The sequence below is a fragment of the Sphingomonas sp. ABOLG genome, assembly GCF_003950435.1.
Lineage (GTDB): Bacteria > Pseudomonadota > Alphaproteobacteria > Sphingomonadales > Sphingomonadaceae > Sphingomonas > Sphingomonas panaciterrae.
On sequence record NZ_QQWW01000014.1, the window covers coordinates 1 to 93,778 of the forward strand.

At 65.5% G+C, this 93,778-nt stretch carries 78 protein-coding genes, 1 tRNA gene and 2 pseudogenes; 54 read left to right on the plus strand and 27 right to left on the minus strand.

The window, feature by feature from the left end; all coding sequences use genetic code 11:
* Positions 1–246: 246 nt before the first annotated feature.
* Genes CA236_RS14685 through mnhG form a run of 6 tightly spaced genes read left to right on the plus strand, consistent with a single transcriptional unit; the run spans position 247 to position 6,229 of the window.
* Positions 247–3,144, plus strand: a complete 2,898-nt coding sequence (locus CA236_RS14685) for a monovalent cation/H+ antiporter subunit A (RefSeq protein WP_206430585.1) — start codon at positions 247–249, stop codon at positions 3,142–3,144.
* Positions 3,144–3,482 (plus strand): Na+/H+ antiporter subunit C, encoded by a 339-nt coding sequence (locus CA236_RS14690; protein ID WP_046406828.1) that lies wholly within the window; start codon positions 3,144–3,146, stop codon positions 3,480–3,482. Before CA236_RS14685 ends, CA236_RS14690 begins: the two co-directional genes overlap by 1 nt.
* On the plus strand, positions 3,479–5,092 hold the full coding sequence (locus CA236_RS14695; protein ID WP_046406826.1) for a monovalent cation/H+ antiporter subunit D: 1,614 nt from the start codon (positions 3,479–3,481) through the stop codon (positions 5,090–5,092). The genes CA236_RS14690 and CA236_RS14695 overlap by 4 nt, the downstream gene beginning before the upstream one ends.
* Complete coding sequence (locus CA236_RS14700) at positions 5,089–5,580, plus strand: Na+/H+ antiporter subunit E (RefSeq protein WP_231621817.1); 492 nt, start codon at positions 5,089–5,091, stop codon at positions 5,578–5,580. The genes CA236_RS14695 and CA236_RS14700 overlap by 4 nt, the downstream gene beginning before the upstream one ends.
* A 2-nt stretch (positions 5,581–5,582) precedes the next feature.
* The gene (locus CA236_RS14705) at positions 5,583–5,858 is read left to right on the plus strand and encodes a K+/H+ antiporter subunit F (protein ID WP_206430588.1); all 276 of its coding nucleotides are present in this window, start codon (positions 5,583–5,585) and stop codon (positions 5,856–5,858) included.
* Positions 5,855–6,229, plus strand: coding sequence for a monovalent cation/H(+) antiporter subunit G (gene mnhG / locus CA236_RS14710; protein ID WP_197075289.1), 375 nt, complete (start codon positions 5,855–5,857; stop codon positions 6,227–6,229). Before CA236_RS14705 ends, mnhG begins: the two co-directional genes overlap by 4 nt.
* A gap of 73 nt (positions 6,230–6,302) precedes the next feature.
* Here mnhG and CA236_RS14715 read toward each other — a convergent pair whose 3' ends face one another.
* On the minus strand, positions 6,303–8,939 hold the full coding sequence (locus tag CA236_RS14715) for an ATP-binding protein (protein WP_241212683.1): 2,637 nt from the start codon (positions 8,937–8,939) through the stop codon (positions 6,303–6,305).
* Between the two features lie 82 nt (positions 8,940–9,021).
* On the minus strand, positions 9,022–10,779 hold the full coding sequence (locus tag CA236_RS14720; protein ID WP_125946151.1) for a DUF885 family protein: 1,758 nt from the start codon (positions 10,777–10,779) through the stop codon (positions 9,022–9,024).
* A gap of 289 nt (positions 10,780–11,068) precedes the next feature.
* Here CA236_RS14720 and CA236_RS14725 point away from each other — a divergent pair, with 289 nt between their 5' ends.
* The 3 genes from CA236_RS14725 (at position 11,069) to CA236_RS14735 (ending at position 13,965) form a co-directional block, all read left to right on the plus strand.
* Positions 11,069–11,710 (plus strand): flavin reductase family protein, encoded by a 642-nt coding sequence (locus CA236_RS14725; RefSeq protein WP_241212684.1) that lies wholly within the window; start codon positions 11,069–11,071, stop codon positions 11,708–11,710.
* Positions 11,707–12,624 (plus strand): LysR family transcriptional regulator, encoded by a 918-nt coding sequence (locus CA236_RS14730; protein WP_125946153.1) that lies wholly within the window; start codon positions 11,707–11,709, stop codon positions 12,622–12,624. Before CA236_RS14725 ends, CA236_RS14730 begins: the two co-directional genes overlap by 4 nt.
* A 96-nt stretch (positions 12,625–12,720) precedes the next feature.
* On the plus strand, positions 12,721–13,965 hold the full coding sequence (locus CA236_RS14735; protein WP_241212685.1) for an acyl-CoA dehydrogenase family protein: 1,245 nt from the start codon (positions 12,721–12,723) through the stop codon (positions 13,963–13,965).
* A gap of 34 nt (positions 13,966–13,999) precedes the next feature.
* Here the strand turns inward: CA236_RS14735 and CA236_RS14740 are convergent, their stop codons facing one another.
* Positions 14,000–16,360, minus strand: coding sequence for a TonB-dependent receptor (locus tag CA236_RS14740; RefSeq protein WP_125946154.1), 2,361 nt, complete (start codon positions 16,358–16,360; stop codon positions 14,000–14,002).
* A 36-nt stretch (positions 16,361–16,396) separates the two neighbouring features.
* Positions 16,397–17,806, minus strand: a complete 1,410-nt coding sequence (locus CA236_RS14745; RefSeq protein ID WP_046406831.1) for an amino acid permease — start codon at positions 17,804–17,806, stop codon at positions 16,397–16,399.
* Positions 17,807–17,904: 98 nt separating this feature from the next.
* On the opposite strand from CA236_RS14745, the gene CA236_RS14750 reads away from it, so the two are divergent.
* On the plus strand, positions 17,905–18,360 hold the full coding sequence (locus CA236_RS14750) for an Lrp/AsnC ligand binding domain-containing protein (protein WP_046406818.1): 456 nt from the start codon (positions 17,905–17,907) through the stop codon (positions 18,358–18,360).
* 45 nt (positions 18,361–18,405) lie between these two features.
* On the opposite strand, the gene CA236_RS14755 is transcribed toward CA236_RS14750, so the two are convergent.
* From CA236_RS14755 to CA236_RS14765, 3 genes are all read right to left on the minus strand, one after another.
* Positions 18,406–20,127, minus strand: a complete 1,722-nt coding sequence (locus CA236_RS14755) for an amidohydrolase family protein (RefSeq protein ID WP_241212686.1) — start codon at positions 20,125–20,127, stop codon at positions 18,406–18,408.
* A 42-nt stretch (positions 20,128–20,169) separates the two neighbouring features.
* Complete coding sequence (locus CA236_RS14760; protein ID WP_241212687.1) at positions 20,170–22,656, minus strand: TonB-dependent receptor; 2,487 nt, start codon at positions 22,654–22,656, stop codon at positions 20,170–20,172.
* 247 nt (positions 22,657–22,903) lie between these two features.
* A complete protein-coding gene (locus CA236_RS14765; protein WP_241212688.1) occupies positions 22,904–23,404 on the minus strand; it encodes an Lrp/AsnC family transcriptional regulator in 501 nt (166 codons plus the stop codon).
* A 91-nt stretch (positions 23,405–23,495) separates the two neighbouring features.
* Here CA236_RS14765 and CA236_RS14770 point away from each other — a divergent pair, with 91 nt between their 5' ends.
* Positions 23,496–24,488: a DMT family transporter gene (locus CA236_RS14770; RefSeq protein ID WP_241212689.1), complete on the plus strand. Its 993-nt coding sequence runs from the start codon at positions 23,496–23,498 to the stop codon at positions 24,486–24,488.
* Here CA236_RS14770 and CA236_RS14775 read toward each other — a convergent pair.
* On the minus strand, positions 24,485–26,551 hold the full coding sequence (locus CA236_RS14775; protein ID WP_125946156.1) for a TonB-dependent receptor: 2,067 nt from the start codon (positions 26,549–26,551) through the stop codon (positions 24,485–24,487). The genes CA236_RS14770 and CA236_RS14775 overlap by 4 nt on opposite strands.
* 340 nt (positions 26,552–26,891) lie before the next feature.
* Here CA236_RS14775 and CA236_RS14780 point away from each other — a divergent pair, with 340 nt between their 5' ends.
* On the plus strand, positions 26,892–28,439 hold the full coding sequence (locus CA236_RS14780) for a long-chain fatty acid--CoA ligase (RefSeq protein ID WP_125946157.1): 1,548 nt from the start codon (positions 26,892–26,894) through the stop codon (positions 28,437–28,439).
* Between the two features lie 45 nt (positions 28,440–28,484).
* Here CA236_RS14780 and CA236_RS14785 read toward each other — a convergent pair.
* Together CA236_RS14785 and CA236_RS14790 are read right to left on the minus strand one after the other, a co-directional pair.
* Positions 28,485–28,575: transfer RNA gene (locus tag CA236_RS14785), tRNA-Ser, on the minus strand.
* A 67-nt stretch (positions 28,576–28,642) separates the two neighbouring features.
* A complete protein-coding gene (locus tag CA236_RS14790; RefSeq protein WP_046408996.1) occupies positions 28,643–29,641 on the minus strand; it encodes a ligase-associated DNA damage response exonuclease in 999 nt (332 codons plus the stop codon).
* Positions 29,642–29,714: 73 nt separating this feature from the next.
* Between CA236_RS14790 and CA236_RS14795 the strand changes: the two genes are divergently transcribed.
* A complete protein-coding gene (locus CA236_RS14795) occupies positions 29,715–29,903 on the plus strand; it encodes a hypothetical protein (protein WP_125946158.1) in 189 nt (62 codons plus the stop codon).
* A 26-nt stretch (positions 29,904–29,929) separates the two neighbouring features.
* Here the strand turns inward: CA236_RS14795 and CA236_RS14800 are convergent, their stop codons facing one another.
* Positions 29,930–30,517, minus strand: a complete 588-nt coding sequence (locus CA236_RS14800) for a hypothetical protein (protein WP_125946159.1) — start codon at positions 30,515–30,517, stop codon at positions 29,930–29,932.
* A 104-nt stretch (positions 30,518–30,621) separates the two neighbouring features.
* On the opposite strand from CA236_RS14800, the gene CA236_RS14805 reads away from it, so the two are divergent.
* Together CA236_RS14805 and CA236_RS14810 are read left to right on the plus strand one after the other, a co-directional pair.
* The gene (locus tag CA236_RS14805; protein WP_125946160.1) at positions 30,622–33,048 is read left to right on the plus strand and encodes a ligase-associated DNA damage response DEXH box helicase; all 2,427 of its coding nucleotides are present in this window, start codon (positions 30,622–30,624) and stop codon (positions 33,046–33,048) included.
* Positions 33,049–33,114: 66 nt separating this feature from the next.
* Entirely contained in the window at positions 33,115–34,083 is a 969-nt protein-coding gene (locus tag CA236_RS14810) for a retropepsin-like aspartic protease (protein ID WP_125946161.1), read from the plus strand.
* A 185-nt stretch (positions 34,084–34,268) separates the two neighbouring features.
* Here CA236_RS14810 and CA236_RS14815 read toward each other — a convergent pair whose 3' ends face one another.
* From CA236_RS14815 to CA236_RS14835, 5 genes are all read right to left on the minus strand, one after another.
* Complete coding sequence (locus tag CA236_RS14815; RefSeq protein ID WP_125946162.1) at positions 34,269–35,597, minus strand: ammonium transporter; 1,329 nt, start codon at positions 35,595–35,597, stop codon at positions 34,269–34,271.
* An 11-nt stretch (positions 35,598–35,608) separates the two neighbouring features.
* Complete coding sequence (locus CA236_RS14820; RefSeq protein ID WP_046409000.1) at positions 35,609–35,947, minus strand: P-II family nitrogen regulator; 339 nt, start codon at positions 35,945–35,947, stop codon at positions 35,609–35,611.
* Between the two features lie 130 nt (positions 35,948–36,077).
* Positions 36,078–36,278 (minus strand): DUF2007 domain-containing protein, encoded by a 201-nt coding sequence (locus CA236_RS14825; protein ID WP_046409001.1) that lies wholly within the window; start codon positions 36,276–36,278, stop codon positions 36,078–36,080.
* A complete protein-coding gene (locus CA236_RS14830) occupies positions 36,275–36,829 on the minus strand; it encodes a pyridoxamine 5'-phosphate oxidase family protein (RefSeq protein ID WP_046409002.1) in 555 nt (184 codons plus the stop codon). Before CA236_RS14830 ends, CA236_RS14825 begins: the two co-directional genes overlap by 4 nt.
* 130 nt (positions 36,830–36,959) lie before the next feature.
* Positions 36,960–37,895: a ribose-phosphate pyrophosphokinase gene (locus tag CA236_RS14835; protein WP_046409003.1), complete on the minus strand. Its 936-nt coding sequence runs from the start codon at positions 37,893–37,895 to the stop codon at positions 36,960–36,962.
* 112 nt (positions 37,896–38,007) lie between these two features.
* On the opposite strand from CA236_RS14835, the gene gltX reads away from it, so the two are divergent.
* The 10 genes from gltX to CA236_RS14885 all read left to right on the plus strand — a co-directional run bounded on the left by gltX (position 38,008) and on the right by CA236_RS14885 (position 46,704).
* A complete protein-coding gene (gltX, locus tag CA236_RS14840) occupies positions 38,008–39,348 on the plus strand; it encodes a glutamate--tRNA ligase (protein WP_125946163.1) in 1,341 nt (446 codons plus the stop codon).
* Entirely contained in the window at positions 39,349–39,744 is a 396-nt protein-coding gene (locus CA236_RS14845) for a hypothetical protein (RefSeq protein WP_231621914.1), read from the plus strand. It abuts the gene before it with no gap.
* Positions 39,732–40,736, plus strand: coding sequence for a bifunctional diaminohydroxyphosphoribosylaminopyrimidine deaminase/5-amino-6-(5-phosphoribosylamino)uracil reductase RibD (ribD, locus tag CA236_RS14850; protein ID WP_277600071.1), 1,005 nt, complete (start codon positions 39,732–39,734; stop codon positions 40,734–40,736). The genes CA236_RS14845 and ribD overlap by 13 nt, the downstream gene beginning before the upstream one ends.
* Positions 40,718–41,332 (plus strand): riboflavin synthase, encoded by a 615-nt coding sequence (locus CA236_RS14855; protein WP_125946164.1) that lies wholly within the window; start codon positions 40,718–40,720, stop codon positions 41,330–41,332. The genes ribD and CA236_RS14855 overlap by 19 nt, the downstream gene beginning before the upstream one ends.
* Positions 41,277–42,467: a 3,4-dihydroxy-2-butanone-4-phosphate synthase gene (gene ribB / locus CA236_RS14860; protein ID WP_046409007.1), complete on the plus strand. Its 1,191-nt coding sequence runs from the start codon at positions 41,277–41,279 to the stop codon at positions 42,465–42,467. The genes CA236_RS14855 and ribB overlap by 56 nt, the downstream gene beginning before the upstream one ends.
* A 153-nt stretch (positions 42,468–42,620) precedes the next feature.
* Positions 42,621–43,040 (plus strand): 6,7-dimethyl-8-ribityllumazine synthase, encoded by a 420-nt coding sequence (gene ribH, locus CA236_RS14865; RefSeq protein ID WP_125946165.1) that lies wholly within the window; start codon positions 42,621–42,623, stop codon positions 43,038–43,040.
* A 119-nt stretch (positions 43,041–43,159) separates the two neighbouring features.
* The gene (locus CA236_RS14870) at positions 43,160–44,041 is read left to right on the plus strand and encodes a bestrophin family ion channel (RefSeq protein ID WP_046409009.1); all 882 of its coding nucleotides are present in this window, start codon (positions 43,160–43,162) and stop codon (positions 44,039–44,041) included.
* A 131-nt stretch (positions 44,042–44,172) separates the two neighbouring features.
* Positions 44,173–45,546, plus strand: a complete 1,374-nt coding sequence (locus CA236_RS14875) for a cytochrome P450 (protein WP_125946166.1) — start codon at positions 44,173–44,175, stop codon at positions 45,544–45,546.
* A 134-nt stretch (positions 45,547–45,680) separates the two neighbouring features.
* Positions 45,681–45,977 (plus strand): hypothetical protein, encoded by a 297-nt coding sequence (locus CA236_RS14880; protein WP_052742516.1) that lies wholly within the window; start codon positions 45,681–45,683, stop codon positions 45,975–45,977.
* Positions 45,978–46,038: 61 nt separating this feature from the next.
* The gene (locus CA236_RS14885) at positions 46,039–46,704 is read left to right on the plus strand and encodes a response regulator transcription factor (RefSeq protein ID WP_046409012.1); all 666 of its coding nucleotides are present in this window, start codon (positions 46,039–46,041) and stop codon (positions 46,702–46,704) included.
* On the opposite strand, the gene CA236_RS14890 is transcribed toward CA236_RS14885, so the two are convergent.
* Complete coding sequence (locus CA236_RS14890) at positions 46,677–46,934, minus strand: hypothetical protein (protein WP_125946167.1); 258 nt, start codon at positions 46,932–46,934, stop codon at positions 46,677–46,679. The genes CA236_RS14885 and CA236_RS14890 overlap by 28 nt on opposite strands.
* Positions 46,935–46,976: 42 nt before the next feature.
* Between CA236_RS14890 and CA236_RS14895 the strand changes: the two genes are divergently transcribed.
* Complete coding sequence (locus CA236_RS14895; protein WP_231621915.1) at positions 46,977–48,353, plus strand: ATP-binding protein; 1,377 nt, start codon at positions 46,977–46,979, stop codon at positions 48,351–48,353.
* Between the two features lie 39 nt (positions 48,354–48,392).
* On the opposite strand, the gene CA236_RS14900 is transcribed toward CA236_RS14895, so the two are convergent.
* Entirely contained in the window at positions 48,393–49,313 is a 921-nt protein-coding gene (locus CA236_RS14900) for an SMP-30/gluconolactonase/LRE family protein (protein WP_125946168.1), read from the minus strand.
* A gap of 166 nt (positions 49,314–49,479) precedes the next feature.
* Between CA236_RS14900 and CA236_RS14905 the strand changes: the two genes are divergently transcribed.
* The gene (locus CA236_RS14905; protein ID WP_125946169.1) at positions 49,480–51,144 is read left to right on the plus strand and encodes a thiamine pyrophosphate-binding protein; all 1,665 of its coding nucleotides are present in this window, start codon (positions 49,480–49,482) and stop codon (positions 51,142–51,144) included.
* 48 nt (positions 51,145–51,192) lie between these two features.
* Here CA236_RS14905 and CA236_RS14910 read toward each other — a convergent pair whose 3' ends face one another.
* Together CA236_RS14910 and CA236_RS14915 are read right to left on the minus strand one after the other, a co-directional pair.
* A complete protein-coding gene (locus CA236_RS14910; protein WP_046409017.1) occupies positions 51,193–51,714 on the minus strand; it encodes a DUF177 domain-containing protein in 522 nt (173 codons plus the stop codon).
* Positions 51,711–52,229, minus strand: a complete 519-nt coding sequence (locus CA236_RS14915) for a ubiquinol-cytochrome C chaperone family protein (RefSeq protein WP_241212690.1) — start codon at positions 52,227–52,229, stop codon at positions 51,711–51,713. The genes CA236_RS14910 and CA236_RS14915 overlap by 4 nt, the downstream gene beginning before the upstream one ends.
* Before the next feature lie 109 nt (positions 52,230–52,338).
* On the opposite strand from CA236_RS14915, the gene bamE reads away from it, so the two are divergent.
* The 8 genes from bamE to CA236_RS14955 all read left to right on the plus strand — a co-directional run bounded on the left by bamE (position 52,339) and on the right by CA236_RS14955 (position 59,780).
* The gene (gene bamE / locus CA236_RS14920) at positions 52,339–52,794 is read left to right on the plus strand and encodes an outer membrane protein assembly factor BamE (RefSeq protein WP_046409019.1); all 456 of its coding nucleotides are present in this window, start codon (positions 52,339–52,341) and stop codon (positions 52,792–52,794) included.
* Between the two features lie 163 nt (positions 52,795–52,957).
* Positions 52,958–53,464 carry an RcnB family protein gene (locus CA236_RS14925; RefSeq protein WP_125946171.1) on the plus strand — a complete coding sequence of 169 codons (507 nt, stop codon included), beginning with the start codon at positions 52,958–52,960 and terminating at the stop codon, positions 53,462–53,464.
* A gap of 298 nt (positions 53,465–53,762) precedes the next feature.
* Positions 53,763–55,133, plus strand: a complete 1,371-nt coding sequence (locus CA236_RS14930; RefSeq protein ID WP_125946172.1) for a glycosyl transferase family protein — start codon at positions 53,763–53,765, stop codon at positions 55,131–55,133.
* Positions 55,130–55,996, plus strand: coding sequence for a hypothetical protein (locus tag CA236_RS14935; RefSeq protein ID WP_125946173.1), 867 nt, complete (start codon positions 55,130–55,132; stop codon positions 55,994–55,996). The genes CA236_RS14930 and CA236_RS14935 overlap by 4 nt, the downstream gene beginning before the upstream one ends.
* The gene (locus CA236_RS14940; RefSeq protein WP_125946174.1) at positions 55,987–56,310 is read left to right on the plus strand and encodes a hypothetical protein; all 324 of its coding nucleotides are present in this window, start codon (positions 55,987–55,989) and stop codon (positions 56,308–56,310) included. The genes CA236_RS14935 and CA236_RS14940 overlap by 10 nt, the downstream gene beginning before the upstream one ends.
* A 46-nt stretch (positions 56,311–56,356) precedes the next feature.
* A complete protein-coding gene (locus CA236_RS14945) occupies positions 56,357–57,271 on the plus strand; it encodes a sulfite exporter TauE/SafE family protein (protein ID WP_046409022.1) in 915 nt (304 codons plus the stop codon).
* Complete coding sequence (locus CA236_RS14950; protein WP_046409023.1) at positions 57,268–58,026, plus strand: TIGR02186 family protein; 759 nt, start codon at positions 57,268–57,270, stop codon at positions 58,024–58,026. The genes CA236_RS14945 and CA236_RS14950 overlap by 4 nt, the downstream gene beginning before the upstream one ends.
* A gap of 92 nt (positions 58,027–58,118) precedes the next feature.
* Positions 58,119–59,780: an ATP-binding protein gene (locus CA236_RS14955; RefSeq protein WP_046409025.1), complete on the plus strand. Its 1,662-nt coding sequence runs from the start codon at positions 58,119–58,121 to the stop codon at positions 59,778–59,780.
* A gap of 38 nt (positions 59,781–59,818) precedes the next feature.
* Here CA236_RS14955 and CA236_RS14960 read toward each other — a convergent pair whose 3' ends face one another.
* Both CA236_RS14960 and CA236_RS14965 read right to left on the minus strand, forming a co-directional pair.
* A complete protein-coding gene (locus CA236_RS14960; RefSeq protein WP_046409026.1) occupies positions 59,819–60,358 on the minus strand; it encodes a histidine phosphatase family protein in 540 nt (179 codons plus the stop codon).
* Positions 60,359–60,370: 12 nt separating this feature from the next.
* Complete coding sequence (locus CA236_RS14965; protein ID WP_164518954.1) at positions 60,371–63,076, minus strand: ATP-dependent DNA helicase; 2,706 nt, start codon at positions 63,074–63,076, stop codon at positions 60,371–60,373.
* Positions 63,077–63,331: 255 nt separating this feature from the next.
* Between CA236_RS14965 and sucC the strand changes: the two genes are divergently transcribed.
* From sucC to CA236_RS14985, 5 genes are all read left to right on the plus strand, one after another.
* The gene (sucC, locus tag CA236_RS14970) at positions 63,332–64,531 is read left to right on the plus strand and encodes an ADP-forming succinate--CoA ligase subunit beta (protein ID WP_046409028.1); all 1,200 of its coding nucleotides are present in this window, start codon (positions 63,332–63,334) and stop codon (positions 64,529–64,531) included.
* A gap of 116 nt (positions 64,532–64,647) precedes the next feature.
* A complete protein-coding gene (locus CA236_RS14975) occupies positions 64,648–65,397 on the plus strand; it encodes an electron transfer flavoprotein subunit beta/FixA family protein (RefSeq protein ID WP_125946175.1) in 750 nt (249 codons plus the stop codon).
* 76 nt (positions 65,398–65,473) lie between these two features.
* The gene (locus CA236_RS14980) at positions 65,474–66,403 is read left to right on the plus strand and encodes an FAD-binding protein (RefSeq protein ID WP_046409030.1); all 930 of its coding nucleotides are present in this window, start codon (positions 65,474–65,476) and stop codon (positions 66,401–66,403) included.
* 50 nt (positions 66,404–66,453) lie between these two features.
* Positions 66,454–66,597, plus strand: coding sequence for a hypothetical protein (locus CA236_RS18820; protein WP_164518955.1), 144 nt, complete (start codon positions 66,454–66,456; stop codon positions 66,595–66,597).
* A gap of 10 nt (positions 66,598–66,607) precedes the next feature.
* The gene (locus CA236_RS14985) at positions 66,608–67,201 is read left to right on the plus strand and encodes a septal ring lytic transglycosylase RlpA family protein (RefSeq protein WP_046409031.1); all 594 of its coding nucleotides are present in this window, start codon (positions 66,608–66,610) and stop codon (positions 67,199–67,201) included.
* Positions 67,202–67,227: 26 nt separating this feature from the next.
* Here the strand turns inward: CA236_RS14985 and CA236_RS14990 are convergent, their stop codons facing one another.
* Both CA236_RS14990 and CA236_RS14995 read right to left on the minus strand, forming a co-directional pair.
* Positions 67,228–67,830 carry an ankyrin repeat domain-containing protein gene (locus CA236_RS14990; RefSeq protein ID WP_125946176.1) on the minus strand — a complete coding sequence of 201 codons (603 nt, stop codon included), beginning with the start codon at positions 67,828–67,830 and terminating at the stop codon, positions 67,228–67,230.
* Positions 67,831–67,884: 54 nt separating this feature from the next.
* Positions 67,885–69,549, minus strand: a complete 1,665-nt coding sequence (locus CA236_RS14995) for a catalase (RefSeq protein WP_125946177.1) — start codon at positions 69,547–69,549, stop codon at positions 67,885–67,887.
* 192 nt (positions 69,550–69,741) lie between these two features.
* On the opposite strand from CA236_RS14995, the gene CA236_RS15000 reads away from it, so the two are divergent.
* Positions 69,742–69,924, plus strand: coding sequence for a hypothetical protein (locus CA236_RS15000; protein ID WP_125946178.1), 183 nt, complete (start codon positions 69,742–69,744; stop codon positions 69,922–69,924).
* 114 nt (positions 69,925–70,038) lie between these two features.
* Here CA236_RS15000 and CA236_RS15005 read toward each other — a convergent pair.
* A pseudogene (locus tag CA236_RS15005) lies at positions 70,039–70,250 on the minus strand (transposase); the annotation flags it as partial.
* Positions 70,251–70,437: 187 nt separating this feature from the next.
* On the opposite strand from CA236_RS15005, the pseudogene CA236_RS15010 reads away from it, so the two are divergent.
* The 8 genes and pseudogenes from CA236_RS15010 to CA236_RS15045 form a co-directional block, all read left to right on the plus strand.
* Positions 70,438–70,746: pseudogene (locus tag CA236_RS15010) on the plus strand (integrase core domain-containing protein); the annotation flags it as partial.
* A 343-nt stretch (positions 70,747–71,089) separates the two neighbouring features.
* Entirely contained in the window at positions 71,090–74,224 is a 3,135-nt protein-coding gene (locus CA236_RS15015; RefSeq protein WP_125946179.1) for a MobA/MobL family protein, read from the plus strand.
* A gap of 251 nt (positions 74,225–74,475) precedes the next feature.
* The gene (locus tag CA236_RS15020; protein WP_125946180.1) at positions 74,476–75,006 is read left to right on the plus strand and encodes a hypothetical protein; all 531 of its coding nucleotides are present in this window, start codon (positions 74,476–74,478) and stop codon (positions 75,004–75,006) included.
* Positions 75,006–75,638 carry a hypothetical protein gene (locus tag CA236_RS15025; protein ID WP_125946181.1) on the plus strand — a complete coding sequence of 211 codons (633 nt, stop codon included), beginning with the start codon at positions 75,006–75,008 and terminating at the stop codon, positions 75,636–75,638. The genes CA236_RS15020 and CA236_RS15025 overlap by 1 nt, the downstream gene beginning before the upstream one ends.
* Positions 75,639–75,698: 60 nt before the next feature.
* A complete protein-coding gene (locus tag CA236_RS15030) occupies positions 75,699–76,235 on the plus strand; it encodes a hypothetical protein (RefSeq protein WP_125946182.1) in 537 nt (178 codons plus the stop codon).
* Between the two features lie 216 nt (positions 76,236–76,451).
* On the plus strand, positions 76,452–77,450 hold the full coding sequence (locus tag CA236_RS15035) for an AAA family ATPase (RefSeq protein ID WP_125946183.1): 999 nt from the start codon (positions 76,452–76,454) through the stop codon (positions 77,448–77,450).
* Between the two features lie 602 nt (positions 77,451–78,052).
* Positions 78,053–81,130: a TrlF family AAA-like ATPase gene (locus tag CA236_RS15040; RefSeq protein ID WP_125946184.1), complete on the plus strand. Its 3,078-nt coding sequence runs from the start codon at positions 78,053–78,055 to the stop codon at positions 81,128–81,130.
* A gap of 333 nt (positions 81,131–81,463) precedes the next feature.
* Positions 81,464–82,744, plus strand: coding sequence for a type II restriction endonuclease (locus CA236_RS15045; RefSeq protein WP_206430586.1), 1,281 nt, complete (start codon positions 81,464–81,466; stop codon positions 82,742–82,744).
* Here CA236_RS15045 and CA236_RS15050 read toward each other — a convergent pair.
* Positions 82,736–83,200: a very short patch repair endonuclease gene (locus tag CA236_RS15050; protein ID WP_241212691.1), complete on the minus strand. Its 465-nt coding sequence runs from the start codon at positions 83,198–83,200 to the stop codon at positions 82,736–82,738. The genes CA236_RS15045 and CA236_RS15050 overlap by 9 nt on opposite strands.
* Before the next feature lie 31 nt (positions 83,201–83,231).
* Complete coding sequence (dcm, locus tag CA236_RS15055; RefSeq protein ID WP_125946186.1) at positions 83,232–84,467, minus strand: DNA (cytosine-5-)-methyltransferase; 1,236 nt, start codon at positions 84,465–84,467, stop codon at positions 83,232–83,234.
* A gap of 404 nt (positions 84,468–84,871) precedes the next feature.
* On the opposite strand from dcm, the gene CA236_RS15060 reads away from it, so the two are divergent.
* From CA236_RS15060 to CA236_RS15080, 5 genes are all read left to right on the plus strand, one after another.
* On the plus strand, positions 84,872–85,837 hold the full coding sequence (locus CA236_RS15060) for a WYL domain-containing transcriptional regulator (RefSeq protein ID WP_125946187.1): 966 nt from the start codon (positions 84,872–84,874) through the stop codon (positions 85,835–85,837).
* A gap of 137 nt (positions 85,838–85,974) precedes the next feature.
* Positions 85,975–87,456: an ATP-binding protein gene (locus tag CA236_RS15065; RefSeq protein WP_125946188.1), complete on the plus strand. Its 1,482-nt coding sequence runs from the start codon at positions 85,975–85,977 to the stop codon at positions 87,454–87,456.
* On the plus strand, positions 87,449–90,208 hold the full coding sequence (locus CA236_RS15070) for a Z1 domain-containing protein (RefSeq protein ID WP_125946189.1): 2,760 nt from the start codon (positions 87,449–87,451) through the stop codon (positions 90,206–90,208). Before CA236_RS15065 ends, CA236_RS15070 begins: the two co-directional genes overlap by 8 nt.
* Positions 90,201–91,181: a PD-(D/E)XK motif protein gene (locus tag CA236_RS15075; protein WP_125946190.1), complete on the plus strand. Its 981-nt coding sequence runs from the start codon at positions 90,201–90,203 to the stop codon at positions 91,179–91,181. The genes CA236_RS15070 and CA236_RS15075 overlap by 8 nt, the downstream gene beginning before the upstream one ends.
* A complete protein-coding gene (locus CA236_RS15080; protein ID WP_125946191.1) occupies positions 91,168–93,240 on the plus strand; it encodes an AIPR family protein in 2,073 nt (690 codons plus the stop codon). The genes CA236_RS15075 and CA236_RS15080 overlap by 14 nt, the downstream gene beginning before the upstream one ends.
* Positions 93,241–93,778: the final 538 nt, after the last annotated feature.

Consider the following 93,778-nt stretch of genomic DNA (forward strand, 5'->3'; position numbering starts at 1 on the left):
GTTCTGGGGGACTATCGCGAAAAACGCGCGAGCGCCACCCCCGACCCGCCACCCGTCGCCACATCCTTCACAATCCAGGGATTTTCGCTGCGTGGGCCTTACCGGCGCGGTGGTTGGCGGCAAATCTGTCCGTTCGTGGGGGTGGCACTCGCGCGTTTTTCGCGATAGTCCCCCAGAACCGTTGGCTTTGCCGAAATCATCGCATCCATTGGAGGTCGTGGGATACCGACGTCTGGCACAGGCCTGTTGTGGCTGATCCTTCTGCTCCCGTTCGCGGGGAGCCTCGCCGCCGCGCTGTTGCGGCCGGGCGCGCGTACCGCCGCCGCATCGATCGCCGGGGTAACGGCGCTCGCGGGCACCATCCTGGTGGGGCTGCTGTATCCTGCGCTGGCGGGCGGCGGCCTGCTCGAAAGCCGTGTCGAATGGCTGCCCTCGCTCGGCCTGAACCTCGTGCTTCGGCTCGACGGCCTGTCCTGGGTGTTCGCGATGATGGTGCTGGCGATCGGCTTCCTCGTCGTCCTCTACGCCCGCTATTACATGTCGCCGGAAGACCCGGTCCCGCGCTTCTTCTCCTTCCTGCTTGCTTTCATGGGCGCGATGCTCGGCCTCGTCCTGTCGGGCAACCTCGTCCAGCTGGCCTTCTTCTGGGAAATGACCAGCCTCGTCTCGTTCCTGCTGATCGGCTATTGGCACCAGAATGAAAGCGCGCGCACCGCGGCGCGGATGGCGTTGCTCGTCACCGCGACGGGCGGGCTGTGCCTGCTGATCGGCGTGGTGCTGATCGGCAAGATCGTCGGCAGCTACGATCTGCAGGTGGTCCTTTCCGCCGGCGAGACGATCAAGGCGCATCCGCTGTACAAGCCGGTGCTGATCCTCATCCTCATCGGCGCCTTCAGCAAGAGCGCGCAATTCCCGTTCCACTTTTGGCTGCCGCACGCCATGGCCGCCCCGACGCCGGTGTCCGCCTATCTCCACTCGGCGACGATGGTGAAGGCCGGCATCTTCGTCATGATGCGGCTGTGGCCGGTGCTGGCCGGCACCGACACCTGGTATTTCGTCGTCACGCTCACCGGCATCGCGACGCTGATGATCGGCGCCTGGGCGGCGATCTTCCAGCAGGATCTGAAGGGGCTGCTCGCCTATTCGACGATCAGCCACCTCGGCATCATCACGCTGCTGCTGGGGATCGGCAGCCCGCTCGCGCTGGTCGCCGCGATCTTCCACACGCTGAACCATGCGACCTTCAAGGCATCGCTGTTCATGGCCGCCGGCATCATCGATCATGAGGCGGGTACGCGTGACCTGAGGAAGCTGAGCGGCCTCTACCGCTTCATGCCGATCACCGCGACGCTTGCGATGGTCGCGGCCGCGGCGATGGCCGGCGTGCCGCTGCTCAACGGGTTCCTGTCGAAGGAAATGCTGCTCGCCGAGGCGCTGGAGGATTACAACGACACCTGGCTCGATCAGGCGTTGCCCTATCTCGTCACGGTCGCGCTGATCTTCAGCGTGCTCTATTCGGTGCGCTTCATCCACAAGACGTTCTTCGGCCCGCCGCCGCAGCTCGATCGTGTCCCGCACGAGGCGCCGCGCTGGATGCGCGTGCCGATCGAGGTGCTGGTGCTCGCCTGCCTCCTCATCGGGATCGTCCCGGCGATCACCATCGGCCCGGTGCTCTCGCTCGCCGCCGCTTCGGTGCTCGGTGAACGCATGCCGGTGTACAGCCTGGCGATCTGGCACGGGTTCAACTTCCCGCTGTTCCTGAGCGTGGTGGCGATGGTGCTCGGCACCTTTGCTTATGTGATCTTCGCCCGCCGCCTGAACGCGATGAGCGCGCCGCCGCTCGTCGGCCTGCTCAAGGGCCGCCGCATGTTCGATGCCGCGCTCTACTGGCTCGTCACCGGCGCCCGCTGGGTCCTGCCGCGCGCGGGAACCAGCCGGCTGCAGCCGCAATTGCGCATCCTCGTCTCGGTCGCCTGCCTTGCGGGCGTGCTCCCCTTCCTCAGCCACGGCTATTCGCTGGGTACGCGGCTCGGCACCGTGCTGGATCCGGGCTTTGGCATGTTGTGGGTGATCGGCGCGGTGCTCGCCATCGCCGGCGCCTGGCAGGCGAAATACCATCGCCTCGCTGCGGTGGTGCTGGTGTCGGGCGTCGGCATGATCAGCTGCATCAGCTTCGTCTGGCTTTCCGCCCCCGATCTCGCGCTCACGCAGCTGCTGGTCGAGACGGTGACGACGGTGCTGCTGCTGCTGGGCCTGCGCTGGCTGCCGCAGCGCCTGCCCGACGTCTGGCCCGAACATCATACGCCGTCCCGCGTACGCTTCCGCCGCGGGCGCGATCTCCTGCTCGCGGTGCTGGCCGGCGCTGGCATGGCGCTCATCTCCTATGCCGTGATGACCCGCCCGCTGCCGGCGACCATCTCGCGCTACTTTGTGGAGCAATCCTATGTCGCGGCGGGTGGCCGCAATGTCGTGAACGTCATCCTCGTCGATTTCCGCGCCTTTGATACCTTTGGCGAGATCACCGTGCTGGCGATCGTCGCGCTGACCGTCTTCTCGCTGCTGCGCCGCTTCCGCCCGGCTGGCGAAAGCGTCGGCCTGCCCAAGCAGCAATTGCGGCAGGACGCCTATGACGACGCGGGCGAGGGCCGGGAACGCGGTGACACGCTCTCCGACTATCTGCTCGCGCCGCGCGTGATCATCGAATGGCTGTTCCCGGTCATCATCGTGTTCGCGCTCTACCTGCTGATCCGCGGGCATGACCTGCCGGGCGGCGGTTTTGCCGCCGGCGTCACCATGTCGATCGCGCTGGTGCTGCAATATATCGCGTCGGGCACCCGCCATGTGGAGGCGCGGCTCCGGGTCCGGCCGATCAACTGGATGGCGATCGGCCTGCTCGGCGCGGCCGGGACGGGGGCGGGCGCGATGCTGTTCGACCGGCCGTTCCTCACCTCCTGGTTCCGCTATCTGGACCTGCCGGTGATCGGCAAGGTGCCGGCGGCGACCGCGCTGCTGTTCGACCTTGGCGTCTATCTGCTGGTGGTCGGCGCCACCGGCGTCATCCTGATCGCGATCGCACACCAGTCGATCCGCACCCCCGTGCGGCGCAAGAGCCCGCCGGTCGATCCCGCGCCGGAGCACGTCTGATGGAGCTTGTTCTCGCCCTTGGCATCGGTGTCCTCACCTCGTCGGGTGTGTGGCTGATTCTTCGCCCGCGCACCTTCCAGGTGATCCTTGGCCTGTCGCTCCTGTCCTATGCGGTGAACCTGTTCATCTACGCGATGGGCCGGCTGAAGGTGGATGCCCCGCCGATCGTCGGCGCCATCGCCGGGGATGCCAGCGGCTATGATGATCCGCTGCCCCAGGCGCTGGTGCTGACCGCGATCGTCATCTCTTTCGCGATGACGGCGCTGCTGCTCGTCGTCCTGCTCGCCTCGCGCGGCATCACCGGGACCGACCATGTCGACGGGGACGACGGCGAATGACGGTGGACTGGGCACGTCATCTTATCATCGCTCCCGTGCTGCTGCCGATGGTGGCGGCGGCGATCATCCTGCTGCTGAAGGAGCAGCGCGTGGTGGCAAAGCGCGTGATCGCGCTCGGCACCGCCGCTGCCTTGCTGGGCGTCTCGATCGCGCTCCTCATGCAGGTCGCCTCCGCCGGCTTCGCCGGGCAGCGTGCGACCGTCGCCTATCTGGTCGGCAACTGGCCCGCGCCGGTCGGCATCGTGCTGGTGCTCGACTGGCTGTCCGCGCTGATGCTGGTGCTTACCAGCACCCTCGGCCTCACGTCGCTGATCTATGCCACCGCGCGCTGGGACCGCGCCGGGCCGCGCTTCCACGCCTTGTTCCTGTTCCAGCTGATGGGGCTGAACGGCGCCTTCCTGACCGGCGACCTGTTCAACCTGTTCGTGTTCTTCGAGGTCCTGCTGGCGGCGTCCTTCGGCCTGCTGCTGCACGGATCGGGCAAGGCGCGCATCAAGGCCGCGCTGCATTATGTCGCGATCAACGTGGCGACCTCGCTGCTGTTCCTGATCGGCGCGGCGATGGTCTATGGCGTCACCGGCACGCTCAACATGGCCGATCTGACGCTGCGCATCCGCGCCGTCGGCCCGGAGAATCTCGCGCTGCTGCAAAGCGGCATGGCGATCCTCGGCATCGCCTTCCTGGTGAAGGCGGGCATGTACCCGCTCGGCTTCTGGCTGCCGCGCACCTATGCCGCCGCCGCGCCGCCGGTCGCGGCGCTGTTCGCGATCCTCAGCAAGGTCGGCATCTACGCGCTGCTGCGCGTCTATCTCCTGCTGTTCGGCATTCAGGGCGGCAACTTCGGTGAGGAATGGCTGCTGTTCGGCGGCATGGCGACGATCGCCTTCGGCATGATCGGCGTGCTGGCGGTCCGCACGCTGACGCGCATCGCCGGCTATTCGCTGATCGTCTCGGCCGGCACGCTGCTCGCCGCGGTCGGCGCCGGGGAGGGCGACGTCCTTGCCGGCGCGCTGTTCTATCTGGTCAGCTCGACGCTCGGCATCAGCGCCTTCTACCTGCTGATCGAATTGATCGACCGGCGTGACATGGGGCCGCTCGCCGTGGGGGAGCCGGTGTTCGACGATGAATATGCCGGCCCGCCCGACGAACGCGAGACGGAGGTCGGCGTCGTGATCCCGGCGACGCTGGCGATCATCGGCGGCGGCTTCGCCTTCTGTGCGCTGCTGATCGCCGGGCTTCCGCCGCTGTCGGGCTTCATCGCCAAGTTCGCGATGATCGACGGCCTGCTGAACCTGGGTGAAAAGGTCGCGCCTGCCACCTGGGTGCTGATCGCGCTGATGATCGGCTCGGGCTTGGCCACGCTGATCTCCACCAGCCGTGCGGGCATCGACCTCATCTGGGGCCCGTCGGACATGCCGCAGCCTGCGCTGCGCGTCAGCGAGGCGGTGCCGGTCGGCCTGCTGCTCGTCGTCTGCCTCGGCCTCATGGTCTTCGCGGGGCCGGTGATGCGCTACATGGAGCGCGCGGGCCAGTCGCTCGGCGATCGACAGGGCTATGTCCAAGCCGTGCTCGGTGCCTCGCGCATCGCCGCGCAGGAGGGGCGGCCATGATCCGCCGCCTGCTCCCGCATCCGCTCCTCGCGCTGGCGCTGCTGGGCATCTGGCTGATGCTCACCCAGTCGGTGTCGCCCGGGCAGATCCTGCTCGGCGCGGCCGCCGCGCTGCTCGCTACGCACGCCTTTGCCGCGCTCTACGCCGGCCCGCCCATCCGGGTGAACCTTCGCCCGCTGCCGCGGCTCTTCGGCCATGTCGCGGTCGATATCCTGCGCTCCAACCTAGCGGTGGCGGCGATCATCGTCTCGCGCCGGCGCGACCGGGTGGCCGATTTCATCACCATCCCCATCTCGCTCACCAACCGGCAGGCAATCGCCTGCCTCGCGCTGATCGTCACCGCGACGCCGGGTACCCTGTGGGTCGACTTCGATCGCCGCCGCGGCACCTTGCTGCTCCACGTGCTCGACCTGGTGGACGAGGAAAGCTGGATCCAGCTGATCAAGGGCCGGTATGAATCGCTGCTGATGGAGATCTTTGAACGGTGACGATGATCGTCCTCGCCCTCGCCATCACGGCTGCGCAGGTCATGCTCGGCGCGGCGATGATGTGTGCAGCCTATCGCATGGCCATGGGGCCGCGCGCGCAGGATCGCGTGCTGGGGCTCGACACCTTTTTCACCAATGCGATGCTGCTGCTGCTCACCTTCGGCATCCAGACGGGGCGCACCTTGTACTTCGAATCCGCCATCACGATCGCGCTCCTCGGCTTCGTCGGCACCGTTGCCTTGTCCAAATTCCTGATGCGCGGCGAGGTGATCGAATGATCCAGGCACCGGACCTTCCCGGCTGGGCAGCGCTGCTCGTCGGTCTGCTCGTGCTCGCCGGCGCGGGCGTCACGCTGATCGGGTCGATCGGCCTGCTGCGGCTCAATTCCTTCTTTGACCGCGTCCACGCGCCGACGCTCGGCGCCAGCCTCGGGATGCTGCTGATCGTCAGCGCCTCGATCGTCTGCTTCTCGGTCCTGCGCACCCGCCCGTCGATTCACGAGCTGCTCGTCGTCTTGTTCCTGACCTGCACCGCGCCGGCCGCCTTCATGCTCCTCGCCCGCTCCGCGCTCTATCGCACGCGCGCGGAAAAACAGGGGAGCGCGGTCGATCTGGCGCACGATCGCGACGCCCCCGACCGGCGCGATTAAACGCTGGCCAGGGCTTGTCCGGTCCTGCGCCATCCGAGGCCGATCATCGCCGCAGGCAGGCCGCCGCCGCGCGCTACGGGGCCGTTCGCGACCCCAGCACATGGCGCACCTTCCGCGCCAGCGCCTCGCGCGTATAGGGCTTCGACAACAGCTCCACGCCCGGGTCCAGCCGTCCGTGATGGACGATCGCATTCTCGGTATAGCCGGACGTGAACAGTACCGCGATTTCCGGCAACCGCTCCTTCGCCTTGCGCGCCAGCTCCGGACTGCGCAGCGGCCCCGGCATCACCACGTCGGTGAACAGCAGGTCGATCGGGATGCCGCTGTCGACGACGCTGAGCGCGCTCAGCGCGTCGCGTGACTTCAGCACGCGATAGCCAAGCTCGGTCAGCAGCGCGACGGTGGTCTCGCGCACCTCGTCGTCGTCCTCAACCACCAGCACGGTTTCCGACCCCCCGCGTGCCGGCCCCGCGCTGATCTCGGTGACGATATCCTCATCCTCGGCCGATCGCGGCAGGTACAGGCGGATCGTCGTTCCTTCGTCCACCTCGCTGTAGATCTTCACGTGGCCGCCGCTCTGCTTGACGAGGCCATGGACCATCGACAGCCCCAGCCCGGTGCCCTTGCCCTCCGGCTTGGTGCTGAAGAATGGCTCGAACACCTGGTCGATCAGCTCGCGGGGGATGCCGCTACCGGTATCGGTCACCGCGATCATCACATATTGGCCGGGATTCACGTCCTCATGCTGGCGGCAATATTCGTCATCGAGGAAGGCGTTGCTCGCCTCGATCGTCAGCCGCCCGCCGTTCGCCATCGCATCGCGTGCGTTGATCGCGAGGTTCAGGATCGCATTCTCGATCTGGCTCGGGTCGATCAGCGTGTTCCACAGCCCCCCGGCGACGATCGTCTCGATTTCAACGTCCTCGCCGATCGACCGCCGCAGCAGGTCGTCCATGCTGCGCACCAGCCGCCCGAGGTTGATGACCTTGGGTTCCAGCGGCTGCCGCCGGCCGAAGGCGAGCAATTGCGAGGCAAGCTTGGCGCCGCGGGTGACGCCCGCCATGGCATTCTCGACGCGCTTTTCCGCACGCGGGTTCCCCACCACATCGCGGGTGAGCAATTGCAGATTGCCGCTGATCACCTGCAGCAGATTGTTGAAATCGTGCGCCACCCCGCCGGTCAACTTGCCCAGCGCTTCCAGCTTCTGCGCCTGTTGCAGTGCGCGCTCCATCGTCGCGCGTTCGGCCGCCTCATGGTGCAGCTTCTCCAGCGCGGCGCGCAGTTCTTCGGTGCGCTCAGCGACGCGATGCTCCAGCGTCTCGTTCAGCTGGTGCAGCTGGTCCTCGGCGCGCTTCTGGTGAGTCGCGTCATAACCGTCGACGAAGATGCCGGTGACGCGCCCGTCCTCGCCGCGGATCGGCTGGTAGACGACGTGGACGAACCGCTCCTCGGGCGCAGCCCCCGGCTGCCGTTCGACGATCACCGGCACGTTGCGGCCGATATAGGGCTCACCGGTGGAATAGACGTGGTCGAGCCGCTCGAAATAGCCCTGGCCGGCGATCTCCGGCAGCGCCTCGCGCGCCGACAGGCCGATCAGGTCACGATGGCCGACCAGCTGCAGATAGGCGTTGTTCACCAGCTCGAACCGGTGATCGGGCCCGGTCACGATGCACATGAAGCTGGGCGCCTGACGGAACAGGTCGCGCACCCGGTCGCGCTCGCGCGTGCGCGCCTCGAGCGCGTCGGCGCTCGCCAGACCGGAGGCGATCTGCCCGCCCAGCAGGTCGAGGAAGCTCAGATATTGGTCGCTCGCCGGGCGATAGGGGTTGAGCCCGACCACCAGCGCGCCGCGCGGCCGGTGCCCGACCTGCGCACCCAGCGGAACGATCGCGATGCGCGACGGGGAACGGTCCCAATTGCCGGTCGGCAGGTCGCCGGGCGGCGCATCCTCGACCAGGATCGCGTTGTTGTCGGATAAGCGGTCAAGCGACCAGCACTCTGCCGACGTCAGCGGATGATCGGCCGCGATCCCGGCATGGGCCGCCATCTGCGGCGCACCGTCTTCGCCAAACAGATAGACGATGCTGAACGGCAGGTCCGAACGGTTATGCGCAAGGCCGGTCTGCACCGCCTCCACCACTTGCGTGCGGCCCTGCGCCGCGGCGAGGCCGGAGGCGAGCTCACGCAGCGATTCGAGCCGGCGCTCGCTGATGACGCGATCGGTCTCCTCCGACACCGCGCAGAACACGCCCTCCACCGCACCCGTGTCGCCGATCAGCGGGCTGTAGGAGAAGGTGTGGTAGGTCTCCTCGCGATAGCCGTTGCGTTCCAGCACCAGCAGCAGCGCGCGGTCCCAGGTCGACTGGCCCTGCTCGTAGACGGTCGCCAGACGATCCTTGATGTCGTCCCAGATCTCCGCCCACAGGATCCGCGTCGGGGTGCCCAGCGACTGCGGATGCTTGTTGCCCAGCGTCGGGCGATAGGCGTCGTTGTAGAAGAAATGGATGTCGGAGCCCCAGCCGAGCCACATCTCGAACCGCGACGTCAGCAGCAGGCGAAGCGCCACCTTCAGCGCGTTTGGCCAACAGTCGGGATCGCCAAGCGTCGTGGCGGACCAGTCATGGGCGCGCATCAGCCGCGCCATTTCACTGTCGCCTACGAAGATGTCACTGTAGAGCTCATGCTCGATACTGCGGATCGTCAATGTCATGGGCCCCGGTTGCGGATCGCGTGCGAGTAACGCCAACGATCCGCGCAGGCTATAGTCCAATCCGTTAAATGGTTACCGGTTGTCAGGCGCTTGGCCACGATTTCAACCGGCGTTCCAGCACCGTCAGTGGCATCGCCCCGCCTTGCAGCACGAAGTCATGGAAGGCGCGAAGGTCAAAGCCCGGCCGCTTGCTGGCCTCGTCGCGCAGCCGGGTGAAGGTCGTATGACCGATCATGTAGCTGCAGGCCTGCGCTGGCATCACGATATACCGGTCCACTTCCTTGGCAGCGCCATCGCGTGTCATCGAGCTATGCTCGGTCAGATAGTCGATCGCCCGCTCGCGATCCCACCCACGGCTGTGGATGCCGGTATCGACGACCAGCCGCGCAGCGCGGAACAGATGGCTTTGCAGATAGCCGATCTTCCCGGTGGGATCATCGTCATACATGCCCAGTTCGTCCGCGACCTGCTCCGCATACAGGCCCCAGCCTTCACGAAAGCCGTTGAAGAACCAGGTGCGGCGATACAGCGGCAGCTCGCCGGCCTCGAGCTGAAGCGCGATGTCGAACAAATGCCCAGGCGCCGCTTCATGAAAGGCGAGCGTCGGCAGCGTATAGCGCGGCCAGTCGCTGATCGATTGCAGGTTGATGAAGAAGACGCCCGGCCGGCTGCCATCGGCGGCGCCGGGGTAGGCGACACCGAACGGATTGCCGTCTTCCATCTCCCGCGCCATCCGGCGGATTTCATACCCGTTCTTGGGTAGCTGCCCGAATGCCTCGGGCAGCTTCTTCTTCACGCGGTCCAGCCGGTCATTCAGGTACGCGATGATCGCCGCGCGCCCCTCCTCCGTATCCGGAAATGCCTGGTCGGATGTGACGGCCAGCGCGCTGGTGCGTTGCTTCATGCTGCCACTCGCCATTCCCTGGCTTTTCAGCAGAGCGTCAATCTGCGTCGAGAGCGTGGCGACCTGCGCCACGCCGAATGCGTGGATCGCGTCGGCCGTCATGTCCGTCGTCGTATGCATGCGCAGGCAGGCTTCGTAATAGGCAGCGCCGTTGGGCAATCGGCCTACGCCCACGCCCGCCTTGGCGCCGTCCGCTCCCCGCGGCAGCACGGCCTGCAACGCCGCGATCTGGCGCGTCAGCGCGGGCCGTATGCCATCCGCCACGATTGTCTGTGCTCGCGCGCCATAGCCGGCCAGCTTTAGTGCGGAGGCCTTGGTCTCGATCGCGGTGACCAGCCCGTCCTTGGCAGGATCAGCGTCCCGAGCCGCCGTCAGGATGGCAATCAACTGCGCCACGATCACGCGCGGCGCGATCGCGCCGGCCGCCGCATTGCGCGTGATCTGCGCGCTCTCGCCGTCGATCAGCCCCGGTATCAGCGCCAGCCGGGTAAGATAGGCCTCTGCATCGTCACGGCTGGTGACCGGATGGAAGTCGCGGAGCAACAGCGTGCTGTTCTGATAGGCGGATTCCAGCGGCGTCGGCCCATAGGGGCCGCTGCCGGCGTGATAGGCAAAGCTGTTCAGCGCGTGCTGCGCCTCCAGGTCGAAAAGCGATACCTCGCGTTCCAGCCGGTGCTCATCGGAAAGATCAGTGTCCGGCATGGCCTGAAGCTCGCGAAGATGTTTCGCCGTCGTCCGCCTCGCCCGGTCAAGTCCACTCAACGAACTTTCACTGAACCGGCTGCGCAATGATGCCCGTTCTCCAGTATCAATCCCGAAGAAGGTCGCCATTTCGGGATTTAGCGTCAGCCGTTCTTCAAACTGGCGGGTCAGCAGGTTTGGAATGGCCGTGCTGGTCGTCCTGGTGCGCGCGGCGGCAGGAAATGCGATGAGCATCGTTCCCGCCGCGGCCGATGTGATAAGCGACCGGCGTGTATATCCCTGCGTCAATGCATTCCCCCGTTACCATCTTTTGCTTGCCTACATCCTTGTCAGCAATGGGGCCGGGGGTCCAGCAACACAAAGTGTGATTGTCGTAGGCGGGGGCGCTGTTACGCTGCTTTGTCACTGATCTGGATCATCCCGGTTGTGCGGGGGGATCGAAAGCGGCGGCGCGTGGCTGCACGCGACAAGTCTCTTTCACCCGCCGCCCGATGATGACATCGCTGGCGGCATGCAGTTCGTCATGTCCGATCTCGCGCCGCGCGACCGCTACAAGATCCTGGTGTCCACCGTCACGCCGCGGCCGATCGCCTGGGTCACCACGCGCGGGCGCAACGGCGTGGTGAACGCCGCGCCCTACAGCTTCTTCAACGCGATGGGCGATGATCCGCCGCTCGTCGTGCTGGGGCTGCTGAAGGACGCGTCGGGCGCGAACAAGGACACCGCGACCAACATCTTCGACACCGGTGAATTCGTCATCAACCTGGTGTGCGAGGCGGATGCCGAGGCGATGAACCTCTCCTGCGTCGATGCGCCGCGCAATGTCAGCGAGATCGATTATGCCGGCATCGCGACGCGTCCCGCCAGCCGGGTGACACCGCCGCTGATCGCCAGCGCGCCGGTCAGCTTCGAATGCGTCCGGCGCGAGATGCTGGAGATCGGCCCGCGCCAGGTGATCGCCGTGGGCGAGGTGGTGGTCGCGCATGTCCAGGACGCCTTCGTCACTGATCGCGAACGCCTCCATCTCGATACGGCCGCCATGGGGCTGATCGGCCGCGTCCATGGCACCGGCACCTATCTGCGCAACAGCGACACCTTCACCATGAAGCGCCCCGCCTTTGACCCGGATCGCGCGGCAGCCGCCGCGGCGCGACGGGGCGAATGACCCGGCCGATCAGTCGGATCGACCTCAACCTCCTCGGCGTGTTCGAGGCGATCTATTCGCGCGGGGGCGTGACCGCGGCGGCGCGGCACCTGCACCTGACGCAATCGGCGATCAGCCACTCGCTGGCCAAGCTGCGGGTCGCCTTTGATGACGAGCTTTTCGTGCGCTTCGGCAATGCCATGGTGCCGACCGCGCTCGCGCGCGCAATCATCGGTCCCGTGCGCGACGCGCTGGGCATGGTGGAACAGGCGCTGGTCGCCGCCGCGCGTTTCGATCCCGCCACCACGCAGCGCAGCTTTCGCATCGGGCTGCGCCAGGCGAACGAGGCGCGCTTCTTTGCCGATCTCGTTTCGCGCGCACTGGCACAGGCGCCCGGCGCGACGCTGGTCAGCGTCAATTTCCGGCGCAGCGAGATCGCCGCCGCGCTGGCGCATGGCGAGCTGGACATGGCGATCGACGTGCCAAGCGCGGCGATCGACGGCCTGCTTGCCGAGCCGCTGCGCACCGATACGATGGTCGTCGCGGCACGGCGCGGTCACCCGGCGATCGACGGCGCGATCGATCTCGCGACCTATCTTGCCTGCGACCACGTCCACGCCTCGCCCCGCTCAACCGGGCTGGGGCTCGAGGATCAGGCGCTGGCCACCAAAGGCCTGTCGCGCACCGTGCGCGTCCGCTGCCAGAACATCTGGTCGGCATGGCAGACGGTGGCGCGCAGCGACATGATCCTGACCCTGCTCGATGCCCATGCCCGTGCGCTGAGGCCGGTCGCTGACCACCAGGTACTGCCGCTGCCGTTCCGGATCGCGGCATGGCCGCTCCAGCTGCTCTGGCACGAAAGTGCCGCGCGGGACCCGGGCAATGCCTGGCTGCGGGCGCTGGTGCAGGAAACCTTTGCCGGCAGCACGCCATGAATGGTGCTCATGTGCGTGATCGACAAACGTCATTTCGCGCATGATCCGCGCTGCGCTAGCCTTGGCGCCAATCATCAAGAGAGGCTTGCGTCCCCCGTGTCCAACATCTTCACCATTCCCGAGCTTGACGATCTGCGCATGTCCGAGGGCGCCCGGCCGCTCTTTGAGGCGGTCAAGCGCCACATTCGCGAAAACGTCGATCCGATCATGGAGGAATATGTCCGCCTTGGCGAAGGCCGCGAGGACCGCTGGAGCTTCGCGCCGGGCCAGCTCGAATTGCTCGAAGGCGCCAAGGAGAAGGCAAAGGCCGCCGGCCTGTGGAACTTCTTCCTTCCCAATGCCGAAACGGGCGAGGGGCTGTCGAACCTCGACTATGCCTATATCGCCGCCGAACTCGGCAAGTCGCCGCTCGCCTCGGAATCGCTCAACTGCTCGGCCCCCGACACCGGCAACATGGAAGTGCTTGAGCGTGTCGGCACCCCCCAACAGAAGAAGCAGTGGCTGGAGCCGCTGCTCGCCGGTGAGATCCGCTCCGCCTATGCGATGACCGAGCCCGATGTCGCCTCGTCGGATGCCAAGAACGTCCGCTGCCAGGCGGTGCTCGAAAATGGCGAATGGGTCATCAATGGCGAGAAATATTACATCTCGGGCGCCGGCGATCCGCGCTGCAAGGTGATGATCACCATGGTCCGCACCAGCGAGGATGGGCCAAGCTCGCAGCAGCAGTCGCAAATCCTCGTGCCGATCGACACCCCCGGCGTCGAAATCCTCGGGCCGATGCACGTCTTTGGCGCGGATCACGCGCCGCGCGGCCACATGCACATCCGCTTCAACAACGTGCGCGTGCCGGAGGAGAACATCCTGCTCGGCGTCGGCCGCGGGTTCGAGATCTCGCAGGTCCGCCTCGGGCCGGGCCGCATCCATCACTGCATGCGTACCATCGGCAAGGCGGAAATCGCGCTCGACCTGATGGTGAAGCGTGGCAATTCGCGCGAGGCATTCGGTCGCTCGCTCATCATGCTGGGCAAGAACCTCGAACTCGTCAGCCGCGCGCGGATCGAGATTGAGGCGATGCGCCTGATGGTGCTGAAGGCGGCCAAGGCAATGGACGTGCTTGGCAACCGCGAGGCGCGCGTCTGGGTCAGCATGGTGAAGGCGATGGTGCCGGAAAAGACCTGCCAGATCATCGACCAGGCGATCCAGATCCATGGCGCGACCGGCGTGTCGAAATGGACCCCGCTCGCCGAGCTTTACGCCGACGTGCGCCACCTGCGCTTCGCCGACGGCCCGGATGAGGTTCACCACATGGTCGTCGGTCGCAACGAACTGGCGCTGCACTGATCCGATCAGGAAACCGGGGCAGGGGCGCTGGCGGTCAGAACCGCCGGCGCAGCTGCACGGTCACTTCGCGCGGGGCGATCGGATAACCGATCGTCCCCACGCTGCCGCTATTGTAGCGGCGATCGGTCAGGTTCGTCGCGGCGATCATCACGCCCCAGTCCCGCCAGTCGATCCCGGCCTGCACATTGACCGTTTCGGCGTTGGTCACGCGGTGCTGCGGCTCGTTGCACAAGGCGATGTTATAGTCGGACGCGCCGCTCACATCGCCGCCCACACGCCATTGCGCGTCGCCGATCGGCCGGGTCAGCGCGGCGCGCAGCTGATAGCGGAACGACGGGGTGAACCGCAGGTCGAGCTGGCGCTCATCGGCAACGAACGCGCCGCACCCCGGGCTTGAGGCCAGGCGCGTGAAGCGGTCCGCCAGCGTCGCGATCCACCCGCCGATCTCCAGCCCCGGCAACGGGTTCGCCGCCCATTCGACCTCCAGCCCCTGAATCCGCGCATCGCCGACATTCTGGCGAAAGATCTCCGGCGGCCCCGCCGTCACGCGCGACGCGGAAAAGGCGATGTCGATATAATCGTTGATGAAATAGCCGGCGTTCACCCGCAGCCGCCGGTTGAACCAGTCGGATTTCACCCCGGCTTCATAGGTCCACACCGTCTCCGGCGCGATCGCGCCCTGCCGGTCCAGCGCGAAGCTGATGTTGCGCGCCCGCCCATCGAAACTGCCGCTGCGGAACCCCTTCGCCACGGAGGCATAGAGCAGCGCGCTGTCGCCTCCCTCGCTCCCCAGCCGATAATCGACCGCAATGCGCGGCGACACGTCGGTCCACCGCTGCGCAATCCGCCGCTGCGCCGCGCGCCCATCGGGCAGCACCAGCACGGTGTCGGGTGCGGTCAGGAAGCGCGCCGCGTAGCGCTTGCGCTCATCGGTATAGCGCAAGCCAGCGGTCACATGCGCGCGCGGATCGAGCGCGACCGTCATTGATCCGAACGCCGAATAGCTGTCAGTATCGAGCCGCGGCTCATAGGGCGACCAATTGCCGCTCGTCCCCGCCCCGCGCGATGGCGCGTTGAAGAAATCACCGTTGCGGAACCGCGCATCCGACCGCGCGGGCGTCGCCAGGCTGACGGCGGTCAGCTGGTCATTATGCTCGTGGAAATAATAGGCGCCGGCGACCCATTCAGCACGCTCGCCGAGCGCCGATCCGGTCAGCTGCACTTCCTGGCTGACGCTGTGCTGCCGCTGATCCTGCAACAGGATCACGTTGCTGCCGACCCCCGGCGGATTGGCAGTCTGGTCGAACCCGATGCGCGATCGCAGCGCGCGATAGCCGGTGATCGACGACAGCTTCATCCCGCCGCCCAACTGATAATCAGCACGCAGCGACAGCCCGCCGCTGTCGGTGCTGTTCAGCGGATCGGTGTCGGCGGACAGGAAATTGTCGATATCTCCATTCGGCGCAACGAAGCGGTTGGTGATGCGGCCGGGGGCGGCGGGATCGGGTTGGAACCGCTGCGGAAAACGCGGCCCCGATCGATCGCGGGTGAGGTCACCCGTCGCCAGGATCGTCAGCGCGGCATCCGGTTCCCACAGCAAGGATACCCGGCCCCCCAGCACGTCCTGCCCGTTGACCCGCGCGCCATTGATCAGGTTGCGCCCCCAACCGCGCTGGTTGCGCGACAGGCCGGAGACACGAACCGCGACATCGCTGGCCAGCGGCACGTTGATCGCACCGCGCGCGTCCAGCCGGTGGTAACTCCCCAGCGTCACGTCCATCGCGCCGCTCACCGCGTCCAGCGTCGGCCGCTTCATCACCAATTTGATCGCGCCGCCGCTCGTATTGCGGCCGTAGAGCGTCCCCTGCGGGCCGCGCAGCACCTCGATCCGCTCGACATCGATCAGGTCGAGCAGCGATCCCGTCGACCGCGGCAGGATCACGTCGTCGACATAGATGCCGACCGGCGGATCGTTGGTGAAGATCGAATCGCCTTCGCCCACGCCGCGCAGGAACACGAGCGCGCCCGAACTCGTCCCGAAGTTTCGCGCGAGGTACAGGTTGGGCACCGCCGCCCCGATGCGGTCGAGGTTGGCCGCGCCCTCTGCCTCCAGCCGCGCGCCGCTCAGCGCGGTGATCGCGATCGGCACACGCTGCGCCGATTGCTCGCGATGCTGCGCGGTGACGACGATGTCGCCCAGCGGCTCGCCCAGCACCTCGCCACGCGCAACATCCCGCGGGCTTGCTGGTGCAACGGAGTCCGGTGCCACCTGCGCACTGGCCGGCACGGCGGCGAGGCCAGCCGCTATCATCATGACGTTGCGCACATATTCCCCCGACAGCCGGCGCAGCGCGCCAAGCCGGCGCCCGCTATGGAGCGGACGCCACTTGGTCAAGGGGCGGGGGCGATGCGCGTCACCCCCGCGTTGCGATCAGCCTTGAACGTCGGCCTGCGGCTTCTTCATCATCGTCACCAGCAGGTAGATGCCGATGCCAAGGCCGTTCCACAGCACGAAATACAATTGCGTCTGCGCCGGCAGGCTCAGGAACAGATAGGCGCAGCCGGCAATCGCGATTCCGCCGACCAGCCACGGCAGCGGCGTGGCAAAGGCGCGCGGCTGATCGGGCGCACGGCGGCGCATCAGGATCATGCACAGCGCGACCGCGGCAAAGGCTGCCAGCGTCCCCGCATTGGCGAGTGCGGCGATCTCGTCGAGCGGGAAGACGCCCGCGATCACCCCGACGATCACCGCCGTGAAGATGGTGATACGCACCGGGCTGCCCCGGCTCGACAGCCGGGCGAGCGATGCTGGCAGCAGCCCGTCGCGCGCCATCGCGAAGAAGATCCGCGACTGACCGTACAGGAACGCCAGGATCACCGTCGGCAGCGCGATCACCGCGGATCCGGCGAGGAAGGTCGCTGCGCCCGGCTGGTTCAACTCGCGCAGGATCAGCGCCAGCGGCTCGGGGCTGCTGGCAAAGCTGGTGTAGGGCAGGGCGCCGACGGCAGCCGCCGCCACGGCGACATAGATGATGACGCATGCCACCATCGATCCGATGATCGCGATCGGCAGGTCGCGCTGCGGCTTGCGGGTTTCCTCCGCTGCGGTCGCGATCGCGTCAAAGCCGTAGAAGGCGAAGAAGATGATCGCTGCGGCGGCCATCACCCCGCGCTCGACGCCGTCCGGCCCGGTCGACTTCGCAAAGCCGTTCGGCGCGAACGGGTGGAAATTGTCGGCGTTGAAATATGGGAGCGCGACCACGACGAAGACGATCAGCGCGACGATCTTCACCAGCACGAGGAGCGCGTTCAGCGTCGCGCTCTCACGCGTGCCGAGCAGCAGCAGCGTCGCGACCACGCCGATGATGAAGATCGCCGGCAAATTGACCAGCCCGCCAAGCTCCGGGCCCTGCATCAACGACATGGGTATCCCCAACGTCCCCTGCAGCAACGGCGCGGCATAGCCTGACCAGCCGACAGCTACCGCGCTGACCACCAGGCTGTATTCGAGGATCAGGCTCCACCCGATCACCCAGGCGGCCAGCTCGCCGATCACGGCATAGGTATAGGTATAGGCGCTGCCCGATCCGGGATACATGGTCGCCATTTCGGCATAGGCGAGCGCGGCGCAGGCACAGATCAGGCCGGCGATGACGAAGGACAGGATGACGGCCGGCCCGGCCTTGCCCGCGCCGACGCCGATCAGGGTCAGGATGCCGGTGCCGACGATCGCGCCGACACCCATCGCCAGCAGATGCGGCCACGACAGCGTGGCTTTCAGCTGCTGTTCCCCTCCGGCCTCCCGTGGCGCGATGATCTTGCGTTTATTCCAGCGTGCCACGCTCAATTCCCCTTCTTCATGCCGTCTTAGCAGATCCTTGTTGCGCAGCAGGTTCGCCAGGATAGTCTGTCGTTCCTGCTCCCTCCCGAAGGTCTGCCATGCTTGATGTGATCGATCGGAATATTCTTCGGGTTCTCCAACGCAATGGCCGCATCACCAATCAGGAGCTTGCGGCCCAGGCCGGAATTTCCCCATCAGCGTGTTTCGATCGTCTGCGCAAGCTTCGTGAACAGGGATATGTCAGCGACATCGTCGCTTTGCTCGACCCCCAAAAGCTTGATCGGGCGCTCTTGGTGTTCATCGAAGTGATGCTGGATCGCACAACCAGCAACGTGCTGGGTGATTTCGCGGCGGCGGTGCAGGACATGCCCGAGATCCTGGAATGCCACATGGTCGCCGGTGGCTTCGATTATCTGCTGAAGGCGCGGGTCGAGGACATGGCCGCCTATCGCGCGTTCCTCGGCAATTCGCTGTTCCACATGACGGGCATCCGCGAAACGCGCACCTTCGCCGTGCTGGAAGAGGTGAAGTACACGACTGCCCTCCCGATCTGAGCCGGTGGGCCGGGCGCCCCGGTCAACAGGGACGCCCGACCGGCATCAGGACGCGGGCGTGGCGGTGGCGAAGGGCGGTTCCTGCGGAATGACCGGCGGCGACACCGGCGTCGGCACCACCTGCTTCTCGCGTTCGACCATCGCGGCGACATCGGCGAGCAGGCGGGGCGCGTCATAGACGATGCCGTCCTTGATCGTGTAGCGCACGCCGCCGATCCGCTCCTGCTTGTTCGTCTCGGGGTTCAGCCGGACATAGCCGGTGCCGTACAGCGTCTTCAGATTGGCGAGCGGGTTCTCCGGCACGATGACGAGGTCGGCCAGCATCCCGCGCCGCACGGCGCCGAACTCCGGCTCCTGACCCTTGGGCTCCATCAGCGTCTTGGCGCCATTGACGGTCGCCGCGCGGAAGATCTCCAGCGGGGTCAGCCCCGCCTCCTGGTACAATTCCAGTTCCTCGACATAGGCGAAGCCATAGACCTTGTAGATGAAGCCGGAATCGGTCCCCACCGTCACCCGGCCACCGATCTGGTTGTAATCATGGATCAGCTGGAAGAAGTTCTTGTAGAAGCCCTTCCAGTTGGTTTCGATCTGGCTGGTCCAGTCGAAGAAATAGGATCCGTGATTGTCGCGGGTCGACTGGAAATAATTCCACAGCTGCGGCGTTGTATATTTTCCCTGCCAGTCCGCATTGCGGGCGCGCATCAGGTCGCGCGAGGCGGCATAGATATTGAACGTCGGGTCGAACGTGACCCCGTTCGCCTTCTGCTCCTTCAGGTAATCCCACCATTGCTCCGACCCGACATCATAGATCTCGTCCTTGATGTCGGCGACCTGTGCGAAACGATGCAGCTCGTTGTAGAAATTATAGTCGGGCGTGAACTTCTGGATCGTGTGGTTCTTCAGCAGCGATTCCATGTGGCCGTAGAAGTGGGTGATCGTGTCCAGCCCCGCGCGGCCGGCGATCGCACCGTTGAAATCGGAAACGCCCGTCTGGCTGAGATGGGCCACGGTGCCCATCTTGTTCTTGTGCGCCTCGTCGATCGCGGCGTTCATCACCGCGGGGGTTTCATCCTCGCGCCCGAAGAACTTGATCCCGTCGATGTCGTTCTTGGCCGCCCAGCGCACCCATTCGCGCGCCTTCTCGGGGCTGGAGATCCGCCCGCCGGACCATCCGGCGCCCAGCGTCTGATAGTTGAAGATGCGCGGCGCCGCGATCTCGTTGCGCGCCGACCGCGCCTTTTCATTGCTGGTGAAGGACGGGGAGGCGAGCGACACGCCGCGCACCGTGGTCACGCCATGCGCCAGCCACAGCTTGTAGGCGTAGGATGCGTCGGGCGCCTTGTCCTTGGCCGGCAAATGCGTGTGCAGGTCGACGAAGCCGGGCAGCACGTACATGCCGGTTGCGTCGATCTCCTGGTCGAAATCCTGCGGCGCGCGGTTCTGCGCCAGCGCCATGCCCGGCCAGCCGGCCTGGCGGATGTCGGCGATGCGATTGCCCTCGACGACGATGTCGACCGGGCCGCGCGGCACCGATCCGGTACCGTCGATCAGCGTCGCGCCGCGGATGACGAGGCGGCGGAACGGCCCCGCGCCTTCGCCGGCCGCGCGGGCCGGGGCGGCGCCGGGCTGATTACCGGCGGGCGCGGCTGCCGCGGCGGCGGCGCGCGGCGCCTTTTCCTCATGCGCCAGCGCGGGTCCGGCCAATGCCATGCCGGCGGCCGAGGACAGCATCAGCAGGCGAGTGTTCAACAGGCGAAACAGGGCCATGGTCGATCCTTGAATAGATGGGCGGGGGCGTGACGCGGCGGATCAGAACCGCCGCATCAGGTTCAGCCCATAAGTGCGCGGTGCGATGCTGACGGCGTTGGTGATCCCGCCCGTGTTGGCGTTCGCGCTCATCTGGTTGATGGCAGTGTCGTTCAGCAGGTTGTTGGCGAACAGATATACCCCCCAGTCACTGTCCACGCCCTCGATGCCGAAGCGCAGGTTGACCAGTTCATAAGCGGGGATCTTGCGGCGGTATATGTCTGTCGGGCTGAGCGTGCTGTAGAAGGAGCCGACATGGCTCGCATCGACCCGCGCGGTGGCGGTCAGCGTGTCCGACACCGGGCGCTTGTAATCGAGCGAGGCGGAGGCGCTGATGCGCGGCACGTTGGGGATGCGGTCGCCGCGGCGGCCGGTGGCCACCACGAAATCGCTGACCTGGTCCTCCGACAGCTTGGCATCGGTGTAGCCGACCGCGCCATTGAACGAGAGGCCGGGGAGTAGATTGGCCGACAGCTCGGCCTCCGCGCCCCATACCCGTGCAGCGCCCGCGTTGGAGATCAGCCCGAATACCGAACCGGTCCCCGCAGTCCGCGCCGACACCTGCAGATTGTCCCAGTCGATGCGATAACCCGCCAGGTTCAGGTACACGCCGCGCGCCAGCGTGGTCTTGGCGCCGATCTCGTAATTCCACAGGCTGTCGGAGGTATAGGCCGCGCGCTCGGCGGGCAGGCCGATCACCTGGTTTACGCCGCCGGGTCGGAAGCCCTGCGCGGCCTGCGCATAGAATAGCAGCCGGGTGGTCGGCTGCCACGACACGTTGAACTTGTAGATCAGGCCGTCTTCTTCGTAATTCGCCTCGGTATAGGGCGTCACGCGCGAGCTGTAGTGGATCTGGCCGACGTCGATCCGCCCGCCCACCTTGCGCTCGAAGTTGAAGTATCGCGCGCCGGCGGTCAGCGTCAGCTGGTCGGCCAGCTTGTAGCTCAATTCCGCATACGCCGCCTTCTGCCGCAGCTCGTCGTTGATCGTCCGGTCATAGGCGATCGCGCCTGGCGTCGACGGGCTGTACACCGCACCCGTCTCCGGGCTCGCCACCAGCAGCAGCGATCGCACCTCGGTATCGCGGCTTTCCAGGAAGCCGCCGACGGTCCACTGGAACGGGCTGTCGCTGGTCGAGCTCAGGCGCAGCTCGTGCACCCAATTGTTCAGCTTCTGCGGCTGGTACAGCGCCGACGATTGCAGCGGCACCGTTGCGTTGAAATAGCCGGTCAGCTGGTCCGCGGTACATTGCGTGGTGTTGGCGGCCGCGGTGATGCCCAGCTGATACCGACGGCAGCCCTCGCGCGTGCCGGCGGAGTTCAGCGTGTTGACGAAGCGGCCCTCGGCATTCTGCACCGTGCCGACGCGGCCGTTGAACGTGTCGCTGACGTCGTAGGTGCGGGTGAAATCGCGATCGAGATAGCTCGTCGTGCCAATCACGCTGAACGCGTCGAAATCGTAGCGGATCGTGCCGCTGAAGATCCGGTTGTTATCCTCGTTGATATTGTCCGCGTGCATGTTGCTGGCAAAATCGAGGCCGTTGGCGCGCGAGAAATCGGGCCGCCACAGCGGGATCGGCGCGTCGACATGCTCATAGGTCGCCGACAGGTCGATCGTCAGGTCTTCGGTCGGCGTGATGCGCAGCAGCGCGCGCCCGCCATAGCTTTCGCCGTCGTTGATGTTCTTGACGTTGCGCAGGTAGCGCGGATCAGGGCTGGTATCGGCCACGTTGCCGGCGTTGGGATCGTCGGTCAGGATGATATTGTCGACGTAGCCGGCGAACTTGTTGTAATTGCCCACGATCCGAAGCGCGATCTTGTCCTCGACGATCGGCAGGTTGATCATCCCGTCGAGTGAGAAGCCGGGCCCGCCGCCCTCGACGGCGGTCATGTTGCCGCTGAACGCCGCTTCCAGCCGGTCGGCCTTGGGCTTTTCGAAGATGATGCGCAGCGTGCCGCCCATCGATCCCGATCCGAAGAGCGTGCCCTGCGGCCCGCGCAGCACCTCGGCGCGCTCCACGTCGAACAGGCGGAAGTCCGGCGTGCTGCCACCTGAGTCAGAGGTGGTCCCGACCGATCCCGACACCGGCGTCTCGTCATAATAGACGCCCACCGTCGGCTCGCCGGCGGAGGTGATGCCGCGGATCAGCACGCGTCGGCTGCCCGGCCCGCTGTCGACGATGCGCAGCGACGGCGCGGTGCGGGTCAGTTCGGTGAAGCTGGTGGTGCCCGATGCGGCGAGTGTCTCGCCCGAGGTTGCCGAGATCGCGATCGGCGTGTCTTGGATGCGGGTATTTCGACGAAGCGCGGTGACGACGATCTCGCCGTCGGCGCCGGAGGAGGGGGCGCTCGCCTCCGTGCTGGGGGACTCCGCCGGTGGCGGCGGCGCGTCCTGCGCTGCGGCGAGGCTTGGCGTCACCGCCATGACACTGCCGAGGAGAAGCGCACGCAAACCAGCCTGGCGCCGGGCGGCGCCATTACGTCCCATCATCGATATTTCCCCCATCTTGCTGCGGTGGCTGCGCCTGCTGGCGCTTCACCCCGTAACCTTCATGCGGAGATTAGCTTTGCGGCGACCGAAAGTGTTCCGTTTCTGGGGCGCGATAACAGAATTGTTGCATCTTTAATGATCGATAAAAAGCAGATCCTTCGGCAATGAAGCGAGTGAGGGGACATTGTTTCGTCACTCCGGCCCACAGGAAGGCAATGTCGCGCCACCTTGTCGCTCGCGCCGAAGCTCAGGCGATCGGCACACTGTTTCCCGATTTGACGCGATCGAGCGCGATCAGGCTGCGGAACGTCGCCACCGCCGGATTGTGCGCGAACAGCCGCCGCGTCGTCTCCTCATAGGCGACCATGTCAGTGCTCAGGATGACGAGGACGAAGCTGATCCCGCCGGTGACGTAATAGCATTGCTGGACGTCGGCATCGGCGCGGAACAGCGCCTTGGCCGCGTCGACGGTCGCTGCGCGCTCATCGACCAGATGCACCTCGACGATGGCCGTAATCGCCAGCCCCAGCGCGGCAGTATCCACGACGGCGGTATTGGCGGTGATGATCCCCGCCGCTTCCATCGCCGCGATCCGCCGCTGCACCGCCGCCGCAGACAAGTTGACCGCCTCGGCAATCGCGCGCTGCGGCGTCTTGTTGTCGCGCTGGATCACGCGAAGGATCGCGCGGTCGAACGGGTCGAGCTTCGCCCGGCGCTGGCCGGGGCGGTGAGAGGGGGATCGCGCCATTCGCGAGTGATTGTTGCTTTTACCCGCCATATCAAGCGCACACCACTCGCGCCGCGCGCATTATCGTTGCACCGGTCAGCAGGGGACTCGTGTGTCAGCATCGATCATCGGCGCGCGTCATGGCAGTGCGATCGCACGCGGCACCGCTTGCGGTGCCGCGGCGGGCGCCTTGTGGGGACTGGTGTTCCTTGCCCCCGCGCTGGTGCGTGATTTCACCCCGCTCCAGCTCACCGTCGGCCGCTATCTCGCTTATGGCGCGATCGCCGCTGCGCTGATCGGCCCGCAGTGGCGGCGGCTGTCCCGATTGCTGACGCGACGAGATTGGCTGACGCTGGCGTGGCTCGCGCTCACCGGCAACACACTTTACTATGTGCTGCTGTCCACCGGGGTGCAGACGGCGGGTATCCCGCTCACATCGCTGGTGATCGGCTTCTTGCCGGTTGCGGTGACGATCGTCGGCAGTCGGGATCGCGATGCCGTCCCGCTACGCCAGCTTGCGCCGTCGCTGCTACTCGGCGCGGGCGCGGCCTTGTGCATCGGCTGGCAGGCGCTCGATCCCTCCGCAGCAACCCCGGGCACGCGCAGCATCGTCGGGCTGGCGTGCGCCATCGGGGCGCTCATCTGCTGGACGGTCTATGCCGTCGGCAATGCCCGTGCGCTGGCCAGCCGGCCGGGCGTCTCGGTGCATGACTGGAACCTGCTGATCGGCCTCGCCACCGGCGCGCAGGCGATCGTGCTTCTGCCGTTCGCCTTGTCGGGCACGGCGGCTGCGCACGGCATGACCGCGTGGGGGCAATTCGCCGCCGTGTCGGTTGGCGTCGCGGTGGCCGCGTCGATCATCGGCAACGCCTTGTGGAACAAGATGAGCCGCCTGCTCCCGCTGACGATGGTGGGGCAGATGATCCTGTTCGAAACGCTCTTTGCGCTGCTCTACGGCTTCCTCTGGGAACAGCGCTGGCCCACCCCGGCGGAGATCGCCGCCGCGACGCTGGTCATCGCCAGCGTGCTGTCCTGCATCCACGCGCACCGCCCCCGGCATCGGCCCCGCCCACTGGCGAGCGATGCCGGGGAGCCGGCGCGTTAGAAGTCGACGTTGGCCGAAACCAGCAGGCGGCGTCCTTCCTGGTTGATCGAATAGGCCGGCGTGAACGCCGTCACGGGCGCGGCAGCGGTGCCGCTCAGATAGGGCTCGTACACCGCGTAATCGGTGTCGAGGATGTTCCACAGCGTTGCCGACAGGCGCAGCGCCGGCGTCACCTGATACGATCCGCCCAGGTGGAACAGCTCATAGCCGCGGAAGTCGCCCACCGCACGCTGCTGGTCATTGTTGCCGCGGTACCGGCTCGACCGGATCTCGGCGCGCGTCCACACCGTCGCCTTCTCGGTCAGTCGCCACCGCAAATTGGCGTTCACCATATGCTTGGGAATGCCGATCAGCGGCAGGCCAGCCTCGGGACCGCTCAGCTGTTCGCTTTCGGTGTAGGTGTAATTGGCGGCCAGCGAGAGAGTGGGGGTGAATTCCACCCGTCCGGCCGCCTCGATCCCGCGCGTGCGCGCCTTGTCGATGTTGATTGACTGGCTGAACAGGTCGACGGCGGGGAAATTGCCGACATCGAGGCAGCCCGGTCGGTTCGGATTGCCGGCGAAGCGGCAGTTGGGAATACCCGGGCCCGTCGCGATCTTGTCGTCAAAATCATTGTTGAACAGCGTCACATTGCCGCTGAACAGGCCGCCATTGTCGTAATAGACGCCCGCCTCATAGGTCGTCGTCGTCTCCGGCGTCAGGCTGGGCGTGCCGAGCAGCGGGATACGACCCTGTCCGCCAAAGCCGATGATGCCTTCCGCGATCTGCTCGACCCGCGGCGTCTTGAAACCACGGCTCACCCCGCCCTTCAGCGTCAGCGCGTCGGAGACGTTCCAGACCGCATAGGCGCGCGGCGACCATTTGTCGCCAAAGGTGGAATGATTGTCATAGCGCACGCCGCCCGTCAGCTTCACGTCCTCCACGACGGTCAGCGTCGCTTCCGCAAAGCCTGCCCATTGGGTGAAGGTGAAGGGTTCGGGCGCCACACCCTCGACCATCCGGGCGTGCCAATATTGACCGCCCACGGTGAAGGCGACCGGGCCCTGCTTGCCGGCCAGGCGTGAATCGATGATGTCGTTGCGCGCCTGCAGCTCGCGCGGGCTGCCGGGCACCTGCCCGGGCGTGCCGTTGGGGATCAGGCGACCGATCGTCTCGGTCTCGTTGCGCGTCAGCGTCGTGTCCAGCGTGCCGATTGGGCTGCGCCAGCTGTGCGCCAGCACATAGTTCGACCGGTTGAACCGCTGCTCGGGCGCATAGCCGCCGGAACCCAGCGTGCCGAGCCGCCCTTCGCTATTGTCATAGCGCTGCTCGTTGCGGTCATATTCCAGCCACAGGTCATGGTCCGCATGCGGCGTCAGCGTCAGCCGCCCGCCATAGGTATAGACGTCCGACCGGACGGGATTGCGCCCCAGCGTCAGCGCCGGGTCACCGGGGATGGGGATGTTCGAACCCTCGCGATGGAACACGCTGCCGCGCAGCGTCAGGCCCAGCAGGTCGCGCACCACCGGGCCCTGCGCAAAGCCGTTGACCGACTGGATGTTGCCGAACCGCTCGTCGAACTGAACGGTGCTTTCCGCCGTCGCCGATCCGACCCAGCGATCGCCGACCTTGCGGGTGATGATGTTCACCACCCCGCCCATCGCGTCCGACCCGTACAGCGTCGACATCGGCCCGCGCACCACCTCGATCCGCTCGATCGCCGAATAGGGCGGGATGAAGCTGGTGGAGGTTTCGCCAAACCCGTTCGGGGTGACTCCGCCCGGCGGATTCTGCCGCCGCCCGTCGATCAGCACCAATGTATAATCGCTCGGCATGCCGCGGATCGAGATGTTGAGGCCGCCGGTCTTGCCCGCCTCGCCGCCGACGTCGATCCCCTGCACGTCGACCAGCGCTTCGGCGAGGCTGCCGAACCTCTTGTCCTGCAGATCGGCGCGGTCGATGACGCTGATGCTCGCGGGGGCGTCGACGATGCGCTGGGCGTAGCCCGCGGCGGTCACCACGATGTCGCCGGTCGGCGCGTCCTGGCGCGTCCCGCTCCTGGCGGGTTCCTTGGCGTTCGCCACCGTGACCGACGGGTCGCTTGACCCTGCCTCTGTCTGCGACTGGGCGCCAGTTTGCGCCTGAACCTCAGTTTGCGCCTGGGCGGGTGACAGCGCTGCGAGAGACAGCGTGCAAAAAGCCGCTGAGCACAGCATGGACGTCCGGAACATGAAACCCCTTTGTGAGACTGACTCGCAATTGCATCGTGCCCTGCGGCACGGGGCTATATAGGTCAATGCAAATCATTCGCAGCAACATTTTGACACGTTCGTCCGGATAAACCGCCGGGCCATCCAACGCGGTTGAACCCGTCCCGCCTTCGGCTAAGCTCGCGTCCTGCCTGCGACAGACAGGAGAGGATGAATGCTGCTCAGCGAGGTTCCGGTGCATGCGGCGCACCGGGCGCCCGATCGTGTCGCGGTGCGCCTGGACGAGCGCGCGATCACGTACAGCCAGATGCGCGACGATTGCTGGCGGCTCGGGCAGGCGCTGCTCGGCATCGCGCAGCCGGGCGACCGGGTGGCGATCCTCGCCGAAAACTGCCTCGAATATGCGCTCTGTTATTATGCCGTGCCCGGCGCCGGCATGACGCTAACCTTCCTCAACTACCGCCTCGCCCCGGCCGAGCTCGCCTGGATCATCAACGATGCCGCGCCCAGCGTGCTGATCGTCCAGGACAAATATCTCGGCGCAATCCGCGCCATCCGCGATCAGATTCCCTCGGTCCGGCACTTGCTGGTGATCGGTGCCGCGGCGGAAGGGGCGGCCAGCTTCGATGCGTTGCTGGCCAGCGGCACGCCGCAACCGCTGCCCCCGCCATCAGAGGATTCGATCGCCTGGCTGCTTTACACCTCGGGCACTACCGGCTTGCCCAAGGGCGCGATGCTCACCCATCGCAACGTCATGGCCGCCGTGTTCAACAGCCTGGTGAGCTGGGACAAGGAGCCCGATTCCCACTATCTGCTCACCTTCCCGATGTATCACGTCGCCGGCTACGGCATGGTGGTGAACCATCTGCGCGGCGCTGAACTGACCATCCTGCCCAACTTCGTGCCCGAGGCGCTGTTCGCCATCATCGAACGTCACCGTATCACCTCCACCGCCGCCGCCCCGACGATGATCGCGCTGCTGCTCGATCACCCCGCCATGCCCGGTTACGACCTCTCCTCGTTGCGCAACGTCGGCTATGGCGCCTCCGCGATGCCCGCCGCCGTGCTGCTGCGTGCGCGGGAAAAATGGCCGCAGGTGCGCTTCGGCACTGGCTTCGGCATGACCGAGCTTGCCGGCAACGTCATGGTCCTGACCGCCGACGAGCATGATCGCGCGATCGATGAGGGCCTGCCGATCCTGAACTCGGTCGGCCGCCAGATGCTGCTCGCCCGAGTCCGCGTCGTCGATGAGGCGATGGCCGACGTTGCGCCTGGCGTGGAGGGGGAGATCGTGGTGAAGGGCGATCAGGTCCTCACCGGCTATTGGCGCAACCCGGAGGCGACGGCCCGGGCCTTCACCGACGGCTGGTTCCACACCGGCGACGTCGGCCGCTGGGATGCGGACGGCTATCTCACCATCGTCGATCGCAAGAAGGACATGATCGTCACCGGCGGGGAGAACGTCTACCCGCGCGAGGTGGAGGAAGTGCTCTACCGTCACCCCGCCGTGCTGGAGGCAGCGGTGGTCGGCATGGCGGATCCCGTGTGGGGCGAAAGCGTCGTCGCGATCATCGCCACCCGCGACGGCGAAGCCACGGACGCCGCCGCGCTGATCCGGCACTGCCGCGACCATATCGCCAGCTACAAGAAGCCAAAGGCTGTCGCCTTCATCGCCGAACTGCCCAAGAACGCCTCCGGCAAGGTCCTGAAACGCACCTTGCGCGACATGCTCGCCGACGGCGGCCTGATGCTGGAGCGCTAGCGCCCGGGTGGCGTCAGCGGGGATGAAATATAAGAGAAAGAAGAGTGGCGGAGCGGGAGGGATTCGAACCCTCGATACGGTTTTGCCGTATACTCACTTTCCAGGCGAGCGCCTTCGACCACTCGGCCACCGCTCCGCATGTCCTGGAAGTAGCGCGCCCTAGGCCGGTCTTTCGCCGCGCGCAAGCGTTTGCCGCACACGCATCAATCGTCCTCGTCCTCGAAGCCGACCAGCGCGAGCGCGCGCGCCTTGATCTGGCGCATCGCGCACCAGTGGATCAGCGCCTCCTCGCGCCCGTGAGTCACCCACACCTCGCGCGGCGCGATTTCCTCGATCGTGTCGGTCAGCTCGTCCCAATCGGCGTGGTCGGACATGATCAGCGGCAGCTCGACGAGCTTCTGTCGCGCACGCTGGCGCACCCGCATCCACCCGCTCGCCATCGCGGTGATCGGATCGGGCAGGCGGCGCGACCAGCGGTCGTTGAGCGCGCCGGGCGGGCACATCACGACATGCCCCGCCATCGCTGCCTTGGGCACCCCCGCGACAGGGATCAGCTCGCCCAGCCGCACGCCATGATCGGCATAAAGGTCGCACAATCGCTGCAACGCGCCATGGATATAGATCGGCGCCTCATGCCCGCGCTCGCGCAGCTCGGCGATCACCCGCTGCGCCTTGCCCAGCGCATAGGCGCCGACCAGCACGCAGCGATCCGGGTTGGCGTGCAGCCGCGCGACCAGCTTGTCGATCTCGTCCCCCGTATCGGGGTGGCGGAACACGGGGAGGCCGAACGTCGCCTCGGTGATGAACACATCGCACGCCACCGGCTCGAACGGCGCGCAGGTCGGGTCCGGCCGGCGCTTGTAGTCGCCCGACACGACGATCCGCTCGCCGCGATATTCCAGCAGGATCTGCGCCGAGCCCAGCACATGGCCGGCGGGAACGAAGGTGGCCTGCACCTCGCCCAGCCGCACGCTATCGCCATAGCCTACCGGGTGTCCCGCCTGCTCGCCATAGCGCGTGTCCATGATCGCCAGCGTCTCGGGCGTCGCCCACACCGCGCCATGCCCGCCGCGCGCGTGGTCGGCATGGCCATGAGTCACCAGCGCGCGTGGCTGGGGCAGGGAGGGATCGACCCAGGCATCGGCCGGGCGAACGAAGATGCCATGGGGGTGAGGTTCGAGCCAGTCGCCAAGCTTGGGCATGGGGGCAGTACGCACGAGCGGATCAAATCGCCCCGGCGCCTCGTTGTGTCAGTAAGAAAAAGGAGAGACCGGCATGGAACATCAGGCACTAGGCGACAGTCTCTGGGTCTTCGTGGTCATCGGCGGCTTCATCATCCTCGGCCTGGCGATCGCTATCGCGAAGTTCCGCAACAAGGTGACGCCCGAGCAGGAACGCCGCACCGAGGAAGCGACGCATCGCCTGTATGAGGAGCAATCGCGCGAGGATGCCGCCCGCGGTTGATGCGGGGCTGATGTGGGCCGGCGCGGTCAGGCCGTCGGCGCGGCGGTCAGGCGCGCGCTGACATGGCCAAGCTGTGAGGCAAGGCGCTGCGACAGCCGCGCGATCTGGTCCCGCAGCGCCTGCGCTTCGGTCTCGTCCAGGACCAATGTCTCGCGACACAATGCGCCGCCGCGTAGCGCCACTTGCCTCAGCACCAATGTCCAGCGCGCGCGCGAGTCCAGGGTCACCTTGCTCGTCCCATGGCACAGCATGTTGCGAAAGCCGGCGTGCGCGCGATACTCCTCCAGCGTCGCAGCCGCAGCCTTGCCCGCCTCCGCGGCGAACGGCCCGCCCGGGCCGATCGCGGCGGACAGAGAATCGAGGCGCTGGCCGATCAGCAGGGGCAATTTGACACTCTTGCCCCGCTCACCCACCCCGGACAGGACGGCGAGGCATTCGGTGACCGCCGTCTCGCCGCGGGTGAAGGCATCAAGGCAGCGGCCGCGCCATTCGTTGACCTGCGCAGTGGCAGCGTTGAACGGGCCAAGCGGAAGCAGCGGCGCGGCATCCGCCACGATCTTCCCTCCCTGAACCACCGTCGAATCAACGTCTGCGATCGAGACAAAAGCGTTCATGGCTCCGGGATAAGCGCGATGAATTGCCAAAAACTTGCGGCATGTGCCGCTCAGCATTGGCCGTCCCATTCTGTAACCGTGCCCCGACCCTATATGTCGACGCGATGACTGTTTCACTTCCGACCCCGCTGGCCGACTGGTTCGCGTCGCGGGGCTGGTCTCCGCGCCGCCACCAGCTCGACATGCTCGCCGAGGGCCGCGCCGGGCGGCACGCGCTGCTCGTCGCCGCGACTGGCGCGGGCAAGACGCTCGCCGGCTTCCTCCCCACGCTTGCGGAATTGATCGAGCAGCCGACCGAGGGGCTCCACACCCTCTATGTCTCGCCGTTGAAGGCGCTGGCGGTCGACATTCAGCGCAACCTCGTCACGCCCCTCGATGAAATGGGCCTCGACGAAATGGGCATCGACATCCGCGTCGAAACCCGCACCGGCGACACCCCGTCGGATCGCAAGGCCCGCCAGCGGGTGAAGCCGCCGCAGATCCTGCTCACCACACCCGAATCGCTGTCGCTGCTGCTGAGCTACCCCGACAGCTTCACCATGTTCGCCGGCCTGCGCACGATCGTGATCGATGAGGTGCACGCCTTCGCCACCGGCAAGCGCGGCGACCTGCTGTCGCTATGCATGGCCCGGCTTCAGGCGATCGCACCTGGCCTGCGCCGCGTCGCCTTGTCCGCCACGGTCGCCGATCCCGACGGCTATCGCGCCTGGCTTGCGCCCGACGGCGATATCGACAGCGTCAGCCTGGTGCAGGGCGAAACCGGCGTCGATCCCAATATCGCCATCCTGCTGCCCGAGGATCGCGTGCCCTGGGCGGGCCATTCCGGCCGCTATGCCGCGGCGCAGGTGATGGCGGAGATCGAGACTCACAAGACCACCATCGTCTTCTGCAACACGCGCAGTCTGGCTGAGCTGATCTTCCAGGATCTGTGGAAGGCGAACGAGATGCAGCTGCCGATCGGCATCCATCACGGCAGCCTGGAAAAAGAGGCGCGGCGCAAGGTGGAGGCGGCGATGGCTGGCGGCCGCCTGCGCGCGCTGGTCGCCACCGCCAGCCTCGACCTGGGGGTCGATTGGGGGGATGTCGATTGCGTCATCCAGATGGGCGCCCCCAAGGGATCGTCGCGCCTGCTCCAGCGCATCGGCCGCAGCAATCACCGCCTTGATGAGCCGTCGGAGGCGATCGTCGTCCCCGGCAACCGCTTCGAATATCTCGAGGCGCGCGCCGCGCTCGACGCGGTGGAGGCCGGCGAGCTTGATACCGACGTGTTCCGCATGGGCGCGCTCGACGTGCTGGCGCAGCATGTCATGGCCTGCGCCTGCGCCGCCCCGTTCGATCAGGCCGCATTGCTTGACGAGATCCGCTCGTCCTTGCCCTATTCGGCGCTCACTGATGAACTGTTCAACAAGGTGCTCGGCTTCATTCGCGACGGTGGCTATTCGCTTCGCGCTTATGATCGCTTCAAGCGGCTGACGCAGGATGCCGATGGCCTGTGGCGCGTCAGCCATCCGAAATTCGTCGCGCAGCATCGCCTCAACGCCGGAATCATCGTCGAGGCGACGATGCTCAAGGTCCGCTTCCGCAACGGCCGCGCGCTGGGCAAGGTGGAGGAGGCGTTCGCCTCCACGCTCAGCCATGGCGACACCTTCTTCTTCGCCGGGATGAGCCTTGAGGTGGAGAAGATCGATACCGAGGATCTGATCGTCCGCGCCACCGCGCGGCCCGCGCGAATCCCCACTTATGGCGGCAGCCGGATGCCGCTCTCCACCAACCTCGCTGATCGCGTCCGCGGCTTCCTCGATACGCCTGCCGAATGGGCGCGCTTCCCCGATGACGTGCGCGAATGGCTGGAAATCCAGGCCCGCCGCTCCGCGCTGCCGCATCCCGACCAGCTGCTCGTCGAAACCTTCCCGCGCGAAGGGCGCAACTACATGGTCGCCTATTCCTTCGAGGGGTGGAACGCGCACCAGTCGCTCGGCATGCTGATCACGCGGCGGATGGAAACCGCGGGGCTGAAGCCGCTCGGCTTCGTCGCCAATGATTATGCGATCGCCACCTATTCGATCGATCCCGTCACCGATCCCGCCGCGCTCTTCTCGCCCGACATCCTTGAGCATGAATTCGTCGACTGGGTACAGCAGTCGCACCTGCTGAAACGCGCCTTCCGCGAAGTCGCGGTGATCGGCGGGCTCGTCGAGCGGCAGCATCCCGGCAAGCGCAAGACCGGCAAGCAGGTCACCTTCTCCACCGACCTCATCTACGACGTGCTGCGCAAGTACGAACCGGGCCATATCCTGCTGGAGGCTGCCTGGGCCGACGCCCGCGCGCGCATGACCGACGTCGGCCGCCTCGCCGACCTGCTCGATCGCGCGGCGGGGACGATGCTCCACGTCGATCTCCCGCGTGTGTCCCCGCTTGCGGTGCCGGTGCTGGTGCTGATCGGCCGCGAACGAGTCGCCACCGGCAGCGCGGACGATGCGCTGCTGATCGAGGCGGAGGCACTCGCCGGGGAGGCGATGCGGCTCGACTGAGGGTGCGGGCTTCCGCCGCCCGGGATAACGATTGACAAGGGTCCGGATCGGGCGCTTCATCGCTGCATGCGCCGCTGGCTTGCCTTGCCGCTCCTGTCGCTGCTCGCCAATGCGGACGATCAGCAGCCCGTGGTGCCGCCCGCGCCGATCACCGATTACGCCGCGCACATCGGGCTCGGCCATGCCGAGGATCCGGCCGTGCCCACCGGCGAGCATCTCGATTTCGGCGTCGACGGCCCGCGCATGACGGTGCCGGTCCAGATCGCGGGGGCGGGGCCCTATCAGTTCGTCATCGATACCGGCGCCCAGCGAACGGTGATCAGCCGCGAACTGGCGGCGCGGCTTCGCCTCCCCGGCGGCCGCAACGTCCGCCTGACCGGGATGACCGGGACACAGGATGTCGGCACGGTGGTGATCCCGTCAATTTCCGTCAGCACGCTCGGCGGGGAGCGGATCGAGGCGCCGGCGCTATCGGCGGCGAACCTCGGCGCGCCCGGCATGCTCGGCATCGACGCGCTTCAGGGCCATGCGCTGGCGATCGATTTCGATCAGCAGCGGATGACGGTGACGCCGGCGCGCAAGCGCGGCGAGCGAGTCCGCCGCGCGCCCGACGAAATCGTCATCCAGGCGAAAAGCCTGTTCGGCCAGCTCGTCGTCACCGACGCGCGGGTCGGCGGGGAACGGGTCCGCGTCATCCTCGATACCGGCAGCGTGGTGTCGATGGGCAACCTCGCGCTGCGCAAGCGGCTCGCCAAGCGCGGCAAGGTCACCCCGATCACGCTGATCAGCGTGACGGGCGGCGAACTCGTCGCCGATTATGGGTCGGTCAAGTCGATCAAGATCGGCGATGCGGAGATCCGCGACATGCCGGTGGCCTTTGCCGACGTGCCGCCATTCCGCGTGTTCGGGCTGGAAAAGAAACCGGCGATCATGCTCGGCATGGACGTGCTGAAACTGTTCACCCGCGTTCAGATCGATTTCGCCAACCGCGAACTGCGCCTGCTGCTGCCGCGCGGCGCCGCGCGCCGCGGCTAGGGCCGGATTTCTCCATAAAGGGCCGAATGCGCCCAAAGGCGGCCAGAAGCGGCCGAACGACTCCGGTTGACGCCTCGTCGCGGCCGATGGCCCATAAAAAAGGGCCCGGCACTTTCGTACCGGGCCTAGTGCGTCCGCAGGAGGAACATCGTCTGGGAACCGGCCGCAGCCGGCTCCCAATCTCGTCAATAATTGTAGGCGCGCTCGCCATGCTCGCTGAGGTCGAGCCCTTCGCGCTCCACCTCTTCGCTGACCCGCAGCCCGACGGTCGCCTTGGCGATCGAGAAGGCGATGGCGGATCCGACGCCGGCCCAGGCCACCGAGATGAGCACCGCGACCACCTGGGTCACGAGCTGCGGCCCCAGGGCATAGTCTGCAGCGCCAGGCCCGCCGAGGCCCGGCAGCATGGTGAATGCCGTGCCGATCGACCCCACGATGCCACCGATGCCGTGGATTCCGAACGCATCCAGCGAGTCGTCAAGGCTGAGCTTGGGCTTCACCGCGACCACGAAATAGGCGCAGATGATGGCCGCGATCGCACCCAGCAGGATGGCGCCGAACGGCCCCGAATTGCCCGCCGCCGGGGTCACCGCGACCAGGCCGGCGATCGCGCCGGAGCAGGCGCCGAGCATCGATCCCTTGTGGCCCAGCATCCGTTCCGTCAGCATCCAGAACAATACACCCGCCGCCGTGGCGACGAAGGTGTTGATCATCGCCAGCGCCGCCGAGCCATTGGCCTCCAGCGCCGATCCGGCGTTGAACCCGAACCAGCCGACCCACAGGAGGCCGGTGCCGATCAGCGTCATGACCAGCGAGTGCGGGGCCATGATCTCTTTCTTGTAGCCCAGCCGCGGGCCGATGATGATCGCCCCGACCAGCGCCGAGATGCCGGCGTTGATGTGAACCACCGTGCCGCCGGCGAAGTCGAGCGCGGCGGGCTGCCAATTAAAGAGAAGGCCGTTGCCCGCCCACACCATGTGCGCGATCGGGAAATAGACGATGGTGAGCCAGATCAGCGCAAAGACCATCAGGCCGGCAAACTTCATCCGCTCGACCAGGCCACCGACCACTAGGCTGACGGTGATCGCCGCAAAGGTCATCTGGAAGGCGATGAAGACATATTCCGGGATGACGACACCGTCGGTGAAGGTCGCCGCCGTCGAGTCGGCGTTGACCCCGGCAAGAAACAGCTTGTTGAACCCGGCGATAAAGGCGTTGCCGCCGTCACCGAACGCCATGGTGTAGCCGTAGGTCACCCAGATGATCATCGCGAAGCTCGCGACGGCCAGGATCTGGGTCAGCACCGACAGCATGTTCTTGGTCCGTACGAGGCCGCCATAGAACAGCGCCAGCCCGGGTACGATCATCGTCATGACCAGCACGGTCGCGGTCATCATCCAGGCGGTGTCGCCCTTGTTGGGCACCGGCGCGGCTGCCTGGGCCCAGGCGGGTGCCGCCGCCGCGGCTGTTGCCGCCACGCCCAATGCCAGGGCAGTCCTGATTATCTGCTTCATCACCACCCCCCTCAGAGTGCCGTATCGTCGGTTTCGCCGGTGCGGATGCGCACCGCCTGCCCGACATCGAGGACGAAGATCTTGCCGTCACCGATCGCGCCGGTGTTCGCGGCCGCCTGCACCGCCTCGACCACGCGATCCGCGAGGTCGACCGGGCAAACCACTTCGATTTTGATCTTGGGCACCATGTTGGTGCTGTATTCGGCGCCGCGGTAGATTTCGGTCTGCCCCTTCTGGCGCCCGAAACCCTTCACCTCGGTGACTGTCATCCCCGCCACCCCGATCCCGGTGAGTGCTTCCCTCACTTCGTCGAGCTTGAACGGCTTGATGATGGCTATGACCAGTTTCATCGCGCCCCCTTCCGTTACCGGGAAAGGTACTTCGCAACAGATGTGCCAAACCGCCGCTGCCTAGTGCATGGTCACGGCAACCACATTTGGCACGTTACTTTTTGTGCATATGCGAAAACATGCTCAAGAATTAGGCATCGTCGACTACGAACCTGGCACGATCAAGATCATCCTCATCGACCATCAGGCGCACGGGGATCAGCAACCAGCTGCCGTCGGCGATCGACGCCCCGGCATCGAAGGTGAGCGCGACTATTCCTTCGCTCTCCAATCGCGCGGCGAGGATGCTGGCAAGATTGCGGTCATAGCGACCCAGTTCGACCAGCATCAGCGCGGCAGCGCGTCGGGCGTGCGTACTGGCAAGTCATCGATGCTTTTCGCGTTGCTGCCCTGCCAATAGGCCAGCCGCTCTTCATCGCTGTACTTGGCGTTATATTTGTTCAGCGTCTCACGCGGATGATCCAGCGTCATCTGCGGCACGCCCCAGCCGCAGGACGTCTGCGCCTGGTCGATCGCCACGACGAAGATCTGCCGCGTGCCGGGCAGTGGCGGAAACTCGCTATACAGCGCGCGCCATTCCGGATCCTGGGGAAGGACTGGGCGGCCCCGACCGTAGATGCGAAAGATCAGTGCGGGCTGATCGAAGGCGCAGAACATGATGGTGATGCGCCCGTCGGCGAGCAGGTGCGCGTTGGTCTCATTGCCCGATCCTGCAACGTCGAGATAGGCGACGGTGGTCGGGTCCAGAACGCGGAACGTGTCCATGCCCTTGGGGCTGAGGTTGATCCGCGCGCCGGGCGCGCTCGTTGCCACGAAGAAGACCGGCTGCCGGGCGATGAAGGCACGATGCGCGTCGTTCAGCGCCGGAAAGAATTCCGCCATGCAGGCGTGCTCCCCTGTTCAGGCGAGAAGGATGGCTCGCGGCGCCTGCCTACCATTTACGATGCGTCCGATCCACCGCACCGCCGGTAGTCACCAGCGGTGCGAGGTGTCAGGAATGCACCCGACGATCTCAGTCGAACAGCGAGGAGACGCTGGTCTCGTCGGCGATACGGCGGATCGCCTCCGCAAGGAGCGGTGCAATCGTCAGGTGCCGGATACGCTTGGCGTGGCTGATGGCTTCCTGGTTGCCGATCGAATCGGTGATCACCAGCTCGCGCAGCGCCGACCCTTCGACCCGGGCGACGGCACCGCCGGAGAGGACGCCATGGGTGACATAGGCAACGACGTCCTCGGCGCCCGCCTCACGCAGCGCTGCGGCCGCGTTGCACAGCGTGCCGGCGGAATCGACGATATCGTCGATCAGGATGCAGAAGCGCCCTTCCACGTCGCCGATGATGTTCATCACCTCCGACTCGCCGGCGCGCTCGCGGCGCTTGTCGACGATCGCCAGCGGTGCGTTGTCGAGCCGCTTGGCGAGCGCGCGCGCGCGCACCACGCCGCCCACGTCGGGGGAGACGACCATCAGGTTCTTCGACCCGAAGCGCGCCAGGATGTCCGCGGACATGACCGGCGCGCCAAACAGATTGTCGGTCGGGATGTCGAAGAAGCCCTGGATCTGACCGGCATGGAGGTCGACGGAGAGCACGCGGTCGGCGCCGGCCGTGGTGATCAGGTTGGCGACCAGCTTGGCCGAGATCGGCGTGCGCGGGCCGGGCTTCCGGTCCTGCCGCGCATAGCCGAAATAGGGGAGGACCGCCGTTATCCGCTTGGCCGACGCGCGCTTCAGCGCATCGATGCAGATCAGCAACTCCATGAGGTTGTCGTTGACCGGATAGCTGGTCGACTGGATCAGGAAAACGTCTTCACCGCGGACGTTCTCCATGATCTCGACGAAGATCTCCTCGTCGGCGAATCGCCGCACCAGAGCCTCGGTCAACGGGAGCTCCAGATAGGAGGCAATGTCCCGTGCCAGCGGCAGGTTGGAGTTGCCGGTCATCAGTTTCATGTCAGCACGCCCTTTCGTGACGCCCCCTTAGCGGGCCGGGCATATGTTTCAATCGTGCGACGCACTCAGAGGACGTTTGCCGTCGCGCGTCGCAGGGCGTACCGGCGCCGACATGACCATCGTTACCCGCTTTGCCCCGTCACCGACCGGGCGGCTGCACGTCGGCAACATCCGCACGGCGCTGCACAACTGGATGTTCGCGCGTGCTCATGGCGGCCGCTTCATGCTGCGGATCGACGATACCGATCAGGAGCGTAGTGAAGAACGGTTCGTCGAGGCGCTGCGCGAGGATCTGGCGTGGCTGGACCTTGAGGCTGATGGCGAGGCGCGGCAATCGGCGCGTTTCGATCTGTATCAGGCGCGCTTCGATGCGCTGGTCGCGGCCGGACGTATTTACCCGGCCTATGAGACCAGCCAGGAACTGGACCTCAAGCGAAAGATCCAGCTGGGCCGCGGACTGCCGCCCATCTACGATCGCGGGGCACTGGCGCTGAGCGATGCGGATCGCTCGCGGCTGGAGGCGGAGGGCATCAAGCCGCATTGGCGCTTCCGGCTCGATCATGGCGCGCCGATCGAATGGGACGACATGATCCGCGGTCACCAGCGGTTCGATCCCGCTACGATGAGCGACCCGATCGTGCGCCGCGCCGATGGTTCATGGCTGTATATGCTGCCGTCCGCGATTGACGACGTCGACATGGGGATCACGCATGTGGTGCGCGGCGAGGACCATGTCGTCAACACCGCCTTGCAGATCCAGATGTTTGCCGCGCTTGGCAGCACCCCGCCGACCTTTGCCCATGCCGCGCTGCTCACCGGCGCCGAGGGCAAATTGTCCAAGCGGCTGGGTAGCCTTGGCGTCGACCAGCTTCGCGAGGCGGGGGTGGAGCCGCAGGCGATCCGGGCGCTGCTGGCGCGGCTCGGCACCAGCGATCCGGTTGAGCCCGCGGTTGACATGGAGCCGCTGCTTGCCGCTTTCGATTTTGCCCGCTTTGGCCGAGCGCCGGCGCGGTTCGACGAGGCGGAATTGATGCAGCTGAATGCGCGGATCGTCCATCAGCTCCCATTCGAAGCGGTGCGCGATCGCTTGCCGCCTGCCATGACGCCCGTTGCCTGGGAAGCAGTGCGGCCGAACCTCTCGACCGTGGCGGAAGCGGCCGACTGGTGGGGCGTGGTCGAAGGGCCGGTCACAGCGGCGGCGCTATCGGCTGACGATGGCGCCTATCTGGCCATTGCTGCCGAGGAAGCTGCGGCGATCGATTGGGATGGCGTCCCCTGGCACGGTCTGACCGAGCGGCTGAAGGAGCGCACAGGACGCAAGGGCAAGGCGCTGTTCCTGCCGTTGCGGCGCGCGCTCACCGGTCGCGATCACGGGCCGGACATGGCGGCGCTGCTGCCGTTGATCGGCCGCGACCGGGCGCTCGCGCGACTTCGCGCCGCTTCCGGCGGCTAATTGGACCAGGGTCTGGCCGTCGCGGCCGCGCGCGCCTATGTTGCGCGGATGCAGTTCTTTGCCCGGCTAAGCCCGTTCCGCGCGGTGCGCGACCTACGCCTGTTTCTGCATCAGCGGCAGAAGCACGAACTGTTCTTCCTGTTTCTCTCCGTCTTTATGACCGGCTTGCTGCTGATCGGCTTCGCCAAGGATTCGAAGGTCGAGAAGGTCTACAAGCCGGACATCATCTATGTTCAGCAATGGCGCCTCGATCGCAGCGAGGCGGAGATTCGCGCGCAGCAGGCGATCGATGCCCCGATCAAGCAGAAGCAGATCGAGGAGCGCGAGAAGGCGCTGGCCGAGCGGCAGGCATCCTTCAAGCGTCTTGAGGACAAGATGAAGAAGTGGGGGCTCTGACCGCCGGCGTGTCGTCCGCGGACCAGCGCTGGATGGGGGCTGCGCTGGCGCTCGCCAGCCGCGGGCAGGGGCGCACCCATCCCAACCCTTCCGTCGGATGCATTCTGGTGCGCGATGGCATTGTTGTCGGGCGCGGCTGGACCCAGCCCGGCGGCCGGCCGCATGCGGAGGCGATGGCGCTCGCTGAGGCGGGAAGCGCGGCAAAGGGCGCGACCGCTTATGTGACACTGGAGCCCTGCGCCCATGTCTCATCGCGCGGCCCCGCCTGCGCCGACCTTCTGGTCGCCAGCGGTGTAGACCGCGTGGTCGCGGCGGTGACCGATCCTGACCCGCGCACCAACGGCAAGGGGCTGGGGCGGCTCGCCGCGGCGGGTGTGCAGATTGTATCTGGTGTGCGCGAGCGAGAGGCCCGCGCGACGCTGGCCGGATTTCTCACGCGAATCGTCCTTGGCCGGCCGCAGGTGACGCTGAAGCTCGCGACCTCGCTTGATGGATGCATCGCTCGTGCTGACGGCGAAAGCCGCTGGATCACGGGTCCGCAAGCGCGCGCGCACGCGCATCTCGAACGAAGCCGGCATGAGGCCATTCTGGTAGGGCGAGGCACCTGGGAGATCGACCGCCCGGCGCTCGACGTGCGGTTGCCGGGACTGGAGAATCGCGCTCCGCAACGCGTGATCCTGTCGACCCACGACATGGGTGATGACGTGCTTCAGCTCTCGGCCCCGGAGGAAATCGCCTGGCTTCCCGCCGATCGTCTGCTCGTGGAGGGGGGCGCTGGGGTCGCCTCCGCTTTCCTCGCGGCGGATCTGGTCGATCGCTTGCTGCTGTATCGCGCCCCGATCCTGATCGGCGACGGCAGGCATGCGTTGGGCGACATCGGGTTGGGCGCCTTGGCCGATGCGCACAATCGATGGGCAATGATCGATTCACGCCAGCTTGGCAGCGATCGGCTCGAGGTCTACGAGCGGGTGCGATGTTCACCGGGATCATAACCGACGTCGGAGAGATTACGCGCGTTGAGACGCGCGGGGATACGCGCGTCGTTGTCGCCACCAGCTATGAAACGCTCGAGATTGACCTGGGGGCTTCGGTCGCCTGTTCGGGCGTTTGCCTCACCGTCGTCGACAAGGGGCCTGACTGGCTGGCCTTCGACGTCTCGGGCGAGACGCTGACGCGGACCGCTCAGGGGCAATGGTCCGAAGGGCGTCGGTTGAATCTCGAACGCGCGATGAAGCTGGGCGATGAGCTTGGTGGTCATATCGTTACCGGCCACGTCGACGGAATCGCCGAGGTCACCAGCGTACGGCCCGATGGCGATTCGAAGCGCGTCGATTTCCGGGTCTCAAGCGATCTTGCGCCCTTCCTCGCTACCAAGGGGTCGGTCACGGTCGATGGCGTGTCGCTCACCGTCAACGACGTGACGGACGACCCCGATGGCGCGACCATCTTCGCGGTCAACATCATTCCGCATACCCAGGCGGTGACGACGCTTTCAGATCTGGCGCCGGGCAGCGCCGTCAACATCGAGATCGATGTGCTCGCCCGCTACCTCCAACGGATGGAACATTATCGTGCAAAAGCCCGCTGAACTCGCGCGCCTGCGCCACGCCTTTCTCTCGACCCCGGAAGAGATCATCGACGAGGCCAAGAATGGCCGGATGTTCATCCTGGTCGATGACGAGGATCGCGAAAACGAGGGTGATCTGGTCATCCCCGCGCAGATGGCGACGCCGGAAAAGATCAACTTCATGGCACGCCATGGCCGCGGCCTGATCTGCCTGGCGATGACCAAGTCGCGTGTCGACGCGCTGGGCCTCGACCTGATGAGCCGGCACAACGGCACCCGTCACGAAACCGCCTTCACCGTCTCGATCGAGGCGCGCGATGGGGTGACGACGGGCATTTCCGCGGCCGATCGTGCGCGGACGATCGCGGTGGCGATCGATTCGTCGAAGAGCCGCGAAGAAATCGTGACGCCGGGTCACGTCTTCCCGCTGGTCGCGCGCGATGGCGGCGTGCTGGTGCGTGCGGGGCATACCGAAGCGGCGGTCGACGTGTCGCGGCTGGCCGGCCTCAACCCCTCGGGCGTGATCTGCGAGATCATGAACGAGGACGGCACGATGGCGCGGATGGACGATCTCGTCTCCTTCGCGCAGCTGCACAACCTCAAGATCGGCACGATCCGCGACCTGATCGCTTATCGTCGGCGCTATGACCATCTGGTCGAGAAGAAGGCCGAGATGACCTTTGACTCGCGCTGGGGCGGGCAGTGGAAGGCGGTCACGTTCCACAACAAGGCGACCGGCGACGAGACGATCGCGCTGGTGAAAGGCAAGATCGATCCGGAGCGGCCGACGCTGGTGCGGATGCACACGGCGAGCTTCTTCGTTGATATGTTTGGCGAAAATTCTGAGCGCTCGGGCCTGCTTTCCAAGTCGATGGAGCTGATCGCGGAGGAAGGCGCCGGCGTGATCGTGGTGATCAACCGCCCGATGAAGGGCGTGGTGACGCGGTTCATGGAACTGCGCGCCGCGGGCAAAGGTGCGGGCGAGCCGGAAGTCGAGGAATTGCGCGACTATGGCGTGGGTGCGCAGATCCTCGCGGAGCTGGGCGTCGAGGAAATGGTCCTGCTGACCAATACCCATCACACGCTCGTCGGGCTGGAGGGCTATGGCCTTTCCATCGTGGGCGAGCGGCCGATCCCGGGTACCGGCGGCGAATAGCGGCCTGTTTGCGGAGATATTCGGCCAGCAGTTTGCGCAGCGGCCGGCAACGCCAGTCGGGAGGGGGCACCGGCTGGTTGCGCGGACACGGAATGCCCCCTTTTTGCCGCCCCGGCGGCGCTCTCCTGAGCCGGGGAGGAGAAAGGCGAGATCATGGCAAGCGTCCTCATCGTGGAAGCCCGTTTCTACGATCATCTGAACGACATGCTGATCGCGGGCGCGCGCGCGGCGATCGAGGCGGCGGGGCATAGCGCCGAGGTGGTGACCGTGCCGGGCGCGCTGGAAGTGCCGGGCGCGATCGCGATGGCGGCGGAGAGCGGGCGCTATGACGCGTTCGTCGCGCTGGGCGTCGTGATCCGCGGCGAAACCTATCACTTCGAGATCGTGTCCAACGAAAGCGCGCGGGGCATCATGGCGCTGACCATGGACGGCATCCCGATCGGCAACGGCATCCTCACCACCGAGAATGAGGAGCAGGCGATCCGCCGCGCGGATCCGGCGCAGCTCGACAAGGGCGGCGGTGCGGCGCAGGCGGCGATCGCCATGCTGGAACTGCATCAGCGCTTCGCTTGATCCTACTCAGCTAAGTCTGCGCGGGCGGCGCCCGCCTGCGGAAAAGGTTCGTCACGGACCTGAAGCAGCGATCGCGCGTATGGGATCATCCGATCCACAAGCGAGCCGCTGCATCCCTTATGATAGTTTCTTCCACTCCACGCTTCGGCAACATCGTTGGCGAAGTGTGGCGACCCCTCGCGGCCTTGTTCGTGTGGGACTGCATCGTCACGGCAGTCTATTTCTATTATCCGTTCACCGCGCCATCGCTGCCGCTGACCATCTTCGGTTCGGCGCTGGCGCTGTTCCTCGGCTTTCGGACGAACTCCGCCTACCAGCGCTGGTGGGAAGGGCGCGGCCTGTGGGGGCTGATGATCAACGCATCGCGCAGCCTGGCCCGCACGGCGCGCAACCTGCTGCCCGAAGAGGCGCTGGACTTGAAGCGCACGATCGTGCTGCGCCACGTCGCTTATGTGAATGCGCTGCGGTGCCAGTTGCGCCGTCAGTCGGCCGACGCCGAGGTGCTGCGCTTCCTGTCGCGCGGTGAGGCGGAGCCTGCCTTGCAGCGGGCGAACGTCGCCAACGGCATCCTCGACGGATCCTCACGACGGCTGGACGATGCGCGGCAGAGGGGCTGGATCGACACCATCCAGCAGGCGCATTTCGAGCGATTGTTCGTCGACATCTCCAACGCGCAGGGCGGCATGGAGCGGATCAAGAACACGCCCTTGCCCAACCAATATCGCTTCTTCCCCACGTTCTTCACGCGATTGTTCTGCGTCCTGCTGCCGATCGGGCTGGTGGAGACGCTGGGCATCGCGACGCCGGTCGGGTCGACCGTCGCCGGGCTGATGTTCCTCGCCGCGCTGCAGATCGGCGATGACTTGGTCGACCCGTTCGCCAACACGATCCACGACGTCCCGCTGACGGGTATGTGCCGGACGATCGAGATCGACCTGCTGCAATCGATCGGCGACGAAGCGCCAACGCCGTTGCAGCCGGTGGACGGCGTGTTGTGGTGACAGAATGGCCGGCAAAAGGCAGTATTTTCAACGTGCTGCGGGATCGGTCGCGCGCAACGCCATGGGGTCTGGCGTCCCGATAATATCTTACTTATACTCGTGTAAGTAAGATCGGGAGAGAGATTGCCACCATGGCCTATGCGCACACGCTCGCCGCCAATCCGCACTGGCTGCCGGCCAATCCTCCATCGGCGCTGAAGGACATTCCCGGAAGCCGCGGGCTGCCGTTCGTCGGCAATACCTTCAGGGTGCTGAAGGACCCGCTTGGCTTCACCAACAGGATGGTGGCCAAGTACGGCCCGGTCTATCGCAACCGGACATTTGGGGGCGACGGCGTGGTCTTGCTGGGGCCGGAAGCGAACGAGCTGGTGCTGTTCGACAAGGAGAAGAATTTCTCCTCCGAACAGGGCTGGGGCCCGATCCTGAACCTCGTCTTCCCGCGCGGCCTGATGCTGATGGATTTCGAGAAGCATCGCGCCGACCGCAAGGCATTGTCAGTGGCGTTCAAGCCGGAGCCGATGCGCCATTATGCCGCCGAGCTGAACGCGGGGATTGCGGCGCAGGTGGGCGGCTGGGCCAATCGCCCGATGCCTTTCTATCGCGCGATCAAGGCGCTGAGCCTCGACCTGGCGGCAACCAGTTTCCTTGGCGTGCCGCTGGGCCCCGAGGCATCGCGGATCAACCAGGCCTTCGTCGACGAGGTGCAGGCGTCGGTATCGCCGATCCGCAAGCCGCTGCCCGGTACGTCGATGCGCAAGGGCGTGAAGGCGCGCGAATATCTGGTCGATTATTTCACCCGCGAAATCCCGCGCCGGCGGGCGGGGGAGCAGCAGGGGCAGGACTTCTTCTCGCAATTCTGCCGCGCGACCGACGAAAGCGGCGCCCTGCTGTCCGACGAGGCGATCGTCGATCACATGAACTTCCTGATGATGGCGGCGCACGACACGATCACCTCGTCCGCCACCAGCCTGGTCATGCTGCTGGGCCGCCACGTCGAATGGCAGGACCGGCTGCGCGCCGAGGTCCAGTCGCTGGGCAGCAACGACGGCGGCGTGCCCTATGAGCAGCTCGACCGGCTGGTCGAGACCGAATGGGCGTTCAAGGAAGCGCTGCGGATGGTGCCGCCGGTGCCGTCCATCCCGCGCCGCGCGATGCGCGACTTCACCTTTGGCGGCTATCACATTCCGGCCGGCACGCATGTCGGGGTGAACACCGCCTATACCCATATGATGCCGGAGCATTGGCCCAATCCCGAGACGTTCGATCCCGAGCGCTTCTCTCCCGAACGGTCGAAGGGGCGGCATCGCTTTGCCTGGGTGCCGTTCGGCGGCGGGGCGCACATGTGCATCGGGCTGCATTTCGCGACGATGCAGATCCGGATCCTGATGGCACAGCTGCTGAGCCGCTATCGCATCGAGCTGGAACCGGGGTCGGGCAGCGACTGGCAAATCTTCCCGATCCCACAGCCCAAGGACGGCCTGCCGGTACGCTTCGTGCCGCTCTGATCGCGAGCCGGTGACCTCAGCGACGCCGGTTGCCGCAGCGGCGGCCGGCGTCCGTGACCCGGGGAAGGATGCGCTGCGTCCCATTGCGGGGCTATTCACAAGGTGTTCAATCCGATCCCGCTATGCAACGAGGCATGAGGATGTTCGCCGCCCTTGCCCTGTCACTCTTGCCCGCCGCCACGATGGCGCAGCCGGCCGAGCAGCAGCGCGACGGCGTGGCCGCGTGGCGGGCGCTGCGCGAAGGGCGCATCCTGCCGATCAAGGAAATCGAGCGACGCGTCGTCCCGACGATGAAGGACGCGCAATATATCGGTTTCGATTTCGAGATGCCGAGCGCGGTCTATACGTTGAAGTTCCTGCGCGATGGCACGGTGATCTGGGTGGATGTTGATGGTCGCTCGGGTCAGGTCATCGGCCGCACGGGTCGGTGAGCGATCGTTGACGCGCGCCACCGCAATGCTAACCATGACCTTTGGTGACAAGAGGTAGTCCATGCGCGTCCTGATCGTTGAGGATGAACCCAATCTCGGCCAGCAGCTCAAGAGCACGCTGGAAGGAGCGGGCTACGCCATCGATCTGGCGACGGACGGCGAGGAAGGGCATTTCCTCGGCTCGACCGAGAATTACGATGCCGTCGTGCTGGACCTTGGCCTGCCGGAGATCGACGGGCTGACCGTGCTCGATCGCTGGCGCAAGGAGGGCAAGGTGATGCCCGTGCTGGTGCTGACCGCGCGCGACAGCTGGTCCGACAAGGTCGCCGGGCTGGACGCAGGCGCGGACGATTATGTCGCCAAGCCGTTCCAGTCCGAAGAGCTGATCGCCCGCCTGCGCGCGCTGATCCGGCGCGCATCGGGCAATGCTTCCTCAGAGCTGAACGCGGGCGACGTCCGGCTCGACACGCGTAGCGGCAAGGTGACGCGCGCCGGCGAGCCGGTGAAGCTGACCGCGCAGGAATATAAGCTTTTGTCCTACCTGCTCCATCACAAGGGCAAGGTGGTGAGCCGCACCGAGTTGATCGAGCATATCTACGATCAGGATTTCGATCGGGATTCGAACACCATCGAAGTGTTCGTGACGCGCATCCGCAAGAAGCTGGGCCAGGACGTGATCACCACGATCCGGGGACTGGGTTACAGTCTGGAAGATCCGGCGGCGTAAAGGTCGGCGGCCTGCGGCTGTTCCCATAGTCCGATGCGTTCATATCCCGCCTCGTGCCAGCTGTTGGTCCCCGGCACGGCCTGCGAATCCAGCGCGGCGATGACCGGCGGCGCGGCATGAGCGGGAACGATGCCGGTGAAGACCCAGGACGCGAGCAGGAAGCCCGCGACCAGGCTGGTGATGAGCGCGCCGAGCGACGCGATCGCGAGGACCGGAAAGGTACGCGACATACTTCGTCTCCTTTCTCCGCGAGTGAACAACAGGGCGGCGGCATGGTTCCGGCGCGCGACGAAACGAGTGCGGACGGGCGCTTCGCCAGCACGGGGTCGCTGACCCGGCGGATGATCGTCATTGCCGCGGTGTGGATCGCGGTATTGCTGGCGGGTGGCGGCTTCGCGCTGGACCGGGTGCTGACTGCGGCGGTGACGCAGAATTTCGACGACCAGCTCGAATATGTCCTGCGCTCGCTGCTCGTCTCGGCCGAGATCGGGCCGGAGGGCGAGGTGATGTTCAATCGCGAGCCCGCCGACCAGCGCTTCCTCGAGCCTTATTCCGGCGTGTACTGGCAAGTGTCGGCAAAGGGGCGCGAGGCGTTTCCCTCCCGATCCTTGTGGGATCGCCAGCTGCAATATGGCCAACCGCACGACGACCGCGCGGTGCACATCTATGACAGTGACCAGTTCGGCACCGAGAAGCTGCGGGTCGTCGAGCGTGACGTGAAGCTGCCGGGATCGGACGTGCGCTGGCGGTTCCAGGTGGCGCATAATCGCGACGGGCTCGACGCGCAGATCGGGGCGCTGCGCCGGACGCTGGTACGCAGTTTCCTGCTGCTGGGGCTGGGGCTGATCGTGCTGGCGGCGCTGCAGACCTTTTACGGGCTGTTGCCGCTGCGCAAGCTGCGGCTGGAGATTGCGCGGATGCGGGGCGGGCGGACCAACCGCATCGCCGGGCCGTTGCCGGTCGAGGTCGCGCCGCTGGTCGAGGAGCTGAACGCGCTGGTCGCGCATAACGAAACTCAGGCGGAGGAAGCGCGGCGCCATGCCGGGAACCTTGCCCATGCGCTGAAGACGCCGCTGACGGTGATCATGAACGCGGCGACCGCGCAGTCGGACGATCTGGCCGATACGGTGGTGCGCGAGGCGCGGACGATGCGCCGGCAGGTCGACCATCATCTCGCGCGGGCGCGGGCGGTCGGGCGGCGCGGCTCGGCGCACAGCCGGGCGGAAGTGTGGCCGAGCGTCGAATCGGTCGAGCGTGCAGTGCGGCGGCTCTATCCGCATGTGCGGATCGACATGGATGGTCCCAAGGACCTGGTCGCGCATATCGAGCGGCAGGACCTGGACGAGATCATGGGCAATCTGGTCGAGAATGCCGCCAAATATGGCGGCGGCAGCGTGTTCGTGACAGTGGGCGCGCAGGCCGGGTTCGTCGAGATCCTGGTCGAGGATGACGGCATGGGCATACCGGAGGCGGACCGGATCCGCATCTTCGACCGCGGCGTCAGGCTGGACACGGGCAAGCCGGGCACGGGGCTTGGCCTCGCCATCGTGCGCGACGTGGCGGAGATCTATGAAGGGACCGTCAGCCTGGAGGAGAGCGAGGACTTGGGCGGGCTGCTGGTGCGGCTGCGATTGCCGATGGCGAGCTGACAGGCGCCTTCCGCCGAGGCGGAAGGCGCCCGTTCGCGATCAATAGGCGAGCTTCAGGCCGGGACGGTTCCAGCGGGTCTTCACCAGCCGGCCGGTGCCCGACAGCGTGAGATAGGCATCACGCATGTCATCGCCGCCGAAGCAGATGTTGGTGGTGAAGATGTCGTCGGTAGCGACGAATTCAACGAGGTCGCCGTCGGGCGAGACGACGCTGATCCCGCTTTCGCCGATCGTCGCGACGCAGACATTGCCCGACGCCTCCACCGCGAGCGAATCGAAGAATTTCCACCCCGCGGGGCGGTAGACCGGGATGCCGGCACCGCCGACGCCGGCCGCGGTATCGACCTTGCCCGGCGCGGTGACGCGGAATTTCATCAGCCGGCAGGTGTAGGTTTCCGCGGCGTAGAGCCATTGGCCGTCGGGTGAGAGGCCGCAACCGTTGGGATTGTTGGACGGGAAGACGACTTCCTCGAGATGGCTGCCGTCGGCCTTCGCATAGAAGATGCCAACGACATCATGGATCCGCTTGGCGTGATCCATCTTGCCGTGATCGGTGAACCAGAAGCCGCCGTGATCGTCGAACACAAGGTCGTTCGGCCCGCGCAGGACGCAGCCGAAATCGCCCGACTTGTACAGCACCTCGACCGTGCCGGTTGCGGGGTCGATCCGTTCGATCCGGCCGCCCGAATAATTGGAGGCGATGCCGCCGGGGGCGAGCATGCCGTTGTTTTCGTGCCAGTCGAACCCGCCGTTGTTGCAGCAATAGAGCATGCCGCCGGGGCCGAGCGCGAGGCCGTTGGGACCACCGCCAGGCTCGGCGATCGTCTCCTTCGACCCATCGGGTCTCACCCTGGTGATCCGCCCCGGCTCGATCTCCACCAGCGCGATGCTGCCGTCCGGCATGAAGACTGGCCCTTCGGGAAAACGCAGCCCGTCGGTCACCAGTTCGAAGTCCGCCATGATCCTCTCCGCTCTTTTCTTGTTGCGCGGGAGAATTGTCTAAGGCGATCGGCTTAGCAAGCCGCTTCGGTGGCATTCGGCGGGCAGCAAGTCAGGCAGCGCCGTTATGGCCACATTGCTACCAATATAGTGGCGGAGGTGCAGAGGCCGGAGTAGGGATCGTCGCATGAGCGAACCCGAGACGACCCGCACCGGCGGCCGCATCCTGGTGGATCAACTGGCAGCGCAGGGCTGCGATCGCATCTTCACGGTGCCGGGCGAAAGTTTCCTTGCCGTGCTCGACGCGCTGGTCGACGTGCCGCAGATCGATGTGGTGACGTGCCGGCAGGAAGGCGGCGTGACGTTCATGGCCTGCGCCGACGGCGCGCTGACCCATCGGCCGGGCATTGCGTTCGTCACGCGTGGGCCGGGCGCCACCAACGCGTCGATCGGCGTCCATGTCGCGATGCAGGATTCACAGCCGATGATCCTGTTCATCGGCGACGTCGACCGCGGCATGCGCGACCGCGAAGCGTTTCAGGAGATCGATTTCGCCGCGATGTTCAGCCCGATTGCCAAATGGGCGGCGCGGATCGACGATGCGCGGCGCATCCCGGAATATGTCGCGCGCGCCTATAGCGTGGCGATGAACGGGCGGCCGGGCCCGGTGGTGATCGCGCTGCCGGAGGACATGCTGCTTGACGAAGTGGTGGCGGTGGATCGCCCGCGCGTCGAGCGGATCGGGCAGGCGCCCGATCCCGATGCGATGGAGCAGCTTGCCGATCTGCTGGCCACGGCGGAGCGACCTTTGGCGATCATCGGCGGCGCAGGATGGGATGCGGCGGCGGGGCAGGACATTGCCGCCTGGGCCGACCGGACCGGCGTGCCGCTGGTCGCCGCTTTCCGCCGACAGGATGCGGTGCCCAACGACTGCCCGGCCTATGCCGGCAACCTGGGCTATGGCCCCAACCCGCTGCTGGTCGAACGCGTGAAGGACGCCGACCTGCTGCTGGTGATCGGCGCGCGGCTGGGGGAAGCGACGACCGACGGCTATACGCTGATCTCCCCCGAGCATCCCGGCCAGCGGATGGTGCATGTTCACCCCGATCCGTCCGAGCTTGGCAGCACGTATTGCACGGACCTCGCGATCTGCGCGACCATGGCGGAGTTCGCCGAGGCGCTGGCGCTGGTCGACGGTCCGGCACGCGCGCACGATCTGGAGGCGCACGACGATTATCGCGCCTGGTCGACGCCGCGCGAGCGCGAGGGCGTGACGCTGGACCTGGGGCAGTGCGTGCTGGCGATGCGCGAGCAGCTGCCGGCGGACACCATCATCTGCAACGGCGCGGGCAACTTTTCCGGCTGGTGGCACCGCTATTGGCCCTATGCCGGGCCGGGGACTCAGCTGGCGCCGACCGCCGGAGCCATGGGCTATGGCGTTCCGGCCGCCGTGGCGGCGTCGCGCCGCCGCCCGGATCGCACCGTGGTTGCCGTGGCGGGAGATGGCGATTTCCTGATGAACGGGCAGGAACTGGCGACCGCCGTCCAGCACGATTGTGAGTTGCTGGTCATCGTCGTCGACAATGGCGCTTATGGCACGATCCGCATGCATCAGGAGCGTGAGTTTCCCGGCCGGTTGTCGGCGACCCGACTGCACAATCCCGACTTCGCAGCGCTGGCGCGGGCCTATGGCGCCTGGGCGGAGACGGTGGAGCGGACGGCCGACTTCGCCGGCGCGCTGGAACGTGCCGTCGGGCAGGGCGGCGTCAGGTTGCTGCACCTGAAAACCGACGTCGAGTTCATCACCGCCGGGACCACGCTGAGCGCGATCCGCAGCGCGGCGAAACGCTGAAACCTGCGACAACGGCGGGCGGTCGATACCGCTCGCCTGTTCGCAACGTTATTTCTTTCCCGCCAGCTTGTCCTTGAGCCCGGCGAGCGCGCCGAACGGACCGGCTTCGTCCTCGCCCAGGATTCCGGCCTCGCGCAGCGCCGCTTCGGCATTGGGGCCGCGCGGAAAGGGATCGAGCGCAAGGGCGAGCGTTTCCGCCGCGACCTCGCCAAGGTCGATCGCGCCGCCCTCCAGCGGGAGGACGTCGATCCCGTCGTCGTCGAGCTCCACTTCCTCGCCGGCGGCCGAATCCTCGACGAAGCGAAGGTCGACGGTTTCGGCGATCCGCGCGGGCAGCGGCTCATCGGTGATCGAGCAGCGCTGGGTCGCCTCCGCCTGCACCTTCCCAGACACGGCGATCCCGCCGGCGACGCGCTGCACGGTGAAGCTGCCCTCCAGGCGCTTGATCCCGATCAGGTTGAACCGGCGCGCGAGCGCGGCGCGCTGCGTCTCGTCAGCGGCGATGGTTTCGGTCCGCGCGCCTTCGCCGATCATGTCGATGCGGACGGGATGGGAGAATTCGGGGGTCATGCCAGTCGGCCTTCGCGCAGCGCGGATAGGGGAATGGTGGCGAGCGCGGCATGCAGTGCCTGCAACTGGTCGCTGACATAGCGCGCCTGCGATTCGCCGGGTGCCTCGCCGCGCCACAGGTTGCGGATCAGCCCGTCGGTAAGGTCGCCGGCGGCGATCCCCTCACGGTAGGTGCCGAGCCGGCCACCCAGCATCCCCATCATGCGCCCGACATGCTTGCCGACGACGATATCGCCAAAGCCGATCTGCCGCACCTGCGCGTCCATGTCGTCGACGAATCGCTCGGTCAGGTCGGTCGAGAGCGTGGCGGCGGCAAGGTCGCCCGGCGGTTCTGCCTCGATCCGCAGCATCACCATGGCGAGAACCGCGGCCACCATGTCGAACCGCCCGTCGAGCGTATCGGGCGCGCCGCCATCGAGATACCAATGCGGTTCGCGCGCCTTTGCCACCACCGCCGCATAGAGCGGGGCCGCCGCATCGCGATTGCGCCGTCGAAACCGTTGAAGAAGAGCCAAGATCGTCGTGCCTGTCGTGCTTGTGTCAAGTGTCGTGGAGGCATATTGAGGGGAATGGCCGACGGCGCAACGGCGCGTCGCATGCCCCAAGGCCTTTTGCGGAGTAGCCATGCGTTTTCCCCTCCTGATCGCTGCCGCCATCGCGGTGACCGCGTCGGCCTGTGCGCCCCTGCGCTCGCATCAGGGCTATGTCGTCGATGCGGACCTGCTCAATTCGGTGCAGCCCGGCGTGGACAACCGGCAGTCGGTACTGGCGACGCTGGGCCAGCCGAGCTTCGCCAGCCAGTTCAACCAGGGCGACTGGTATTACATTTCGCGCGACAGCCGGAATTATGCGTTCAATACGCCCAAGCCCAAGGAGCAGGTGACCGTCCAGATCAGCTTTGATCAGAACGGCAACGTCAGCGCGATCCGCAAGTCGGGTGTCGAGCAGGTCGCGTCGATCAGCCCGACCAAGAAGACCACCCCGACGCTGGGCCGTGATCGCGGCTTCTTCGCCGACCTGTTCGGCAACATCGGCACGGTCGGCGCCGCCGGCGCGGGTGCGGGGCCGGGCGGCCGCTGAGTCTTTCGGCTTCCGGCCTTCCGGCGCCGGGGCCTTTTCGCGGCGCAGCTTTCTATCTGCTGACTGGCGCATTCTCCGGCGGTTCAGCGGCGGGGGCCGATACCTTCGATTACGGCAGGGCATTCCGCGGGAATGCCGGCCAGACGAATGGAGGTGTCTGATCATGCGTAAGTTGATCGTTTCGCTGATGATGGCGGCGACCATCGCCCCCGCTGTGGCCGCTGCACAGTCGCCGGGGGAGTTGCGCCGCGACCGGCAGGATATCCGGGAACAGCGCCGGGACCTGTATGAGGCGCAGCGCCGGGGCGACCGGCGCGACGTGCGCGAGGCCCGGCAGGACTTGCGCGAGGCACGGCGCGAATATCGTGAAGACCTGCGTGATCGCGACCGCCGCTGGGCCCGCGACGACTGGCGCGGCTATCGCAACCAGAATCGTGCGCTCTACGCCCGTGGGCAGTGGCGCGCGCCGTTCCGCTACAATCAGTGGCGGCCGGGCGCGCGGATTGCGCCCAGCTATTATGCGCAGCGTTACTGGATCAACGATCCATGGCGTTATCGCCTGCCGCCGGCCCGCCCCAATACGCGCTGGGTACGCCATTACAACGACGTCCTTCTGGTCGATTACCGGCGTGGTACCGTGCTGGACGTGATCCGGAACTTTTACTGGTGACGCGAAGCGGGCCGGGCGTTTGATCGCCCGGCCCGTCCCGTTCTCGTGACCCGGAGCGGCCGCGCCGCAAGCTACGCCGCAAGCGCGGCCGGTGCCTGGCTTGGGATCCGGCACTAGTCCCGAAAGGGGGTTGGGACTAAGCGAGGGAACGCGCATGTCCCGGATTGGTTCTGTTGATGCCTGCGATTTTTGAAATGCCCGGCGAATACTTGATCCAATAGGGTTCGAACGACTTTTTGTTGCTTATGCGCAAATAATCGCACAGTCTTGGCCGGCCGTATCTGGGGGTCGGCATGCGATGGGGGAAATCGCACTCTGGTGGCTCGACGCAACAGTGCGCGAGCTTACATTGTTTGCGGCTGTCGGTTTTCTGATCGGCGGCGTGGATGATCTATTAATCGACGTGGTGTGGCTGTACCACCGGCTGCGTTACGGATCGACGCGTCGCTCGCTCGCCAATCTGCCGCATCCGGAAGATGCGCGTCGACTGGCGGTGTTCGTCCCGGCATGGGACGAGGCGGCGGTGATCGGGCCGATGCTGCGCACCGCGCTCGCCCGGTTCGACCATCCGTGTTTCCGCATCTACGTCGGCTGCTACCCCAACGATCCTGTGACCAGCGGCATCGTCGCCGAACTGGCGGCGCAGGATTCGCGCGTGCGGCTGGTCATCGGAACGCGGGCGGGGCCGACGACCAAGGCGGACAATCTCAACGAAATGTGGCGCGCGCTGCGGCATGACGATGCGGTCGACAGCGAGGCGACGCTGGCGGTGGTGCTGCACGATGCGGAGGACGTGGTTCATCCGCTGGAGCTGATGGTGTTCGACGCGCTGATCAGCCGATACCAGCTGGTGCAGATCCCGGTGCTGCCGCTGGTCGATCGCCGCGCCCGGCTGGTGTCGGGCCATTATGCCGACGAGTTTGCCGAATCGCATGGCCGCCACATGGCGCTGCGCGCGGCATTGGGGGCGGGGTTGCCGCTGTCCGGCGTGGGCTGCGCCATCTCGGTCGCGGTGCTGGCAGCGATGGAAGACGCTTATGGGGCGCCGTTCGATGAGGACAGCCTGACCGAGGATTATGAGTTGGGGCTGCGCGCGGCGGCGCTTGGCTACCGGCCGTGCTTTGCGCGGGTCGAGGACTGGGCGGGACGGCTGGTCGCGGTGCGCGCCTTCTTCCCGGCGACGGTGGAGGCGGCGGTTCGCCAGAAGGGTCGGTGGATGACCGGCATCGCGCTCGCCGGCTGGGATCGGATCGGCTGGGCGCGCGTGCCGCACCTTGCCGATCACTGGATGCGGATGCGCGACCGGCGTGGCCCGCTGGCGGTGATCGTCCTGGCCGCCGCCTATCTGGCGATCGTGGGCTGGGGCGCGGCGGCACTGGCGCATACCATCCTGGGCTTGCCGCTGCCAGACATCAGCGAGGGCATGCGCCTGCTGCTCACCGTCAATCTCCTGTTGCTGATCTGGCGTCTCGGCTGGCGCGTGGCGTCCACCGGCCGGGCCTATGACTGGCACGAGGCGCTGTGGGCGGTGCCCCGGGCGATTGTCGGCAACGTCATATCGATGCTCGCCGCGATCCGCGCCGCCGCCCAATATGTGCGGATGCTGAGCGGGTCGCCCCCGCGTTGGGACAAGACGGTGCATGTCTTCCCTGAGGAGCTGCCGGCATGACGGCCCGGACCGGGCGCCCGCTGCGCTTTCTGGTCGGCCTGCTGGGGCTGTGGATCGGCCTGCGGGCATTGCAATTGTGGCCTGGTGACGTTGCACTCGCGGCCGAAACCCGGGCGGTGGCGGCCAGGGCAGAGCCGGCGATGGCGCCGCGCATCCTGGCGATCATCGCGGCGCCGTTTGCGCGACCGCAGGAGGTGGCGGCCCGGCCACCGGCCGAACCGGCGCGAGTCATTGTGGCGTCGCCCCCGGCCATGTCGGTCGCGGCGACGTCGCGCGCGCTGCCCGACCTGCCGGGTGCGGGCGCCCCGGTGCGATTGACGCCGGCGAACGAGGTCCGGCCGCGCTACGTGCCGTCGGCCGACATGCGGGTCAGGGCGGTCGAGACGCTCGCTTTTTCATACGATCTGCCGCGGCAATCGTCGCCCGCGGCGGGAGAGTGGGAGCGGCCAAGATTGGTGCCGCCTAGTCCGGGAGGTCACTCCACCCATGCCGTCCCGCCGCCCGCGAGCCAAGCCAGCGTCGCGGCCGGTGCGCCGTTGCCGGCGGCGCAGGGCCCGTCGCGATTTGGTGGCAGTGCCTGGGCGATCTTGCGGCCGGGCGATGCGGCGCCGTTCGTCCCGCAGCTCGGCGGAAGTCAGGCGGGGGCGCGGCTGACCTATGCCATCGATGCCGCGCGGCGACTGTCGATTGCCGGGCGGTTTTCGGGGGCGCTGGAAAGCCGGCAGAGCGAGGCCGCGATTGGGCTCGACTGGCGGCCGACGTCGCTGCCGGTGCATGTCGTCGCCGAGCAGCGCATCGGGATCGATCGCGCACGGGGCGGCCCGGCGCTGGGGCTGGTCGGCGGCTTTGCCCGTTGCCGCTGACTTCGTGGCTGATGCTGGACGGCTATGCGCAGGGCGGCGGGATCGCGCGCGACGGGATCGAGGGCTATGTCGATGGGGCGATGCGGATCAGCTACCCGCTGGCGCGGCTGGGCCCGGCGCGGATCGACCTGGGGCTGGGTGCATGGGGTGCGGCGCAGCGCGGGGCGTCTCGCGTCGACGCCGGGCCGTGGCTGTCGACCGCTTTGCCCGTCGCGGGCCGATCGTTGCGGTTGTCGCTCGAATGGCGGCAGCGGCTGGCGGGCCGCGCAACGCCGTCTTCCGGTCCGGCACTGACCATCGGCACCGATTTCTGACCGCTGGCGCTTCCCCGCCGCGGCCGATCGGCATATCGACGGTGGCATGGATCTGTACCTCCCGATCGCGAACCTGTCGGTCAACGCGCTCGTGATCATCGCGCTGGGCGCGGGTGTGGGTCTGCTATCGGGCATGTTCGGGGTTGGCGGCGGTTTCCTCACCACGCCGTTGCTGATCGTCTACGGCATCCCGCCGACCGTTGCCGCCGCCTCTGCCGCGAGCCAGGTGACGGGGGCGAGCGTGTCGGGCGTGTCGGCCTATTTCCGGCGCGGCGGCGTGGACGTGCAGATGGGCGGCGTGATGGTCGTCGGGGGCATATTGGGATCGCTGTTCGGCGCCTGGCTGTTCCGCCTGCTGCAAGCGAGCGGGCAGATCGATACCGCCATCGCCATCACCTATGTCCTGCTGCTCGTTTCCATCGGCGGGCTGATGCTGAAGGAATCGTTGGAGGCGATCGCCGTCAGCCGTGGCCGGCGCGCGGCACCGGCGCGCCGGCGGCGGCACCATCCGCTGGTCGCGTCGCTGCCGTTTCGCATGCGATTTTACCGTTCGGGCCTGTACATTTCGCCGCTCGCCCCCCTGTTGCTGGGGTTCGGGACCGGCATCCTCACCATCCTGCTGGGCGTCGGCGGCGGTTTCGTGCTGGTGCCGGCAATGATCTACCTCCTCGGCATGGCGACTCAGGTCGTGGTGGGCACGTCGCTGTTCCAGATCCTGTTCGTCACCGCCGCCGCGACCATGGTCCACGCCATGACGACCAAGGCGGTTGACATCGTGCTCGCTGGCCTGCTGCTGATCGGATCGGTCGTCGGCGCGCAGGTCGGTGCACATTTCGCGGCGCGTGCGCGGCCCGAATATCTGCGCCTTGCGCTGGCGTTGATGGTGTTGCTGGTGGCGGGCCGAATCGCGATCGGTCTCGGCTGGCGGCCGGACGAGATCTATTCGGTCGAGCTGTTGTGAAGCGCGCCGCGCTGATCCTGGCCGCGCCGCTGCTGATGGCGCAGGCCAAGCCGGTGCTGGTACCCGACGTGTCGCAGCGAGAGATCCGTATCGCCTACAGCTTCACCGGCGCAGAATTGCTGCTGTTCGGTGCCATCCTCTATCCGGGCGGCCGGCTGCCCGACGACAAGCATCCCACCGACCTGGTGGTGGTGGTGAAGGGCCCGGTGCAATCGATCACCGTGCGCGAGAAGGAGAAGCTTGCCGGCGTGTGGGTCAATGCGGAGGCGCTGCGGTATCGCTCGGCGCCGAGCTTCTACGCGGTCGCCTCGTCCCGCCCCGTCAGCCAGATCGTCGATGATCGCACGCGCGCGATCTACGAACTGGGGCTCGACAGCCTGCAATTATCGCCGGCATCCTCCGCGCCGCCGCCGGTGCAGGACCGGTTCGCGCGCGGGCTGGTCGACCTGCGTCGCCGCGCGGGCCTGTATTACGAGGCGCCCGGCGCGGTGGAGATCACCGAGGGCGTGTTGTACCGCACGCGCGTCAGGATTCCGGCGCGCGTGCCGGTGGGACAATTCACCGCTGAGACCTTTTTGATCCGCGACGGCAAGGTGCTGGCCGCGGCGGTGCGCGACATCACAGTGGAGAAGACCGGGTTCGAGCGGTTCGTTGCGCGCGCCGCGGATCGCCATGCCTTTGTCTATGGGCTGGCGGCGGTGGCGCTGTCGGTTCTGCTAGGCTGGGGCGCGGGGCGGATCGCTCAGCGGGTGTAAGTGGCTGGCGCCGCGCCGCAATATATCGCTCACGCTCTGTTTACCCTTGTTCCGTAGACCCGCCCGGATGGGAAAAGGCGTGGAAATGCCGCATGAGTGAACTACCTGCACGTCACGTGTTCGACGCGGCGATTGCCGCGGCGGGGGCGTGCGCGCCGGCCGGCCTGGACCCGATCGGCTTCGTCACCGAGATCGGCGGCGCATCGAGCCAGGTGGTGTTCGATCCGGCGGCGCTGGCGGCGCTTGGCGCCCATGCCGATCCGGTGGTTGCCAGTGGCGGGCAGGTCGGCGGGCAGATCAAGGTGCGGGTGGGGCACAATTGGCTGATCGCCAATGTTCGCACCCTGCGGCTCGACGATTACGAGACCGGCCGCATCGTTGCCGCCGTCGACTTCCTCGGCGAGGGAGATGAGGAGAAGCTGACTGGCAAATTGTACCAGTTCCGCCGCGGCGTGACGCGCTATCCCACACCCGGCGCGGATGTTTACCCGATCTCCTCCGACGATCTTCGCCAGGTCTATGCCGCGGAAGGACGCGCGCATATCGAGGTCGGCAACGTCTATCCGACCAGCGACGTGCGCGGCGCGCTGTATGTCGATGCCATGCTCGGCAAGCATTTCGCGCTGCTGGGTTCGACCGGCACCGGCAAGTCGACGGCCGCCGCGCTGATCCTCCACCGGATCTGCGAAATGGCGCCGCAGGGCCATATCGTGATGGTCGACCCGCACGGCGAATATGCCGCCGCGTTCCGCCACAATGGCGCGATCTACGATGTGTCGAACCTTCAGATGCCGTACTGGCTGATGAACTTCGAGGAACATTGCGAGGTGTTCCTGACCACCGAGGGCGCCGAGCGGCAGGTGGATGCCGACATCCTTGCCAAATGCCTGCTCGCCGCGCGCGCCAAGAGCCGCGTTGGGGCCGAAATCCCCAAGCTGACCGTCGATGCGCCGGTGCCCTATCTGCTGAGCGACCTCACCACCCTCATCCAGCATGAGATGGGGAAGATGGACAAGGCGTCCAACACGGCACCCTATCTTCGGCTGAAGAGCAAGATCGACGAGATCAAGGCCGATCCGCGCTATGGCTTCATGTTCTCCGGCATGCTGGTCGCGGACACGATGAGCAGCTTCATCCAGCGGGTGTTCCGCCTGCCGGGTGATGGCAAGCCGATCTCGATCATCGACGTCTCGGGCGTGCCAAGCGAGATCACGTCGGTGGTCGTCGCGGTGCTGAGCCGGATGGTGTTCGACTTTGCGATCTGGTCACGCAACGAGCCGCAGCGCCCGATCCTGCTGATCTGCGAGGAGGCGCACCGCTATATCCCGCGCGATGAGGACGGGTCCTCCGTCGGCCGGATCCTGAGCCGGATCGCCAAGGAAGGGCGCAAATACGGCGTGTCGCTGGGGCTGATCACGCAGCGGCCGTCGGACCTGGCGGAGGGGGTGCTGTCGCAGTGCGGCACGATCCTGGCCATGCGCCTAAACAACGATCGGGATCAGTCGTTCGTGCGCGCGGCGATGCCCGAAGGCGCGCGCGGTTTCCTCGATTCGATCCCCGCGCTGCGCAATCAGGAATGCATCATCAGCGGGGAGGGCGTGGCGATCCCGATCCGGGTGCGGTTCGACCGGCTGGAGGAAGCGAAACGGCCGGCGTCGGCCGATCCGGTCTTCTCCCGCCTGTGGCGCGATGTCGGCCATGAGAGTGAGATCATCGAGCGCACGATCCAGAAGTGGCGCGCGCAGGGCCGCTAGGTTGGCCGGGGTGCTGACGGCGGGGCGTCAGCCCGGGCTCAATGGTCGTCGGGGCCGAGCGTCGGGTCGAGGTCACGCGGGCGAATGAAACGCGTGAGCGTACCGCCGCCGCGTACGACATCGGCCCAGCGATCAACGTCGAAGGTGATCTGCGCCAGCGTCGCCGTCGGGTATTTCTCGTCCAGCGCCGACATCAATTCGGGCGTGCCGTCGCCGGCGAGGAGCAGCGCGAAATCCTCCAGCCCCGGATTGTGCCCGATCATCAGCAGGCGGTTGCAATCGTCGGGCGCCTCGCGCGCAATCTCGAGCAGGGTGGCCGCCGAGGCGAGGTAGAGCCGTTTGTCCCACGCCGGTTCGATCGGCGCCTCATAGCCCACTGCCACTTCCGCAATGGTTTCCACGACCCGGCGCGCGGGCGAGGCGAGGATGCGGTCGAACTCTTCGCCCAGTGTGCGCAGTTGGCGCCCCATGACGCGCGCGGCCTTGCGCCCCTTGTCGTTGAGCGGGCGATCGAAATCACGCGTCACCGGATCGTCCCAGCCCGATTTGGCGTGGCGCAACAGCGTCAGCGTCTTCAAGGCTCGTCTCCGTTAGGCCGCGGGAGCCGCCTCATGCCCCAAGCCGGCGCGCGAGGAAAGCCGCGATGCGACTCGCGCCACCGCCTCGTCGAGCGGGACGCGCGAAATCGGGACACCGGCGGGGAAGGAGTCGAGCAGCCGCGACGGCGTCGCCGCCGACAGCAGCACGAATACGCCGCGATCACCGCGGGAACGGATCAGCCGGCCGAACGCCTGCGCCAGACGGGCGCGCACGATGCGGTCGTCATAGGCGCTGCTGCCGCCCGCCAGCCGGCGCGCGGCGTGGAGCACGGTGGGCTTGGGCCAGGGAACGCCCTCCATCACCACCATGCGCAGCGAATGGCCGGGCACGTCGACGCCGTCGCGCAGCGCGTCGGTGCCCAGCAGCGAGGCGTGCGGATCATCGCGGAAGATGTCGACGAGCGTGCCGGTGTCGATCGGATCGACATGTTGCGCGAGGAGCGGATGGCCAGCGCGGGCGAGCCGGTCGGCAATCCGCGCATGCACGCCGCGCAGCCGGCGGATCGCGGTGAACAGCCCCAGCGTCCCGCCGCCCGCCGCCTCGATCAGCCGGGCGTAAGCGTTGCTGAGCGCCGGTACGTCGCCGCGCTTCACATCGGTGACGATGATGACTTCGGCGTTGCCGGCATAATCGAACGGGCTCGCCGCCTCGAACCGTGCCGCCGCGCCGGTGAGATGCGGCGCGCCGACGCGGGCCTCCGCCGTTTCCCACGTGCCGCCGGCGGTCAGCGTGGCGGAGGTGACCAGCGCGCCATGCGCCGGCTTCAGCACGATCTCGGCAAAGGGGCGGGTGGGGTCGAGCCAGCGGCGGTGAAGCCCAATGTCATATTCGCGCCCCTCGACCCGGTCGACGGCGAGCCAGTCGACGAAGTCGGGGCTGGCCGGCGCGCCGACGCGGGCGATGAGGGCGAGCCACGCCGAGACACTTTCCGCGCGCCAGCCGAGCGAGGCGATGGCGCCCTCCACCCGGGCGCGGGCCTGGCCATCGAGCCAGTCGGGCGCGTCGGACAGAACCGCCTCCAGCCGCTTTCCGAGCACGACGAGGGGGCGGTAGAGCGCATCGAGCGCCTCGGCAGCATGAGCGGCGGCCTCGATCAGCTCGGGCGAGGGCTCGGCGAGTTCGGTTTCGAGCCCATAGCCCGCGTCGTCGGGGCCCTCTGCGCGGGCGAAGGTGAGCGCCCGTACGCTGGCCAGCAGCGCCTCGATCGGGCCGAACGGCGCGCCCTCAATGATGCGTTGCAGCCAGCCGTCGGCGGCAAGGCCATGCGCGGCCTTCACCGCGTCGGCCATCGCCTGTGCGCCTGCCTCATCGTAGCTGGCGACATCGGAGAGGCGCGCGGCCAGGCCCCGTCGGCGTCCGCGGCTGCCGGCCTCGGGGCCGATGATCCAGCGGCGCAGCTCGATCGTCTCTTGGCCGGTGAGCGCGGTGGCGAACATCGAATCCGCGGCATCGAACAGGTGATGCCCCTCATCGAACACATAGCGGCTGGGGCGTGTGGCCGTTTCGCGCCCGCGCGCCGCATTGACCATCACCAGCGCATGGTTGGCGATCACGATGTCGGCATCGGCGGAGGCGCGGGCGGCGCGCTCGATGAAGCATTTCCGATAATGCGGACAGCCGGCGTAGATGCACTCACCACGCCGGTCGGTGAGTGCGACCGAGCCGTTGCGCCGGAACAGGGTGGTCAGCCAGCCGGGAAGGTCGCCGCCCATCATGTCGCCATCGGCGGTATAGGCGGCCCAGCGCGCGACCAGTTGCGCCAGCACCGCCGCGCGCCCGGCGAAGCCGCCCTGCAGCGCATCCTCCAGATTGAGCAGGCAGAGATAATTCTCCCGCCCCTTGCGCGTGACGACCCGCGCGCGACGCTCCGCCTCATCGGGATAGACGCGCTGCGTTTCGTGGCCGAGCTGCCGTTGCAGCGCCTTGGTATAGGTGGACACCCACACAGCGCCGCCGGCAGTGCGTGACCAGAGGCTGGCCGGCGCCAGATAGCCCAGGGTCTTGCCGATCCCGGTGCCGGCCTCCGCCAGCACCAGATTGGGGCTGTCGCGCCCCACGCGCGGTGAGAAGGCGTGCGCCGCCGCGGCGGCGAAATCACGCTGGCCCTGGCGCGGTTCGGCGGCGGCGCCGACCAGCGTCGTCAGCGTGCGCTGAGTCGCATCGGCGTCCAGGCTGATCGCACGGGGCGCAGGGCGCGGTGCGCTTTCCTCCCATTCCGGCAGCCGCGAGAAGAGCCAGGGTTCGTCCCGCGCCGGCTTGCGCAAGCGGCTGGCGAGCAGCGGTCCCCAGGACCAGCGCAGCCGCGCCAGTGTCTGCGCCGCCGCCCAGGCGCCTTCCCGCTCGGGCCAGTCGCCATCGGTTATTTCCAGCAGCCGCAGGGCGGCAGTGCGCAGGAAGGGCGCGATGTCGCTGTCGCTCGCCGGGACGTCGAGGCCGGTGACGGTCGCCAGTCCCTTAGGCGTCGGCACCATGAAGCGTGCCGGCCGCAGAAAGGCGAACAGCTCTAGGATGTCGAGACCCGACAGATCGGCATAGCCCAGCCGCTGCCCGACCAGCGGCGCGTTCATCACGATCATCGGCGTATCGGCGGCGGCACGGATCGCCTCGCCGCGCGACACGCCGCGCACGCCGTCGTCGCTCGCGATCCAGATGCCCGTATGGCTCGCGTGCAGCGCCGGATAGGGAAGAGCGATCACGCCGCCAGCGTTAGAACAAACGGAAAACCTGTTCCAGTGTTCTTCGTCGGCGGGTTGCCGCGCGCCTCGCCGGATCGATGCTGATCATCGCCACAGCACCCTTGCCTGATCGCAATTCCGCTATTGCGAACGTTTAGCATCAGTGAGGCTGTGCTCTCGTCGGTTGATCGGCACACACGACCTATCAAGGCTGGATTCCCGACCGCCGCTGTGCTTAAGGCTGCCTGTTTTCGGTTTTGTAAGGCGAGCTCCGGCATGAACATCCACGAATATCAGGCCAAGGAACTGCTGGCGAAGTTCGGCGTGCCCGTTCCCGCGGGCTATGCGGCGATGACCGTCGAGGAAGCAGTGGAAGCCTCCAAGAAGCTGCCCGGGCCGCTTTATGTCGTGAAGGCGCAGATCCACGCCGGCGGCCGCGGCAAGGGCAAGTTCAAGGAACTGCCGGCTGAGGCCAAGGGTGGTGTCCGCCTCGCCAAGACCGAGGACGAGGTTCGCCACGCCGCGACCGAGATGCTCGGCAACACGCTGGTGACGATCCAGACGGGTGATGCCGGCAAGCAGGTCAACCGCCTGTACGTCACCGACGGCGTCGACATCGCCAAGGAATTCTACCTCGCCGTGCTGGTCGATCGCGCCACCGGCCGCGTCGCCTTCGTCGTATCGACCGAAGGTGGCATGGACATCGAGACCGTTGCGCACGACACGCCGGAGAAGATCCACACCTTCGCCGTCGATCCGGCAACGGGTTTCCAGCCGCACCACGGCCGCGCCGTCGCGCATGCGCTGGGCCTTACCGGCGATCTCGCCAAGCAGGCGCAGAGCCTCGCGAGCAAGGTATATGACGCCTTCCTCGGCACCGACGCATCGCAGATCGAGATCAACCCGCTCGCGGTGACCGACGACAACAAGCTGATGGTGCTCGACGCCAAGGTCGGGTTCGACGGCAACGCCATGTTCCGTCACAAGGACCTGGCCGAGCTGCGCGACGAGACCGAGGAAGATCCGGCCGAGCTGGAAGCGTCGAAGTACGACCTCGCCTACATCAAGCTCGATGGCGACATCGGCTGCATGGTCAACGGCGCGGGCCTTGCCATGGCGACGATGGACATCATCAAGCTGAACGGCATGTTCCCGGCGAACTTCCTCGACGTCGGCGGCGGCGCGTCGAAGGAGAAGGTGACCGCGGCGTTCAAGATCATCCTTGCCGATCCGAACGTGAAGGGCATCCTCGTCAACATCTTCGGTGGCATCATGAAGTGCGACATCATCGCCGAGGGCATCGTTGCCGCGGCGAAGGAAGTTAATCTGTCGGTACCGCTTGTCGTTCGGCTCGAGGGTACCAATGTCGAGAAGGGCAAGGAAATCCTCGCGAATTCCGGCCTCGCCATCGTTCCTGCGAACGACCTGGGCGATGCCGCGCAGAAGATCGTCGCCGAGGTGAAGAAGGCGGCGTAAGTTTCGACTGATCGTTCTCCATCGTCATGCCGGCTTCGGCCGGCATCTCCCCGACGTGGAGCGCGACACAACCGGGAGACCCCGGCGCTTGCCGGGGTGACGCTTGGGAGAGTGGAATGAAGGTTCTGGTGCCGGTCAAGCGCGTGCTTGACTACAACGTAAAGCCCCGCGTGAAGGCGGACGGGACGGGGGTCGATCTGGCCAACGTCAAGATGAGCATGAACCCGTTCGACGAGATCGCGGTCGAGGAAGCCATCCGCCTGAAGGAAAAGGGCGTGGCGACCGAGATCGTGGTCGTGTCGATCGGTGAGGCGAAGGCGCAGGAAACGCTGCGTACCGCGCTTGCCATGGGTGCGGATCGCGCGATTCTCGTCACCTCGGACGACAAGGTTGAGCCGCTCGCCGTCGCGAAGATCCTGAAGGCGGTTGCCGCCGAGGAACAGCCGCAGCTCATCATCCTGGGCAAGCAGGCGATCGACGACGACAACAACCAGACCGGCCAGATGCTTGCCGGCCTGCTCGGCTGGGGCCAGGGCACGTTCGCATCCAAGGTCGAAGTCGAGGGCGAGACCGTCAAGGTCACGCGCGAAGTGGACGGCGGTCTCGAGACCGATTCGTTCAAGCTGCCGGCGATCGTCACCACCGATCTTCGCCTGAACGAGCCGCGCTACGCCTCGCTGCCGAACATCATGAAGGCGAAGTCGAAGCCGCTCGCGACCAAGACCGCCGCCGACTACGGCGTCGACACCGCGCCGCGCGTCAAGACGCTGAAGGTCGTCGAGCCGGGTAAGCGCCAGGCGGGCATCAAGGTTGCCGATGTCGACGAGCTGGTGATGAAGCTCAAGGCGATGGGCGTCGCGAAGTAAGCGCACCGCCGGTCACTGATCCCGTTCCGGGCGCCGCGTGGACGCGGCCCCGACGGGGAGAGGAAAGAGGTTCAAGATGAAGACTCTGGTTTGGGTCGAGCATGACGGTTCGACCGTCAAGGATGCCACGCTCGCCGCGGTGACCGCCGCGTCGAAGCTGGGTGAAGTTCACCTGCTGGTCGCCGGCAAGGGCGTCGATGGCGTGGCGCAGGAAGCCGCCAAGATCGCCGGCGTGGGCAAGGTCCATGTTGCTGACGACGACGCCTATGCACATGCGCTGGCTGAAAACGTCGCGCCGCTGGTCGTCGAGCTGATGGGCCATCACGACGCGTTCGTTGCGCCGGCCACCACGTCGGCCAAGAACATCGCGCCGCGCGTCGCCGCGCTGCTCGATGTGATGCAGATCTCCGAAGTGCTGTCCGTCGAGAGCGAGGACACGTTCACGCGTCCGATCTACGCCGGCAACGCGATCGCGACGGTGCAGACGTCGGACGCGAAGAAGGTGCTGACCGTCCGTACCACGGCGTTCGAGAAGGCAGCGGCAGAAGGTGGCTCGGCCGCCGTCGAAGCCGTCGCCTCGACCGGCGATCAGGGCCTGTCGACCTACGAGAGCTCGGAAATCGCCAAGAGCGCGCGTCCGGAACTGGCCAGCGCGAAGATCATCGTCTCGGGCGGCCGCGCGCTGCAGAACGGCGAGAACTTCAGCGCGCTGATCGAGCCGCTGGCCGACAAGCTGGGTGCCGGCGTCGGCGCCAGCCGCGCGGCGGTCGACGCCGGCTTCGTGCCGAACGACTATCAGGTCGGCCAGACCGGCAAGATCGTCGCCCCGGAGGTCTATATCGCGGTCGGCATCTCGGGCGCGATCCAGCACCTTGCCGGCATGAAGGATTCCAAGACCATCATCGCCATCAACAAGGACGAGGATGCCCCGATCTTCCAGGTCGCGGACATCGGCCTCGTCGGCGACCTGTTCAAGGTTGTCCCGGAGCTGACCGAGAAGCTCTGATCCCGTACCGGCGCGGTCCAGCGGATCGCGCCACGGCCGGCGGCGCTCTGATGAGCGTCGCCGCTGCTGCTGCCGAGACGCCATGTGCGTGCGCTCTGTCGCAGGGTGGCAGCCAGTCGCCGCTCATTCGCGGCGCGATCTTCCCCAAGCAACACGTCACCGCTGCATTGCAGAGGCTGGGCCGCGTCGTCTAAGCCGATCGTAATGGGTGGATTAGATAGAAGCGTGATGCGCCTGCCGCTGGTCGCCGTTCTGGCGCTTGCCCTGTCCGCCTGCGCCTCGCAGAAATTCCGTCCGGTCAGCGACACGCCCGTCAGGATCGGCAAGCCTTATACGGTGCGTGGCGTGACCTATACGCCAACGCCCGACCCGAACCTGGACGTTCTGGGCTATGCCAGCTGGTACGGCTCGGAAAGCGGAAACCGGGTCGCGCTGGGCGAGCGGTTTCGCCCCAAATGGGTGACGGCGGCGCACCCGACCCTGCCGCTGCCAAGTTATGTCGAGGTGACGTCGCTGGAGACGGGGCGAACGATCGTCGTGCGCGTCAACGACCGTGGCCCCTTCGCCCGGGGGCGGGTGATCGACCTGTCGCGTGGGGCGGCCGAGCAACTGGGCGCGAAACGGGCCGGTATCATCCCGGTGCGCGTGCGGATCGTCGACCCGCCGGAGAAGGACCGCAAGCGGCTTCGTCGCGGGAAGCCGGCGCGGGAGCGCGAGCGCGTGTCGGATCAGGCACTGGCCAATCTGCGCGCGCAATTGGCCGCCGGCGTGCGGCAGGGGCTGGTTCAGGCGCCCTGAAGCGCGCAGGCGAACCGCGTGGCCGCTCAGGGCCTTTTGGGGGCTGCTTCGCGCGCCGCCGGACTGGCGAGCCGCTTGGTAACCATATCATTGCCCTGCGCGCGGGCGACCTCGGCGGCGATTCGGCCTGAGGCGTCGGCCAGCGCGGGATCGGCGCCAGCGGCGAGGAGCAGCTCGATCTGGCGGGTGCGATTGAACAGCGCGGCCATCATCAGCGCGGTCTGTCCGGCCTTGTTGCGCGCATTCACGTCGCAGCCGGCAGCGAGCAGGCGCTCGGCGATCGCATCCTCACCCTTGAAGGCGACGCCCATCAGCGCGGTATTCCCCTGACCCGCGTCAGCCAGGCAGGCGTCGGCGCCGGCGGCGAGCAGGGCGTCGAGCGTGTCGCGATGCCCGGCGTAAGCGGCGAGGATCACGGGCGTGAACCCGCGGCGATCGCGGGCATTGACGTCTGCACCGGCGGTGATCAGCGGGGCGATCAGATCGGTGCGGCCGAGCCGTGCGGCCTCGAACAGCAATTCCTGTCGGCGTTCCGGGGAGGGAATCGCAGCGGGGAGAGCGGGCGGTGAGGCGGCGGCGCCCTGCGGGGCAGTCTCCGCCAGTAGCGCAGCGGCGATCAGCGAAATCATGTTGGTGTTCCGAAAGAAAGGGGGCCGCCCGCCGTGGCAGGCGGCCCGGAGGGGTTAGTTGGTGGGCTGTTCGGGGTTGGCCGCCTGATATTCGGCGACGGCGCGCTTCACCTCGGCGAGCGGCACGTTGACGGCCTTCGCCATGCGCGTGCCGTAGTCCGGGTCGGCCTGGTAGAAATAGCTCACCATGATCGTGCGGGTACGGTCCGAGCGCACCTGCCCGAGATCGGCGGCAAGGTTGCGGATCAGGTCGACCTTTTCCGCGGCCGGCAGCGAACGGTAGAAGATGCCGGCCTGCTTGAAGTTGTTGGTCTTCGCGATCGGCCGCGAATCCACCACCGCATTCACCGTGTAGGTCGAGTTGCGGAACGTATCGGCCGTTTCCTTGGGCGCTGCGGCCGCCGGGAAATAATTGACGCTGCTGTCACGACCCGACGCATTGAGCTGCCCATCCTGGTTGTTGTTCACGACGGCCACGCGCGGGCGGTTGACCGGCAGCGACATGACATTCGCGCCAACGCGATAGCGCTGCGTATCGGCATAGGAGAACAGGCGGCCCTGGAGCATGCGATCGGGCGAGGGCTCGATCCCCGGGACCATGTTGGAGGGGGCAAACGCGGACTGTTCGGTCCATTCGAAGAAATTGTCCGGCACCTTGTTGAGCGTCATCTCGCCGATCTTGCGGAACGGCACGCCCAGCCACTCCTTGGTGTCGTCGAAGGGATTATAGTCGAGCTTGGCAAACTCGCTTTCGGGCATGATCTGGATCATCAGATCCCAGCTCGGGAAATTGCCCTTGGCGATTTCCGCGTAAAGATCATCGGTCAGATAGTTGAAGCCGGCCTTGACCGCGTCGTCCGCCTTGTAATTGTGGACGCCCTGGCGGCTGATCCAGCGGAACTTGGCGAAAACCGTCTCCCCCTTCGCATTGACCAGCTTGAACGCGTGCACGCCATTGCCATCCATCGTGCGGTACGAGGCGGGCGTGCCCAGGTTGGAGAAGACCTGGGTGATCATGTTAGTCGCCTCGGGCGTGGCCGAGAAGAAGTCGAAGAAGCGGTTGGGATCCTGCTTGTTGAGCACGGGATCAGGCTTCAGCGAATGGATCATGTCCGGGAACTGGATCGCATCGCGGATGAAGAAGATGGGCAGGTTGTTGCCCACCAGGTCCCAATTGCCCTGATCGGTGTAGAATTTCGTCGCGAAGCCATGCGGGTCGCGGGCGAATTCAGGACTGTCCTTGCCGTGGATCACGGTGGAGAAGCGGACGAACACCGGCGTTTCCTTGCCCTGCGCGAAGAGCGATGCCTTGGTCAGGTCGGAAATGTCGGCGGTCGCCTTGAACACGCCATGGGCACCAGTGCCGCGGGCATGAACGACGCGCTCGGGCACGCGCTCACGATCGAAACGGGCAAGCTTTTCGATGAGGTGCGCGTCTTCCAGCAGGACCGGGCCGAAATCGCCGGCGGCCTTGGAATGACGGTTCTCGCCGATCGGCGCGCCATTGTCGCGCGTGAACTGCATGGCGGGGCCGCGCGAGAGGTCGACGCGCGGCGGTGCAGCGCCCGGGGCCACCGGTGCCGGGCCGGTCTGCATCCGCGCGGCGGCCGACGCATCGGCATCGCTCACTGACTGTGCAATGGCGGGAAGAGGGAGCGCGACCCCTCCGAGGAGCAACGCGGCCGCGCGGAGCGCGCGCGCCTTCAAGCTGGCGTTCATCACATATCTCTTTGTTGTGCCGCGGCGCCGCGCGGCGAGGTGGGTTCCGGTCTCTGCCGGGTCACGTCCCACTAAGAGCAGTCGATTCCGCCACGAAACGAGATTGCCCGCTTACACAAATCGAACAATCTGATGATGAAGCCCAGGCGGTCCCACCGGCCCGGTGCCGTCGGATGCTGTTGAGGCGCGCTGATGCGCGACCCGGCGAGCCTGTTGAATGAGGCAAAAATGGGAAAATCAAAAAAGCCCTGCCAAGCGGATCGCCTGGCAGGGCTTTTTATGGTGGGCGTGGCAAGGATTGAACTTGCGACCCCTGCGATGTCAACGAAGAGGTGTGCCGATAACCTGTTGAAAAAACCGCGTGTTCCTGATTAGGAATGTCGGAACAGAGCGAGGTCGTAAAGGCAATGCGCTGTGCCTTCACGCAAAACACACGCAAGTCATTCGAGCCCCGAACTGGTCGCCTGAGACTGGGGGTGCGCCAGCCACAGAGAGACGTTCCATCATTCGCGTGAACACACCCGTTTCACCCGAGCGCTTCCAACAATTGTACAGTGTCTTGTCCCGGACCATGCTCGCTGGGTGGATCTCGCCCGCGCAGCCCCATTTCGGTCGACGAACATGATGCCGCTCAGCACCCTCCGGTCATCGACGCGCGGCGTGCCATGGCTCTTGCGGAAGTACGGCTGCAGACGCGCCATCTGCTTATCCGTCAGCCCTTACACGTTGCTCATTCACGGTCTCCTTACGGAGCCTGATTCAGATCGCGACACTGACATCATTAGGTCCTGATCCTAGCTGTTTGATCCCACGGTTTGATGGTGCGATCCTTTCGTTGAAATGGAAGGAAGCCATAACCGGAACACCGCCTGGTCGCGCCAGATGCGCTTCGACATGATCTGCGAGGCAAACGACATCGAACACCGGCTCACCAAGCCGAACCACCCGTGGACCAACGGACAGGTCGAGCGGATGACCCGCACCATCAAGGAAGCTACCGTCAAGCGCTTCCACTATGAAAGCCACGACCAGCTGCGGACGCACCTCGCCGACTTCATGGCCGCCTATAACTTCGCCCGCCGGCTCAAGACCCTCAGCGGCCTCACGCCTTACCAATACATCGCCAAAATCTGGACGTCAGAGCCAGACCGGTTCATCGTCAACCCGATCCACCAGATGCCGGGACTAAACACCTAGCGGGAGGACAATTCTGCCACTGCGTGCGAGTGATCAAGCTCACCCGCACCCGCACTCTGTTCGATGGCACCGGGAGCAGTGCTTCAAGCAATAAGAGTCACAGGCGGCGATAGGCCGAATGAACTGTGCTTTTTGCGCCTGATCAGACTGTGGCGCGCACCTAATCAATGATGAAGAAACTTCAGGCGCAACAACGCAATTTGGCGGAAAGCCAAATTGCGGATGGCGGCCGAGCATCCGTCTGGGCCTGTAAATGTCCTCCAACCTTCAGTTTCCGGAAGGCGAGAAGATCTGTTCGTGGGGGGTATTGCCATTTGGGGTGACGGCCCGGACACTATGAGACATGGGCGAAGGTGGCGCAAACAAACAGGAAGCTGCTGTGTTTGCTCATCACTTGCGAGCATTGTTGGCGCGCCAGGCACAGGAAGATCGCGAGGCGATCGGCGCCCACCTGCGTCGAGCCGGCTTTCAAGTGCAGGATCTTGAAAATCGGACAGCGATCAAAAGGCGAGCGAACGGTCCTTCCGTCGACTTCTTTACCGCCAGTCCGCTAACCGGCCGCGATCGCCAGACTGGCGGCTTTCGCATCCCGCATGTCGACTTCAAGCCGATCACGCCCACGATTGGTCCGACCAGCAAGGACGGCATACAACGGTCGCACAAGGTCACTCACATGACCGCTATCCAACATTTCGATTATGTCACGGACGGGGCGAAGGTCGAATTCGCCTCGCATTTGGATTACATCGCCCGCGTAACCGGGGCCGCTGATCCCTTCGGTGAACTGAAGTGCGACGCGCTCGACGAGCTCGCGGATCGCAACGAGAAGAACGCGCTAAGCTTTTATACCAATATTCCCGGCGGAAAGGCGCGAGCGCGCAGTCTGTTCCAGGCAGCCGAGGAGGTGGTGCCGGCGCCGAGAACCTACGAGCTTCTCGTCTCCACCGCCGAATGGGAGACGTTCGCCGACAGGGCGCGGCTGGCCGGATCGCCCGCATGGTTTCTGCGGATGGAGGAACGGCTCCGCGCGGAGCGAGATGCGTTAGTCGAGCGAGCGGCTGCCGAGGGGACAGCCATCAGACACCGGCAGGTTGTTGTCGATCGCCTAAGTTCGGCGGATGCGTTCGACCGCCTTGAGCTACTGGACGGTTACCCTGATCTGAAGGGCAAGATTGCCTGGAAGCAGGGGCGGACGGAGCGGTGCCAGTATCGCTTCGTGGGTGAATTGCCGGACGGGCTATCAACGCGCGACCGACACGCCATCCTCTCTGACTTTTGCGATCAACTCGGTGAGGATGGTTGGATGGTGGTCGGCGCAATCCATCAGCCCGACGCGACCAATGACAAGCGCAACTACCACGTTCACATCGACCTGTACGACCGCAAGGCGCAGTGGCTGGAGCGGGAAGGATGCTGGGATTTCGCATACTCAGCTAGAAGGAACGGGAAGCCGACGCACCCGTATCGGCAGAACAAGGTCCGCTATGAAAAGCGCGGTGCCGACGGAAAGCTGCGCAAGTTTGACGTCGCAGCGTTAATGCGCTCGCGCTTTATCGAAGCGGTAAACGCCGTAGGCGAGAGGCGAGGCGTCGTCCGATATCTGCACGGGACCTACGAGGACAACAACATCGATCTGACGCCGTTGGAGCATATGGGTAACCGTGCGATGGGCCACGAAAGGCGTGGCATCGTCACCGAAGTCGGATCACGTAATGCGCGACAGATCGCCGCTGATGAAGCGGCTGCTTGTGAGAAGCGCGCAGCCACGGCGGAAGCTGCTCTGGCAGACGAAATGACGCATGTTTGCAGGAGGGCGGCGCACAACCAGCAAGCGTTACGTGCGGCTGAACGCTATGAGCTGTTGCAGCGCCGGTTAATCCGCCGACGACTTCAGGCGGACCTTGTTGATATCGTCATGGCAATGGCCCGCTCGCGGGCAGACGCCGTCGTGCGCGCGCTGACGCCAGCGCCGGGTTATCGAATCACACCAAAAGCGGGGGACGCGGAGCTCCTGGCCGAAGCACACCTTCATCTTGACTGGGTGCGGCGGACCGGCCCCTCGCCGCGAGAATTGATGGTCGAGCGGCAGTTGGTGGCGAAGGCGGAGCATCGCGCTGTAGTCAGCCGGACGACCCTACAGGAGGCCACGTCTCGCGCCCCCGCCGACCAGAACCCGGTGGTGATCACTTATCATCGTCGTCGCAACGTGAACGGGCATACCGCTAGGGCCCTTCCTTACTACGAAAAGAAGATGCGCGGTCGCCTAACCGAGTGGTTGAACAAGCACGCAACCGATCCGAACAAGCTCACCTTCGTCGGCAATGAGGCTCGCTTGGGCAAGGGTGTGCCGCCTTCCATCGATACGCTAATGGCACGCTTCGCCAGTGAACGGCCGTTCCAGCAGAAGTTGTGGGCGGAAAGGGCGCGCCGTGAGATCGCAGCGGCCTCCCGTCTTCCCGAACCCGCAGCCATCGCTTTCAACGATCAGCCAATCATCCAGCAAAGCTGGGCTGAACGTCCCAAGGCCGCACAGCTTGAAGGCATGCGCACTGAGCGGGCGGAAGCGGCGTCCGGGACGATGAAAGATGATTCCGAACCATGCGCGTCGCCACCTCTCGTTGCAGCGGCTTCAACCGGAGGTGAAGACGCACGACGACATGGTCATACTAGACTCAGCGAAGTCGACCAGGCGACTTTGGAAGCTCGCCGTTCGCCATCTACAATACCGGTCAACGCCCGTCCGAAAGAGAGGAGCGTTGATGATCGCAGCAACTTTCAGAAGATTGAAGAGGGGAACGTCAAGCGCGCGCTTGTCAAACTCAAGCGCACGGCCTCGCCGATCTCGCGAAATGAAGCAGGCCGGTATGGTGCAGATCTCTCAGAACTAGGACCATTGGAACGGGGCGCACTTGAGCGACAGATAATGGTGCCACACGTCCAGTCTGCACTAGCCGCCATGTTCAGCCAGCAGCCCATCGTTCCCTCGCGCACTCTTACGGAACTTCACATGGAATCCGGAGTGCCTGAACATGAAGACCTTCGCACAAGGGAGAAGAATAGCAATGACTGGCAATACAGGGGGCACAATCAAAGGCTTCCTCGCGGGCCTTTCGGTGCCGGCCCCTTCCGGGGGATGGCCGGCATGCGCGGCCTGCGAACATTCGATGTGGGTAGTCGATCAGAGGAAGCCGATGGCTTCCTGCGAGATACTCGGCGTGATGACATTCGGTCTCGACAATCGGTTCATATCCCACTGCGAGAAGTTCGTTCAAGGCAAGTGACCGGCGAAGCCGATCACGCGAAGGTGCCAAAGGAGAATTTGCCTGCTGGGTTGAAGGCAGCGCATCCTCAAGGAGTGTTTGCCCAAGCGAATGCGCTTGGCGAGACAGTTCAGCAGCCTCTCGTGCGACCAAAGGGGCCAGGCACGAGCCGTGAGTTCTCCCTGCCTGTGCGGGGGCGGGGTGGCAACGAACGTTAGCCGTTACCCTGTTGCAAGACCAACGGTGTTCAGCGACATGATCCGTTTTCCAGTTCGTCGACCGTAACTGGTGGGACAAGACAGCTAGCTGCCAGCTAATATACGCCTCCTTGGCAGGAAGGCGGAGATGCGGCCGCGTCGGCCGAGATAAGCTTGGAAATGAGCCTGCGGCTGTGCCGTAGAGGCGAAATCAAGATGCGCGAAGGCGCGGCGTGCAGCCCGCCGGCCTTCCGCGCGGATGAAGGACTCCCATGTATAATAATGCCCCTGAGCGTAGGCTCGCAGAGGCGCGTGCCCTGTCGGGCGCACTGGCGCTCGCTGATCTGGCTGGGTGGAACATCAGCCCATCTTCGTCGCTGATCCTGCCGCCGCCGTTCCGCAACTACCTCCATGTCGAGCAGGCGCAACTGCTGCTTGTGCCCTCGATCGAACCGTCACGCTGCGATCTGGAGATTGTTGGCCGCGGCATGCGCGAGGCGCGCTGCGATGCGCTGGTCGTCAAAGCGTCAAGCGAGGGGCGCCGTACGTTATGCTGCGACCTCGGCAAATGGGGGCGACAGGGCAACAATTGGAAACACTCCCGTCGCTTGTGGCTGTCGCATCACAATGAGGCGTGGCTGGTGCCGGATCCTGCAGAGCCGGTTGAGGTTGATCTGTTCTACCGCCTGACACCAGGTCCTCTTCGTATCGGGTTTGAGCCGTTCATTTGCGCCGATCCCGACATCGACGCCGGACTTGATCGAGCCGACGCCTATCTTGCCGCTGTGTGGGGAGATCGCTGATGAGCTCACTCGAGTGGATCAGCCCGGCAGATGTCGACGCAATGCTCTATGACGATCCCGACGGCTCGGCGCCTGACTTCGGCTTTGCGTTGTTGCGACCGAACGCAAAGGGCAAGGCAAACCGAACTGCTGATCTCGCACGCGCCAAGCTACAGCCATGCCGTCCAGCCGCGGCTGACACGCTGCCAGATGGCATGTGGCCGATCACCTGCACGCTGCACCGCATGGTCACCGCGCCGCAGGTCGCAATTGACGCTGGCGCGCTGGAGACGATCTTCCACGGCTATGATGCGAAGATCAAACCGCACCAGCGCCTGCTCGCCGCGGTGCTCACGATGCGCATGGATCATGATTGGCTGCCAGCCGACATTCTGTCGCTGGTGGGCGGATATGCGCTCGAGAAGCTCGCGCTTGAGCGCAGGCTGACCAGCATGACGGTGGTGCACATGCCCGGTGAAGAGCTGTCCGGGCGCCGGCCGCATGCCCATGTCATCGTGCTTGCTCGTGTTCACCGCGCCTCAGGCTGGGGTGCCGTGCATCAAGATCTGATCGCCAAGAAGGCCCAGGGCAAGTTCCAGGCGGAATGGGAGGCATATCGCAATAGCTGGGCGCCGCGCTTTGGCCAGCGCTGACAATCACCGGAGGGCCGGGCACCGGCTCCCCGCCTGCCGGGGGCGAGAAGATGGCGAGTGATGGTGATCCCCGATCCGGGGACGAAAATGAGGAAGAACGCCATAACCGCCAAGAACGCCGAAATCGTCCGCCGCCACGTCGAAGCCGCTACTCAGATGCTGCTCGGTAACCGAACCCTGCAGCCGGGGGCGATGATCATCGCCGGTGAATTGACGGACGAAAGCGGCCGGATGGCGCTCGCTCAAATGGCGGATGCATTAGGCAAGGATCTCGTCTTCCTCGCCTTCGGCGGTACCGCTGATGGCTACTGCCTTACCGACGTTGCGGTTGTCGCCCTGCGGAATGGGGTCTGCCATAACCGGCTCGGCTGCCGCTTCTACTTGCCAAGGACGGGTGCCCGGGCGGTGATCCTGCCGAAGCCAAACGTCCGCGGTCACTTCCGCCTGGCGCCGGGTGAACTGATGCACGTCGACCGCAAGCCCGCTGAGATTGAGGATGGTATCGCTCGTGCCACCGCCCGGCTGGGGAAGCTGGTCGAGCCTGGCGTCGATCTCGAAGGTCGCGCCATCATCAACACCTACCCGGTCGCAGAGTGACCCGGCCCGACAACGACGGAGCGCCCGAAAAGATGATCATGACGTACAACCTGACCTGCCCGGCTACGTTTCCTGCGGCGTGTCGGCCGATCATGCCAGCGGCTTCGTGGTGGCATGGGAGCAGCCGAGTGTCACGATCCGTGGCGCCGTCGCGCGTGATGAACACGATCTCGGCTAGCGCCGCGACGACTGGCAATCAGGCGACGGCGGTGCACAATGACCGGTGACGCCGAGACCATCGACTCGATCATTCCGGGGGCTTTGCCGTGCCGTCCGAACATCGAAACCGTCGCCCACCTGCAAGTGTGCGACCGGGTCGAGCCTGAGCGGGGTACAATCCAGGCAATGCGGTTCGAGACGCCGCTGGCGGAACACTGGTCGGCACTGACCGAGCCACTGCCGTTGGCAGGCGGCACGGCGATGCGCCCCGCCGCCGATGGCGGGTTTCCGACGCTCGAGGCAGTGACCGCGGCTGCGCCGTGGGCAGCCGCGCTCGTTGCCGACATTTCACGTGGGCTGCGGCTCCAGCTCGCGCTCGGGCGACCGTGGGTGCAGTTCGAGCCTATCCTGCTGGTCGGCCCACCCGGCGTCGGCAAGTCATGGCTCGCCCGCCGCCTGGCGGAGGCCCTCCGCTTGCCAAGCGCGGTGTTGGAGCTCGGCAACGCCTCTGACGACCGTCAATTGTCCGGCACGGCGCGCGGATACAGCAACGCCCAGCCTGCCTGGCCCGTGATGACCATTGCTGCGACAAGGTGTCCCAACCCGCTGCTGATTGTCGATGAGGTCGACAAGGCAGGTGGCTCGGCGCAGCACGGCCGCCCGCATCATGCGTTGCTGTCGATGCTCGAGCCGGGCTCGGCAAGGCGCTGGTCCGATCCGTGCCTGCTCGCTGCGTGTGATCTAAGCGCCGTGAACTGGATTGCCTGCGCCAACACAACCGATCCGCTCCCGAAGGCGCTGCTGTCGCGGTTTCGAATCGTCGAGCCGGCAACGCCCGAACCATCGCACTTCAATGCCGCGCTCACCTCCGTTCTCGGTGATCTCGCCGACAGGTGGGATCTGCCCGCCAACATTGACCTGACGCCGTCGTCGCGGACGATACGGCTGCTTCGACAGCAGTTCGCCCGACACCGCTCGGTGCGGCTACTCGCACGGCACGCCACCGCCGTCGTTGGGGCGATGCTGGCGGACGGCGCGATCATCACGTGGCAATGACGTTGCGAGCTGCGTGATCAAGCTGCGATCGCGGGCGAATAGCGCCGTACAGCCTCGCGTATTGGTTGCCGCGCAGCATTGCTGCCAGTTATCTGCCCGGCGCTCGGCGTCCGATCCCAAATCGTAAGTCAACGCTAAGAAAAGGAACGTCTCGGCTATGGCGCTGATCAATACACTAATCCGTGGATCGCGTCTCAAACGTTAAGGCGGAGGTATGTAGACATGACGACGCTTGGGCCGTGATGTTGATCGTGAAGAGGGTGTCACCCCTGAATACTGACGATGATCGTCTGCGCTCGTTCGGCGGGTTGGTCAACTACGCGCCCAATCCCGATCAGCGCGAAGGCTTGGATCTCATCCCACAACCGGACGTGCGGTGAGTTTATCTGGGAGGATCACCCATTCGCTCCGCGATAATAGCGACCGCACTCATGGACCCGCCCGCTTCTACGCCACCATTCTGCAGGTAAATTCACCGCGCCTGTCGAACGCGTCGTATGACAGTTGCGTCAGGCACCTCTAGAAATGAATATGAGCTCCATTCAGGCTTTCTGCGCGGGGGAATCGCGTAACGGCCGTAGAACGAGAAGTTTGGGGGCGGCATGAGTAAATATCCAAGGGGGTCGGAATGGCGACAGTGGGATCTGCACATCCATTCCCCTGCTTCGTTCTACTGGACAGGTCCTCGTTTCCAGCAGAATGGTACAAGCGTTCACGACGTTGCAATCGTCGATCAGATGATCGGGGCGCTCAACGCGGCCCAACCTGCGGTGTTCGCGCTGATGGATTATTGGGGCTTCGAGGGCTGGTTCGCTCTTAAGCGCCGGCTGGGCCAGCCCGGCGCACCACACCTCGAAAAGACTGTCTTTCCTGGCATCGAGCTGCGTCTTTGCGCCCCAATGTCGGGTCGGCTTAACGCTCATGTGATTTTCAGCGACAAGATCGACGATCAGCTTTTGCGCGATTTCCGGTCGGCGCTCAGGCTAGAACTCGTGGACCTGCCACTGTCAGACCATGGGCTCATTGCCTACGCGCGCAATGCCACTACCGCGCTTTTGGCCAAGCACGGTATCAAGAAGCTCGACGTCGACGCCGATGATCGCAAGGCGCTGGAGGCTGGTTACAAGCTCGCTGAGCTTAAGGCTGAGTCCTACCGCGCTGCGATCAAGGCGGTCCCGGACGATCTTGCGATCGGGTTCATGCCCTTCATGACAAATGATGGCCTCGGCCATGTCGATGTCATGGCCAACTATGCGTACGCGATGAGCCTCTTTGATTCCTCGCCCATCTTCGAGACGCGCGATGATGCTCATTGGCATGCCTTCGTCGGGCGCAAAACCGAGGCGAACGCCAAGTTCTTCGACGCATTTCAAGAAGCGCTTGGCGGTGTGCCTCGTCTTCCAGTGTCGGGAAGCGACGCGCACCAGTTCACCGGTGACGGCACCAACAACGCTCGCGGCTATGGTGACTATCCAAGCGGGCGAATCACGTGGATTAAAGCCGACCCCACTTGGGAAGGACTGCGTCAGGCCGTACGCGAACCGGAGAAGCGCTGCCATATCGGCGCACTTCCGTCCAAGCTTGCCCGGGTTCGGGATCAAAAGACGTTCTACATCGACCGAATCGAATTGACCAAGGCATCAGGCAGTGCGCTAGATGAGCAATGGTTTGACGGCGTCAGCCTCCAGTTCAACACCGACCTTGTCGCGATCATCGGGAACAAGGGAAGCGGAAAGAGCGCGCTTGCCGATGTCATTGCCGTCCTCGGTAACTCCCAAGAGAAGGCGCATTTCTCGTTTCTGAAGCGTGACCGGTTTCGCGGGAAATCGGGAGAACCCGCAAAACAATTTACGGGCACCATGCATTGGCGCGCCGGGGACCCGTGCGAAGCCAATCTCGCCGACGATCCGCCGAGCGACCGGGTTGAGCTCGTAAAGTATATTCCTCAAGGACGCTTCGAAGCGCTATGCAATGATCATGCCTCCGGCGCATCGAACGCATTTGAGCGTGAACTGCGCGAGGTCATCTTCTCGCACACGCCGGCCGATCGACGGCTCGACGCGCTTAGCTTCGAAGATTTGATCGAGCAGCAAGAGCGGGTCTTCCGCGAGAGACTCGGGGAGTTGCGCAAGAATCTTGGTCTGCTCAACCAGCGCATCGTCAATGCGGAGGATCGCCTCCAACCCGATATCAAGAGCAACCTCAACGAGCAGCTTCATCTGAAGCGCCTACAGTTGAGCGAACTTGCAGCCGGTAAACCCGTCGAGGTGCCGGAACCTTCGAGCGAAATGACGGCCGAACAGAAATTGGCGTCGGAGGCTTTGGCGGACCTCGCGGCGGCTGACGTTGCGCGAGAGGCGGACCTAAAGGCCGCAACCGCCACGCAGCAGGAGTCGGGGCTCCGTCGCCAGGCCGCACGCGGCGTCGAGAATCAGATCGATCTCTTTGAGGTCCAGTTCAAGGCGTTGGCTGCGCAGATAGCGCCCGAACTTGCGAAGGTCGGGCTCACCGTCGATCAGATCATCAAGCTCGAGATCGACCGCGCCCCCTTGTCAGCGGCCATCGCCGCCGACGAGGCGGCAATCATTGCGGCTAACGCGTCGATCACCAAGAACAACGCCGAGAAAACGCGGATCGAAACCGAGCGCACGAAGGCGACGCTCCAACTCAATGAGCCGCAGCGCAAGCGCCAGGATTATCTGGCCGCGCTGCGGCGCTGGGAGGAGCAGCAAGCGACGATCCGGGGCGCGGCCGACATTCCGGACAGCGAATTCGGTTTGATCGCACGGCTTGACCAGATTGCCCAATTGCCGGCCGTACTCGCCGGTTTGCGCGAAGAGCGCGAGAAGCAGACGCGGGCGATCTTTGAAGTGTTGGAGGAACAGCGGAGCCAGCGCGCCGACCTCTTCGAGCCCTTGCAGCAGCTGATCGCTGATAACGCTCTCATCCGTGAAGAATATCGCTTGCAGTTCCAGTCGAACCTCGCGGTCTATGCCGAAGCAATCTCCGAAAACCTGTTCGGCATCGTGAAGAAGAATGCCGGCGAACTGCGCGGTGAGGATGAGAGCCGTGCCGCCGTTAAGGCGCAGTGCGACAAATTTGGTTTCGCCGACGCCGATGGGGCGGTGGGCTTCATCTACGGAATGGAAGAGTTGCTCACAGCGTCGGCAGGGCGATCGCAGCAGCCAGGAAGTGGCATTCGCGCGATCCTGCGTAAGGACCGCAAGCCCGAAGAAGTCTACGACTATCTCTACGGTCTCGAATATATCGAGCCAAAATACACCCTTTTATTTCAAGACACTTCGATCGAGCAGCTATCGCCTGGTCAGCGTGGCGCGTTGCTGCTGATCTTCTATCTGCTCGTTGACAAGGGCCGCAATCCGATCATCCTCGATCAGCCAGAAGAGAATCTCGACAACGAGACGATCGTCAGTCTGCTCGTGCCTGTGATCGACGAAGCGAAAAAAGCGCGACAGATCCTGATGGTAACCCACAACCCCAACCTTGCGGTCGTCTGCGATGCCGAGCAGATTATCGCAGCCCGGTTTGATCGGCGAAACCGATCGACAATCAGCTATTATGCTGGGTCGATCGAAGACGCGCAGTCCAACGCCAATGTCGTGACGATCCTTGAAGGGACAAAGCCGGCTTTCGACAATCGAAGTCGCAAGTACCTCTGAGGGCGGCGCCGACTGGCCATCAGGATGAAAACCTCCCGGGTATCGGAAAGACCGAGCTGCACATTTATCGAACCGCTGATTGAGAGGCCGCGGGCGCGAACGACTGCTTTGCCAATTTCGTTTCCTGCATCCCGACAGTCGGCAACCGGCCCAATTGCTGCTACTGCAATCTGCGCGCCAGATGTCTGCACTTCCATTTGAATCGGCACTGGGGCGGAAGAGGGCGCTCTTCCCTAGTATGGGTGGCGATAGGATCGCCCTACGAATGCCGGGGTCACGACGGCGGTTTCGAGCGCCCAAATCCTCCTCGCCAACCTATCTCTTGCGTCGGATATGTTGTCGCTGGAAAGTGTTCCCATGATGAATCCCGGATCTCTTTCGCAGTACTTTGCAGGCGTTGGTGTGAAGCGCCTGACAGGCACGGAGGTCGACGCTGCGATTTCGCGGGGACATGAGTTCCAAGGTGTCGACAGCTTCCGCGCGTTCCTCGGGACACCGGCTGAAAAGGTCACGGTCAGGGTTAAATATGTGTGGCTGTCCGACGAGGAGCCGCCGGTCGTACTGCCTTTGTCCGGGACTTGGTACGACAGCCGGCGTGGCAAGGGACATCGTGGCCCAGAGTACCGACTGTACTATCCGGCGGCGGCGGAGGAGGGCGTCTACCGTGCCAGACAGGGCGACACGCTCTTCCTGTGCATGGGCAAGGACGAGGCGCTGCTCGCCTTGCTCTGCGCAAGCGGCAGCTCGATAGAGCAGCAGCTTCTCTGGCTGTTCGGGCTCGACCTCGCCGGCAAGGACCTTGTCCAGCGCGACCTGCGGCAGGAAGACGGGCGCGTTCTCGACCTGGCCGCCCGCTACGTGCTCGAGCTCGCCGACGTCGAGGTCGTCGCAAACGCGGACGAGTGGCTCGAACGGTTGTTGAAGGCTTTCCCCGGGGGCTTGCCGCCCACGCGGAGATTTTCCGCCTTCGCGCGCGACCTCGCAGCCGAAGTCGATCCGCTGGCCGATCCCGATCAGGCGCTGCTGACGTGGATGGACATCGAGGAGCGGCTGTTCATGACCTATGAGCGCCACATCGTCGGTGAGCGCCTGCGGCAGGGCTTTGTTGTCGACGCCATTGCCGATGTGGACGGGTTCGTCCGCTACTCGCTGGAGGTCCAGAACCGGCGCAAATCAAGGGCGGGCTATGCGCTCGGCCACCATGTGGAGGCGCTGCTCGAGGCGCATGCGATCCCGCACAAGCGCGAGGCAACGACCGAGAAGCGCAACGGCCCTGATTTCCTGTTCCCGGATGAGACGCGGTATCACGATATGCACTGGCCCGAGGACCGGTTGCTGATGCTGGGCGTGAAAACCAGCTGCAAGGATCGCTGGCGTCAGGTGCTGGCGGAAGCCGACCGTATCGAGCGCAAGCACCTGCTGACGCTCGAGCCCGGCATATCGCAGACCCAGACCGACGAGATGCGCAAGGAGAAGCTGCAGCTGGTCCTGCCGCGCCCGCTCCACGGCTCGTACCGCCCGGCACAACAGGCCGAGCTCGCCGGGGTGGCCGACTTCCTCGAACTTGCCAGAGCGGTCGGAGCGGAGGCGCAAGGTCCGCTCACGCTATTGTGACGGGTTGTCCTCCGCGTCCGGCGGCAATGCAGCCGCCACCCGCCGGTCAATGCCGATGCTGCAATAGCGCTCCTCACCTTTGAGAAAGCTGTCGCAGGCGGCGAGCACCTCCTCGAGCGGTCGGCGCTCGCGTCCTTTCAACGTGCATTCCCAGACCTCCGCTACGCGCCAGCCCTCTGCGCGGAGCTGTTCCAGAACCCTGGCATCGCGCCGGATGTTCGTGCCGATCTTCTCGCGCCAGAATTCCGCGCGCGTCTTCGGCCATTTGAACAGATGGCAGTCATGACCGTGCCAGAAGCAGCCATTGGCGAAGATCAGCGCCTTGCGGGCCGGGAAGACCAGATCGGGCTTTCCGGCAAGGGTGCGCCCGTGAAGGCGGTATCGCCATCCCAGCGCATGCAGTCCCTTCCTGAGCAGCATCTCGGGGCGTGTGTCCCTGCCCCGGATGCCGGCCATCATCCGGCTGCGGACTTCCGGCGCTACGACATCAGGCAACCTTGCGCTGCCGCACCGGATTGTTCTGGAGCTCGAGCGCCTTTCTGAGCCACGGCTCCATATAGCGCGCGATCGCCTCGACCTTGGGCACGGCGACCGCATTGCCGAACTGGCGGTAGGCCTGCGTGTCGGAAACCTTCTCGGGAATGAACCACTTCCGTGACCCGTGCTCGAAGCCCATCAGGCGCGCGCACTCGGTCGGGGTCAGCCGGCGCGGCCGCGTTCCCTTCTGCTCGATCAGGATCTCGGAACCGTCCTTGTGGTACCGCGCCGACAGCGTCCGGGTGACGTCGTCAGGTCCGAACATGCTGTACCCGAAGCCGTTCCCCTTGCCTTCGTGCTTGCGGCGATAGTCCTGCAGATACTGCCAGAGCCGGGGCGTCAGCGTGTACTTCGAGTTGATCTCGTTGTGCGACTGCAGGATCGATCCGAGCGTCGGCCACTCGGCCTCAGGTGGCAGCGTCCGGTCGAACTCGTCAAAGCTGAAGCCGACGTCCTCGCGGAAGCCGACGATGAAGATGCGCTCGCGCTTCTGCGGAACCCAAGGCGCCGAGCTGATGACCCTGAAGTCGATCGTGTAGCCGAGCTCTTTCTCCAGCGTCCGCCGGATAACCGCGAAGGTGCGGCCGCCGTCGTGCCGCTGGAGGTGCTTCACATTCTCGAGCAGGAAGGCGGCCGGGCGATGGTAGCGCAGGATGCTCTCGATCTCGAAGAAGAGGTTGCCCTGCTTCTCGTCGTCGAAGCCGTGCTTGCGTCCCAGCGAGTTCTTCTTGGAGACGCCGGCGAGCGAGAAGGGCTGGCACGGAAAGCCGGCAAGCAGCACATCGAAGTCGGGAATGAGCGACGGCTTTGCGCCATAGGGGCGGATGTCACCGGCCATGACATGGTCGTCGCCGTCCGGGAAATTGCGCCGGTACGTCTCCTGCGACCACTTGTCCCATTCGCTCGTGAAGACGCACTTCCCGCCTAATGCCTCGAAACCGAGGCGAAGCCCGCCGATGCCGGCGAACAGATCGATGAAGCGGAAGGCGGGTGTCGCGGCGCGTTGCGTCATCCTCGCCGCCGCCAGCTGCCGCACCCGATCCTCGACGAGCTTGGGCACCTTGCACTCGCCCGAAAGATAGCGCCGGATCTGACGCTCGGTCAGCCCGAGTTCGTCCTCGGCTTCCGCCATCGACAGGCCCGATCGGCTGAAATCTCCCGCAAAACCGCCGCCTGCATCGCTCATCCATATACTCCTGTCGAAGTGCCCGGCCCGCCTCTGGGTCGATTTCGGACAGGATGGCAGCGGGATTCCCGTGAGACAAGTCTGTTCTACGGATGTTCGCATTTTTCCCGCACTACTCGACAGGGCTCATTCGCTGGGGCAGCCGCGGCTTCGGGGCGCGGGGCGCCAGACAGGCTGGAGGGCTGCCGCAGGCACCTCAAGGACAGAAGAAGCAACGGAATCGCGGGGTTTGCCCAATCGAGAAATTGTCCTCTGTGCGGTGGCAGAATCTCGACTTGAGCGAAGATACAGATTTGTACCGATTTTTCTTCGCCGCTTTGTTTCTTTCCTGTTGTGTTCGCTCGCCGGGAACGACAGTTTCGGTCGCGGGGGGAAGGATGCCGGGGGAAGTCGCCAGACCGAGGATGGGCAAGCTGCGGCGCGCGCTCACGCTCGTGCACCTGCTGGCGGAGTCAGGCGTGGGTCTGACTCTGGACGAGATCGCGCAGGCGCTCGACGTCAACCGGCGCACCGCCGAGCGCCTGCGCGACGCGTTGCGAGATGAATTTGATATCGAGGAGCGCGTCGACGACCAGACCAAGCGCTTCTTCATCCGTGACCGTCTCGGCAGAGCCTATACGCGGCCGAACGCCGAGGAGGTCGCCGCTCTCGAGATCGAGGTCGCCGCCAGGCGAGCGGAAGGTGCCGGACACGCGGAGGCGCTGGAACGGCTGCTCCACAAGGTGAAGTCGGCACTCGACGACCGGGAGAAGCGACGGCTGGCGCCGGATCTCGACGCACTGGTTCGATTGCAGCGAAGCCGGATCGTGGCCGGACCGCTGCTCGATGCCTCTCCCGAGACGCTCGGCATTATCCAGGGCGCGATCCTCGCCGGGCAATGTGTCGAATTCGACTATACGAGCGAGGGCGCAGCCGCCCCGGCGTGGCGCAGGGTCGTACCGCACGGACTGTTGCACGGACCGACAACCTATCTGATCGGCAAGATGCCGGACCGGGAGCAGGAGCCCGTCTTCTTCCGCGTCGACCGGATGAGCGCTGTCCGGATTTCGGAACGTGCCGGCTGCGCGCCGGAGGACTGGGACCTCGATGCGTGGCTCGCCCGCAGCTTCGGAATCTGGCGTGAGGAGCATCACGACATCCTGCTGCGCGTCGCGCCTGCGGCTGTCGCGCGCGCACGCGCATGGCGCTTCCATCCCGGCCAGAGCTTCGAGGAGGATGGAGAAGAGCTGCTGGTGCGCTTCCGCGCCGGAGGCCTGCGGGAGGTTGCCGAGCATCTCTTCACATGGGGTGGCCACATCCGGATCGAGGCGCCCGAGGAGCTCAGGGCGGTGATGCGCGAGCGGGTGCTGCTCGCTCTGGGCTCGGTCTGATGCGTACGACCGGATCTGTCGCACCGATGGCTCAAAGCGAACATGCTGCGCCCGAATCGGAGCTGGCCACCGGCACGGGCGTGCGGCCGGACACAGGTTTGAGGGAAGAAGCGGTGCCGGACGACAGGATTTCCCACATGAAGACAGCCGATGCGACGCCGCATGCCGCATCCCTGATCCAGAGCCTGCGGGATATCGGCTATTCGTGCGAGACGGCGCTCGCGGACATCCTCGACAACTCGATCACCGCCGGCGCGAAGCGGATCGAGATCCTTACCGATCTGTCCGCGGCCGACGCTGCGATCGGTATCCTCGACAATGGCAGCGGCATGACGCCGGAGCAGCTCATCGAGGCGATGCGTCCCGGGTCGCGCAATCCGCTGGAGAACCGGGACGCCGACGACCTCGGACGTTTCGGACTCGGGCTCAAGAGCGCCAGCTTCTCCCAGTGCCGCCGCCTGACGGTGCTCACGCGCAAGGCAGGCGTACCGGCAGGTGCAACCTGGGACCTCGAACTGGTTGCCCGCACCAATCGCTGGGAGATCGAGCTTCACGACACGCTGGACGGCCAGCCCTGGGCAGACCGTCTCGAGGCGGACGGCACGCTCGTGATCTGGCGTGATCTCGACCGCTTGGGTGGCGGGATCGAGGGCAATGATGCCGGCCGGGCGGCCCATATAAACCGCGCGGTCGCCCAGGCCGAGCGGCACCTCCGGCTCGTCTTCCACCGGTTCATGTCCGACGATCGGCCTCCGCTCGAGCTGTGGCTCAACGGCCGCCGCCTCGAGCCGGTCGATCCCTTCGGCAGAAGCTTCGCGGGCCATCAGGCCGACCGTGTCGACCGCCTCGACATGGCCTGCGGCTCTGTCGAGTTCCAGTGCTTCACGCTGCCACATCACAAGTCCGTCACGCGGGCCGAATGGGAAGACCTCGGCGGACCCGAGGGGCATCTCCGCTCGCAGGGCTTCTACGTCTATCGCGGCCGGCGCCTCATCATCACCGGCAGCTGGCTCGGTCTCGCGCGCCAGACCGAGCTGACCAAGCTGTGCCGGATCCGCGTCGACATTCCGAATACGATGGATGCAGAGTGGAAGATCGACGTCAAGAAGGCCTCGGCGCAGCTTCCTCCCGCAGTCAGGGAGCGGATGCGCAACCTCGTCGAGCGTCTCTCGCTCACCTCGAAGCGTACCTATCAGCGCCGCGGCCAGAAGCTCGTCGACCATGAATACATGCCGCTCTGGCACCGCATCCAGCGCGACGGCGCGATCATCTACCGTCCCGATGCCAGCCATCCCGTCCTTGCCGATTTCAGTGCGCGCCTGCCGGCCGACCTGCAGAATGAGTTCGCCAACATCGTGGGAGTGCTCGGCTCGACGGTGCCAATCGCGTCGCTCCACGCCGATTTCGCCGGTTCCGCGGAGGAGGTTCAGGCCGACGACGCCGATGATGCCGTGCTGCGCCAGCTCGCGGGAGCAATGGTCCGGATGCTGAAGGAGCAGGGGCAGACGACTGACGAGATCCTCGACCGGCTTCATCCGATCGAGCTGTTCAGGACCAACTGGGACGCGGCCAGCGCCGTGATCCGCGAGATTGCAGATCAGGGAGAAGGTGATGAGTGAGGCCCTCGAGCTCCTCGAGGAGACGGTGTCGCCGATGGTGCTTCGCGAGAAGGACCGTACCGCCGCCAGCATTCGCGCGATGATCGACCAGATGCGCGTCCTTCCGATGTTCGGCGATGTCTCGGACGAGCAGGCCGAGCGGCTCGCCCGCCTGCTGGAGGAGCGCAACGGCATTCACATGGGCGTCGGTGCGATTGTCGATACGCCCGAGTTCCGCCCATGGCTGCACGACGCGCGTGCGCGCATTGATCCGCATTACTGGAGCCGGTACAAGAAGCTGCTTCAGTCGAAAAAGCTGCCGGCTGACGTGATCACGTCCACCGACACGATCACCGACAGCATCCTCGATCGCATGGGCAATCCCGAGGAGCCCGGGCCTTGGGACCGCAAGGGCATGGTCGTCGGCCACGTCCAGAGCGGCAAGACCCAGAACTATACGGGTCTGATCTGCAAGGCCGCCGACGCGGGCTACCGGCTGATCGTCGTTATCGCAGGCATCCACAACAACCTGCGCAACCAGACCCAGATGCGGATCGACGAGGGGTTCGTCGGTCGCGACACCGGCCGCCTCGAGAAGAAGGATACTAGGGACAGGCCGCGCGTCATCGGCGTGGGAAAGTTCGATGACCGCAAGGCGCCGGTCAGTCTCACCACCACACTGAAAGACTTCAACCGGGCGACCGCGACGACCAACACCAGCCAGATCGCTTCCTATGCCGTGCCCGTCGTTCTCGTGATCAAGAAGAACTCGGCAACCCTCGCCAATCTGGTCGACTGGCTCAAGGAGCACAGCACGACGCATGGCACCGATATGGTCGACCAGCCGATGCTGCTGATCGACGACGAGGCCGACAATGCCTCGATCGACATCAAGTACGGCAAGGGCGAGACGTCGCGGATCAACGGCCAGATCCGCGAGCTGCTCGCGCTGTTCCGGCGCAGCTGCTATGTCGGCTACACAGCCACCCCGTTCGCCAACATCTTCATCGATCCCGATACCGATGATGATGTCAGGGGGCAGGATCTGTTCCCGCGCCACTTCATCTTCGGTCTTGACGCCCCGACCAACTATTTCGGCGCACGCAAGGTGTTCATCGACGGAATTCCTGACGAGGAGGACCAGCGGCCCAATCACATCCGCTACATCACCGACAATGGCGACGTGCTCCCTGTGAAGCACAAGATCGATCATGCGCTGACCGCGCTGCCGGAAAGCATGCTCGACGCCTTGCGGTCGTTCCTTGTCGCACGGGTCGTCCGCAACCTGCGGGGGCAGACGGCCCAGCATGCCTCTATGCTGGTCAACGCCTCACGCTTTACCGGCATCCAAGGCCTCATTCGCAACCGGCTTCACCAGAAGCTCAAGGAGATCGAGGATGCCGTCCGCGTCGATGGCGGCCGGCCGGATGCGGCGGAATACAATGAGGAGATCGGCGCGATCCATCGCTGCTGGGAAGAGGAATATGCCGACGCGGGCCCTGCCTGGAACGAGGTTCGCGAGGGCCTGCTTCCGGTGATCGCCTCGACGCAGGTCGTCGCCGTCAACGCCGCTTCTCCGGCCGGTCTCGACTATGAGGGTGGCGGCGCCGGGCAGACGGTGGTCGCGGTAGGCGGCTTCTCCCTGTCGCGCGGCCTCACGCTCGAAGGGCTGACCATCTCCTACTTCCTGCGCAGCTCGGTGATGTACGACACGCTGATGCAGATGGGGCGCTGGTTCGGCTACCGGCCGGATTACGAGGACCTCTGCCGCATCTGGATGCCGGTAGAGGCTGCATCCTGGTACGCCCATATCGGTGAGGCGACCGAGGAGCTTCAGCTCGAGCTCAAGCGCATGCAGCAGGCGAATGCCACCCCCGAGCAGTTCGGCCTAGCGGTCCGCAGTCACCCCAGCGCGCTCATGGTCACCGCGCGCAACAAGATGGGCGCGGGACAGAAGCACGTCATGGTGGGGCTGTCGAACAGCTTCATCGAGACGGTGAAGCTGTCGGCGGCGGCACGGACGCTGCAGCTCAACCGGTCTGCCCGGGACCAGCTGCTCGAGGATCTCGCTACCGAGGGTTACGGACCCGACAGCGCCGGGAAAGTCACCGGCGGGTACCTGCTTCGAGACGTGCCGTGGCAGCATGTCGACGCGTTCCTGCGCTCATTCGAGAACGAACGGGAATCGGTTCTCACCGACCCGCGCCCCGTCCGCCAGTACATCGCAGAACGCGCGCACGACGAGCTCGGCACATTTGATGTCCTCATCGCGAGCCTGCAACCGGGGCCCGACAGGACGCCTGTCAACATTGGCGGCTGGCCGGTCATCCCGCCGCAGCGCAGCCTCGGTGAGCAGGAGCTGAGACGCGGCGTTCTCGCGATCAGCGGCAAGAAGGCCCGGCTTTCATCCCGCGGCATCGAGAAGGTCGGGCTTGAGCGCGAAGTCGCCCGGCAGGCCGAAGAGGCCTATGAGCGCGAGGAGCTCGCGAAGAAGCAGGATGGCTCAGGCAGCGAGCGTCCGAACTACCCCGATCGCATCTATCGGGCGAAGCGGACACGCCCGCTGCTGGTGCTCTACAATATCGCCCTCAAGACCGAGGGCCTGCCCGAGGCACTTGTCGACTCGGTACCGGCGGAGCCGGTCGCGGCATGGGCATTGAGCTTTCCGGTCTCGGCGCGCCCTGACAGAAAGGTCGAGTATATCCTCAACCCCGTCGCCCTGCGCGAACTGTTCGGAGACGATGACAGCGACGAGGACAGTCTCGATGACTGAGCGAGATCCTTGGGCAGCGCTCTCGCCCGGCGCCGTGGATGCCCGACGCGTCGATCCCGACGGCAGACATGATTTCTTCTGGATTGTCTCCGGCAAGGCCGAGCTAGGGCTGTTGTTGCGGATATCGCCCGGCGTCGCCGAGCCGAAGCCGTTACCGAAACTTCGCAACCTCGAGATTCGGTTTCAGGACGTGACGGGAGGTCGGGCGCTCGTCCTGTTCCTGAAGGACACCGATCAGCGGGAGCTGTTCCAGAATCTGTGTCTCGATATCGTGCGCGCCGCCGAGCCGGGTACAGACATTGCGGATGCGCTGAACAGGGCAGTGCGCCGGGCAATGCGCTGGCACCATCTTCTTCGCGGAGGCCGCAACGACCTGCTGAGCATCGAGGAGCAGCGCGGGCTGCTGGGCGAGCTGCAGTTCCTGCGACGTCTGATGCATCTGGTGGGGGCGTATTCCGCGATAGATGCTTGGAAGGGACCTTCCGGCAGCTCGAAGGACTTCGAGTTCGATCGCTGTCTCATCGAGGTGAAGGCGCGCCGCGGCGCTGCAAAGCCCTTCGTCCAGATCTCCTCGGAGGACCAGCTGTCCGATGTCGATGGCTGCAGTCTGCATCTCGTGGTCTCGGCGGTCGATGCAGCGGTTAAGCCGGACGGCAGGACGCTCACCGACCATGTCCTCGAGCTGGAGAAGCTGTACGCGGCGGCCGAACCCGAGGCGTACCGGCTCTGGGAGCAGGCGCTGATCGATTCCGGCTTCGATTTTGACGACGACTATTCGGATCGGCGCTGGACGCTGGGGAAGACCGCCGAATTCGAGGTTTCCGGAGACTTTCCGCGAATAACCCCACCGCTGAAAACGGGTGTCTCCGCCGTCCGGTACAGCATTGCGCTGGACGCCTGCGCACCTTTCCAGGTCGAGCCGGGAGTGCTCGACGCGCTGATCAAACAGGGGCTGGGAAATGGAACAGCTTAATGAATTCCATCGCGAGTTTCTCGCCGAGGTTCAGGGCGAGGCCGACGCGCAGGGACTGATCACGACCGAGGCCTTCCTCGAGAAGATGGGCGAGATCCTCGACGAGGCCGGCGAGCTTTCCTCCTTCGCACAATGCTATCATGAGGGTATTTTCAGGCAGAAGCCGGTTCAGGTCGATGGCTTCGGATGGGACGCGGACGATGAGGAAGGTGTCCTCAGTCTCGTAATCTCGGATTTCCATCGGCATGCCGAGCCGGGCTCGATCATGAAGGCGGAAGCAAACAAGCTTCTCGGACGAGTCGTGCAGTTCGTGATGGCATCGCTGGACGCAGGCTACCGGGAGGGCTTGGAGGAGAGCAGTCAGGCATTTGCGCTCGCCGATCTGATCCGGCGATGCTGGAAGAAGATCACCAAGATCAAGCTGATCCTCGTCACCAACCGGATCTACAAATCGCGGACCGATGCCCAATCCGTCGGCAGGATCGGCGAGATTCCCGTCACGTCGAATGTCTGGGACCTCGGGCGCATCCAGCGTTTTATCGAGGCCGGTCAGACGCGCGAGGATCTCGTGATCGACTTTGCCGAAGATTTCGGCGAGGCCATCCCGGTGCTGCGCGCCTCGTTCGATGGCGCACCCCTCGAGAGTTATATCGCAGTGATTCCGGGCACGCAGCTGGCCGAGATCTACGACCGCTGGGGTGCGCGCCTGCTCGAGGCGAACGTCCGCAGCTTCCTCCAGGCCAGAGGCAAGGTGAACGGCGGCATCCGGGATACGATACGCAAGGATCCCGCGATGTTCTTCTCGTATAACAACGGCCTGACCACCACCGCCGAGAGCGTCGAGGTCGCCAGCATCGGGGAAGGCCTGTTCCTGATGTCGGCCTCGAACTTCCAGATCGTCAACGGTGGCCAGACGACCGCATCGATCCACGCCGCCCGCAAGCTTGCCGCCGAACAGCTCAGGGACGTCTACGTCCAGATGAAGCTGACGGTGGTGCCGCCTGAGCACTCCGAGACGGTCGTTCCGAACATCTCGCAGTTCGCCAACAGCCAGAACAAGGTCAATGCGGCGGACTTCTTTGCCAATCATCCGTTTCATATCCGGATGGAGGAATATTCCCGTCGCATGCTCGCTCCCGCCGGGGAGAGCGGCTACCGCGAGCACAAATGGTTCTACGAGCGCGCCAGGGGGCAGTTCGCGGAAGAACGGGGGCGCCGGACGCCGGCGGAACGGAAAAGCTTTGATGCAATGTTCCCGAAGAGCCAGTTCTTCACAAAGACAGATCTGGCAAAATTCGAGAATTCGTATCGCTGCAAACCGCATATCGTCAGCTACGGCGCGCAGAAGAATTTCGCAGAGCTCGCCAAGGCGATCGGCGAGGAGTGGGGCAAGAACGAGGGAGCAGCATTCGACGAGGTGTGGTTCCAGCGGCTGATCGCGAAGGCAATTATCTTCCGGCACCTCGAGCGGATCGTACCCGCCCAGACCTGGTACACGGGTGGCTACCGCGCGAACATCGTGACCTACGCGATCGCAAAGGTGGTGCACGATGCTGATGCCCGCGGACGCGTTCCTGACCTCGACGCGATCTGGCGGCTGCAACGCGTCCCGGCCGACCTGGAGCGCGCGCTTCTCGCGGCCGCCAAGGCTGCCAACGAGGTGATCACCAACCCGCCGCAAGGCGTGCGGAATATGAGCGAGTGGGCAAAGAAGCAGGCCTGCTGGGCTGCACTCGCGAAGCGCCCGGCCCCTTATGATGCGGGTTTCGAAACCGTCACCATCGAGCGCGACGCACTGCGTGCCGTCGATCGCGATGTCCGCGTCGCGAAGCGGCAGCTCAACGGCATCGAGGCGCAGCGCGAAGTGGTGAACCAGGGAGGCGAATACTGGTCGCAGCTTCTCGCTTTCGGCAAGTCGATCGGCAAGCTGGCGCCGAAGGAGGCCGGAATTCTGCAGGCGTGCACGTCGCTTCCGCGCCGCGTACCGACTGAAAAACAGTGCCTCGCAGCTGTGGCAATCGCGGACAAGCTTGAGCAGTATTACGATGTAGTCGCGTGACGTGAATCAGCCTGCCCATCTCGTTGAGGAGCGATTCCATACACCTCCGAGGAGATCATCGCCTTTAGTTGGGGACCTGTACCAGATCGGCTGCGGCTGAACTCCTCAGCGAAACAGGTGGCGGGATCAGAGATGGATGGTGCCTGCCGCAGCAACCAACCTTGTCCCGCCGCCGCCGCCGAGGGGGTCCGCGACGCTCTGGTGCGGCATACTGGCACGCAAAACGGCAAGTCGCGGGAAGGGCGCATTTTCCCAAGCGGGCTTACCGTAAGCGTGGCCTGAGGGCCGCCTTGCCCGTTTGGCCGTAGCCGGGATGCTTATCGTCTTTGACGAGGGCGCGGGCGGTGCGGGAAGTTTTCGGTTCTGAGACTGGTCGTACGAGCGCTCGTACGACTGGTCGTGTGGAGGTGGTCGGCCGGGTATCGGGCCGACGGAGCTGGTCGGACGCGGAGAAGCTGGAGATCCTGGCCGAGGCGTTCCGGCCGGGCGTGCGGGTCCGTGATGTCATCGCCCGGCGCGAGGTGTCGAGCAGCCTGAT

Coding starts and splice junctions, on each gene's coding strand:
- CA236_RS14725 (WP_241212684.1), top strand. CDS start 11,069: ATGTCCGATCTCGCGCCGCGCGACCGCTACAAGATCCTGGTGTCCACC.
- CA236_RS14690 (WP_046406828.1), top strand. CDS start 3,144: ATGGAGCTTGTTCTCGCCCTTGGCATCGGTGTCCTCACCTCGTCGGGT.
- CA236_RS14925 (WP_125946171.1), top strand. CDS start 52,958: ATGCGTAAGTTGATCGTTTCGCTGATGATGGCGGCGACCATCGCCCCC.
- CA236_RS14695 (WP_046406826.1), top strand. CDS start 3,479: ATGACGGTGGACTGGGCACGTCATCTTATCATCGCTCCCGTGCTGCTG.
- CA236_RS14750 (WP_046406818.1), top strand. CDS start 17,905: ATGCTTGATGTGATCGATCGGAATATTCTTCGGGTTCTCCAACGCAAT.
- mnhG (WP_197075289.1), top strand. CDS start 5,855: ATGATCCAGGCACCGGACCTTCCCGGCTGGGCAGCGCTGCTCGTCGGT.
- CA236_RS15060 (WP_125946187.1), top strand. CDS start 84,872: ATGGGCAAGCTGCGGCGCGCGCTCACGCTCGTGCACCTGCTGGCGGAG.
- CA236_RS14760 (WP_241212687.1), bottom strand. CDS start 22,656: ATGATGGGACGTAATGGCGCCGCCCGGCGCCAGGCTGGTTTGCGTGCG.
- CA236_RS15035 (WP_125946183.1), top strand. CDS start 76,452: ATGACCGGTGACGCCGAGACCATCGACTCGATCATTCCGGGGGCTTTG.
- CA236_RS14985 (WP_046409031.1), top strand. CDS start 66,608: ATGGGTGGATTAGATAGAAGCGTGATGCGCCTGCCGCTGGTCGCCGTT.
- ribH (WP_125946165.1), top strand. CDS start 42,621: ATGGCAAGCGTCCTCATCGTGGAAGCCCGTTTCTACGATCATCTGAAC.
- CA236_RS14900 (WP_125946168.1), bottom strand. CDS start 49,313: ATGGCGGACTTCGAACTGGTGACCGACGGGCTGCGTTTTCCCGAAGGG.
- CA236_RS14780 (WP_125946157.1), top strand. CDS start 26,892: ATGCTGCTCAGCGAGGTTCCGGTGCATGCGGCGCACCGGGCGCCCGAT.
- CA236_RS15030 (WP_125946182.1), top strand. CDS start 75,699: ATGGTGATCCCCGATCCGGGGACGAAAATGAGGAAGAACGCCATAACC.
- CA236_RS15025 (WP_125946181.1), top strand. CDS start 75,006: ATGAGCTCACTCGAGTGGATCAGCCCGGCAGATGTCGACGCAATGCTC.
- CA236_RS14870 (WP_046409009.1), top strand. CDS start 43,160: ATGATAGTTTCTTCCACTCCACGCTTCGGCAACATCGTTGGCGAAGTG.
- CA236_RS14945 (WP_046409022.1), top strand. CDS start 56,357: ATGGATCTGTACCTCCCGATCGCGAACCTGTCGGTCAACGCGCTCGTG.
- ribB (WP_046409007.1), top strand. CDS start 41,277: ATGTGCTCGCCCGCTACCTCCAACGGATGGAACATTATCGTGCAAAAG.
- gltX (WP_125946163.1), top strand. CDS start 38,008: ATGACCATCGTTACCCGCTTTGCCCCGTCACCGACCGGGCGGCTGCAC.
- CA236_RS15065 (WP_125946188.1), top strand. CDS start 85,975: ATGAAGACAGCCGATGCGACGCCGCATGCCGCATCCCTGATCCAGAGC.
- CA236_RS14755 (WP_241212686.1), bottom strand. CDS start 20,127: ATGGCCCTGTTTCGCCTGTTGAACACTCGCCTGCTGATGCTGTCCTCG.
- CA236_RS14730 (WP_125946153.1), top strand. CDS start 11,707: ATGACCCGGCCGATCAGTCGGATCGACCTCAACCTCCTCGGCGTGTTC.
- CA236_RS15000 (WP_125946178.1), top strand. CDS start 69,742: ATGCGCGACCCGGCGAGCCTGTTGAATGAGGCAAAAATGGGAAAATCA.
- CA236_RS14820 (WP_046409000.1), bottom strand. CDS start 35,947: ATGAAACTGGTCATAGCCATCATCAAGCCGTTCAAGCTCGACGAAGTG.
- CA236_RS14765 (WP_241212688.1), bottom strand. CDS start 23,404: ATGGCGCGATCCCCCTCTCACCGCCCCGGCCAGCGCCGGGCGAAGCTC.
- CA236_RS14910 (WP_046409017.1), bottom strand. CDS start 51,714: ATGACCCCCGAATTCTCCCATCCCGTCCGCATCGACATGATCGGCGAA.
- CA236_RS14930 (WP_125946172.1), top strand. CDS start 53,763: ATGGGGGAAATCGCACTCTGGTGGCTCGACGCAACAGTGCGCGAGCTT.
- CA236_RS15045 (WP_206430586.1), top strand. CDS start 81,464: ATGTTGTCGCTGGAAAGTGTTCCCATGATGAATCCCGGATCTCTTTCG.
- CA236_RS14855 (WP_125946164.1), top strand. CDS start 40,718: ATGTTCACCGGGATCATAACCGACGTCGGAGAGATTACGCGCGTTGAG.
- CA236_RS14790 (WP_046408996.1), bottom strand. CDS start 29,641: ATGCCCAAGCTTGGCGACTGGCTCGAACCTCACCCCCATGGCATCTTC.
- CA236_RS15050 (WP_241212691.1), bottom strand. CDS start 83,200: ATGGCCGGCATCCGGGGCAGGGACACACGCCCCGAGATGCTGCTCAGG.
- CA236_RS14880 (WP_052742516.1), top strand. CDS start 45,681: ATGAGGATGTTCGCCGCCCTTGCCCTGTCACTCTTGCCCGCCGCCACG.
- CA236_RS18820 (WP_164518955.1), top strand. CDS start 66,454: ATGAGCGTCGCCGCTGCTGCTGCCGAGACGCCATGTGCGTGCGCTCTG.
- CA236_RS14805 (WP_125946160.1), top strand. CDS start 30,622: ATGACTGTTTCACTTCCGACCCCGCTGGCCGACTGGTTCGCGTCGCGG.
- CA236_RS14720 (WP_125946151.1), bottom strand. CDS start 10,779: ATGCTCATCGCATTTCCTGCCGCCGCGCGCACCAGGACGACCAGCACG.
- CA236_RS15015 (WP_125946179.1), top strand. CDS start 71,090: ATGGGCGAAGGTGGCGCAAACAAACAGGAAGCTGCTGTGTTTGCTCAT.
- dcm (WP_125946186.1), bottom strand. CDS start 84,467: ATGAGCGATGCAGGCGGCGGTTTTGCGGGAGATTTCAGCCGATCGGGC.
- CA236_RS14890 (WP_125946167.1), bottom strand. CDS start 46,934: ATGTCGCGTACCTTTCCGGTCCTCGCGATCGCGTCGCTCGGCGCGCTC.
- CA236_RS14935 (WP_125946173.1), top strand. CDS start 55,130: ATGACGGCCCGGACCGGGCGCCCGCTGCGCTTTCTGGTCGGCCTGCTG.
- CA236_RS15020 (WP_125946180.1), top strand. CDS start 74,476: ATGTATAATAATGCCCCTGAGCGTAGGCTCGCAGAGGCGCGTGCCCTG.
- CA236_RS14835 (WP_046409003.1), bottom strand. CDS start 37,895: ATGAAACTGATGACCGGCAACTCCAACCTGCCGCTGGCACGGGACATT.
- CA236_RS14810 (WP_125946161.1), top strand. CDS start 33,115: ATGCGCCGCTGGCTTGCCTTGCCGCTCCTGTCGCTGCTCGCCAATGCG.
- CA236_RS14700 (WP_231621817.1), top strand. CDS start 5,089: ATGATCCGCCGCCTGCTCCCGCATCCGCTCCTCGCGCTGGCGCTGCTG.
- CA236_RS14975 (WP_125946175.1), top strand. CDS start 64,648: ATGAAGGTTCTGGTGCCGGTCAAGCGCGTGCTTGACTACAACGTAAAG.
- CA236_RS14875 (WP_125946166.1), top strand. CDS start 44,173: ATGGCCTATGCGCACACGCTCGCCGCCAATCCGCACTGGCTGCCGGCC.
- CA236_RS14800 (WP_125946159.1), bottom strand. CDS start 30,517: ATGAACGCTTTTGTCTCGATCGCAGACGTTGATTCGACGGTGGTTCAG.
- CA236_RS14885 (WP_046409012.1), top strand. CDS start 46,039: ATGCGCGTCCTGATCGTTGAGGATGAACCCAATCTCGGCCAGCAGCTC.
- CA236_RS14705 (WP_206430588.1), top strand. CDS start 5,583: ATGATCGTCCTCGCCCTCGCCATCACGGCTGCGCAGGTCATGCTCGGC.
- CA236_RS15075 (WP_125946190.1), top strand. CDS start 90,201: ATGACTGAGCGAGATCCTTGGGCAGCGCTCTCGCCCGGCGCCGTGGAT.
- CA236_RS14895 (WP_231621915.1), top strand. CDS start 46,977: ATGGTTCCGGCGCGCGACGAAACGAGTGCGGACGGGCGCTTCGCCAGC.
- CA236_RS15040 (WP_125946184.1), top strand. CDS start 78,053: ATGAGTAAATATCCAAGGGGGTCGGAATGGCGACAGTGGGATCTGCAC.
- CA236_RS14990 (WP_125946176.1), bottom strand. CDS start 67,830: ATGATTTCGCTGATCGCCGCTGCGCTACTGGCGGAGACTGCCCCGCAG.
- CA236_RS14715 (WP_241212683.1), bottom strand. CDS start 8,939: ATGACATTGACGATCCGCAGTATCGAGCATGAGCTCTACAGTGACATC.
- CA236_RS14905 (WP_125946169.1), top strand. CDS start 49,480: ATGAGCGAACCCGAGACGACCCGCACCGGCGGCCGCATCCTGGTGGAT.
- CA236_RS14955 (WP_046409025.1), top strand. CDS start 58,119: ATGAGTGAACTACCTGCACGTCACGTGTTCGACGCGGCGATTGCCGCG.
- CA236_RS14980 (WP_046409030.1), top strand. CDS start 65,474: ATGAAGACTCTGGTTTGGGTCGAGCATGACGGTTCGACCGTCAAGGAT.
- CA236_RS14795 (WP_125946158.1), top strand. CDS start 29,715: ATGGAACATCAGGCACTAGGCGACAGTCTCTGGGTCTTCGTGGTCATC.
- CA236_RS14995 (WP_125946177.1), bottom strand. CDS start 69,549: ATGAACGCCAGCTTGAAGGCGCGCGCGCTCCGCGCGGCCGCGTTGCTC.
- CA236_RS15080 (WP_125946191.1), top strand. CDS start 91,168: ATGGAACAGCTTAATGAATTCCATCGCGAGTTTCTCGCCGAGGTTCAG.
- bamE (WP_046409019.1), top strand. CDS start 52,339: ATGCGTTTTCCCCTCCTGATCGCTGCCGCCATCGCGGTGACCGCGTCG.
- CA236_RS14815 (WP_125946162.1), bottom strand. CDS start 35,597: ATGAAGCAGATAATCAGGACTGCCCTGGCATTGGGCGTGGCGGCAACA.
- CA236_RS14830 (WP_046409002.1), bottom strand. CDS start 36,829: ATGGCGGAATTCTTTCCGGCGCTGAACGACGCGCATCGTGCCTTCATC.
- CA236_RS15070 (WP_125946189.1), top strand. CDS start 87,449: ATGAGTGAGGCCCTCGAGCTCCTCGAGGAGACGGTGTCGCCGATGGTG.
- sucC (WP_046409028.1), top strand. CDS start 63,332: ATGAACATCCACGAATATCAGGCCAAGGAACTGCTGGCGAAGTTCGGC.